The 97,292-nt window shown below is 40.9% G+C and carries 81 protein-coding genes, 2 tRNA genes and 2 pseudogenes; 55 read left to right on the plus strand and 30 right to left on the minus strand.

What is annotated here, in order from left to right:
* The coding region (locus ACE1AT_RS28155) for a PstS family phosphate ABC transporter substrate-binding protein (protein ID WP_374874448.1) at positions 1-841 on the minus strand (841 nt) is incomplete at its 3' end.
* 263 nt (positions 842-1,104) lie between these two features.
* Between ACE1AT_RS28155 and gloA the strand changes: the two genes are divergently transcribed.
* The 3 genes from gloA (at position 1,105) to clpB (ending at position 6,479) form a co-directional block, all read left to right on the plus strand.
* On the plus strand, positions 1,105-1,536 hold the full coding sequence (gloA, locus tag ACE1AT_RS28160; protein WP_374874527.1) for a lactoylglutathione lyase: 432 nt from the start codon (positions 1,105-1,107) through the stop codon (positions 1,534-1,536).
* 29 nt (positions 1,537-1,565) lie between these two features.
* Positions 1,566-3,287, plus strand: a complete 1,722-nt coding sequence (locus tag ACE1AT_RS28165; RefSeq protein ID WP_374874450.1) for an iron uptake porin — start codon at positions 1,566-1,568, stop codon at positions 3,285-3,287.
* Positions 3,288-3,806: 519 nt separating this feature from the next.
* A complete protein-coding gene (gene clpB, locus ACE1AT_RS28170) occupies positions 3,807-6,479 on the plus strand; it encodes an ATP-dependent chaperone ClpB (RefSeq protein WP_374874452.1) in 2,673 nt (890 codons plus the stop codon).
* A gap of 231 nt (positions 6,480-6,710) precedes the next feature.
* On the opposite strand, the gene ACE1AT_RS28175 is transcribed toward clpB, so the two are convergent.
* Positions 6,711-7,295, minus strand: coding sequence for a PAP/fibrillin family protein (locus ACE1AT_RS28175; RefSeq protein ID WP_374874454.1), 585 nt, complete (start codon positions 7,293-7,295; stop codon positions 6,711-6,713).
* Positions 7,296-7,663: 368 nt separating this feature from the next.
* Here ACE1AT_RS28175 and ACE1AT_RS28180 point away from each other — a divergent pair, with 368 nt between their 5' ends.
* Together ACE1AT_RS28180 and mraY are read left to right on the plus strand one after the other, a co-directional pair.
* Entirely contained in the window at positions 7,664-7,906 is a 243-nt protein-coding gene (locus tag ACE1AT_RS28180; RefSeq protein ID WP_374874456.1) for a DUF3134 domain-containing protein, read from the plus strand.
* 94 nt (positions 7,907-8,000) lie between these two features.
* Positions 8,001-9,101 (plus strand): phospho-N-acetylmuramoyl-pentapeptide-transferase, encoded by a 1,101-nt coding sequence (gene mraY / locus ACE1AT_RS28185; protein ID WP_374874458.1) that lies wholly within the window; start codon positions 8,001-8,003, stop codon positions 9,099-9,101.
* Between the two features lie 79 nt (positions 9,102-9,180).
* Here the strand turns inward: mraY and ACE1AT_RS28190 are convergent, their stop codons facing one another.
* A complete protein-coding gene (locus tag ACE1AT_RS28190) occupies positions 9,181-10,461 on the minus strand; it encodes a serine hydrolase (RefSeq protein ID WP_374874460.1) in 1,281 nt (426 codons plus the stop codon).
* Positions 10,462-11,261: 800 nt separating this feature from the next.
* On the opposite strand from ACE1AT_RS28190, the gene remA reads away from it, so the two are divergent.
* Both remA and gmk read left to right on the plus strand, forming a co-directional pair.
* Positions 11,262-11,528, plus strand: coding sequence for an extracellular matrix/biofilm regulator RemA (remA, locus tag ACE1AT_RS28195; protein ID WP_009459091.1), 267 nt, complete (start codon positions 11,262-11,264; stop codon positions 11,526-11,528).
* A gap of 417 nt (positions 11,529-11,945) precedes the next feature.
* On the plus strand, positions 11,946-12,545 hold the full coding sequence (gmk, locus tag ACE1AT_RS28200; protein WP_374874462.1) for a guanylate kinase: 600 nt from the start codon (positions 11,946-11,948) through the stop codon (positions 12,543-12,545).
* Positions 12,546-12,743: 198 nt separating this feature from the next.
* Here gmk and ACE1AT_RS28205 read toward each other — a convergent pair whose 3' ends face one another.
* The 3 genes from ACE1AT_RS28205 to ACE1AT_RS28215 all read right to left on the minus strand — a co-directional run bounded on the left by ACE1AT_RS28205 (position 12,744) and on the right by ACE1AT_RS28215 (position 14,453).
* The gene (locus ACE1AT_RS28205) at positions 12,744-13,262 is read right to left on the minus strand and encodes a photosystem I reaction center subunit XI (protein ID WP_374874463.1); all 519 of its coding nucleotides are present in this window, start codon (positions 13,260-13,262) and stop codon (positions 12,744-12,746) included.
* Positions 13,263-13,780: 518 nt separating this feature from the next.
* Positions 13,781-13,918, minus strand: coding sequence for a photosystem I reaction center subunit IX (psaJ, locus tag ACE1AT_RS28210; RefSeq protein ID WP_009459082.1), 138 nt, complete (start codon positions 13,916-13,918; stop codon positions 13,781-13,783).
* Between the two features lie 37 nt (positions 13,919-13,955).
* Entirely contained in the window at positions 13,956-14,453 is a 498-nt protein-coding gene (locus ACE1AT_RS28215) for a photosystem I reaction center subunit III (RefSeq protein ID WP_026720328.1), read from the minus strand.
* Between the two features lie 543 nt (positions 14,454-14,996).
* Here ACE1AT_RS28215 and tsaD point away from each other — a divergent pair.
* Entirely contained in the window at positions 14,997-16,040 is a 1,044-nt protein-coding gene (tsaD, locus tag ACE1AT_RS28220) for a tRNA (adenosine(37)-N6)-threonylcarbamoyltransferase complex transferase subunit TsaD (protein ID WP_374874464.1), read from the plus strand.
* Positions 16,041-16,159: 119 nt separating this feature from the next.
* Here tsaD and ACE1AT_RS28225 read toward each other — a convergent pair whose 3' ends face one another.
* Positions 16,160-17,092, minus strand: coding sequence for an alpha/beta fold hydrolase (locus ACE1AT_RS28225; protein WP_374874465.1), 933 nt, complete (start codon positions 17,090-17,092; stop codon positions 16,160-16,162).
* 265 nt (positions 17,093-17,357) lie between these two features.
* Positions 17,358-18,077, minus strand: a complete 720-nt coding sequence (locus ACE1AT_RS28230) for a hypothetical protein (protein WP_374874466.1) — start codon at positions 18,075-18,077, stop codon at positions 17,358-17,360.
* A gap of 387 nt (positions 18,078-18,464) precedes the next feature.
* On the opposite strand from ACE1AT_RS28230, the gene ACE1AT_RS28235 reads away from it, so the two are divergent.
* From ACE1AT_RS28235 to ACE1AT_RS28260, 6 genes are all read left to right on the plus strand, one after another.
* Positions 18,465-19,010, plus strand: a complete 546-nt coding sequence (locus ACE1AT_RS28235; protein ID WP_374874467.1) for a GNAT family N-acetyltransferase — start codon at positions 18,465-18,467, stop codon at positions 19,008-19,010.
* A 204-nt stretch (positions 19,011-19,214) separates the two neighbouring features.
* A tRNA-Pro gene (locus ACE1AT_RS28240) sits at positions 19,215-19,288 on the plus strand.
* A gap of 990 nt (positions 19,289-20,278) precedes the next feature.
* Entirely contained in the window at positions 20,279-21,106 is an 828-nt protein-coding gene (locus tag ACE1AT_RS28245; protein WP_374874468.1) for a Tic22 family protein, read from the plus strand.
* 126 nt (positions 21,107-21,232) lie between these two features.
* Positions 21,233-22,147 (plus strand): peptide chain release factor N(5)-glutamine methyltransferase, encoded by a 915-nt coding sequence (prmC, locus tag ACE1AT_RS28250; protein ID WP_374874469.1) that lies wholly within the window; start codon positions 21,233-21,235, stop codon positions 22,145-22,147.
* Between the two features lie 203 nt (positions 22,148-22,350).
* Complete coding sequence (locus ACE1AT_RS28255) at positions 22,351-22,938, plus strand: L-threonylcarbamoyladenylate synthase (protein ID WP_374874470.1); 588 nt, start codon at positions 22,351-22,353, stop codon at positions 22,936-22,938.
* A 92-nt stretch (positions 22,939-23,030) separates the two neighbouring features.
* Positions 23,031-23,933 (plus strand): sensor histidine kinase, encoded by a 903-nt coding sequence (locus ACE1AT_RS28260; protein WP_374874471.1) that lies wholly within the window; start codon positions 23,031-23,033, stop codon positions 23,931-23,933.
* Between the two features lie 48 nt (positions 23,934-23,981).
* Here ACE1AT_RS28260 and ACE1AT_RS28265 read toward each other — a convergent pair whose 3' ends face one another.
* The 6 genes from ACE1AT_RS28265 to ACE1AT_RS28290 all read right to left on the minus strand — a co-directional run bounded on the left by ACE1AT_RS28265 (position 23,982) and on the right by ACE1AT_RS28290 (position 29,469).
* Entirely contained in the window at positions 23,982-24,398 is a 417-nt protein-coding gene (locus tag ACE1AT_RS28265; protein WP_374874528.1) for a GNAT family N-acetyltransferase, read from the minus strand.
* A 98-nt stretch (positions 24,399-24,496) separates the two neighbouring features.
* Positions 24,497-24,898, minus strand: coding sequence for a hypothetical protein (locus ACE1AT_RS28270; protein ID WP_374874472.1), 402 nt, complete (start codon positions 24,896-24,898; stop codon positions 24,497-24,499).
* A gap of 65 nt (positions 24,899-24,963) precedes the next feature.
* Positions 24,964-25,932: a protein translocase subunit SecF gene (secF, locus tag ACE1AT_RS28275; protein ID WP_374874473.1), complete on the minus strand. Its 969-nt coding sequence runs from the start codon at positions 25,930-25,932 to the stop codon at positions 24,964-24,966.
* Positions 25,929-27,341 (minus strand): protein translocase subunit SecD, encoded by a 1,413-nt coding sequence (gene secD, locus ACE1AT_RS28280; protein WP_374874474.1) that lies wholly within the window; start codon positions 27,339-27,341, stop codon positions 25,929-25,931. The genes secF and secD overlap by 4 nt, the downstream gene beginning before the upstream one ends.
* Before the next feature lie 226 nt (positions 27,342-27,567).
* Positions 27,568-28,551: an alpha-ketoacid dehydrogenase subunit beta gene (locus ACE1AT_RS28285; RefSeq protein ID WP_374874475.1), complete on the minus strand. Its 984-nt coding sequence runs from the start codon at positions 28,549-28,551 to the stop codon at positions 27,568-27,570.
* Between the two features lie 609 nt (positions 28,552-29,160).
* Positions 29,161-29,469 (minus strand): DNA-binding transcriptional regulator, encoded by a 309-nt coding sequence (locus tag ACE1AT_RS28290; protein WP_131119389.1) that lies wholly within the window; start codon positions 29,467-29,469, stop codon positions 29,161-29,163.
* Between the two features lie 154 nt (positions 29,470-29,623).
* Between ACE1AT_RS28290 and ACE1AT_RS28295 the strand changes: the two genes are divergently transcribed.
* Positions 29,624-31,621 carry a cation:proton antiporter gene (locus ACE1AT_RS28295; protein ID WP_374874476.1) on the plus strand — a complete coding sequence of 666 codons (1,998 nt, stop codon included), beginning with the start codon at positions 29,624-29,626 and terminating at the stop codon, positions 31,619-31,621.
* A 100-nt stretch (positions 31,622-31,721) separates the two neighbouring features.
* Here the strand turns inward: ACE1AT_RS28295 and ACE1AT_RS28300 are convergent, their stop codons facing one another.
* The 4 genes from ACE1AT_RS28300 to ACE1AT_RS28315 form a co-directional block, all read right to left on the minus strand.
* Positions 31,722-31,910: a type II toxin-antitoxin system HicA family toxin gene (locus tag ACE1AT_RS28300; protein WP_374874477.1), complete on the minus strand. Its 189-nt coding sequence runs from the start codon at positions 31,908-31,910 to the stop codon at positions 31,722-31,724.
* Positions 31,911-31,942: 32 nt separating this feature from the next.
* On the minus strand, positions 31,943-32,152 hold the full coding sequence (locus ACE1AT_RS28305) for a type II toxin-antitoxin system HicB family antitoxin (RefSeq protein WP_374874478.1): 210 nt from the start codon (positions 32,150-32,152) through the stop codon (positions 31,943-31,945).
* Positions 32,153-32,470: 318 nt separating this feature from the next.
* Complete coding sequence (gene hemB / locus ACE1AT_RS28310) at positions 32,471-33,451, minus strand: porphobilinogen synthase (protein ID WP_374874479.1); 981 nt, start codon at positions 33,449-33,451, stop codon at positions 32,471-32,473.
* Between the two features lie 487 nt (positions 33,452-33,938).
* Complete coding sequence (locus ACE1AT_RS28315) at positions 33,939-34,280, minus strand: DUF4870 domain-containing protein (RefSeq protein WP_044450050.1); 342 nt, start codon at positions 34,278-34,280, stop codon at positions 33,939-33,941.
* A 255-nt stretch (positions 34,281-34,535) separates the two neighbouring features.
* Between ACE1AT_RS28315 and prfC the strand changes: the two genes are divergently transcribed.
* From prfC to ACE1AT_RS28330, 3 genes are all read left to right on the plus strand, one after another.
* Positions 34,536-36,167: a peptide chain release factor 3 gene (gene prfC, locus ACE1AT_RS28320; protein ID WP_374874480.1), complete on the plus strand. Its 1,632-nt coding sequence runs from the start codon at positions 34,536-34,538 to the stop codon at positions 36,165-36,167.
* Between the two features lie 99 nt (positions 36,168-36,266).
* A complete protein-coding gene (locus tag ACE1AT_RS28325; RefSeq protein WP_374874481.1) occupies positions 36,267-38,582 on the plus strand; it encodes a M48 family metalloprotease in 2,316 nt (771 codons plus the stop codon).
* Between the two features lie 692 nt (positions 38,583-39,274).
* Complete coding sequence (locus tag ACE1AT_RS28330) at positions 39,275-39,757, plus strand: RNA recognition motif domain-containing protein (protein WP_374874482.1); 483 nt, start codon at positions 39,275-39,277, stop codon at positions 39,755-39,757.
* A gap of 219 nt (positions 39,758-39,976) precedes the next feature.
* Here the strand turns inward: ACE1AT_RS28330 and ACE1AT_RS28335 are convergent, their stop codons facing one another.
* On the minus strand, positions 39,977-40,366 hold the full coding sequence (locus ACE1AT_RS28335; protein WP_374874483.1) for a hypothetical protein: 390 nt from the start codon (positions 40,364-40,366) through the stop codon (positions 39,977-39,979).
* Between the two features lie 797 nt (positions 40,367-41,163).
* Between ACE1AT_RS28335 and ACE1AT_RS28340 the strand changes: the two genes are divergently transcribed.
* Positions 41,164-42,438 carry a glycosyltransferase family 4 protein gene (locus ACE1AT_RS28340; RefSeq protein WP_374874484.1) on the plus strand — a complete coding sequence of 425 codons (1,275 nt, stop codon included), beginning with the start codon at positions 41,164-41,166 and terminating at the stop codon, positions 42,436-42,438.
* 204 nt (positions 42,439-42,642) lie between these two features.
* On the plus strand, positions 42,643-44,364 hold the full coding sequence (locus ACE1AT_RS28345; RefSeq protein WP_374874485.1) for an NFACT family protein: 1,722 nt from the start codon (positions 42,643-42,645) through the stop codon (positions 44,362-44,364).
* Positions 44,365-44,754: 390 nt separating this feature from the next.
* Here ACE1AT_RS28345 and ACE1AT_RS28350 read toward each other — a convergent pair whose 3' ends face one another.
* Positions 44,755-46,377 (minus strand): iron uptake porin, encoded by a 1,623-nt coding sequence (locus tag ACE1AT_RS28350; protein ID WP_374874486.1) that lies wholly within the window; start codon positions 46,375-46,377, stop codon positions 44,755-44,757.
* 460 nt (positions 46,378-46,837) lie between these two features.
* Between ACE1AT_RS28350 and ACE1AT_RS28355 the strand changes: the two genes are divergently transcribed.
* Positions 46,838-47,857 (plus strand): metal ABC transporter solute-binding protein, Zn/Mn family, encoded by a 1,020-nt coding sequence (locus ACE1AT_RS28355; protein WP_374874487.1) that lies wholly within the window; start codon positions 46,838-46,840, stop codon positions 47,855-47,857.
* A 236-nt stretch (positions 47,858-48,093) separates the two neighbouring features.
* On the plus strand, positions 48,094-48,870 hold the full coding sequence (locus tag ACE1AT_RS28360) for a metal ABC transporter ATP-binding protein (protein ID WP_374874488.1): 777 nt from the start codon (positions 48,094-48,096) through the stop codon (positions 48,868-48,870).
* 112 nt (positions 48,871-48,982) lie between these two features.
* Here ACE1AT_RS28360 and ACE1AT_RS28365 read toward each other — a convergent pair whose 3' ends face one another.
* Positions 48,983-49,303, minus strand: coding sequence for an ArsR/SmtB family transcription factor (locus ACE1AT_RS28365; RefSeq protein WP_374874489.1), 321 nt, complete (start codon positions 49,301-49,303; stop codon positions 48,983-48,985).
* A gap of 84 nt (positions 49,304-49,387) precedes the next feature.
* On the opposite strand from ACE1AT_RS28365, the gene ACE1AT_RS28370 reads away from it, so the two are divergent.
* From ACE1AT_RS28370 to ACE1AT_RS28380, 3 genes are all read left to right on the plus strand, one after another.
* A complete protein-coding gene (locus ACE1AT_RS28370; protein ID WP_374874490.1) occupies positions 49,388-50,257 on the plus strand; it encodes a metal ABC transporter permease in 870 nt (289 codons plus the stop codon).
* Between the two features lie 74 nt (positions 50,258-50,331).
* Positions 50,332-50,404, plus strand: a tRNA-Phe gene (locus ACE1AT_RS28375).
* A 200-nt stretch (positions 50,405-50,604) separates the two neighbouring features.
* The gene (locus ACE1AT_RS28380; protein ID WP_374874491.1) at positions 50,605-51,786 is read left to right on the plus strand and encodes an Arm DNA-binding domain-containing protein; all 1,182 of its coding nucleotides are present in this window, start codon (positions 50,605-50,607) and stop codon (positions 51,784-51,786) included.
* Between the two features lie 123 nt (positions 51,787-51,909).
* On the opposite strand, the gene ACE1AT_RS28385 is transcribed toward ACE1AT_RS28380, so the two are convergent.
* Positions 51,910-52,239 (minus strand): helix-turn-helix transcriptional regulator, encoded by a 330-nt coding sequence (locus tag ACE1AT_RS28385; RefSeq protein ID WP_374874492.1) that lies wholly within the window; start codon positions 52,237-52,239, stop codon positions 51,910-51,912.
* 386 nt (positions 52,240-52,625) lie between these two features.
* Here ACE1AT_RS28385 and ACE1AT_RS28390 point away from each other — a divergent pair, with 386 nt between their 5' ends.
* The 5 genes from ACE1AT_RS28390 (at position 52,626) to ACE1AT_RS28410 (ending at position 58,629) form a co-directional block, all read left to right on the plus strand.
* Positions 52,626-53,654, plus strand: coding sequence for a hypothetical protein (locus ACE1AT_RS28390; protein WP_374874493.1), 1,029 nt, complete (start codon positions 52,626-52,628; stop codon positions 53,652-53,654).
* A 155-nt stretch (positions 53,655-53,809) separates the two neighbouring features.
* Positions 53,810-54,361 carry a hypothetical protein gene (locus ACE1AT_RS28395; RefSeq protein ID WP_374874494.1) on the plus strand — a complete coding sequence of 184 codons (552 nt, stop codon included), beginning with the start codon at positions 53,810-53,812 and terminating at the stop codon, positions 54,359-54,361.
* A gap of 49 nt (positions 54,362-54,410) precedes the next feature.
* A complete protein-coding gene (locus tag ACE1AT_RS28400; protein WP_374874495.1) occupies positions 54,411-54,776 on the plus strand; it encodes a hypothetical protein in 366 nt (121 codons plus the stop codon).
* A gap of 186 nt (positions 54,777-54,962) precedes the next feature.
* Positions 54,963-57,836, plus strand: coding sequence for a hypothetical protein (locus ACE1AT_RS28405; RefSeq protein WP_374874496.1), 2,874 nt, complete (start codon positions 54,963-54,965; stop codon positions 57,834-57,836).
* On the plus strand, positions 57,805-58,629 hold the full coding sequence (locus ACE1AT_RS28410) for a hypothetical protein (RefSeq protein WP_374874497.1): 825 nt from the start codon (positions 57,805-57,807) through the stop codon (positions 58,627-58,629). Before ACE1AT_RS28405 ends, ACE1AT_RS28410 begins: the two co-directional genes overlap by 32 nt.
* An 81-nt stretch (positions 58,630-58,710) precedes the next feature.
* Here ACE1AT_RS28410 and ACE1AT_RS28415 read toward each other — a convergent pair.
* Positions 58,711-59,170, minus strand: a pseudogene (locus tag ACE1AT_RS28415) (four helix bundle protein).
* A 133-nt stretch (positions 59,171-59,303) separates the two neighbouring features.
* On the opposite strand from ACE1AT_RS28415, the gene ACE1AT_RS28420 reads away from it, so the two are divergent.
* From ACE1AT_RS28420 to ACE1AT_RS28455, 8 genes are all read left to right on the plus strand, one after another.
* Positions 59,304-60,386: a hypothetical protein gene (locus tag ACE1AT_RS28420; protein ID WP_374874498.1), complete on the plus strand. Its 1,083-nt coding sequence runs from the start codon at positions 59,304-59,306 to the stop codon at positions 60,384-60,386.
* A gap of 27 nt (positions 60,387-60,413) precedes the next feature.
* A complete protein-coding gene (locus ACE1AT_RS28425) occupies positions 60,414-61,148 on the plus strand; it encodes a hypothetical protein (protein WP_374874499.1) in 735 nt (244 codons plus the stop codon).
* 2 nt (positions 61,149-61,150) lie between these two features.
* Positions 61,151-62,815, plus strand: a complete 1,665-nt coding sequence (locus tag ACE1AT_RS28430; RefSeq protein WP_374874500.1) for a hypothetical protein — start codon at positions 61,151-61,153, stop codon at positions 62,813-62,815.
* A 7-nt stretch (positions 62,816-62,822) separates the two neighbouring features.
* Positions 62,823-63,614 carry a hypothetical protein gene (locus ACE1AT_RS28435; RefSeq protein ID WP_374874501.1) on the plus strand — a complete coding sequence of 264 codons (792 nt, stop codon included), beginning with the start codon at positions 62,823-62,825 and terminating at the stop codon, positions 63,612-63,614.
* Positions 63,607-64,548, plus strand: a complete 942-nt coding sequence (locus ACE1AT_RS28440) for a hypothetical protein (protein ID WP_374874502.1) — start codon at positions 63,607-63,609, stop codon at positions 64,546-64,548. The genes ACE1AT_RS28435 and ACE1AT_RS28440 overlap by 8 nt, the downstream gene beginning before the upstream one ends.
* A gap of 2 nt (positions 64,549-64,550) precedes the next feature.
* Complete coding sequence (locus tag ACE1AT_RS28445; protein ID WP_374874503.1) at positions 64,551-66,128, plus strand: ATP-binding protein; 1,578 nt, start codon at positions 64,551-64,553, stop codon at positions 66,126-66,128.
* 99 nt (positions 66,129-66,227) lie between these two features.
* Positions 66,228-66,458, plus strand: a complete 231-nt coding sequence (locus ACE1AT_RS28450; protein WP_374874504.1) for an addiction module protein — start codon at positions 66,228-66,230, stop codon at positions 66,456-66,458.
* Complete coding sequence (locus ACE1AT_RS28455) at positions 66,455-66,817, plus strand: type II toxin-antitoxin system RelE/ParE family toxin (RefSeq protein ID WP_374874505.1); 363 nt, start codon at positions 66,455-66,457, stop codon at positions 66,815-66,817. The genes ACE1AT_RS28450 and ACE1AT_RS28455 overlap by 4 nt, the downstream gene beginning before the upstream one ends.
* Positions 66,818-66,837: 20 nt before the next feature.
* Here the strand turns inward: ACE1AT_RS28455 and ACE1AT_RS28460 are convergent.
* Positions 66,838-66,945, minus strand: a pseudogene (locus ACE1AT_RS28460) (DUF4351 domain-containing protein); the annotation flags it as partial.
* 95 nt (positions 66,946-67,040) lie between these two features.
* A complete protein-coding gene (locus ACE1AT_RS28465; protein WP_374874506.1) occupies positions 67,041-67,931 on the minus strand; it encodes an Rpn family recombination-promoting nuclease/putative transposase in 891 nt (296 codons plus the stop codon).
* 154 nt (positions 67,932-68,085) lie between these two features.
* Between ACE1AT_RS28465 and ACE1AT_RS28470 the strand changes: the two genes are divergently transcribed.
* The 4 genes from ACE1AT_RS28470 to ACE1AT_RS28485 all read left to right on the plus strand — a co-directional run bounded on the left by ACE1AT_RS28470 (position 68,086) and on the right by ACE1AT_RS28485 (position 73,920).
* Positions 68,086-69,906 carry a M23 family peptidase gene (locus tag ACE1AT_RS28470; RefSeq protein ID WP_374874507.1) on the plus strand — a complete coding sequence of 607 codons (1,821 nt, stop codon included), beginning with the start codon at positions 68,086-68,088 and terminating at the stop codon, positions 69,904-69,906.
* A 24-nt stretch (positions 69,907-69,930) separates the two neighbouring features.
* Positions 69,931-70,506: a hypothetical protein gene (locus ACE1AT_RS28475; protein WP_374874508.1), complete on the plus strand. Its 576-nt coding sequence runs from the start codon at positions 69,931-69,933 to the stop codon at positions 70,504-70,506.
* The gene (locus tag ACE1AT_RS28480) at positions 70,503-72,338 is read left to right on the plus strand and encodes a type IV secretory system conjugative DNA transfer family protein (RefSeq protein ID WP_374874509.1); all 1,836 of its coding nucleotides are present in this window, start codon (positions 70,503-70,505) and stop codon (positions 72,336-72,338) included. Before ACE1AT_RS28475 ends, ACE1AT_RS28480 begins: the two co-directional genes overlap by 4 nt.
* Positions 72,339-73,602: 1,264 nt before the next feature.
* Positions 73,603-73,920, plus strand: a complete 318-nt coding sequence (locus ACE1AT_RS28485; protein WP_374874510.1) for a hypothetical protein — start codon at positions 73,603-73,605, stop codon at positions 73,918-73,920.
* 89 nt (positions 73,921-74,009) lie between these two features.
* Here ACE1AT_RS28485 and ACE1AT_RS28490 read toward each other — a convergent pair whose 3' ends face one another.
* Positions 74,010-74,336 (minus strand): hypothetical protein, encoded by a 327-nt coding sequence (locus ACE1AT_RS28490; RefSeq protein WP_096677366.1) that lies wholly within the window; start codon positions 74,334-74,336, stop codon positions 74,010-74,012.
* A gap of 600 nt (positions 74,337-74,936) precedes the next feature.
* Here ACE1AT_RS28490 and ACE1AT_RS28495 point away from each other — a divergent pair.
* From ACE1AT_RS28495 to ACE1AT_RS28510, 4 genes are all read left to right on the plus strand, one after another.
* Positions 74,937-75,818 (plus strand): hypothetical protein, encoded by an 882-nt coding sequence (locus tag ACE1AT_RS28495; RefSeq protein WP_374874511.1) that lies wholly within the window; start codon positions 74,937-74,939, stop codon positions 75,816-75,818.
* Positions 75,815-77,158: a replicative DNA helicase gene (gene dnaB, locus ACE1AT_RS28500; RefSeq protein WP_374874512.1), complete on the plus strand. Its 1,344-nt coding sequence runs from the start codon at positions 75,815-75,817 to the stop codon at positions 77,156-77,158. The genes ACE1AT_RS28495 and dnaB overlap by 4 nt, the downstream gene beginning before the upstream one ends.
* Positions 77,133-78,383: a hypothetical protein gene (locus ACE1AT_RS28505; protein WP_374874513.1), complete on the plus strand. Its 1,251-nt coding sequence runs from the start codon at positions 77,133-77,135 to the stop codon at positions 78,381-78,383. Before dnaB ends, ACE1AT_RS28505 begins: the two co-directional genes overlap by 26 nt.
* Positions 78,384-78,461: 78 nt before the next feature.
* Entirely contained in the window at positions 78,462-79,028 is a 567-nt protein-coding gene (locus ACE1AT_RS28510; RefSeq protein ID WP_337884506.1) for a Uma2 family endonuclease, read from the plus strand.
* Positions 79,029-79,031: 3 nt separating this feature from the next.
* Here ACE1AT_RS28510 and ACE1AT_RS28515 read toward each other — a convergent pair whose 3' ends face one another.
* From ACE1AT_RS28515 to ACE1AT_RS28525, 3 genes are all read right to left on the minus strand, one after another.
* Positions 79,032-80,090, minus strand: coding sequence for a relaxase/mobilization nuclease domain-containing protein (locus tag ACE1AT_RS28515; RefSeq protein WP_374874514.1), 1,059 nt, complete (start codon positions 80,088-80,090; stop codon positions 79,032-79,034).
* Complete coding sequence (locus ACE1AT_RS28520) at positions 80,074-80,460, minus strand: hypothetical protein (protein ID WP_374874515.1); 387 nt, start codon at positions 80,458-80,460, stop codon at positions 80,074-80,076. The genes ACE1AT_RS28515 and ACE1AT_RS28520 overlap by 17 nt, the downstream gene beginning before the upstream one ends.
* Before the next feature lie 470 nt (positions 80,461-80,930).
* Positions 80,931-86,414, minus strand: a complete 5,484-nt coding sequence (locus ACE1AT_RS28525; RefSeq protein WP_374874516.1) for a HEAT repeat domain-containing protein — start codon at positions 86,412-86,414, stop codon at positions 80,931-80,933.
* A 471-nt stretch (positions 86,415-86,885) separates the two neighbouring features.
* Between ACE1AT_RS28525 and ACE1AT_RS28530 the strand changes: the two genes are divergently transcribed.
* The 9 genes from ACE1AT_RS28530 (at position 86,886) to ACE1AT_RS28570 (ending at position 96,498) form a co-directional block, all read left to right on the plus strand.
* A complete protein-coding gene (locus ACE1AT_RS28530) occupies positions 86,886-88,025 on the plus strand; it encodes a hypothetical protein (RefSeq protein WP_374874517.1) in 1,140 nt (379 codons plus the stop codon).
* Entirely contained in the window at positions 88,018-88,467 is a 450-nt protein-coding gene (locus ACE1AT_RS28535) for a hypothetical protein (protein ID WP_374874518.1), read from the plus strand. The genes ACE1AT_RS28530 and ACE1AT_RS28535 overlap by 8 nt, the downstream gene beginning before the upstream one ends.
* A 15-nt stretch (positions 88,468-88,482) precedes the next feature.
* Positions 88,483-89,235, plus strand: a complete 753-nt coding sequence (locus tag ACE1AT_RS28540) for a mobilization protein MobD-like protein (protein ID WP_374874519.1) — start codon at positions 88,483-88,485, stop codon at positions 89,233-89,235.
* Between the two features lie 4 nt (positions 89,236-89,239).
* Positions 89,240-90,235, plus strand: coding sequence for a hypothetical protein (locus tag ACE1AT_RS28545; protein WP_374874520.1), 996 nt, complete (start codon positions 89,240-89,242; stop codon positions 90,233-90,235).
* The gene (locus tag ACE1AT_RS28550) at positions 90,225-90,884 is read left to right on the plus strand and encodes a DUF6753 family protein (protein ID WP_374874521.1); all 660 of its coding nucleotides are present in this window, start codon (positions 90,225-90,227) and stop codon (positions 90,882-90,884) included. The genes ACE1AT_RS28545 and ACE1AT_RS28550 overlap by 11 nt, the downstream gene beginning before the upstream one ends.
* Positions 90,885-91,456: 572 nt before the next feature.
* A complete protein-coding gene (locus ACE1AT_RS28555; RefSeq protein WP_374874522.1) occupies positions 91,457-93,019 on the plus strand; it encodes a Na+/H+ antiporter in 1,563 nt (520 codons plus the stop codon).
* Between the two features lie 322 nt (positions 93,020-93,341).
* A complete protein-coding gene (locus ACE1AT_RS28560; protein WP_374874523.1) occupies positions 93,342-95,165 on the plus strand; it encodes a DUF389 domain-containing protein in 1,824 nt (607 codons plus the stop codon).
* A 172-nt stretch (positions 95,166-95,337) separates the two neighbouring features.
* The gene (locus ACE1AT_RS28565; RefSeq protein WP_374874524.1) at positions 95,338-96,189 is read left to right on the plus strand and encodes a universal stress protein; all 852 of its coding nucleotides are present in this window, start codon (positions 95,338-95,340) and stop codon (positions 96,187-96,189) included.
* Between the two features lie 9 nt (positions 96,190-96,198).
* Positions 96,199-96,498, plus strand: a complete 300-nt coding sequence (locus ACE1AT_RS28570; protein WP_374874525.1) for a putative quinol monooxygenase — start codon at positions 96,199-96,201, stop codon at positions 96,496-96,498.
* Positions 96,499-96,541: 43 nt separating this feature from the next.
* Here the strand turns inward: ACE1AT_RS28570 and ACE1AT_RS28575 are convergent, their stop codons facing one another.
* Positions 96,542-96,817, minus strand: coding sequence for a hypothetical protein (locus tag ACE1AT_RS28575; RefSeq protein ID WP_374874526.1), 276 nt, complete (start codon positions 96,815-96,817; stop codon positions 96,542-96,544).
* Positions 96,818-97,292 lie beyond the last annotated feature (475 nt).

Consider the following 97,292-nt stretch of genomic DNA (forward strand, 5'->3'; position numbering starts at 1 on the left):
ATTGTTGCAGAGAAATAAATGGTTCTTTGTAGGGTGGAATAAATTTATCTGCTGTTTTTCCTAGTGATAAAGGTTTAACACTACATTGTCCGACTACTTCTGGCGCCGAAGCGTAATACATACCACCCGGATTTTTTGCTATTTCTTTTAAAGCCTCTGTGGTAGTTGGGATAAATTGAACGTTCGCACCAAATTTTTTTCCTTCTAAGACGTTTTCATCAAAAAATTCGACCGTACCTCCTTCTTGCAAACGGCGGGAGTAAGGCGTAATCTCTAAATTTGGTCCACCTACTTGTTGCCAATTGGTGATTTTGCCAATATATATATCTTTGAGTTGGTTAACAGTTAAACCAGGGACATTAAGATTAGGATGAACTGCGATCGCAATACCATCAATTGCGACTGGAATTTCTTTTAATTTAAAACCTCGCTGTTGTGCTTTTTGGTATTCTTCGTCTTTAATTGGACGTGATGATTGAGAAAAAGCTAACTGGTTATCTAAAAGCATCTTTATCCCAGTTTCCGAACCTGGAGCGCCTATAGTTGGATCAGTATAGCGTAGTTGAAATTGCGGAAACACAGTTTGGATTTCTGTATCAAGATTTTTACGAATGGGCGCCCAAGTGGTGCTACCACCATAGTGAAACAATCCAGAAGGGACACTTGCTAATTCTGCAAAAGTCTCAGCAGTGGGCTGTTTAATCGGTTCAGATAAATTATTTTTAGCCTTGAAGAATTTAATTCCGGAATTATTAGCTAACCATAAAAAGACACCACCTACCAGCCCTAGCGTAATTACTAGAGTCAACAACAAAACAGTGGTTTCATTTTTTCGAGACATAAAAAATTTTTAATTATCGCTGTTAAAGCAAATTCTCACTTTAATGTGAATCGATATAGCTTAAGATTTTGTGAATTATTCAGAAATTAGAAGAAAATTGTCGAGTACCGAGAAATTTGTCGTCAATACAGCTTGTGCTTTGCTTGTCCTTGTCTTGTAGGAAACTGCAATTGCTGTTTGAGCGTAAAATTCCCCGAATTCGGGGGAGTATGTCAAAATATCTAAGGAACAATCACGACCAATTACCACAACCGGAGATAGTTATGCGACTCCTACACACAATGCTGCGCGTTGGCAATTTGGAAGAATCGTTGAAGTTCTACTGTGAAATTTTGGGAATGAAATTGCTGCGGCAAAAAGATTATCCCGGCGGAGAATTTACTCTGGCTTTTATTGGTTATGGTGAGGAAAGTGACCACACAGTTATTGAATTAACTTATAACTGGGGCGTGGATAAGTATGATTTAGGTAATGCTTACGGTCACATAGCTATCGGAGTCGATGATATTTATGCTACGTGTGAAGAAATTAAAAAACGTGGTGGGAAGGTAGTAAGAGAACCAGGGCCAATGAAACATGGTTCTACGGTTATTGCTTTTGTAGAAGACCCAGATGGGTATAAAGTAGAACTTATTCAACTGGGTACTCAAGGTTCTACTGGCAAACAGGAAGAACAAAAACTTGTAACTCAGTAATTCTGAGACAGAATTGCAGGAGTATAGAATTGAGCGTCAAGCAATGCCGACCATGGAGGATTCATTCGCCAAAAATCTTAGCAGGGGGTTTAGTCGGTTGGGGCATTTTTACCCATACGTGCTTACCCTCAAAGGCGGATTCTCTGGTACTTCAACAGCCACTAGAAACTCAAAACCCTGACTCAAGTCTACAAGCGGCTATCCCAGAGGTGAATACACCCACAAATAAAAAAGTGGAAGTATTACCTCCAGATACTGATACTAGTGCTTGGCAAACAGAGTTTTCGGCGATCGCCAACTCTAATTCGTCAGTACAAAATGAATCGTTTGGTAGTCTGGACGTCAATTCTGATTTGCTAACACAGCAAACCTCTGTCTCAGAATTGTCTGATGTCAAACCTACAGACTGGGCTTATCAAGCATTAAAATCACTGATAGAAAAATATGGTGTCATCTCTGGTTACACAGATGGCACCTTTCGTGGTAATCGACCTATAAGCCGTTATGAGTTTGCTGTAGCTCTAACAGCTACCTTAGATAAGGTATCTGATACTATTGCTGAGATTAAAAGCGATCGCTTTATCCGAGAAGACATGGTTGTCTTACGGCGATTAGAAAAAGAATTTCGTTCGGCTTTGGATGATTTGAATCAACGTGTTGATGGTTTAGAAGCACGCAACAGCGAATTACAAGCACATCAATTTTCTACGACTACGAAACTACATGGTGAAGCGATTATTGCTTTAAGTGATGGTACTGATGCTAATAAAACTGTAATTTCTCGTACGCGTTTAACCCTGTCTACTAGCTTCAATCAACAAGATGTACTTGTGACTCAACTAGAAGCTGGTAACAATGGTGGTGATGCGATTGCTTTGGCACAACAAGACGATGATAACTTGCTAGGAACCACTGGTTTAATTGCCAATGGTGGTGGACTGGATTATGTAGAAGTAGACTCTGATCTCAAGTTGAGACGCTTACACTACACTTTTCGCCCTTCCCAAGATGTAGCGGTGACAGTCGGGGCAAAAATGTCACCACGAGATTTTATTGATCATAATAAATATGCCAATAACGAAGCAGTTGATTTTAGTTCTAGCTTCTTTTTAAATAATCCTCTGATTGTCCAAAATCAAATTGACCGCAATGGGGGTGCTGGTGCTGCTGTGCAGTGGAACCCTGGTGATGGTGAATTTACAGTGCGATCGCTTTACATTGCTGCCGATGCTGACCAACCAAATTCTACCAGCACAGAAGGGGGTTTGTTTGGCGATCGCTATCAAGCCAGTGTGGAAGTTGAATACTCACCCAGCGACAAGCTAGCCTTGAGACTGCAATATACAAAAGCCCTGATCAATAACACCGATATTAACGCCTTTGGTGTGAATGCCGAGTATAACCTCAACCGGAATGCAGGCATTTTTGGACGCTTCGGATTTGGTAATTACAATGGATATAATACCGCCATTGATGAGGATTTAGATTTACATCCGGTGACATGGGCTATAGGTGTGGGTTTCCGTAACCTCTTGCTTCCCGGTACTGTTGCGGGGGTCGCGGTCGGTCAACCTTTTGTCAGCGAAGATTTAGGAAATGCGACTCAGACAAATTATGAAGCCTTCTACAATCTCCAACTTAGTGACAATCTCAGTATCACCCCAACATTTTCACTAGTAACAAACGCCGATAACGATAGTTCTAACGGTACTATTTGGCAAACCACCCTTAGAAGTGTATTCTCGTTTTGAATCGGGGATCGGGGATCGGGGATCGGGGATCGGGGATCGGGGATCGGGGATCGGGGACAACTTCTCAGTTATCAATTATCAGTTATCAGTGATCAAATTAAACTGTTAACTGTTAACTGTTAACTGTTAACTGTTAACTGTTAACTGATTCATGCCCAATCCCCGATTCCTGATCCCTGATTGCTCAAGATTTTGTTGGGTAACGCTCGCGCTCAACCCAACCTACAATTATCCTTAACAGCAACCATATTGCAATACGGTTCAGTTAAGGCTAAAAACTAAAACTAGCGTAGGTTGGGGAGCCAGTGCGTTGCGCTTGTCCCAAGAATTGTAGCACCTGGCGTTTGAGGAACGTAGACGCGCCCTGCGCGGCTGATCGCAGAGTAACCCAACATTATCAAGGCTTTGTTGGGTTTCGCTTGCACTCAACCCAACCTACATTTCTTCTTAACTGAACCGTATTGAACCATATTGGATAAAAAATCTAAAATCTAAAATCTAAAATCCAAAATTGTAAAGATGCAGCCTACAGATCCAGATAAATTTACAGATAAAGCTTGGGAAGGGATTGTCAAATCTCAGGATATAGTACGTGCTTATCAACAACAGCAATTAGATGTAGAACATTTAATTATTGCTCTATTACAACAAGAAAATGGGTTAGCAGCACGAATTCTAAACCGTGCTGGTGTAGATGCTAACCGTTTGCTACAGCAACTAGAGGATTATATCCGGCGTCAGCCCAAAGTTGGCAGAAGCGATCAGCTTTACTTGGGACGCTCTTTGGATACTCTGTTAGATTTAGCCGAAGAAGCAAGAGTGCGGATGAAGGATTCTTACATATCCGTACAACATATGCTGCTGGGTTTTGCGGAAGATGAACGTGTGGGGCGACGGATATTCAAAACCTTTAATCTAGATACTACTAAGCTGGAAGCTGCTATTAAAATAGTTTGTGGTAGCCAAAAAGTGACAGACCAAAATCCAGAATCTCGCTATGAAGCGTTGCAAAAATTCGGTAGAGACTTGACAGAACAGGCAAAAGCTGGAAAACTCGACCCGGTAATTGGGCGAGATGACGAAATTCGGCGGGTGATTCAGGTATTGTCTCGGCGTAGTAAGAATAACCCTGTTTTGATTGGTGAACCAGGAGTTGGTAAAACTGCGATCGCAGAAGCTTTAGCACAACGCATTATCAATGGTGATGTCCCCGAATCTTTGAAAAATCGCCAACTTATCGCCCTAGATATGGGTAGTTTGATTGCTGGAGCCAAATACCGAGGTGAATTTGAAGACCGCCTCAAATCAGTTCTCCGGGAAGTTACTGAATCAAACGGTCAAATTGTCTTATTCATTGATGAGCTACACACCGTTGTGGGTGCGGGTTCCGGGCAACAAGGCTCAATGGACGCTGGTAATTTACTCAAACCGATGTTGGCACGAGGAGAACTACGGTGTATTGGTGCTACTACTTTGGATGAGTATCGTAAATACATTGAGAAAGACGCAGCCTTGGAACGGCGTTTTCAACAAGTATTTGTCGATCAGCCCAGCGTGGAAAATACCATTTCTATCCTACGCGGACTCAAAGAACGTTACGAAGTCCATCACAACGTCAAAATATCAGACTCAGCCTTGGTGGCAGCTGCTACACTGTCAGCTAGGTACATTAATGACCGGTTTTTGCCAGACAAAGCCATTGATTTAGTAGACGAAGCCGCCGCCCAACTGAAAATGGAGATTACCTCTAAACCAGCAGAGTTGGAAGCAATTGATCGTCGCTTGATGCAGCTAGAAATGGAAAAGCTGTCCTTGGCGGGAGAAGAAAAAGCTATACCACAAACCAAAGAGCGTTTAGAGCGAATTGAGCTAGAAATCAGCAATTTAACCGCCAAACAGCAGGATTTGAACGGACAATGGCAAGGTGAAAAGCAATTATTAGAGGCGATTAGCGCCTTGAAGCAAGAAGAAGAAAAGCTGCGGGTACAAATAGAACAAGCAGAACGGGCTTACGATTTAAATAAAGCTGCTCAATTAAAGTATGGCAAATTGGAAGGAGTACAACGCGATCGCGAAGCGAAAGAAACCGAACTCCTGAAAATTCAAAGTCAAGGTAAAACCCTGTTGCGGGAACAAGTCACCGAAGCCGATATTGCTGAAATCGTTGCCAAATGGACAGGAATTCCCGTCAATAATTTGTTGGAGTCAGAAAGACAGAAATTACTGAAACTCGAACACCATCTGCACGAAAGAGTCATCGGACAACAGGAAGCTGTCTCAACCGTCGCCGCCGCTATTCGTCGCGCCCGTGCAGGGATGAAAGATCCTGGTCGCCCCATTGGTTCATTTTTATTCATGGGACCTACAGGAGTTGGGAAAACAGAACTCGCTCGTGCTTTAGCTCAGTTTCTATTTGATTCCGATGACGCGCTGGTGCGGTTAGATATGTCTGAGTATATGGAGAAACACTCGGTTTCTCGGTTAGTCGGTGCGCCTCCAGGATACGTCGGCTACGAGGAAGGCGGTCAACTGTCGGAAGCGATTCGTCGTCGTCCCTATTCGGTGGTACTGCTGGATGAAGTTGAGAAAGCTCATCCAGATGTGTTTAATATTTTGCTACAAGTGCTTGATGACGGTAGAATCACGGATAGCCAAGGGCGAACCGTTGATTTTCGCAATACTGTCATTGTCATGACTAGTAATATTGGTAGCGAACACATCTTGGATGTTTCTAGTGATGATTCCCAGTATGAGAAAATGCGAAACCGGGTAATGGATGCTTTGCGATCGCACTTCCGCCCCGAATTTCTCAACCGTGTTGATGATTTAATTATTTTCCATGCTCTCAATCGCAGCGAAATGCGCCAAATCGTGCTAATTCAACTCAAACGGGTAGAAAACCTCTTAAGAGAGCAAAAAATCTCTTTAGAAATATCTCCTCCGGCCTGTGATTACCTCGTGGAAGTGGGATACGACCCAGTTTACGGCGCACGTCCGATTAAACGGGCAATTCAAAGAGAAGTGGAGAATGCGATCGCTACCAAAATTTTAGAGAATACCTTTATTGGTGGGGACACGATTGTCATTGATAAAGCAGATCACGAGTTAACCTTTAGTAAAAAAAAGGTAGTGCAAATACCAGTACCAGAAAGTTCTAATTCTTACATACTGGAAGCATCCCGCGAAGCATAATTCACAGGGAACAGGGAACAGGGAACAGGGAACAGGGAACAGGGAACAGGGAACAGGGAACAGGGAACAGGGAACAGGAATCGGGGATTGGGGACAAGGGAGAATTATTTAACAAGTCTCTTCTCAATGCCCGATGCCCGATGCCCGATGCCCAAAAAGGTGTGACACCCTCCTTGACAAAGACCAAATCATGGAATATCCTTCAGTCGCAAACAAAAATTTTTTGTAAACCTATGCTTTGGTCAAAACAAATACACTACCCTCGTTACCCCTGCCAATTCGTAGTTCGTTATCTAAGTAAGTGATATCCAACCAGCCTTGTTGTTCGTTGCTGTTGAGAGAAAAATCAATAGCAGTAAATTTTTGACCGCCTTCTATTTGTTGGATATATTTGTCTGGAGACTTGTAGTCTATTAAACGTTGGAAGCCTACTATTGAACGCTCAAATTTAACTTGGACACGGCGACCTGAAACTGGTTCAAACTTAGCAGCTACGCTGACTATACCTTCAAGAAAAGGTAAACCATAAATTTCGGCAATGTTGTAAATGCTGTTACTTTTAACACGAATACATTGATAAATTTGTCCAAGTTTATACAAAGGGAAGCGATCAAGATTCAAAAGAGCCTTGCTGGTGGTATAAATAAGTCGCCAATTACCATCAAGTAAATCGCCAGCTTCCACCGGGCGTGGTGTGGGATTAAGGTCTTCGAGATTGGCGATCGCCATCAAAATAGCTTGCCTATCTTGATCGCTTGCTAAAAGACCACGATTTTTACCAGCAATAGCTTCCAATAAAGTCGCTTTTGTGAACATCGCCTCTCACCTAAAACAGTATTAGTCTCAATCAAGAACAACAAGAATGTTGATGTCTTTGTGTATTGCGCCCTACCAATAAAGTTTTTGCAGAAGTCAGGAAAAGAGAAAGGCAAAAGATTAAAGGAATTGATTTTTCCTTTCCCCTTACTCCTTAACCTCTACCCAAAAATACTTACAGCAATTACTACTTTTGTAAGATGCCTAACCACAAAGTAACTATCACTATTTACTTTATTGATAGTAAAAACAAAAAATTTGTCGGATTTTGAAAGTAACTGGTTGAATGATCAACTAAAATCTTTCGTATCAAGTGATAGACTCTTAATGTCAAGCTATAATAGCGCTCCTTGTATCTGAAGTCTGATATGCTAAATTCCCCATTACGCGAAGAACCTCGTACTCAACGTGCTGCTGTAATACCATTAAAGCAAGAATCCTCCATCTTGGATTGGTTGCAGAATAATGGCCGCCTGATAGCACGTGATACCCAAGAGCAAGAGTTTGGAGAAGATAACGAAGAAGAAATTTCGGAATTTTTGGGTGGTGATGATGGTATAGCCGATTATGACTTTGATGACGATGATGATGTAGTTCCAGACGAAGAGTAGTCACTTTAAAGATTACTAAAGATTAAACAGTCAACAACTTAACGAGTCCCTATTGTTCATCTGTCGTACAAGTGTGGAGTGAGGGGAAATATCCGTGGACGCTAAATTATCTCCTGACCAGAGGTTGAACATTTCTGGCATAGGTTTAGTTTCAGTTTTAGGTGTAGGGTTAAGTGTCGCAACGCTAATTTTGGATGGCATGGCAAATAGATTGCCATGGACTAGCACTTCCCTCACCTTGCCATTTCTATTATGCGCTGTAATTTCAGCAGCCGTGGGCTTTTTTGTCGTGCCAATGCTGCAAGCACTCAAAACAGGGCAAATCATTCGCGAAGACGGCCCTCAAGCTCACTTGAAAAAGGCAGGTACACCAACAATGGGTGGTGTATTTTTTGTTCCTGTCGGGGTGATAGGTGCTTGTATATTATCAAACTTTGATACAAAAGTACTAGCAGTTTCGGCATTAACGCTAGGTTACGGATTAATTGGCTGGCTCGACGACTGGCAAATTTTGCGCCGCAAGTCCAACAAAGGTATTTCTCCTCGCATGAAGCTTGCTCTACAGATTGGCTTTGCGGTTCTGTTTTGTATATGGCTGTTTTTTAATCAACCTTCTAATATCACAAATTTAGCTTTACCCTTTGGCTTGTCCTTACCTTTAGGCTTGCTATTCTGGCCTCTAGCGGGTTTTGTATTAGTAGCAGAAAGTAATGCTACCAACTTAACAGATGGTATTGATGGATTAGCCGCCGGAACAGTTGCGATCGCATTACTAGCTTTGGGAGCGCTGGTTGGTTCCACTTCACCGGAACTGATGATTTTTTGCGCTGCTTTAAGCGGTGGTTGCTTAGGCTTTTTGGGACACAACCGCAACCCAGCTCGTGTTTTCATGGGAGATACTGGTTCTCTCGCCTTGGGAGGAGCCTTAGCAGCTGTGGGACTGCTGACTAACAGTCTATTAGCACTATTTATTCTCAGTGGCATCTTTTTTGTAGAAACTCTGTCTGTAATGGCGCAAGTCAGCTACTATAAAGCGACTAAAGGCCCTGATGGTAAAGGTAAACGTTTGTTTAAAATGGCTCCCCTACACCATCACCTCGAACTTTCAGGTTGGTCAGAACTACAAGTAGTGGGTGTCTTCTACATTATCAGTGCAATTTTGGCTGTTATTTGTTTGGCGCTGGGCAAGTTCTGAGATTTGAGACACATATAATCACAATAAATAACCTCCTCATACAGAGGAGGTTATTTGTTTGAAATCAAAATATAAATAATTAATTGGAATTGGAAAGAGCGATCGGTTTCAATTCTGGTTTAGCATCGCGAGCAGTCATGCGTTTGTAAACAAGACGAGAAATTTGGGGAAAGATATCTACACTATTTGAGTATGCGGGACTGTGACCAAACACAGTTAAAACATAAGTTGTTTTCTCGTCTCCTGTGGAAACCATTGCCATTTCTGCGCGGGAGCGAGAAGTCCAACCAGCCTTAGAATGAAAACTAACATTAGTCTTAGATAAAGACTGACCTAAAAAACCTCTTACAGGATTAAAAGCATATAAATCTGGATCTTGCCAAGCTTTCGGATTTAAATCTCTTTCTAGCCACCCACACATTTTTTGACTCGCTTCTTGAGAAACAGCCGTTTTCAGGTAACAAATTTCGTACATTAATCTGGCTGCTTGTCTGCTTGTAACCCGATTCGGATTCCAACTAGGCTTTGCTAATATTTGCGATTCACTACCTCTAGGTTCTGGAAGATTGAGGTAATAAAGTGGAAAAGTTTTTTGACTCACATTAATCCGCTTATAGCCAGCGTCGCGGAAAAATCTATTTACTTGCTCACGTTTATCTTTCCAATTCTTAAATTTTTCACTTTTGAGTCTCGGTTGAGAACGCGTAGTTGTAATTTGATCAACAATATAGCTAGCAGCTTCATTATCAGACTCCTTAATCATCTTGGCAATATAAGGAGTAAAGTCTTTTTCGTTTTTCCAAACTCCACTTTCTATCTGGGAATATAAAACTGTCATCCAAAACGTCTTCACGACACTAGCAGGATATCTGGCTGTATCTTGCTGGTATCCTGCTGTCTCACCTGTTTTGGCATCAATTAATGTAATTGATAAAGGCTTTTTAGGCAGACCTTTAGCAGCAGCAAGGCTAACAACTTGATTAACAATTTTTTGCAATTCTTGGCTATGTTTAAAATCTGGTGGTGTGTCGAGATTATAGGCAACTTGTGTATTTTCTTTGCCTGGAAGACGTGAAGGAATTGGCATTCCTTTGGCGATCGCCCAATTAGGACGTGGCGGGGGAAGAGTACGTAATTTTAATGTTTTTTGAGTAGATGATCTGGCAGGAAGTAAAATTGAGTTTGGTACATTTGTACCTGTTTGGAATAATTGTTGAGTAGATGATTTGGCAGCAATCAAAATAGAGCCTGAAGCATCACTGTTAAGTGAATTTAATGGTTGTGCAGCAGATGTTCTTGCAGACTGTGTAGTTACGTACTTAATCATCAAAGCACCTGCTAGCACAAATGGGATAGTCATTCTCACGGTTGGAGTATTAAATCTGGCAATGAAGCTAAGAGCCGAGATTTGCTGAGATGAAACCTTGTATTGGGGCGATTTGTGCATATTTATTTTTGGCTTGTGTATAGATATAGTTTGCAACTTTATAGTTACAACAACAAGCGTAATTATATTACCAAAAACATGCAGTATAAAACAATTCACAATTCCTTGCTATTGACACTAAATCACATAAAATGAAAATAGTTTATTCATATTGATTACAAATTTTAATAACCTGCTATCCTCCTCTCAGATAGAGTTAGGAGACGAAAATATATACAGGCTAAGGAAAATAAGTTTTTCTGTTGAATTTCAAAGCTAGAATTTTATGAAAAAACACCTTAAAATTCTGGTTTTATTAATTGTTGTTAGTAACTACATTTATGATATTCTTGTATCAAAAAGATAATTTTTTTCTATTCTCATATCTAGTTATGAAGTGCAGCACTACGAGAATAAAGATACTATCTGAAATCAACTAAAAAAACCATAGTCAGGGCTTTTTGGATTTTGAATTTTTAATTTGGCGTAGCGCTCTTAACACCTAGCTTTTACTCTCAAGCAACACATCAAGCAATTAGCTTGATATTTATGATTTCGCCTATATCTTTAGGCAGATATTTAGTTAATTGATATGAAAAATTGCTCAAAAAGCATTTCTTCTTCAAAAACACTGGCTGGCGTGAAATTAAGCGTTGTAACTGCTATTTTTTGGGGATAACATGGGAAATAATCTAATTAAGCTTCTCACACCACATTTGGTGTAAGTTTTTTTTATGGACATTCAGTTAATCAACATCGGTTTTGGCAATATTGTGTCGGCCAACCGAGTAGTTGCCATTGTCAGTCCAGAGTCTGCCCCTATTAAACGGATCATTACGGATGCACGTGATAGAGGTCAACTTATTGATGCAACCTACGGTCGGCGTACCAGGGCTGTAATTATTACTGATTCCAGCCATGTTATCCTTTCGGCGATTCAACCGGAAACAGTAGCGAATCGTTTCGTTGTTTCCCGTGAGCATCAGGCGGTGGATAACTAAATCAGGGGTTGGTGGAAATTCCTACTCCTATTTGCGCCATAGCAGCAGTAACATGTGAAATAGACAAATTTTCTGTCACTCAGACTACAAAATATGTTAGTCAGATTGATTTTTGATTTTAGTTAGATTCCTAACAAAGGAAAAATTTGAGGATTAGAAAAAGTTAATTGACGATTTGTTTCGCCCCACTTGCGGGCGAGGCATGACTCAAAAACTGTATAATCCAAAATCACGCCAGGTGTTACAGCAAAATGCCAAGTGCGACAATGGGAGAAACCCCATGGTGCAACAAGAGCAGCACGCCGCGTAACACAGTGGCTTGAGAATCTAAAATTCAAATTAAATAGTTGGCCTAGCAACCCACAACGGCTGACGACTCATGAATAATGTCTATTAATTGATTCACAGGTTGAGCGGATGATGCAAGTTTTATCCATCCATAGTGGTGCTACTACCAAGGATTGTCAATCTTCTGGCAAGTTAATTGTCTTAACCGGGCCTAGTGGTGTTGGTAAAGGCACTTTAATGCGATCGCTTCTGGGGCGTCATCCAGAGCTTTATTATTCTGTTTCTGCAACTACTCGCTCTCCTCGTCCAGGAGAAATTGACGGCAAAGATTATTACTTTATTAGCCGTAGTAAATTTGAACAATTGGTGGCAGATGGTGAATTCTTAGAGTGGGCAGAATTTGCAGGCAACTACTATGGTACTCCCCGTGAACCAGTCCTCAACCAAATTTATTCTGGCAAATTGGTTTTACTGGAAATAGAGTTAAAAGGAGCTAGACAAATTCGCCGTTCCTTTCCCCAAGCACTCAGTATTTTTATTTTGCCACCTTCATTTAGCGAGTTAGAGAAACGGATACGTACTCGCGGACAAGATTCTGAAGAAGCGATCGCCCGTCGTCTACGCCGCGCCCAAGATGAAATCAATGCTGCTGATGAATTTGATATTCAAATCGTAAATGACGATTTTGAAACAACTCTCAATTCTATTGAAGCAACTTTGTTTAAATAAAGTCCAATTCCTTTTCCTTACACAAAAACCATAAAGGACACAAACCAAAAGCCAATAAGCTTTTTGTTCGTGTCCTTTATACTTTGTTAGTAGTTAGTAGTTAGTAAATAGGTTGGTGATTGCTAATTGCTGACTGTTTATTGTTAAATTTTCAGCAGCCCCTAACTACTAACCACTAACCACTAACAAACATCTATATTAACCAAACAAACCTTGAATCAATCCAACATTGACAGTCAAGAAGTAGGCTGTAACAGCACCACCAATACCACCAATCAAGAAAGCGCTACCAAAATTACTCCAGCCTTCTTTAGTGTGGAAAGCTTCAGAAGGGTGAGGTGCAGTTACGCTCGCAACTGGTTCAGGAGGATTGCTATTAGCATACAAAGATAAGCCAACAGACAAAAGCGCAATCAAGCCTATAGTTGATAACAAACCAACTAAATCGGCATTTGAAGCGTCCCGCAGGGGACCTAATTTGGCAAAGGGGCCAAAAATCCAGTAACCATGGGCCATACCAACTTCTAGCCCTCTTCTAAAGGGAGTGATACCTGGACGGTATGCAGGTAAGTTGTTAATGAACCACTTAGTTAAGGCAGAAGAATTAATTGGTGTTTCCAGATTACCAATTTGTGGATCACGCATTGCTGGAAAAACTACTTCCCGATTTCTAGGATCGCTAGGAAGATTTTTGGATGCATCTACTGCTTGCGCCATATTTTAATTTCGCCTCTCAACAGTAAGGTGGCAATATTTTATATTAATAATAATTGTCTTTGGGTGTTATTTTTGAAAACTAAAGTTTAGAAAAATTAATTTACTCTCTTCCTATCCAAGCATACATAATTTTTCAACTTATAAATTTATTTTAAATATTTATGTTAATTAACCACAAATGACGCATTAGATGCATCAGCGGCTTCTAGTAAAGTAAAATATAGAGAATTTAACAGAGATTTTTAAATTAACAGATGAAAGGGTATGATTTATTTCTGAAAATAATAAAAATCACATTTTTTCCGAGATTAATAAATTTTTGGATAATCATTTTTAGTATTTATATTAGTCGTTACTAAATAAAAATCAATAGTTATTTATTTATTCAGTTATTGAAAATATTCTCTATATGGGCGAAGCATTTGTACAATAAATTTTTCGCTTTGACGATAAATATACATATACAAATGCTCCACTCCTACTAACCAAACCCTTCAAAAATTAAAACCCGTTAGTTCTTATGGCAACGGGTGGAAAAGTAGGTCAGGGAAAAAGCGGTTAAATTCAATCAAAATACCTGCTGTAATGAACAGCCAGATCGTAGTGATTACGGGTGCTGTGCTAAGAAACTTAAAGAAAGGGCTTTGATTATCCATGAATTAATCTCCAAAACGGTGAATGAATCAAGCAATGCTAGCGTGGTGAAATGGGGATTTCTTCATCCTTGGCTGTTAATTCACCAGAAAGCAATTCTTTAATTGCTGCTGCTGGCCAAGCAAAGCCGGATAGCATGATCGGTAGTGCCAAAGGAACGTCGATTTGAATTTCCTTCTGTTCGACGTCGCCTCCTTGCTTTTTGATTGTTTGCAAGTAAGCACGACCAACCCAGCCAATCCAACCAGCAATATACAAAAAGAGAATGCTGGGAATCAAGAAGTCACCAGCGCGATCTAAACGACCATCAACAATCAAGTGAGGTAAACCTTCAGGTCCACACAGCGCTTGAGAATAGCGCTCGAATCGCTTTTGACCAGATTCGGGGTCAGCAGTAGTGTTACGAGCAACTTGGGCGCGCTGGGCAAAGGCAGAAGATTCACTACAAGGTACGAGGTCGGCTCCCAACGCATTCGCGGCGGGAGCAAAGTTAAACCAAAGACAAATCGCTAAAATCAAAGCAAACAAGCGTCGCATGGAATTGTTTCCTTTCATGACGAAACAAAATCTTAATATTGTACAAAACGAAGCGGCTTGTACAATTTTGATTTGCACAACTATTACATCATTTTGAACTCTCCTGGATCTGAAAAACCAGGATTTTGTTGGCGTTAGCCTTCCCTAAGGGTACTCATATTATGACGTGCGGCTGGAGCTACACTACACAATATATGTTCTACCCCAAAGGGTTTTGACTGACTCAATCAGTCTTTTCCACCTTAACCCTAAAGGATTGTGTGGCTACTTTGGTATGTAGAAGCATGTTCACTTTTAATGACCAGGAGAAATTTAATATTTCTTATCTGGTCTTTTGTGAAATTGTGGAGTTTAAATCCACAATCAAAAAAGGATAAACAGGGATTTTGACAGGTATTAATCTGACAAAATTTCCGATTTTTCCTATTATTTTGATGGGTTTTGAGTCTATGGCAATCATACTCTTGCCTGTGAACCGAGTAAAGTTGAAGTCAATAAAAGTTAAAGTTTCTCAAACTAGTCTTTATTAGGCATAACCCAGTGATGGCAAGCATTTTAGCGATAGAAACCAGCTGTGATGAAACTGCTGTAGCAATTGTTAACAATCGTCAAGTAATAAGTAATATTGTTACGTCTCAAATTCCTGTCCACAGTCAATATGGTGGTGTAGTGCCGGAAGTGGCTTCCAGACAGCATTTAGAAATCATTAATGTGGCGATCGCTCAAGCTCTAGAACAAGCCCAGCTCGATTGGCAAGGGATAGATGGGATCGCCGCCACTTGTGCGCCTGGGCTAGTAGGAGCGCTGCTGGTGGGGTTAACTGCTGCCAAAACCCTAGCGATGGTACATGACAAACCATTTTTGGGCGTCCATCATTTGGAAGGTCACATTTACGCTACTTACCTCAGCGAACCAAGCCTAGAGCCTCCTTTTTTAAGCTTGCTAGTTTCCGGTGGACACACAAGCTTGATCTACGTCAAAGATTGTGGCGTGTACGAAACTCTGGGCGAAACCCGTGATGATGCTGCTGGTGAAGCCTTTGATAAAGTCGCCCGCCTTTTAAAACTGGGATATCCTGGTGGTCCAGTCATAGATAAGTTAGCACAACAAGGAAATTCCCAAGCCTTTAGCCTGCCAGAAGGCAGAATTTCTTTAACAAATGGTGGGTATCATCCCTATGATGCGAGTTTTAGTGGCTTAAAAACAGCAGTGCTGCGGCTAGTACAGCAGTTTGAGAAACAAGAACAACCAATACCTGTGGCAGATGTTGCAGCCAGTTTTCAAGATACCGTCGCGCGATCGCTTACGAAAAGAGCAATAACTTGTGCGATCGACTACGGTCTAAATACAATTGCCGTCGGTGGTGGTGTCGCAGCTAACAGTGGTTTAAGACAACGCTTACAAGCCGCAGCCGCAGAACACAATCTCAGGGTTTTATTTCCTCCCCTCAAATATTGCACCGACAACGCCGCTATGATCGGTTGTGCCGCCTCTGATCATTTAAGCCGGGGTCACATCTCACCTTTAACTCTTGGTGTTCAGTCTCGCCTCGGATTAACACAGGTAATGGAGTTGTATCGGGGGTAGGGGATCGGGGATCGGGAACAAGGAGGACGTAATCAATTCAAAATTGGTCAAAATTGGGAAGGGGGACAAGGGGGAAAATAAACACCAATCCCTGCTCCCCGATCCCCGATCCCTGATCCCTAGTCCCTCACTCCTATTTCCGAGTGTTGAAAAACAATTGAGCGGATATGGTCAGCGACCGCGTCTGGTTGCTCTAACATAGCTAGATGCCCACAATTGGGAATTTCAATCACATTGTTACCACTGTATTGAAACAACGGATGAAAACTTGCTAAATGATGGACATACTTGGGTTCCATTACTTTATCTTGAGCACCCGCAAGGAAATAAATTGGCTGTTTTAGTTGGGATACTAGCTGAGGTAAACGGTTAATTTCATCCTCTGTTGTGGAATCTAACAATGCTCCTAAAGCTGCTTCTGGATCAGCGCTAATGAAATCAATGATCCGTTGACGGGCCCAGTAGCGTTCTAAGGGACGTACCACACTAGCTCTAGTAAATAGCAAATCAATTAAAGGTACTTGACTAAGCCATCGAGGACGAATTTGTAAAAATCGTTGACCTGCTAAACGAAACTGCTCAAAGGCTTCTTTGAGATAAATCCCACCACCAGAGTTGATACAGATCACTCCTCGAATGCGATCAGGCTTCTGAGCAGTTCCCCAGAGAGCGATCGTACCCCCCAAGGAATGACCAACAAGCCAGGCACTGGTAATATTTAGCTGTTCCAACAGAACTGTTAAATCCTGTGCATAGGCTGCTGGCGTATAAAGGGACTCGAATGGATTCACAAAGTCACTGCGGTGAATAGAACCCACCTCAAAAGAAACTCCCTGATGAATAAAATCGGTATATTTCTTAGACTGGGATTCGCCAAAACCCCTCAAGTCGTAAGATAGACACTGAAAATCATCTGACAAGCGAGAAATCACAGGTTGCCAATAGCCACGACTATTGAGCCAACCGTGAATAAATACCAAAGTATGAGGATAGGACGTGGGAACTGTAAGTTCGTATGCGTGTGGAACGCCCAAGATTTCGATGGTAGCCATACTTCTATCGTACTCCGAAGAGTGAGTACGACTTAATCATTCGATTTTAGATTTTGGATTACTCTGTCAAGTAGACACGGAGTGGCTACTTGCACCAAGTCGCTAACGCGCCTACCAAAGGTAGGCGCACTTCGTGCGTCTATAGATTTTGGATTGACTCCACAGATAATCTGCTTGCCATATATCATTAAAGAAGTCTCGGTCAAGAGTCAAAACTCAAAAAACTAAGACAAATGACCAATGACCAATGACTCAATGACGTTTATCACTTGCCCAACAATCTCTGTCGTACGCCTTCAGCAATTTTGTGACCCAAGTATTCTGGAATAAGACTTTCATTAGGCCCTAACAAGTAGAGAATCAAGCGCGTACGTCCACGCCATACTAGCAAGTTGGCATTAACTATCAAAAGGTCTTCTTGCCAAATAGCATACATCGCTTTATAAAATAATCCCGGTTGGTTATCAGCCTCTATTACTAAAGCCGGAAGATGAAAGACTGGATCAACATAAAATTCAGTTTGTACCTGCTCTAAACCAACATCAAGATTAAATTCTACTGCCAGCATTTCTTCAACTTCAAATCGCCCTGCTAAAGCCTCTCGAATAGCGCGACAAACATTTTCTGATGTTTTCTCGCTCAGAGCTTTACTACCACGCGAAACCAGTAGTTTGATAAATACTAGCATCGGCGATTTAATCTGACCGTATAAACTTAAACCATGAATCGTTAGCCCATAAGCCGCTAGTACACCAAATATATCGCTCAACAGAAACGATTGGTTACGGTAAGCGAAATGCAAGGCACTTTTGCTACCTTCTGGCTTCAGTTCAATAACTGCGCGTCTGCTTTTATAGAGGCGGTAGGCTAACCGCAAATTTTGCAGTTGAATCTCACTGCTAACAAATTGTTCATAAAACTGAGGAAATGCGCGATTAAAGCGCTTTAGGAGTTCCAGTGTCGAAGATTTTAAACCAGAAGCCATTGTTGGAAGTAAGCCTTGCTTGCTGTGATCAAATCTAAAGCGTTAATTATATTTTGTGTATTATTTAGTTTTAAGTAGTCATCATGAACTGCGTACACCAGGTAAATAAAAATTATGACTCTTCTTACACCCCTACACCCTTACACCCCCACACCCTATTTTCAAACTAGTTGTCCTTTGGCTTAATTTCTCCTAGCCCTACCACAAAATGCTAAAGTTGAAAATGATTGATGTGAAGTAAACAATTACTGAGAACTGTCATTGGAAATCTCGACAACGCCAAAAATCTTGGATGTGAGAGATACTTAGAGATAAATCTCAGTTAAGCGTTAGGAAACACTCTTTCATTAGAAACCAATTCAGTTATACTACCCGAACCACGCTGGCATGGGTTTTTGGAAAACTTGGTTTAGTGCTTCTGAACCGATCGCAACAAGTAAAACTACTCCCTTTGAAGAGTATACAGTGGACACTGTTGGTAATTCCAGTGGTGTCAGAGATGCTTCTACCCAGGAGGCTCGCATTGTTTTTAGTACAGAACGAGATATTGATTTATATGAACTGGAAGAACTATGTGATGCGGTTGGTTGGTCGCGTCGTCCTTTAAGAAAAGTCAAAAAAGCTATTGAGCATAGTTTTCTCGTTGCTTCCATGTGGCAAGTGCGAGGTAATAAAAGGCGGCTCATTGGTTTTGCCCGTGCTACCTCAGATCATGCTTTTAATGCCACAATTTGGGATGTGGTAGTTCACCCAGAATTTCAAAGTAAAGGACTGGGTAAAGCACTGATGAAATACGTACTCAAAAAACTGAGGAGTGAAGAAATAAGCAATGTAACTCTGTTTGCTGACCCCCATGTCGTAGACTTTTATCGAACTTTGGGTTTTATGTCCGACCCAGAAGGTATTAAAGGTATGTTCTGGTATCCTCAGTAATTGGTCAGTGAGAAGCTTGCGCTGTCTACTTGCGGCAGCGCCAAGAGTATGTCGCTTGACATATGGGCAAGTTTCTTATATATTCATTCATTGTTTGGACAAACGTAAATGTACATAGTGCAAAGCTGTAGAATAAATATCTACGATTTAGTCTATGTTTTACTTCAATGCTCTTAAATGTGATAAACTACTAGAAGTAATCAACGGGATGTAGCGCAGCTTGGTAGCGCGCCTGCTTTGGGAGCAGGATGCCGCAGGTTCAAATCCTGTCATCCCGATTCAAAAGTATTAGTTATTTACTCCTAAAGCAATTAATTGCTATTGGGTCTTTTGTGAAATGGGTTTGTGTAAAATTATAGAATTTTTAAACGCCAAGAGACGTGGTGTTTTTCTTGATGCATTATTGTTTGTGGTTTTGCCCAACATCCTGCCCGAAAATAAATTAGTGGCTCATAGCTAAAGTCAGACTAAAGCCTACTAAGCAATCTTTTAACTTCTTGAAATGGGAACAGGGAAAGCTTAACATCAACTGTACTGTTTTTTTAGCGCAGAGCGCAGAGCGCAGACTACGCCAACAAAAATCAAATAGGAATCCTATATTAAGGATAAAGAAGAGAAATCTAAACAGACTTATAGTTATTATTGAGCTATGTTGATAGTTATACCAAGTAGAGATTGCGATCGCAATCTCTAACCTCATCTATCATCTATCACCTCCAACTTTGGTTGGTTAAATATTATTCCTCCAGCCCTAGACATAGAAACATAGAGCGTTTGGTTTTTCTCATAAATAAACAAAAATTGACTATATTTTAATCTGAGAGAGTTTAAAAAATTTTTAGTAATTATATTTGCACTTTATTTGCTTATTTTCTCGGAAAAAGAAAACTTTGTAATTTTGCTACTAGCTTGGTTTTGAGGTAGAAACAACAAATTGAATTTATTTGAGGATATGTGTAAATTAAGGCAATCATTTTATGTGGTAGATGGAACGAATAACTAGCATGTGGCGTCAACTATGGCATAGTAAAGGCAATAAAATGGCATTTGTCGCCTTCACGAGCGGAAAAGTTTTCGTCTTTTGAAAGCAACATATAGCAGGCATCTATCTACGTTACTTTGCTGTTTGTCAATCTTTAGGCAAAATTGACAAACAAACAACTGCACAATCCACTAGCAAAACAGATACCATAACTGAAACTAGTTGGTTCTGTGCGAATATAACTATTCGTTTGATTTAATTAAAAATATTGATGCTAGGAGAAGTCATGAAATCATTGGTTCGCTGGGGTACAACATTAGGTTTAGTGGGGAGTACTCTGCTGGCAACAGTTTTTAGCGGAAATACCCCAGTACTAGCATTACCAGAACAACAAATAGCAGAAAAACTGAATGAAGTACCTGTTTTTCTTCTTACTAACCCTCAAGGTGTACCCCTAACTCGCACTCTCCCTGCTGCCCAAAATGGACAAAAAAGTACTACGGTGGCAGATGTCTTTATGAATGGACAGGAAGCACAGGCTTTTTTAGAACAACTGCGGAAACAAAAAGACCCGAAGATTGTGGACATGGTAAAAACTCTGCAAGTTAAACCAGTACCAATGGGGGTGATTTATAAAAAGCTGCAAGAAGATAAAAATAAACCAGACCATGTCTTATTTGCCCTGCAACCTGGACAACAAGATCGTCAAGCAGCAGAAACACTGCTACGTCAAAAAGGTCAACAAGTCAAACAGTTAATCGTACCTGTGTTTATTGTCCAATCGCCAGATAAAGGATACGTTGCAGTTAAACGGCGTTCTAACAATCAAGAAATTGTGCCTCTGTTTCTCAGTCAAAAGGACGCCCAAGGTCTATTAGACCAGATTAAGAAAGATATTCCCAAAGCTGAAATTCAGGTAGTGGATATTGAAGGCGTCATCCAAACGTTACAGCAAAAAAATGATGAGTGGTTGAAGCAAGTTACTCTAGTACCGTCTTCTGAGAGCTTAGAATATATCAGCAAGCAGCCAAGGACTAATGCACCTAACACAGCTGCTACACCAGCTATCAAGCCCAATCCTGCTGCTACAACACCCACTCAACCGAAAAAATAAGTAAAAGGGAACGGGGAACGGGGAATGGAGAAAGTAGGGGTCCCCACTCCCTTGGGGGGAGTGGGGATTAGGGGCGAAGGGGAAACGGGGAGGAACGACCTTTCCCTGTACCCTTTTTTGTTCATCATGACAGAGCAACAAACAAAAGAAATTTCTGGTTTTCAGCTTTGGGAATGGCGTCAAGCAGCGATCGCAGCCTCGATTAATGCTGATGTATCACCGGTTGAAGTAGACTGGTTATTACAAGAAATAGCTGGCTTAGATCGTTTGGCGCTACGTTTGGAGTCGTTTAAAGAGCGATCGCATATCCAGTTACAGCTACCCTTAGAAGAACTAGAGATTTTGTGGCAAAAACGATTAAAAGAACGCTTCCCAGTACAATACATTGCAGGAGTTACACCTTGGCGACAGTTTCAAATTACAGTTTCTCCTGCGGTTTTAATTCCTCGACCAGAAACTGAATGCTTAATTGATATTGCTGTCGCAGCAGTAGCCAAGAGTCAGGAAAATCTGAGCCTCCAACAAGGACACTGGGTAGATTTAGGAACCGGTAGTGGAGCGATCGCCATTGGACTCGCAGATGCTTTGCAGGAAGCGACAATTCACGCGGTTGACTACTCAGCAGCAGCAATTGCGATCGCTCAAATTAATGCCCAGAATGCTAAACTGAGCGATCGCATCAACTTTTATCAAGGCTATTGGTGGGAACCACTGGAGTCTATAAAAGGACAATTCAGTGGAATGGTGTCAAACCCGCCCTATATCCCCACCAGTACCGTATCAACCCTGCAACCAGAAGTTGTCAACCATGAGCCACATTTAGCACTTGATGGTGGTGACGATGGTCTAGATTGTATCCGCTATTTAATCGAGACTTCCCCTAGTTATTTAAAATCAGGTGCGGTGTGGCTTGTCGAGATGATGGCTGGACAAGCGGATGCAGTACGGGAGATGCTACAAAATCAAGGTAGCTACTGCAATATTGAAATTTATACTGATTTAGCTGGTATCGAACGTTTTGCCCTTGCTTATAAATTATGAATGATTAAAGAGAAATTAATTTTATAATTCATAATTTATCATCCATAAAAAGGAACAGGGAACGGGGTAGTTTGGGATGGAGATTTAACCGCAACCCAAACAAGCAACTTATAGAAGATGGGGTTTTAGACCCGATGGGGAACTCTTAACAGGAAACTGTTCCCCGTTCCCTGTTCCCTGTTCCCTTCTTCGATAATTTTGCCATGGCACAAGTTTCTTTCGATACGCTCGTAGCTGGTGTAAAATCAGGTAAATTAATCAGTTTTCCTACAGATACAGTTCCCGCTTTGGCAAGTTTACCAGAGCAGGCGACCTTGATTTTTCAAGCTAAACAACGCACTCAAGATAAACCATTAATTTTAATGGCGGCTCATCCAGAAGCACTCTGGGCTTTTGTTAAGGGTAGTGAACAAGAGTATCAAATTTGGCAAGAAATTGCTCAGAAATATTGGCCTGGGGCGCTGACTTTAGTTTTACCAGCCTCTACACGGGTTCCAATAGCGATGAATCCGATAGATCCAACAACCATTGGTATTCGTGTTCCTGATTGTGCGATCGCTCAAAAGATATTAGCGCAAACAGGCCCTCTCGCTACTACTAGCGCAAACTTGTCAGGTCAACCACCTTTGCAAACAATGACCGAAATCACAGCCCAATTCCCCGAAGTTCTGGCTTTGGCTAGTACAGAATATGAAAATAAAATACCAAGAAATGGAGTACCTTCCACTGTTGCCAAATGGACTGGAATGAATTGGCAGATTTTACGACAAGGAGGAGTTAAGCTGGATTAAATCAATGATCAGTTATCAGTTATCAGTGATTAAGCTTGTTAAGTGATAACTGATCATTGATAACTGTTAAAAAGTTGATATTTGCCAAATGTATGAATTGGAGTAACTGGGTAGACCTCGGAGCCGGACTTTTATTAGGATTGGGTATTAGTGGATTATTGGCACGTAGAAATAGGCCATCTAATTCATCCCCAGTACTACCAACAGAAAAACAAGATGTTGTGAAACTCCAACAACAGATTAAACAGACTCAACTGGCGTATGAAATGGCGCGAGAAATGAGCCAGTTTAAAGCGGGATATTTGGCGCGGACTACCCATGTATTGCGATCGCCAATCAATGGTTTAATTGGTTTACAGCAATTAATTTTGGCAAATTTGTGTGAAGATCCAGAAGAAGAACGAGAATTTATCAAGCAAGCTCATGATCGAACGCTCAAGCTACTGAATTTAATTGATGAAATTCTCACTGTTGCCAGATTAGAACATGGTACAAATAAACTAGACTTGCAACCGCGATCGCTCACTGAACTGTTGCAGGAAGTTTATGATTTAACTTACATGCTGGCGGAAAATCGTAATTTTCCTTTCAAAGTCTTATTACCAGAATCGGATTTGAAAGTAGTTGTAGATTCTCGTTGGTTCAAACAAGTATTAATCAATTTAATCGAAACTGCGATCGCTCAAATAGAGGAAGGTAGTATTTATATTTCTACCCAAGCTTCATCTACAGATAATTTTGTTTATATCTGGCTAGATGTACCTAAACAGAGTATTTTACACAGTGAACCAATAGATTTAATTTCATCTAAAAATCAGGTTGTTAAAACTGACGAAAATAATCTTACTTTCGACCCAGGAATGAATTTCTTACTCAATCAAACTATTTTAGAAGTGATGGGGGGAAACTTAGAAATTGTCCCATTTCCTCTGACAACGGAACAATCTGAAGAAATGGCTAGATTGCAAATAACAATCCCCCAATTTATCAGTTAACAGTTAACAGTGATCAGTTATCAAAAAATCCTTATTACTAATTACTGATCACTGATCGTTGTAAAGCACCATTGTAGTAGAGGAATTTTGTCGAAAGCCAATTTTTTCATAGAATTCTTGTTGGTGAGTAGTCATTAAGTAGACGCGTTCTACTCGTTGGAGACGAGGATGACTCAGAACTGTTTCTACCAATTGACAGCCCAGTCCGTTACCACGATAATCTGGATGAATCACAACGTCCCAAATTGTAGCGCGATAAATACAATCGGAAGTTGCTCTAGCAAAGCCAATTAGTTGTTGTCCATCCCAAACACTGATCACAGGGTCACTATTAGCAATGGCTACCCCTAAATCTTCAATACTGCGTCCTTTTGCCCAAAAAGCTGAAATATCTAACAGCTGTTGGAGTTGGTAAAGGTCGATTTTTAACTTGCGATCGCTTAATTGAATTTGAGAAGAAGTAATCATCACACCAATTTAGGCAGTACCTTTACTGAGTCTCGCTTTGAAGATACAGCCTTTATGCTGATATCGCAACTATTTTTTAATTAATAATTCAAGGTTTACTGACATATCCATTTCCACAGGGGATGACTCGGCCCCTGTTGGCGTATCCGAAAAACCTGGTTTTCTAGACGTTCCTGATCTTGCTGTGGTAATCCAAATATAATATTACGACTTTGCCAAACCAGAACAGCAACAGTCATCCCGATGCAGAAAGCTAAACCAAGAGTGGCAAATGGATGGAAAAAAAGTCCATATCTAACCGCCACCCAAGTAAAATATTGTTGCCACAAAGCAATCTCTTCACGTAAACTCCACAAGCACCAAGGCACAATAGTCAACCATAAAAAGCCAACAAACAACCATCTACCATATACAGTCAGTCGATGTAGCTTTTGTACTTGTTTAACAAAAGTAATATCTGTGTTTCCACTGGGGAAGAATTTTTCTGGTTCATCCATAGGCGAGGGAGGGGGAGAGGGGACAAGGAGGACAAGGGAGAAAACTAACTACTAACAACCAACTACTAACTATTTATCGATTCAGAAGTGGGAGAAACAACGGGTTGGCCTTTGCGTTCTCGCCACAAAGCTAAAAGAGTACTAGCGATAAAAATACTGGAATATGCACCCATCGTGAAACCAATAATTAAAGCTAGGGAAAAGTATTTCAGGGTTGCTCCACCAAACAAAAAGATAGCAGACAACGTCAGCAAAGTTGTTAAGGTTGTGTTGATTGATCGTGCAAGAGTTTGGTTAACGGCATCATCTACAATGTCAGCAATGGGACGATTGGGGTTAGTTTGCAGTGTCTCTCGAATCCGGTCATAAATCACGACGGTGTCATTCACAGAGAAACCTGTAATGGTTAGCAAAGCAACGATAAATAGGCTATCTACTTCTATACCTGCGACCAAACCCAGAATTGAGAAAATCCCTACTGTGATTAAGACATCGTGAAATAGAGCAATGATCGCAAAGATCGCATAGTCTAACTGAAAGCGAAAAGTCAAGTAAACAATTATACCCACAAATGAGACTATCAGCGCAACTACGCCATTCCTAAACAGTTCTCGCCCAATCGTAGGCCCTACGGTGTCAATTTGGGTTTTTTGTGGGTCAAAGGTTCCTATTTTTTCGCTTAAAGCATTTTGTAAGTTGGTACGTTTTTCTACATCCAGTGCTTTAGTACGAATCAGTACACCGTTATCTTTGCGTGTATCCTTGTCAGCAATAATCTGGATACTACTATCACCAAGTCCTTGGGCGTTGGCTACTTCCCGAACTTCGTTGATATCAATGGCTTTATTACAGTTATCTGGGTTTGTACAATCCCGTTCAAACTGCAAGCGTGTACCACCAACAAAATCTAAACTAGGGCGTAGGGGTAGGCCTATTTGCTGGGAAGAAATCACCATAGAGATGATACCAGCAAGAATAATGATGCTAGAAATTATCCACCACAGCGATCGCGATTTGTTGATACTCAGTTTCATTGAGCCACCTCCGTCTTATTTGAGGTTGGCACATTAGGAGAGTATAGTCCAGGTTTACGTAAGGAAGGAATAGAAATTGCCAAAAACATTAATGTCCGACTACAGGTAATTGCTGAGAACATACTGACCGCTACACCTAAAGCAAGAGTTAAAGCAAACCCTTTGACTAAACCAGAACCCAGCCAGAACAGCGCAGCACAAGCAATCCAGGTCGTGACGTTACTGTCCAAAATACTAGAAAAGGCGCGGTAAAAGCCAGATTCTACAGAACGGTATAAAGTTTTGCCTGCTTGTAATTCTTCCCGTGTGCGTTCAAATATCAGCACATTCGCATCAACAGCCATACCGATGCTCAGGATAAAACCTGCGATTCCGGGTAGGGTAAGTGTAACGCCCAGCAGAGCAAAACAAGCACAAGTTAACAGGGCATAAATGACTAGGGCAATGTCCGCAATTAGTCCAGGTAGTCTGTAGTAAATTACCATAAATACGAGGACTAAGATTAGACCCCCGACACCTGCCCAGATGCTGCTTTGGATACTATCTTTACCTAATGTTGCTCCGACTGTACGGATCTCACCAATTTCTACTGGTACTGGTAAAGAACCACCTTTTAGCTGTATACCTAATTCGCTGGCTTCTTGAGGTGTAAAGTTACCTGTAATTACAGCCCCACCACCAGTAATACCTGTAGCAGCAAATTCCGGTCCAACTACAGGAGAACTAATTAGTTCGTTGTCAAGAAAAATCCCAATACTGCGACCAGTACCAGCAAGGTTTTTGGTGAGGAAGGCGAAAAGTTCACCACCTTTTTGATCAAAGCGAATGGCTACTTCCCAATTATTACCTGAAGTAGGCTCTCCACGGGCATCCTTGAGGTATTGACCAGTCAGTGGCGGATTGGTACTCTCAAAGAGTTCAGCGATCGCTTTGCTGTTATTTTGCAGCGCTTCTTTATTTTGGGCGATCGCTGCGGTGTCTTGAGAGTTTTTTAATTCCTGCTGCTTTTGTTTGAATTCCAGTTGCGAACTTCGTAAAGCAAGCAACTGAGTTTCTGTATTTGGTTTTTGTTGGCGAAACTCTAACTGTGCTGTACTACCGAGTACTCGTTCTGCGTCCTTTGGATCATTGACTCCGGGTAGCTGCACTAAAATCTTGTCTTCTCCAACTGTCTGAATTACAGGTTCAGAGACACCAAGACCGTTGACACGACCTTCCACAACACTTTTAACAGCTTCTAGTTCTCGCTCAGTGATCCGTGGAATTTCTGGTGTTGGCTTCACCTGAATTGTCAGTTGCGAACCTCCCCGCAAGTCTAATCCAAGCGGTATAGGAATCTTGGCAATTACCACTATAGCGGCAATCACCAAAACTAAAATTAAAGCTAATAGCGATCGCTGTCTTTGCATACCATAACTCGCTGCGACAAACGATATGATAACGCTCTTTGATGATTTTATGATTATTTTGGGGATCGGGGATTGGGGATTAGGGAGGGGACAAGGGAGACAAGCGAGACAAGGGGGACTTATCAGTTATCAGTTATCAGTTATCAGTTATCAGTTATCAAATTAAACTGCTCACTGTTAACTATTAACTGTTAACTGATTCATGCCCGATCCCCGATCCCCAATCCTAAACTCGCAAAGCGATCATTTTTTCTACAGCTTCGACAATTTGCTCTGGTTGAACAATTGTCAATCTTTCCAGCATCCCGTTGTAAGGTGTGGGGATATCTTGGGAAGAAAGCCGCAGTACAGGTGCATCCAATTCATCAAAAAAGCGCTCGTTAATTGAGGCAATTAATTCTGCTGCAATGCCTCCTGTTCGCATACACTCTTCAACTATAATCACTCGATGGGTTTTGCGTATAGATGCCCCAATCGTTTCCATATCTAAAGGTTTGAGAGATATTAAATCAATGACCTCTGGGTCATAACCTTGTTTTTCCAAACTTTTCAAAGCTTGTGTGACATGATGACGCATCCGTGAATACGTGAGAATTGTGACATCTTTCCCACGTCGTACAATTTCGGCTTTATCCAGAGGTAGGAGGTATTCTTCTTCTGGTAGGTTTTCTTTTAAGTTGTAAAGTAGGACGTGTTCAAAAAATAGAACTGGATTATCATCGCGGATAGCAGATTTGAGCAATCCTTTGGCGTTGTAAGGTGTGGAACAAGCTACTATCTTCAATCCAGGTACAGCTTGGAAGTAAGCTTCTAATCGTTGGGAATGTTCAGCACCAAGTTGACGCCCTACACCCCCAGGCCCACGAATTACCATCGGAATTTTGTAGTTACCGCCGGAAGTATAGCGTAGCATCCCGGCGTTGTTGGCAATTTGGTTAAAGGCAAGGAGCAAAAAACCCATATTCATGCCTTCTATTATCGGTCGTAACCCGGTCATTGCTGCACCTACAGCTATCCCAGTGAAGCTGTTTTCCGCAATCGGAGTATCTAAAACTCGGAGTTCACCGTATTTTTGATACAAATCCTTTGTCACTTTGTAGGAACCACCATAATGTCCCACATCTTCACCAAGTACAAATACTGTGGAGTCACGTGCCATTTCTTCATCAATGGCTTCTTTTAAGGCGTTGAAGAGTAATGTTTCTGCCATTCGACCTCTGATAAATTTATTGTTTTAGAATCTTATCGCGCTTCAGCTGTAAATACCGTCAGCGATGCTGCTGTTCTTAATGTGTGTAAAACACATGAATTTATTTGATAACTTTGGGTATATCTCAAAACTTATGCTCTTGGAGTGACCAAGTCCCTTTGGGACGGGGGGTAAGGGTATAGGGGTGTAAGGGAAACATGAGTCCCAAATATTTGGTTGGAAGCCTCTCCTTTGAAGGAGAAAAAACAAAAAGATGTGTTTTGAGACCCATAGCGCCAAAAACACGGTGTCTTTGTTTAAAACCCCATTCCTTAAGGGTGGGGTTTCCTACACCCTTATACCTCTATTCTCCCATACCCCTATTTATACACAAATAGGCTATGCAAGTCGTTCAATTGTTGCCACAGGAATATTTTACGTCTATTGCTGATGATTAGCTCAACGCAAACTTTTGTGTATTAGCATTAATTTTGAGACAAGTGTGGCAAAAGACATCTACAAAACCTTTTACCTCACAGGATGCCTACATGGTATAAAATTTATCAATTAATTTCATGAATATTTCATAAACATTAAAATAGCAGTATCTGTGATTTGGATTTGACTGATCTATAGCCGCATCTCAGCGGGTGGTGCTTCAGGCATAGGTGTGACTTGATTTAATTGATTGTTGGGAAATCTCCTTGGTCTTCCTGGTTTACGTTTATGTCGCTGGTTAATAGATTTTTCGCTGGCTGCTGCCAATTCTTCTGGTGTGCATTTAAATAGTCGCAATGCATCTAAGTATTTTTTCGGCGTCATTGTCGGTTCTGTACGTCCTGCTTCCCAGTTGCGAACGCTGGTTTCACTGATTGCAAGCCTGAAGGCGACTTCTGCACGGCTAAGTCCCGCGCGTTCTCTCAGGACTTGCATATCCATACCAAAATGCTCCCTTTGATAACTATATGAATACATTTATTAAATCAATTGACGTAAAAAAGCCAACTGAGGGCTATGTTATTAACTATATTATTTTATAGTGTTCGTTGTACCTTCTGGCAAACATACAAACCAACGTCAGGGAAGAAAATTAATGGCTGGTGAATTAACACTGATTGTCGAAATGGTTACAGTGTTAGGGGTTGCAGTAAGCGGAGGGTATCTGGTCAATCGTTTGCATCAGCCCGTGTTACTTGGATACTTGTTGGGGGGTATGGTTGTCGGTCCAGCAGGGTTAAAACTTGTCACACTTGAGGGGGATATCCAAGTATTATCCGAAGTTGGAGTAGCCCTATTGTTGTTTGCTTTGGGTGTTGAGTTTTCCCTTAAAGACTTATTACGGTTACGGATGATCGCCCTTGGTGGTGGATCGCTGCAAATCATACTCACAATTCTACTTGGAGGAGGACTCGCCTATTTGACAGGCTGGGTCGAGACAGTTCCCCAGGGAATTTTTTTGGGTGCTGTGCTTTCTTTGTCCTCAACAGCAGTTGTACTCAAAAGTTTAATTGAGCGGAATGAAGTCCAGACAATTCATGGACAAATTATGCTGGCAATTCTGATTATACAAGACCTTGGGTTGGGAATGATGCTGGCAGTCCTTCCTGTGTTGACTCAACCAACCGAGATGATCGGTATTGCTTTATTTGCTGCGCTGGTTAAAGTACTACTTTTTCTCAGTGGGGCGATTTTAGCTGGAAAGTGGGTTATTCCGTTTCTGATTCGATTAATCGCTCAAACGGGATCTCAGGAGTTATTTCTACTAGGAATTTTGGTACTTTGCTTGGGAATTGCGCTATTTACCTACGCCATCGGTTTAGGTATCGCTATGGGTGCATTTGTAGCAGGATTAATGATTTCCAATGTGGAATATGCTGATCATGCTCTTGATCGGATTCTACCGATGCGAGATGTTTTTGCTACTCTGTTTTTTGTTTCGATTGGACTGTTAATTGATCCTGGTTTCCTGTTTGCCAATGCTGGCGTATTAATTGGGTTAATAGCGATTACTCTGATTGGGAAAGCAGGGATTGTTGCATTAATTGTCAGGGGGTTTGGCTATTCCCTGAAAATGGCCCTTACAGTCGGTATTGGTATCAACCAAATTGGAGAATTCTCCTTTGTCTTAGCTGGTGTCGCTCAAAGTGAGGGAGTTTTTTCGTCTAGACTTTATGGATTAACCGTAGGAACCACAGCTATAACCTTATTGCTGGCGCCCTTTATGCTGAAGGTAACACCATATCTGCTTCAGTGGTTGGAACGGTTCCCCCAAATCAATTCGTTTTTGCAGTTGAATAATTCTCCTCGCCTAGTCGGGTTAGAAGAAGAACTTGTCAACCATGTGCTAGTGGTGGGATATGGTAGGGTGGGGCAAACTCTTGTGAGGATGCTGTATTTTCAGGGACATAAAATCCTAGTGATTGACAATAATGAAGCGGCTCTCCTAACTTTAAGAGAGCGAAGGATTCCCTATCTTTTTGGAGATGCTTCTAGCTCGTTAGTTTTGGAAAAAGCCAATATCACTCAAGCTAAAGCAATGGCGATCGCTCTACCTGATCCAATGGCGACTCGACTAACTTTGAAGCGTGCTTTAAGTTTAGCACCAGATTTAGATATTACTGTCCGCGCTCATGTGAATGACGAAATTGATTCGCTCTACCAACTGGGCGCTCAAGAGGTGGTTCAACCAGAATTTGAAGCTTCTCTAGAAATGGGCGCACATATGCTGTTGAAGTTGGGGGATTCTACCTATGCAGTACAGCAAGTCGTGAATCGTTATCGCCGTGGACGGTATCGGGACATTTTACCGGAACGATCGCAGTACTGGGGCGCAGCTGATCTGGAGGTGGCGATCGCAGGGCTAGAACATCATTGGTACGTTCTACATTCCGATTCGCCTTTTGTAGGGCTGAGTCTGGCTCAAACCAACGCTCGCCGTTTAACCGGAGCCACTATTATGGCAATTGAACGCAACAAACAACTCTACCGCTATCCAACTGGTGAATTCACCCTTGAGTCAGGCGATCGCCTACTGGTAGTCGCCAACCCTCAAGAGCATATCGCATTTACAAAACTCTTTACAGGGGATTAACAAGATTTCACACTTAAGGTGAGCGATCGCCTGATTCCTATTAGGGCGTATGTTCAACTATTGCGATCGCACAACTCGATACACTCTGTTAAAATACGCCTCAGTAGGACTCCAGCATTTCTTCAACAGACAAACCAATATCATTTGCAATCTGGCGTAGCAGTTTCGGTGAAATATCACGTCCTTTATGAAACGGGACGGTTGTTCCTCGACCATCTTCGTGGCGAAATTGCTTGTGTGAACCTTTCTGGCGCACCTCTACAAAACCAAGGCTCTCTAGAATACGCACAACCTCTTGTGGCTTCAGGACAGGAATATTGCTCATGGAACTACAATCTGTTGTGTTCCAACAAATTCTGTCTCGAATACCACTTCTCTATCCTCTAAAAGCATCTCAATCACTTCACGAAGATTCTCCTGTAATTCATCTAAGGTTTCTCCCTGAGAATGCGCTCCAGGAAATCCAGGAACATAGCCAACATAAAGATTTGTGTCAGAATCACGCTCAACAATTGCGGTGAAGGTTTTCATAAATGATGACCGCTAGCAATACGTTTTAGATCATAGCCTGACAATCACCTATTCATTTTAAGAATGAACAGGGTAAGCTAAATCGTCAAATCACTACTTCCTGTTCCTAAGACACCAAGAAAAATACATTACACCTTGAAAGGGCTGGTTCTAATCTACTATCGCCCTATTTTGCTGCTCATAACCCCAGCAAACAATAATCTCACGCCCAGACACCAAGATACATAAGATTAACTCTGCACCTTTGCGCCTCTGCGTGAGATTAATTAAGCTAATTAACCAGATAAAATTTCGTCGCCTGACAGGCCAAACCACCGCTTACCTCAGCCAACGTGCAGCGTCTTTAGCGTGGTAGGTCAAAATTAAATCTGCACCAGACCGTTTAAAGCCAGTTAAAGTTTCCATGACCACGCGCTGTTCATCAATCCAGCCGTTGAGGGCTGCGGCTTTCACCATAGAATATTCACCAGAAACGTTGTAAGCAGCAACAGGTAAGTTGCTAGCTTGTTTCACACGCCAGATGATATCCATGTAAGCCAAAGCTGGCTTCACCATCAGCATGTCAGCGCCTTCGGCGATATCCAATTCTATTTCTTTGATGGCTTCGCGGGAGTTACCGGGGTCCATTTGATAGGTGCGGCGATCGCCAAATTGGGGTGCTGAGTCTGCTGCATCCCGGAATGGACCGTAGTAAGCCGAAGCATACTTGGCAGCATAGGACAAAATCGGCGTGTCTTGGAAACCAGCTTCATCCAAACCAGCGCGAATTGCTTGCACAAATCCATCCATCATCCCCGAAGGTGCAATAATGTCAGCGCCTGCTTTGGCTTGAGAAACCGCAGTTTTCTTAAGTAATTCCAGGGTGGGGTCATTTAAAACTCGTCCTGTCAAATCACCAACTTGCAGATAACCGCAGTGACCATGACTGGTATACTCGCACAAACAGGTGTCAGCAATAATAATCAAATCTGGTACTGCTTCTTTCACCGCCGTTGCAGCTTTCTGGACAATACCGCAATCATGCCATGCACCTGTGGCTTCAACATCTTTATCAGCAGGTATACCAAATAGAATAATGGCGGGAATTCCCAAGTCGTAAACTTCTTTTGCCTCTTCGACAATTTTATCTATCGACAGCTGATAGACACCAGGCATAGATTTCACTTCGTTGGCGATCGCTTCACCTGGGACAGCAAACAAAGGATAAATCAAGTCGCTGGTGGTAAGAACAGTTTCACGTACCATCCGGCGGAGTTGGGGATGGGTACGCAGACGGCGGGGGCGATGGGTTGGAAACATAAATTTTTATGAAGAAAAAACACAAATGGACAAAAAACAAAGCGTCACAGACTTGCGGTAAAAACCCGCTTTGGAAGGACACACTACAAACAGCGCTTAACTGTCCTCTGCCCTACACCTGATGAGGTTGTGGGGCAATTTTGTATTTTACAACTTGCTTGTCATTTATCTTCTAAAAAAGACAAGAAAGTATATAAAACTTTCCATCAATATATATGGATGGGCTTGATTTAAAATTTGTGATGAGATATGTGTGAGGCGCAATGATCATCGATAATCAAAACACAGCCTATTACTTATTACCAATATAGCGGTTCTCGACCTAGTGAGGTACGTTTTCAAAGCTATTAACTTTATTAAGAAGGATTGGGGTATACCTCAGTTGCTTAGGAAACGCTATAAGCGATGACCCTGAATCTACAAGCCACCTGTTTATTTTATCTATTCATCAGTGACTTGATCTAACCGGATAAAAACTGATTTTTTCCTAAATAAGTCGGAGAATGAAGGGATAACGAAAAGGTTTTTCAGTATTAGTTAAAACATTAAAAAGCGCCCAAATTGTTAATCCCCAGTGAACTAAAAACCATAAACCTGCTAGAGGTATCAATAAACCAAAACTCACCCAAATCAAAACACCGATAATCGCCCCATAAAACCAGACATTCAAATGAAAATTAATGGCTTCTTTGGCGTTTTCTTTTACAACAGGATCTTCTGTTGCAAAGAGGATGAAAATTGGTATTCCAATCGATACTAATGTGGTACTCAAAAAGATGGCTGCATGAGAAAGTGCTGATAAAAGCTTGCGCTTGTCTGTGTCGTACATTTCTCTGTTCCTTATACAATTAGGTGCTATTTGGGGTAAAGTCTGTGGAGGATGAAGTCTGAAGTCAGTAAACAGTAAAGATTGAACAGTGATCCATTGGTAGCTGTGAACTGATAACTGATAACTGATGACTGAATTTGCCTCCTGTCTTCAAGTCCATTAAGAACCTATCATGAGCATCGTTGTCTTAAGATAAAAAGACTCGCTAAAGTTGGAAAAAGTAAAGTTAAATTTAATTTACAAGTAGATACAGTTATGTCAACTGACCTTGAGTTAGAACTTCACAAAGCAGTTGAACTTCGTCGCAATTTTGCGATTATTTCTCACCCGGATGCTGGTAAAACTACACTCACAGAAAAACTCCTGTTGTACGGAGGTGCTATTCACGAAGCTGGCGCTGTCAAAGCCCGACGCGCCCAGCGCAAAGCGACTTCTGACTGGATGGCAATGGAACAACAACGGGGTATTTCGATTACTTCCACAGTGTTACAATTTACCTACCAAAACTGTCAGATAAATTTACTAGATACTCCTGGACACCAGGATTTTAGTGAAGATACTTATCGGACTCTGGCGGCGGCAGATAATGCAGTGATGTTAATTGATGCTGCTAAAGGTTTGGAACCCCAAACACGCAAACTGTTTGAAGTTTGTAAAATGCGGGGTATTCCTATTTTCACATTTGTGAACAAACTTGACCGCCCCGGACGAGAACCCTTAGAACTGCTAGATGAGATTGAGCAAGAATTAGGATTGCAGACCTATGCAGTCAACTGGCCCATTGGTATGGGCGATCGCTTTAAAGGTGTCTTCGATCGCCACAAACAACAAATTCACCTGTTTGAACGTAGCGCCCACGGTAGTAAAGAAGCGATAAATACAGTTGTTGATTTGGGAAATCCCCAAATTGAAGAACTTTTAGAACAAGACCTTTACTATCAGCTCAAAAACGACTTAGAACTATTAGAAGGGGCGGGAGCAGACCTAGATTTAGATTTGGTACACCAAGGCAAAATGACACCTGTTTTCTTTGGTAGTGCGATGACTAACTTTGGGGTTGAGTTATTCCTCAAGTATTTTCTAGACTATGCCCTCAAACCAGGCCCACACAACAGTAGTGTGGGTGAAGTTGAACCTGAATATCCCGAATTTTCTGGGTTTGTGTTCAAGCTGCAAGCCAATATGGACCCCAAACACCGCGATCGCGTGGCGTTTGTGCGTGTCTGTACAGGCAAATTTGAAAAAGATATGACGGTCAATCACGCCCGCACGGGTAAAGTTGTCCGTTTGTCTCGTCCGCAAAAACTCTTTGCTCAAGAACGAGAATCTATTGATGTCGCCTACCCTGGTGATGTGATTGGTTTAAATAATCCTGGTGTTTTTGCAATCGGAGATACAATTTACACTGGACAAAAGTTGGAATATGAGGGAATTCCTTATTTCTCTCCAGAGTTGTTTGCGACTCTCCGCAACCCCAACCCATCTAAATTCAAGCAATTTCAAAAAGGCGTTTCGGAATTGCGTGAAGAAGGGGCTGTGCAGATTATGTACTCAACAGATGAAGCCAAACGCGATCCAATTTTGGCTGCGGTAGGTCAATTGCAATTCGAGGTGGTGCAATTCCGTCTCATGAATGAATATGGAGTTGAAACCATACTGGATTTATTGCCCTACAGCGTTGCGCGTTGGGTAGAAGGTGGTTGGGAAGCATTGACCAAAATCGGACGCTTGTTCAATACAACCACAGTGAAAGATAGCATGGGGCGCCCAGTTTTACTATTTCGTAATGAGTGGAATTGCCATCAATTACAAGAAGATCAACCTGATCTGAAATTAAGTGCGATCGCCCCAGTTTATTCTAGTCAACAACCAGTGCTTAATGAGTAATAGGTAATTGGTAATTGGTAATTGGTAAAAAATTTACCCATTACCCATTACCTATTAGCCATTACCACTAACAATATAGTTATTGGAGTGCAAACTACTATGCCTTCACATTCTGAACCATCTTTGAAGGCTGGTTTAACCGCCCTTAAGCAAGGAGATTATCAAACAGCAAAAGCCATATTAGAAGAGATTTTAAGTAGTAATAGCGATCGCACGGCAATTATCCAAGCGGAAATCGGCTTAGTTGTCGTTTATACGCGTATTGGTGAAGTTGCAGCAGCGATCGGATTATGCGAGACTCTGATTCAAAACGAACGCCCACATGTTAAAGAATGGGCAGAACGTTCTTTAGAACAAATTAAAAAACGCTATCAAAATGATGATGCGTCTACTGCTGACGTCAGTGGATTTATCCCCTGGAATAATTCTTCACCTGTGGTGGAGTCTCAGCAGTCGCAAACAGAGGACGCCCAGATGCGAGAACGCCAAGATGCGGAGAACACAAACATCGAGCAAACACCAGCCCGCAGTTTGCGAGTACCTACATTTGGCAGAAGTAAAACGCGAGGTTGGCTGGCTTCAGCAGCTTCCACACTCGGCGCCTCTGTACCAAAAACTTCATCTTTACCAATTCCTCCACCCCCCAACTCTGGGACTACTGTTAATCAGGAAAAAGTTAAACCACCTACGATTTACTGGCGACAAGCAGGACGCGCTAAAGTATGGCAACCCCTACCAAAGCGGGGTTTAAAGCTATTGTATTTACTCCAAGCAGGAACATGCGTAGCGCTGTTTTGGGTAATCAAAACGCTGCTGGTGTCGGTAATGAGATTTATTAATGATGCCTTTGTTAAATTACCTTTTTTAGAGCCATTACAGCTTTTATATAGAGATCCTACAAGTATCCTGGTGGTTTTGATTTTTGTCCTGTTCTGTTTATCTCCTTGGTTGTTGGATCGATTACTGACAAAGTTTTACGGTCAACGAGAATTAGAAAAAGACATTTTGCATCGCCATAGTAAAGAGACTGGGCGAGTTTTACAACGCTATTGTCAACAACGAGGCTGGCGGACACCAAAATTATTTGTCCTACCAATGACAGCACCAGTTGCTTTGTGTTATGGTCATTTACCTCGCACAGCCAGAATTGTAGTTAGTCAAGGGTTATTAGAGCAACTCACAAATGATGAAATTGCCACAATCTATGCCAGTCAATTAGGACAGATCGCTCACTGGGATTGTGCTGTGATGTCTTTGTTGCTAGTAGTAACAATTCCGATTTACCAGCTATATCAGTTATTGGGACAGTGGGGAGATGCAAAAACCCAACCGATCTGGCGTGGGATTTTTAGTGTACTGACAAGTCTGGTTTATGGTCTGTGGTGGTTGCTGACCGCAACTGGTTTATGGTTGTCCCAACTGCGGCTTTATTGGTGCGATCGCGTGGCGGCGGAAGTTACTGGTAATCCCAATGCTTTAGTCCGTGCTTTACTGAAAATGACTATTGGTATTGCTGGTGATGTTCAAAAACAAGAACACACCAGTTGGCAGCTAGAAAGCTTAAATCTAGTTATACCCGTAGGCTATAAACAAAGTCTGTGCTTGGGTAGTATGGCTGCTGATATTACCTTTGAATCTCTGTTGATGTGGGATTGTATCAATCCTTATCGATGGTGGTTTGTAATTAATAATACTCATCCTTTAATTGGCGATCGCGCCCTCCGCCTGTGTAGAATCGCTCGTCTTTGGCATGTAGACCCAGAATTATATCTTGAAAGCCAACAGCCTTTAAGAATCAAACCTCAGTCTTTTTTATTACAAATTGCTCCTTGGTTGGGAATTCCTTTAGGCGTTGCGTTTGGGGGTCTGATTTGGTTAATTTGGCAAACTCTGTTTGCACTCAAACTTTTAAACTTGAAATGGATTTATGAGGACTGGAATTTTATCAAGGGCTGTATGCTAATTGGCTTTAGTATCGGCGTTTTGCTGCGGATAAATTATTTCTTTTCAAATATTAAACCTGCGACTGTCCAAACTGATGACCAACTGCCCAACCTGTTAACTAATCCAGCTAGCATTCCTATTGATAGCATCGGTGTGCGTTTTGTCGGAAAGTTATTAGGTCGTCGAGGTACTAGCAACTATTTGGCACAAGATTTAGTCTTGCAATCTCACACGGGTTTAGTCAAACTACATCACATTTCTTGGCTGGGACAGCATGTCAATCCTCAAGAACTACTCGGACGTCAGATAACCGTCACTGGCTGGTTACGACGAGGAGCAACACCTTGGATTGATGTGCAAACCCTACAAACTCAAGGCGGGAAAATCGTTAACAGTCCTCACCCCATTTGGTCTATCGTCTTAGCAGTCGCAGCAGAGGTTTGGGGAGCATATATTCTTCTTAGGGGATAGGGGAACAAAACAAGTCAAAAGTCATAGACGCGCAAGCGGCTTCCCGAAGGGTAAGTCAAAAGTCAAAATTAAGAGTTTGTTCCCCAATGCCCAATGACCCTTGACCAGCAATTGAGAATGTAAATAAATATTGCAAAACATTTCTGTTTCTGTTACATTTATTTACATAAACTGGAGCAACCAATATAGCTCAATCACCAAGCTTGGTAATGAGACTCGGCTGTTTGCCCCAATCAATCCCCTTTTCTCCTTCCAACACAGCAGCAAATCAACCAGCCACAGGCTGGTTTTTGTTTCCAAAAAGTCAACTTCAAAAAAAAAAGTATTTTATGCTACGATGCTTTCATGCAATAGTCGGAAATGTCCGTCCTAAGCTAGCTACGTAGAAAATACCGTGATAATGTAAGAAATGGTGTTCAAATATTTGGAACAAGGGCGTTGAAGTCATTTCCTGTCGTGAGCAGTAAGTTGTAAGATTCATAAATTCTTAGAATAAAGGTATTGTTAGCGCAGTGTACGCTTTTGTGTTCAACAAGCTTAATTTTGGAAAAAAACAGTATTGTAATAGGTTAATAGTTTGGAGTAAAAAACTAGGTTTGTGGCATTGTTATTCAATAGCATCTATCAAAAGCCAAAACCCAATTACTGTTTTTTGCCTAGCAGTTTTTCAACATAACTCTGGAGGTTAGTCCATGTCCGTTCGTCTATATATAGGTAACTTGCCTAAAGAAGAAATAGATCGGCAAGAACTGCAAGCAGTTTTTGCGGAAGAAGGTGATGCTGTCACCACTAAATTGATTAAAGACCGGAAAACCGGCAAATGTCGTGGCTTCGGTTTTCTCACGGTAAATAATGACGAACAAGCAGACCAGATTATTGAAAAATACAATGGTCAAATGTTCAAAGACTCTCCCATCAAATTAGAAAAAGCATTACCTCGTACAAAGGGAGAGGATAATGAAGAACAAGCACCTACTAAAGCTGCTAGTCAAAGTGGTGGTCATGCCAGTGCTGGCACACCGAGAGAAAACAAAAAATCTAAGAAGCCTCGCCGTGGTGGTAGTCCCAAAGAAAGTTCTCCAGCAGGCGATACAGATGCTATTCGTCCAGATCCACGCTGGGCTTCTGAGTTGGAAAAACTTAAACAAATGCTGGCTGCACAAACTACAACTTAGTCTGCCAGTAGAAGTAATTAAAAATTAAAAGTTCAAAGTAATTTTGAATTTTTAATTTTTAATTATCTACCTTCAAGCTATTTTCAAACTAGACCCCCAAGGGCGTTAGCGTAGCTCCTCTCTCAAGAGGCTCCCGCCCACAACGAGGGTATAAAAAGACGACTCCTCCTAACACCCCCACACCCATTTTCTTACACAGGATACAGTTTGACTAGCTACTTAGTCAAAAGGGATATGCAACCATTTTTGTAAGTGCGATCGCAAATTTTGGTTGAAGTGCGAACGTTGCTCGTGTTTGTCTGTGCGAATTGGCTTGCGTTGTTGATCTAAAACCCAACCATAATCGCTACTTAAGCGCAGTTTATCTTGCCAATCTGAAATAGAAACAATCAGACTAGGCGCAGGAGTGTTATCTGTATCTTTGACTTTGAATACGTAATTAAATGTATTCTGTTTGCCAGGAGCAACAGTTGAGGGTTGTCCACATTCTTCCAAAAGTCGCGATCGCACTTGCTCTACCAAACCAGGTTTATCTATTTCTTCGAGTGTACGAACTGCTAAAGTCAGAGCAAAGTAAAACTCTTCAACGGGAATAAATTCTAATTGCATAAGGGTATTTTACTAGACACAGAGTCTATATCTTCTTACAATTGCTTTCTAATTTTGCTACAGCGTCTATTCATTTTATTTTTTTGCTGAGAAGATTTGATACTCCGCTTCGCTGCACGCTCACTTGAAAATAAGGATCGGGGAGCAGGGACACGAGGGATACGGGGGACAAGGGAGAATAGCCAATGCCCAATGCCCAATGCCCAATGACTAAACCATTGAGATTTTGATGGTTCAGGATATAGACCATCTATATATTGAAGTGAAAATATATAGGTATCTTAATATATGAATAATATTTATAAATTAAATTTATTTGTTACTCAAGTTTCGTAATTCATATTTATCTTTAAAGATAGGGAGTTGTCTCAATATTTTTCTAAAAATAGGTAACTTTTATTACTAAGTCCAAAATTTTCAATGTATAAAAATTAGCTTTTTTGTGAAAAAATAAAATCTAAATACTGAAACTATTAGTATTTAGAATAAAAAATATTTGCATTTATTATCAAATAAGTTCACAAATTACATTTATTTAACTCAATTTCAGCAAGTTTCCTGAAAAAATCCCTTTTCTTATCGAAACTATCAAATAAAAATATTACCAATTATATATAAATAAAACAAATATAAATATGTAATTCAGCAGATGACTTCTAGTCACTGGTGTATAAAAATATTTGACATATTAAATTAAAATAAAGATTACTTAAACTTTCGACATAAATAATGAGGTGAAAAAATAAACAAGACAAAAACTTGCTTAACACCTCGTTCAAATCAAAAACCAACAAACTATGAACTCTAGAACTGAACAACGCATAGCCTTGATTTCAGTCCATGGCGACCCAGCAATTGAAATAGGCAAAGAAGAAGCTGGAGGACAAAATGTTTATGTACGCCATGTGGGCGAAGCTTTAGCCCAGCTAGGATGGCAAGTAGATATGTTTACCCGCAAAATCAGTCCGGAGCAAGATACTATTGTTCAACATCATCCGAATTGTCGAACAATACGTTTAGAGGCGGGTGCTGTTGAATTTGTCCCCAGAGACAATTTATTCGCATATTTGCCAGAATTTGTAGATAATTTTCTCGATTTCCAAAGAGAAAATAGTGTGAATTATCCATTAATTCACACAAACTACTGGCTTTCTAGCTGGGTAGGAATGCGGTTAAAGAAAATTCAAGGTAGCAAGCAGGTTCATACATACCACTCATTAGGGGCGGTCAAATATAACACTATTAAGACTGTTCCTCTGATCGCCAGTACACGGTTAGCAGTGGAAAAAGAAGTATTGGAAACAGCAGAACGGATTGTGGCGACAAGTCCACAGGAAAAAGAACATATGCGATCGCTCGTTTCCACAAAAGGTAACATCGATATTATTCCCTGCGGTACTGATATTGAGCGCTTTGGTTGTATTGATCACAAAACAGCAAGAGTTCAGTTAGGTCTTAATCCCGAAGACAAAGTAGTTATGTATGTGGGGCGTTTTGACTACCGTAAAGGTATAGAAACCCTGGTGCGTGCTGTAGCACAATCTCGATTCCGTGGTGAAAAAAATCTTAAGCTGATCATTGGCGGTGGTAGTCGTCCGGGACAAAGCGACGGTATGGAACGCGAACGAATTGAAGGTATTGTTGCTGAATTGGGAATGAGCGACTTTACCATCTTTCCAGGTCGTCTCAGTCAGGACATCTTACCTATTTATTATGCTGCGGCTGATGTTTGCGTTGTTCCCAGTCACTATGAACCATTTGGATTGGTAGCCATAGAAGCGATGGCTTGCTATACACCAGTTGTAGCAAGTGATGTTGGTGGACTTCAGTTTACTGTCGTGTCTGAAGAAACTGGTTTGCTAGCACCACCACAGGATGAAGAAGCTTTTGCTGTGGGGATTGACCGAATTCTTGCCAATCCCCTATGGCGAGATCAACTAGGTCAAGCTGCGAGAAACAGAGTTGAAACCAAGTTTAGTTGGAATGGTGTAGCAACTCAACTGAGTGAACTCTACACCCAGTTATTACAACCAAAAGTTCAAGAGCAAGAACCAGTATTACTAAGTTCATAATTTTTCAGTAATTCATAACAGGTAATTGGTAATGGCTAAGGATTCAGCAAGCTCAAGATTATTCTGATGCTGCATTGACATTTTCCGAAAAGTCAATTGCCATTACCATAAAAGATGCACGTCGATACGATATCTCTATCAATGTGCATCTGTTGTTTTCAAGAGCTATGTCAACCATTAAAGTTACTTGAGCGAAAAATTGTTGTGCAAACATTTGACTTTACCACTCTCAGCGCTGTTTGTAGCGACATCCGCGCTCACTGGTTCCCATCGCGCTTGGAACAAGTTTATCAGCGCGATCGCCATACTATTTGTGTTGCGCTACGTACCCTCAAACAGCGCGGTTGGCTAGAAATTTCTTGGCACCCCCAAGCTGCGCGTCTGCACATCGGTGATCCACCACCGCGATCGCCAGACACATTTACTTTTAGTCAACAGCTAGTTCATCAGTTGGGTAATTTAGCCTTAATCGCAGTTGAGGCGATCGCACCTTGGGAACGGGTTGTTGATTTACAATTTGCTCGTCGTCCGGGAGAAGAACCTCTGTATCACCTGTATGTAGAAGTGATGGGTAAATACAGTAATGTCATTCTCACTGATGCGAATAATATTATTATTACTGCTGCTCATCAGGTCAACCAACAAAAATCGAGTGTTCGTCCCATCCTCACCGGACAACCTTATGAAACTCCACCGAGTCTGACTAATGCTATACCTAGTTTGAGCGAATCCCAACAACGTTGGCAAGAACGAGTGAGTTTAATTCCAACAGCGATTAAGCGACAGTTGTTGAAAAACTATCGTGGTGTTTCTCCAGCATTAGTACAGTCGATGCTGTTGGCTGCGAATATAGATCCAGAAACAAATACTGACACTCTGACACCCCAAGATTGGCAAAAATTGTTTGCACTTTGGCAAGAATGGTTGCAAAATCTAACAGACGAGAAATTTCAACCAGCTTGGACTACAGAAGGATACACTGTGATTGGTTGGGGTGGAATTGAACCAGCAACGGATATTCAAGAATTACTCAACCGCTACTACACAGATCAACTTAATCAACAAACTTTCTCGCAACTGCGTCATCAACTGAGTCAGAAAGTCAGTAATCTTTTAGAAAAACTGCGGCTAAAAGCACAAACTTTTCAACAACGCTTACAGCAATCGGATCGAGCCGATGAGTATCGTACCAAAGCTGATTTGTTAATGGCGTACCTGCAAAACTGGGAACCAGGAATGAAAGAAATTACCCTTCCTGATTTTGAAACTGGTGAGCCAGTCCAAATTGGACTCGAACCAGATAAAAATGCTATACAAAACGCTCAAAATCTCTATAAACAACACCAAAAACTCAAACGCGCTCGTGCTGCTGTCGAACCATTACTAGCAGAAGTCAACGCCGAAATCGAGTATTTAGAACAAGTCGAAGCTGCGATCGCTCAAATAGACAATTACACAACAGCAGCAGATTTGCAAGCCCTAGAAGAAATTCGTGAAGAATTAATTCAACAGCAGTATTTAGAAGAGCAAGAATACCGTAGTCGTAGTACTAGCGAAACCCCCAATAACTTTTATCATTACCGCACTCCTAACGGTTTTGAAGTCTTGATCGGTCGTAACAATCGACAGAATGACCAACTAACCTTCCGTATCGCTGGCGATTATGACTTGTGGTTCCACACTCAAGAAATTCCAGGTAGCCATGTACTATTACGCCTAGAACCTGGTGCTGTTCCAGACGAAGCAGATTTACAATTCACTGCTAATCTGAGCGCTTACTACAGTCGCGCTCGTCAAAGTGACCAAGTACCAGTCGTTTACACTCAACCAAAGCACCTCTATAAACCCAAGGGAGCTAAACCGGGAATTGCTATTTACAAACAAGAACGTATTATTTGGGGACAACCGCAGTTAGTTAATGCTTAGTGGTTGGTGGTTGGTTGTTGGTTAATGTATTATGAACTCCCCATCTCTCACACCTTAAATTATTCTTAAAGATAGAAGCCAAATTTCTTGGTCTTATTGGTCAATTTCTTTTTTTTGATAAAAATTAACTAAAAATCTGTGTTGGCTGCTACAATCTTGTTAAGAAAGATTGCCCGTTGCGTTCTGGAAACGCGATGTTTGGATTTCACTCTATATGAGAAGAGAACATAAAGGATAGCCTTGTTTATAGACCAGTCTGTTATGACTGGTCTTTTTTTATATCAACAAGTAAAATTTTTTTCAGTAATTCCTACATTATATTTATAGGACTTACGCACACACACAATTCATTTTTCGTTTGTAGTGAGGACTTTAGTCCTCACTACAAACTTAGAAACTAAAGGTAGTTCTTAGTGCGCCAATGATAACGTTATCGTTGTCAGTGTTATGATCCGGTGCAGTTAGCCAAATTACACCGGGGGTGATGGTGATGTTCTCGCTTAACTGATACTGGTAAAAAGCTTCGACGTGATATGAGGTATCTTCGTCCTCATCGATTTCATTGATGCTGGAATTAGTAACTTTCGGCTCCATACCAACAATTATACCTGCAACGCTACCTTTACTACCGAGGTCGGGAAATCCTAGAGTTACTGCCCAGTTCCAGATATCCAGTTTACCACGGTCAATTGTTCCTCCTTCTGTAGATAAGTTCTGAGCATTGGTGTAACCAACCCAACCACCCAAAACAAAATTATCGTTGAGTTGATAAGTTGCTTCTAGACCATAGGAATTGCTGGAGAAAGGTACATCTACATTAAAATTGGAGTTAAAGAAGGATCTCGGATTTGCTCGATTGCTACCAGCACCCAATTCCTGATTGTAAGCATTGATGTAGGTTAAGCCAACGGTTAAGCGATCGCTCGGTTGAAAGGTTAGTTGTGCTAGTGCGCCGTAAGGGCCACTAAACAAACCGTTATCAGCAGATGGGTCATTGGGTGAACTCGCCAAATACGCCAAACTGAGTGCTAATGTATCACCAAAGTTTTGCGTGACACCCAAACCCGCACCATCCATCTGGTAATAAATTGGGTTGCGTGTACCAAAGGTCGATAACGCACCAAACGCACCGTCTCCATCAAACTGGCTGATTGTATTTGTAACGTCGTCTGCTGCACCTGCATTAGCAATAGCAATGACTTCAGTACTATCACCTAGTGGAAATTTGTAAAACAATGCATCTATGAAAGCATCAGTTGTACCATCTTCACCAGCAAAGGACAGATTACCTTCTGGTGTGCCAATATCTGGGTTGAGAATATTATTAGCTTGAATCCTGGTAAATAGAGTATCTTTCCCTGTGAAGCTAGTGTTAAATTCTACACGCGCTCTTGCCCCAAGGGTTGTATTGTTTCCTTTAGCATCCACACCATTGACATCATCTCCTCCCAGAACATCGGTAATCGCCATTACCACTTGTCCGGTTAATTTACTTGTGGTAGAAAATTGATTTGCTTCCAATTCTGCGGTATGTGCTTCTAGTGTATCTACACGACCCCGCAGAATTGCCAACTCTGCCGAAAATTCTTCTTGCAGTCTTTGGAGTGCGGCTAAATCTTCTTTTGTCACCAACTCTGATGTGGTGGTAGCGATGATTTCGTTGACGCGATCTAAACATGCATTCAAACCTGCGGCGAACTCATAGCGCGTCATCGGCCGATTACCGCGATAAGTACCATTTGGATATCCAGCGATACAACCGTAGCGTTCTACCAGTGATTGTAAAGCTTGAAAAGCCCAGTCTGTAGGTTGCACATCTGACAATTGAGAAACCGAAGTTACTTGACCCTGAACATTTTTGTTCTCAGCGCTTTGGTTCGGAGTGACTACCAATTGCAGTTGAGTGTTTTCTGAAGTTTTAATTGTTTCTCCTGCGAATGCAGTAGCATCAACCAGTAGGATGGCGCCGAGAACTGCTGGACTTACCAACAGAGATTTCCAAAATTTTTGCATTTTTCCTCACACTAAATAAAAAAAGCCATAGTGACAATTACTAGCTCCCTAGCCTGAATCGTCACCAGCCTAAAGTGCTAACCACAAATCGAAGTATATTTTTGATAGATTACCATTCTGCTTGTTGACAGCAGCTTTATTAAAAAGGATTCTCAATTAATCTACCAGTTATTAGGAATTTTTTAATACTAAGTCTAGAAATCATAACCAAATAATGAAGTTGTGCAATAGATGAGCCATAAATTCTGTTAGAAAAATATATCACTAAGAAAGCCGTTGCGGTGCAACGTCTCTACAGAGTTTAAATGTCAATTGATTTATCTTATCCGAGCCATATTGTTATAGTGTGTGGTTTTGCGTCAGTTCTCAAACATTTAATGAGAATGATACTTATTTTAGTCTAGAGGAGGTAGAATAAGTCTCATTGTCAAGTTCAAATTCCTGGGGAGTTAGCAGGACTGTGACTCAGATTCCTAGAGAAAGTAAAAAAAATAAACCCAAGAATAGTATTATCTCTTTAATTACTTTGCTAATGTTGATTGCTGGAACTGGTTGTACTCAAACAAATACAACAGGCTCAGTCAATACAGAACAAGCACCTCAAGCGCAGGAAGCAGCATCTACACCTGCACAAAAATCAGGAAAAATTAAAGTAGTGGCAACGTTTTTACCGATATATTGGTTTACGAAAGCGGTAGCAAGGGATACAGCAGATGTGACAATCTTAGTACCTCCAGGAACAGAAGTGCATGAGTATCAAGCAACACCGGAAAATGTGAAAGCGATCGCCACAGCCAATGTATTAGTCAAAAATGGCTTAGGTTTAGAAGAATTTTTAGAAGCAACAGCTAAAAATGCTCAAAATCCGAAGTTAACACAAATAGATGCCAGTAAAAGCATTCAACCTATAGAAAAAATATCACCAGTTGCAGAAGCAAGAAATCAAGAGGAAGAACACGATCATGAACATGCAGGAGGGAATCCGCACATCTGGTTAGATCCTGTTTTAGCAAAACAACAAGTTATTAATATTCGAGATGGCTTGATTGCAGCTGATCCTGCTAATAAAAATATATATGAAACAAATGCCGCAGCTTATATAAAACAATTAGATTCTTTAAATAATCAATATCAGCAAACTTTACAAAAAAATCCTAACTGCACATTTGTCACGTTTCACGATGCTTATCCATATTTAGCCAAACGTTACAACCTCAAGCAAGTAGCAGTCGTAGAAATTCCCGAAGACCAACTGACACCAACAGATGTCCAAAAAGCAGTGAACGCGGTGAAACAGTACAAAGTCAAGGCTTTATTTGGTGAACCAGGAATAGATAACAAATTATTGACAAGTCTTTCTAAAGACCTGAATTTAACTTTACGTGAACTAGATTCCTTGGAAACAGGCCCAACAGACCCGCAACATTATTTTCAGGCAATGCAAAATAATTTGCAAACTTTAGAAATAGCTTGTAAATAACTGTCATTAATCATTAGTCATTTGTTATTTGATGAATAAACTCTTTTATTATCACCTTTTCTCGAATAATTAATCACCAATAATTAATTTTTTCTGAGTACTTATACCAATGACTAATGACCAATGACTATTGTACAGACGCGTAGACGCTCGTCAGAGCGGCTTCTCGTAAGAGTATAATCGCGTCTCTACCAATAACCAATGACCAATGACCAATGACTAATGACTAATAACCAATGAATCTTGAAATTCCTATCCTGAAAGTTGAACAATTAAGTGTCAAGAAGGGTAATTATCTAGCTATTTTTGATGTTTCTTTTGAATTGTTGCCAGGGACAAATACCGCGATAGTTGGTCCCAATGGTGCGGGTAAAAGTACTTTAGTACAAGCAGTTTTAGATTTGATTCCACGGACTACTGGCAATATAGAAATATTTGGTCGTCCAGTAAATAGACTAGGAAATTTGTGTAATCAGTTGGGGTATGTGCCACAACATTTTATTTTTGACCGTAGTTTTCCGATTTCTGTGAGTGAGTTGGTAGGTTTGGGATGGGTGAAGGAAGGGAAAAGGGAAAGGCTATTTTCTCAAATCTTATGGCAGCAAAATCAGGAAAAAGCAACAGCTGTTACCTCTGCTTTACGACGAACTGATACTTATCATTTGCGAAATCAAGCAATTGGTACTTTGAGTGGTGGTCAGTTAAAACGAGTATTGCTTGCTTATTGCTTGGTTATGCCGAGAAGATTATTAATACTAGATGAAGCCTTTGCTGGGGTAGATGTACAAGGTGCAGCAGATTTTTACACCCTGCTAAATGAACTCAAGCAAGAAGAGGGTTGGACAGTTTTACAAGTTTCCCACGATATTGATATGGTTAACCGTTATTGCGATCGCGTGATTTGTCTCAACCAAACCATCGTTTGCACCGGAGTCCCAGAAGTTGCGCTTTCACCACAAAACCTATTAGCAACCTACGGCCCAGGATTTAGCCGTTACCAACATAATCATTAAAATGGGGATTGGGGAAGGTGGGGTCCCCTCTGGGGATAAGGGGTAATGGGGATTGGGAACAGTTATAAAGAATAGCAACTGATAACTGATAACTGATAACTGATAACTGATCTTACTCATCTAGGTGTTCAGCAACGGCTTGATAAAGATGCAAAACATGGTGATCGTGGAGGCTATAAAATACACGACGACCTTGCTTACGATAATTGACTAAGCGCATGACTCGTAAATTTCGCAACTGATGGGATACAGCAGATTCGGTCATCTCCAGCGTCGCTGCTAAGTCACTCACACAAAGTTCTTTTTCTGCTAAAAGAGATAGAATTCGCAGACGATTAGCATCCCCTAAAAAACTAAAAAATTCTGCCATTCTTTGAGCTTTTTGGCTACTGATAACCTCAATTGAAAGGGGTTGCAAATCTTTTGTAAACATCTCGTTTTTCTGACAATTTAATTAGTGAATAGAAACTAAACTTGTGTACTTCACAGATTGATGATTATATGTAAATAATATTGCATGAGTTGCTTTAATGATTATCATTTTTATTGGTTAGCCGTGACCACAGTTAGTGACCTTTTAACTTTGCTACAGTTTCCCTTTATGCAGCGAGCGATCGCAGGTGCTGTATTAATGGGAATACTGGGTGGTTTGCTTGGCTGTTTTGTCACCCTGCGCCAGTTGTCTTTTTTTAGTCATGCTGTCGGTCATGCGGCATTAGTCGGCGTAGCATTAGGTGTATTGCTACAGTTAAATCCTACTTTGATGTTGCTACCTTTCACATTGGTGTTTGGGGTAGTCGTGATTTACTTTATCGACAAAACTGATTTAGCTAGCGATAGCGTACTTAGTATAGTATTGTCAGGAGCCTTAGCGATCGGCATAATTTTAAGTAGCCTGATCCAAGGATATCGCGGTAACTTGATGGGAGTTTTGTTTGGCGATATTCTGGCGATCGATCTCACAGACCTGATTTTAACCATGCTGGTGCTTGTGGGAGGGAGCATATTTCTATTATCAACCCTACGCCAGCAAATTTTGTTAACCCTTAATCTTGGTGTGGCAAAAGTCCAAGGAATTCCAGTACAAATTTATCGATATGGATTTGTAATTTTGCTTTCATTAGCTGTTGCTGTGGCGATTAAGGCTGTCGGCGTTTTACTGGTGAATGCATTTTTGGTAATTCCCGCTTCCACAGCGAAATTGATGAGTCATCACTTTAGCCGCTTTCTGCTGCTGTCGGTGATTGTTGGTTCTACCACCAGCATCGCTGGCATAATTGCATCAGGTCTTTTTAACCTGGCTTCTGGCCCAAGTATTGTGCTGCTACAATTTATCGTATTTATAGCTGTTTTCGGCTGGGTCAAGTTGATCAGCAAAGGTACATAGTTTTTTTTGATTTACCTATTGCAATCTGAGAAAAAGTTTGCTACATTGGTTAATCGTTGAAAACAAATGTTTTCGCCGGGATAGCTCAGTTGGTAGAGCAGAGGACTGAAAATCCTCGTGTCACCGGTTCAAGTCCGGTTCCTGGCATAATTCACAAAACCCCCGCAGACACTTGGTATGTGGGGGTTTAAAGTTTCTAAAAAACCCTATTTCAGCCGTTTTTGGTGGTGTAAATCTGGTGTAATTTTATGCCACGTTGGACATTTTTGGACGAGGTTAGTTAAATTTTGGGGGTAAATTGGGGGTAAATCAGGGCGCGCTGATTGACCTAATTTCAGGAGTTGCCTATGAACTCTCAACCCTCTGGAGGTAAATCCTCTAAAGGTACTGTTCAGATTAAAAACTCAAACAAACGCTTGCAACTTGTTTTTCGCTATGGCGGGAAGCGTCATTATCTCTCGACAGGTTTCACAGATACGCTTCGGAATCGCAAGTTGGCGGAAATGAAGGCAAGGCAAATTGAGTTGGATATTCTCTCTGGTAATTTTGACACAACTCTAGCCAAGTACAAACCAGAGTTGTTGCTGAGTACCGTTACCCCAACTTTAACCCCAACTTTTACACCAGTTGTTGAAGCCGAACCATCTCTGGTGGAGTTGTGGGAGAAGTACACCGACTTTAAGCGCCCTGGTTTATCGCCCAGTACTCTAGCGAAAGATTTTACAAAAGTCTTTCGCTGTATCAATTTTCATCTGCCAATCAAAACCTTGGATAGTGCAGTAGCAATTCGAGACTGGTTAATTGCCAATAAAACCCCGAATACAGCCAAACGAATTCTGACACAACTTTCAGCTTGTTGTAATTGGGCGGTGAAATCTCAGTTAATTAAAGAAAATCCATTTGAGAATATGGCAACTGACATAAAGATTCCCAAAGCAGACAAGGAAGACAGTGATATAAATCCCTTCAGTCGGGATGAACGTGACAGAATTATCGAAGCATTCAAAAATAACCGCTACTACAAACACTATGCCCCATTCATTGAATTTCTTTTCATGACAGGCTGTAGACCATCTGAAGCTGTTGGTTTGCAATGGAAACACATTTCTAAAGACTTCAGTTCTATCCGGTTTGAGCAAGCTGTAGTAATTTCTGAATCTGGATTAACCTGCAAGAAAGGCTTGAAAACTCAGAAAAAACGAACCTTTCCCGTCAATGCTCGTTTGGCTACACTACTAAAATCGATCAAAGGCAATACTGTCTGTGTTGATGCAAAGATATTTCCTTCACCCGAAGGAGGATGGATTGATATTCACAACCTGACTAACCGAGGTTGGAAATCAATTCTAGCAAAGCTTGATGGGATTGAATATCGCAAGCTTTATCAAACGCGACATACATTTATTACGCTGGCGTTGGACAATAAAATGGATGTGAAAGACGTGGCTAAGTTAGTGGGTAATTCGCCGGAAGTTATTTATCGACACTATGCAGGACAAAGTAGAGAGATTGTTGTGCCAGATTTTTGAGAAAGCTGTTTGATTAGAAGAGGGATAAGCTGGCATAAATATTATGAATTGCCAGTTGATAAGCGATCACCTGTATTCTTCACATTTCCTATAGGCTTACCAACCAAATGTTGTGCCGTAATTCTAAATAGAATTTGCCCTTCGATTAGAACGTTTCTGATTGCTCAGTAAACTAGCATGGTATACATCTATTGCTCGATGGTGAGCGATCGGGTCGTGGCGATTTTGTAACCAGTCTTGTATGAGTTCTAAGTTGTAGCGAACACAACGACTATTAATCCGCACCCAGTGTGTTCCTTCAATCCACGTTCCATCAAGCCGATATTTCTTTAGTGTGGCAAAGCTGAGATTCAAATGCTCCGAGGCTTGCTGTTTGCTTACAAATTTAAACATAGTTTGAGCATCATAGAAATCTTCTTGAAACTTTACTTTGAGAATTTTCAATATTGGCACAAAAATTGTTATTTTTTTATTTTTCCTATCTTCTTAAATAAGAAAGGATATTCCAACCTATTTAAATAAAGCTGTCTCGTTAAAATTAAACAGATAAAAGAGGTTGGATATTATTGGTCTATTTGGAATCATTTATACATAATTATTTTTGCTTTGACAAGTTTGATTGAGCAACATCAAATCAACTTTGACTGACTTCAGTTCACACAAATAAATAAAAAATCACCGAATTATTAAACTTGATACTAATTGCAAAATCATTAACTCTCACTAAAGCGATAGACTTGTTTAGCACTAAAGCGATAAATTAATTCATGTCTTTAGAAAGATCGCTATTCAAAGCCTTTAACAGAAAATAGGCATAGTGATTTCTCAAGTCCAATCTCATGAATGAGACAATTAATAGCTTTTTAATTACCGACCATCAAGACTTACAATACATATCTAATGTAGTTAACCAAGTATTAGATAAAAAACATGTATTAGGCTCTATAAAAGATGTACAAACTGCTTTAAAAGAAGTTAGCTTGGAACACGGTAAGGAAATTCAAATGAATTTGATATTTGAGGAAAACAACCTAACCGGATTTAACTTTTCGTTCAAAAACGAACCTACAAAAACTACTGCTACTATTCCTTTTAAACAACAGGAAATTGAGATGCAGATGGAAAGCGGTTGCATTATACCCCGCGAACCGCTTACCACAACTATTGATGTAGCGACAACTGAAGTTAAAGGCAATCTTTCAATTTCTGACTCTAGCAAGAGCGAAATAATTGTTGCACCCGGATTGCAGGTAGAAGATCAGCACATTATTACCCCAGAAAATTCTGAAATTGAGGAAACTCTCAAGTCACCCTGTCCCGGATTTGAGAAGATGAATCCGGCTTTGACTAATCTTGCACAACGATTAGAATCTCGCAATGAAATCGACGGATTGTGGTTAACAGGTTTGACTCTCAAAGCAGGAGTTTCATTAGCTTCTACTCTGCAAACAGAAAATAAACCTGATAGCCAAGCTGCTGGGTTGGCAATAATTAAACGCTTTGGGCAAGTTCTACCCCAAGAGTTTGCAGAATTAAAAATAGGTACTTCTGCCAAAGCTATAACGTGGAAAGATCCTCAATCTAGCAAACTGTATAGTTTTCAATTTGAACCACCATTAACTTCATTAGAAAGCAATATTTTCATACCAGCTTCTATAAAAGGATTTGAGAAAGCTTCCGGTTTCAATTCCACGCAATGTGTTTTTGCTGCCACCTTAATCGATGCCAAATATGACCGTTGGAGTATCGAGCAGTGCGATTTTACTGCTAATCAGATTCGTTCTTTAACCTTTGCCAATAAAACCCCATTTCAAGACCACTCTCCTATAACTGTACTTGCCGGAGATGGTTTTGATTATGAAATATAACGCATTTTTTGCAACTTTAATATATTACCAATGGCTCTATTATGCGTGGTAATTAAAATCAGTTTTACTTCAACAAATTAACTGAAAATAACTATACCCTATACAGATGCACAAACTTTCATTGGCTGAAACTTTTGTTGATAATGAGGTTTAAATTGACAAAAAACGATGTAAAAATAAGTATTGCTTTAGGTTCGGGATTAGTTTATTTGGCAGTCAAAGAACCACTAGTGATAACAGTTATTTTATCAGTGGGCTTATTATTTTACTGCCTGAATAGATTAATTGCTTTTATTCCCTATCTCAACCATTTTATTGGAAAAAGAATTAGCTTTTGGCACGTAGTTGGAGTGATTACGGCAACTACCAGCACTCTATCAGTTTTTGTAATGCCAGCACAGGCGATTTTCTTAAGCGGATTGGAGCAATTTCTCACTAATATCGCTCAACAAAGTTCTACTGGTGGTGCGGGAGGTGCTGGTATAGATCCGCAAGCGATCGCACTAGTTTTCAATGCTATTCGCGCTGTCTTCCTGCTCTTGGTAGGTGTAGCTGCACTGTTTGCCTACAACCAAGCGCAGCAGGGTAACGATTGGCGACCGATCGCCACCCAAGCTGGTTTGGCGATCGGCATTATTCTTGTCATTGACGTGATCACGTTTTTGTTCGTAGGTAATGGTACTGGTACTAACACTACCGGAAATTAAGCAAATGGAAAATTAGTTCAAACAGACAAATTATTATGTTTTAAAGCTTATGTCGATAGACCCAGATAAAGAACCTGTCAAAGTTAATAAGATTTTGGGCAAGCAAGCTGGATTGGGTCCCGTTCCTGCAAATCAAATTCTACCTTGGTTCGCCATTATTATTATTTCCTACTTTATTTTTGACGGACTATTGGGTTGGGGAATCCCTAAAGTAGCTGTTATTAGTTTTTGGTTAATACTGAGTTGGTGGTTTGTGACAGGAAAAGACCCCGATAAATACGTTAATCGCTTTCGCAAACCAAGGGGACGTAATTGGGTTACTGGCGGTGTAATTTATATATCTCCTTTACTGCCTTTGAGTGTGAGAAGAAAATTGTTTAGAAGTCATAATTTAGAAGATATAAGGAGTAAATAGGGTTTTAAAGCTGTTAATATTTTGCCGCTAAATGTTTCCCTAACTATAATATTTAAATTATACATTTATCAGTAATTAAGATGTTATGCAAAATCAGATATCTTAATTCAAATATAAGTTTTTTTATGAAAAATGAACACTTATTCTTCTTTCATTCTATCTCTTGCTTTTCTTTGAAAAATATTTATGAAAACAAAAATTCCACCAATTAATGTTGTTGAACAACACCATCAGAAAGTGACATACTTCCCTTTTGAAAACGAACTTGACCTTTGCTGTATGCTTCGCATCGAACGCGATAACCGCAGTATTGGTGCATTCCTTCTCAATCAAGGTGATATCTCAGATGAAACTAAATTTCAAATTGTTTTTCCTCTTCACCTCAAAGGTATCCATGACCAACTTTATCGAGAAGAAGTCTTAGAAATTTATAACGGAATTTCTGAAGCAATGAAATTTATCCTACTTGGCGAAAGATGTACTTTTCTTTTGGGACGTTATTCGGAAGACTCGGACAGACAGCAACATCTTAACTATCTTGCCGAATCTTGTTCTTTAAAATTACCTGCTATTCTAATGCGAAATGAACAAGCCAGAATACAAGAATTAACTCGTAAAGGGGCAAGGTCAATTTGGCAACAGATGGTATTTTGTACTTGGACAGCAGATGAATTTGGCTCACGCAAACCAGACCCTTTATCCAAACTGATTTACAAATTAGGAAAAGCAGGACGCTTTTTCTTAGATAATGTCACGGGACGTATATCCTCTCAACAAGAACAAGTTATTAGCCACGTGCTGATGAAGGCATATACTGAAGGATTTCTTCAGTGGGAAATGCTATTTAATACTAAAGCAGGACTAGAAATTAGTCCCTTGAGCGATATAGAACTTTGGTCATGGCTTTGGGGCAGATTTAATAAATCTCCTGCACCACCAATTCCGCAACTTTTAGTGTTAGTAGAAGACAAGGATCAGGGTATCAAACTTACAGAAATTCAAAATTCTTCAAAACACGCGACAACAATTTTAATTACTGGGGAACGGGGACGGAGTTCTTGCCCAGAACACCGTCAATGTTCCTCCCGTGTTTATGTCAAAGACAAAGTTTGCGGTGTTCTAACTATGGTAGACACCGTATCTGCGTGGACGAACGCCAGGGAACAAATCTCCTGGATGTGGAAAGTTTTGAGTGAAAGTCACGTCCGAGACACTGAGGTATGGGTAGAAATTTCTCCTGCCAACCAATACCTTACCCAAGACAACTTACACCGCCAAGCAAAACAAACTAAAGCTGCGCGAGAACGTGCTTTACTCAAAGGTAGCGGTCGGGATATCGGCGCAGAAATCAAGCAAGAGGAAAGTTTTGACGCGCAGAAGAAACTATATAAAGGTGCTGTTCCACTCAACTGTGCTGTTGTGTTTCTCGTCTACCGCGAGAATGCAGAAAGCTTAGATTTGGCGTGTGATTTGCTTTGCAATAGTTTTGGTACAGCTAAAGTCGTGCGCGATCGCAATATCGCTTCTCAAATATGGCTAGAAACTTTGCCCATTACCTGGCGACGGATATTGCATTCCAGTTCAATTTTGAGTGAGAGGCGGCTAGTTTTGGAAAGCGAAACTGTGGCTGGTGTTCTACCACTTACAGTTCCCAGAGAACTCGACCATATAGGCGTAGAGTTCCTCACAAACCGAGGTGGTAAACCCGTCTGTGTGGACTTATTCTCATACACTCAACACGCCCTAATTACAGGTAAAACGGGTTCTGGTAAGTCGGTGTTACTGTGGCGGTTTATGCTCGATGCCTTATCGCAGGGAATCCCAGTCGTGGGTATAGATATCCCTGCTGCGGACGGTGAAAGCTCCTTTAAAACAGGAATTGAGTTGTTGGGCGATGCGGGTGCTTATTTTGATTTATCCTGTGCTTCCAACAATTTGATGGAACCTCCTGACCTGCGATGCTTTGATGCAGGCGATCGCGCTTTGAGAATGAAATCATGGCGTTCGTTCATACGCAATGCTTTGGGTGTCATCGTTATGGGTCGTCTCAATGTTCCGCATCTGGCGCAACGAGTGGATGCAATTCTCATGCAAGCTTTGGATGTGTTCTTAAGCGATCCAGATATGATTGAGCGTTACAATTTGGCATTTGAGAAAGGGTGGAAGTCTGCCGAATGGCAGGATATACCAACGTTGAAAGATTTTGTCCGCTTCTGTTCGATAGCGCGGCTGAACATTCAAAAACCGGAAGCGATCGACCACCAAGCAATTAACCAAATAACCAGCCAAATTACAGCACTGTTAGTAAGCCCTCTAGGAACGGCAATAGGAAAACCCAGCAGCTTTTCCCCTGAGCCAATGGTTAAATTCTACGCGCTGACGGGGTTGAGCAACGACCAAGATTCTTACACGATGGCTGTCGCCGCTCAAGCTGCTTGTTTGCGGGTGGCTCTTTCCTATCCTAAAAGCTTATTTATAGGCGATGAGCTTTCGGTACTTTTTCGCAAAGAGGGATTTAGCGCAATGGTTGGCGAACTTTGCGCGACTGCTCGTAAAGACGGATTGAGTATTATTTTATCTAGCCAAGACCCTGATAGCATTTGCCAATCTGCCGCCGCAGCTATGATTATGCAGAATATTACCTATCGCATTACTGGCTGCATCACCTCGAACGCGATCGCTTCTTTCCAAAATTACCTATCTTACCCTGGCGAAATTATCGCCCAAAATGCATCCGAGTCATTCTTTCCTCGGCGCTCGGATTTGTATTCGTGCTGGCTAATTGAGAAAGGTGGACGCTTTTGGTCGTGCAGATTTTATCCAGGAGAGATGGCTTTAGCAGCAGTGGTGACAAACCAAGAAGAACGCCACGCACGCCGCATCCTAATGTCGCGTTATCCCAATACTCTCAAAGGACAACTTCAAGGATTGGCTCACTTTACAAGACTTTACATTTCGGCGCTGAAAGAAAACAAAGGTTTAGCGCATATCAATAACGTAGTTAACAAGTTACCGGAAAACGATGACTATGAAAAAGAAGAAAAAACGCTGGCTGCATAGATTTAGCAAAAGAGTAAAGAGCATTTCTGTAATTGGCATAACAGTTTTTACCCTAAGCTTTACTGTTGTTAATTCCGTGGCAGCTGCCACTCTAGACACAACCGAAACTCGCACAGTTTCTCAAATAGCTAACTATAAAGTCAACAATTTATCAACCCAAATTCAGGACTTTATAGATGATGTGCGCTCCTTCGTGCGGGGTGATTTTTTTGGGAGCATAACTAAATATATTCAAAATGCAATTGGTTCACAACAAGTACCTGACTTAGATCAAGTAGTCAGTCAAATTATGACTGGTTCTTTTCCTGAAGATGCTGCTACATCAACTAAATTTGAGAACAACCTAGCCAATTCCTATGCAATCCGCCAAGACTTAGCCAATCAAAGCGAACGTGTAGGAGCGATATCTGTGGCACAAACCAAAACTCTTTCTAAAACAGCTCAACAAAAGTCCAAAGTCAGACTAGAGCAAAGCGCTAATTCTGCATTGGAATCAGCCCAAATGGCAGATGATTCCCAAAATTCGGATACCTCACAACAGATTCTCCAGAATATTTCTCAGCAACTGAAGAATAACGCTACTATTGCCAATTTCCAATTTGAGGAAGCGTCTCAGGCGCGACAAGACCGAGCGCTGGCATTGACTTTGGGCGCTCAAACTGCACAAGAACTAAACGTTGCCAATACTAGAGAACGCCAAACTATGATTGCAACTGGTAACACCACCGTTGCTCAAGGCGCGTTGCTCATCATGCCTGGAGGTGCTGTATTAGGTCAGGATTCCTCTAATTAGGTGGGGAGATGGGGAGATGGGGAGATGGGATGATGGGGTGATTGGGAGATGAGGTGATTGGGAGGTGGGGAGAAAGAGTTTTTAATTCTTTTTTACAGAAGATGAAGGAATAACCCATGCAGAAGAATTTACTATTAGGTTTACTAGCTTACCTAAAATTTGGTTATAAGTTTGATAAAGTTTTCGAGCAGTTTCTCTTTCTAAATAATTACATTCAACAGCGAATTCTATCCAAGTTTGAGTTTCTGCTGCTTCAGCTTCTGAATCACTTAATTTGGCTACGAACGCAGCTTCATATCTTCTTTTTCGCCATGCTTCTGCTAGATTTGCACATACAGAACGAGAAGAGCGACGAATTTGGTGAAGCAGCGCGGTCTTGGGGGTTCCCCCCATGAGCGACTGCTGAACCCGGAGGGTCTGTTAAGGAATATTTATCCTCAACTGGAAAATTTTTAGACAATTCAAAAATTAACATAGCTGCTTCAAATGCCATTTTATACACTTCTAAATCTCTATGACTTTTAATTGGTTCTAAACTCATAATTTTAATACCTCATTTCTGTATAAGTACAAAAATACTACATGAGGAAAAAGTTCAAATAAAGCTAATAACAATTCTTCTCAATATTTCTTAACCACCCCATCTCCCTATCACCATCTTCCCCACTCCTCCTATGCTTCTCACTCAAACAACACCATCTGACAATTATTCTGATGCAGCCGTAGGTATCAGCTTGATTAGAAACAGCATTGAACTGAGCAGGCAAACTGCCGAGTCATGGAATAAAGCGTGGGGAGATGCAATCAACCCATCTGGTGCGCTGTGGGCAGGACTATGTAATCTAGGCACAACTCTTGCAGCTCTAAGTATCATTCTTCTTGCCATCAAAATGGCTTCTGACTATCAAGAAAAGCGTTTTTTGTGGTCAGAGTTAGCTGCATCTGTTATCTACCCGTTGGTCATTGCTATTTTCTTGGGAAATAACGGCTATTTACTTTCTCAAACCGTTATCTTAGTCCGAAATATCGGTCATCAACAAGTTGTTAGTGTTCTCAATATTCAGCTAGCTGATACTACTTTTAAAAGGGCAATATCTGATGTAACTCTTACTCAAAGTGTTAAGACTCAAGTATCGACCATTTACGCCGAATGTCAGGGAAAAACTGGTAAACCACTAACAGATTGCCTGCAAGAAAAAAGACCTATTGTAGAGCAAATTCTTGCCGAAGCAGAAAAACAAAATGGTGGATCGCTAGAACAAGCGCGTAAAGCCGTTGCAGAATTAACAGATTTTGTACAGAATCCAGGGACTGTTTTTAGTGCTGCCATTTCCTTAATTTTAGTTACTTTTCTTTATGCCCTTCAATGGGCTTTCGTCAACATTTTAGAAGCAGCACTGATTATGACCGCCACTTTTGCGCCTATTGCTTTGGGATTGAGTTTATTACCTTTAGGCTCAAAACCTATATGGGCTTGGGCTAGTGGCTTTATCGCTTTGTTTGGCGTGCAACTTGGCTACAACATTGTGGTGGGTTTAGCTGCAACGGTAATTGTCGCTGCTGGCGCACAAAGTGCTTCTGATTTGGCATTTTTAGCTTTTATCAGTATCTTTGCTCCAGCCTTAGCACTACTGATTGCTGGAGGTGGTGGGGTGGCACTTTACACAGGTATCAATAGCAGAGTAGCCGCCCTCGTCAACGTTGCTTTTGATGGTGTGGTTGCGATCGCTACGGGTTTAGCAGGAAAAACCTCTTAAAGAAGACACCGGGAGTTACTGCATTATATGTTGAAATCTTTGGGACAAGTTAAGCAAACCAAATTGCTGCTCGATTCTAAGGACATTCTGCCCCTATGTTTTGTAGGGCTGACTGCTTTTAGCTTGTTGAGTTTTTTCTTTATATTATTTTTGAGTTTTAAAGTCAATCAACTTGCAGCGAGAAAAACAACTTTTGTACAGTTAGTAAATGGTCGTGCTTTGGTTATTTCTGAACAGGACTACCTGTACCGTCACCCAGAAGTTATTAAGAATACTGTTAGGCAATGGGCAAATTTAACTTTTAACTGGGATGGCGTTATTTTAGGAACCAAAGAGTTAGATAAAGGGCGGGATATAGGTAAGGGTAAGCGTGTTACTACCAATGCTTATTTTGCTTCATTTTTAATTCAACAGGGTAATCTTGGATTTCGCCAAACAGCATTACAAGCTCTAGCAGAGATTACTCCATCAAGAGTATTTAGCGGTCAGGTTGCCTCCAAAATTATAATTTCCTATCTTTCCACTCCCAGGCAAACAAAAATGGGTGAGTGGGAAGTTGATATGGTGGCGACGCGGGTATTAGTAAATCTTTCCGGTGGTGCTGATGAAGAAATTCCAATTAACCGCATTTTTACCCTACGAGCCGTAGATATTCCTGAACCACCATCTCCAAATGCTTCGGCACTAGAACAGCAATTATATGAAATCAGAAGTGCTGGTTTAGAAATAACCAAAATTTCTGAATTTACAGCGAATAATTAAATATGAATACTCAAGGGAACTTACAAGAAAATTCTGCTGAAAAACTACAGGAAGAATTAACGGCAGAGGAAGAATTAGAAATATCTGGATACCGACCCGAACAAGTAGCTCTTATTGACCAAGAGTATTTAATTCAGCTTGATGGAGAGCAAGCCGAACCACGCGACAGCAGCGAAAATCCTCTTGTTCGAGGTGCGATCGCAGCTTTATTGGTAGGTGGTGTGATGGGTTTTGCTTGGATGATATGGTCTATCTTCTTTGCTGCAAGACCGATAGCCAAGCCCACAGTCACCCCAAAATCCACACCAACAGTTTTTGCAGAAAGCGAAAGTGACGAAGCGGCTCGCCTCAAGGCTGAATTGGCATTGCGAAACCAAGCCAGTCGCACCGAAGGGCGACCACAAAAAACACTATCCCCCTCAGTTCCAAAACACTCCGCTCCTACAAGCATTCGCAAACCTACACCTGTTCCACAAGTTCGTGTTGTCAAAGAGCTTTCACCACCAAGAATCATTCGAGAAAGAGTTCTAGTGCAACCGCCACAGCCCAGAATTACAATGTCTAGCAACAAGCCACTCCGCGTCTATGCTTCCTCCTCAGCTCCCAATCCTGTAGAAACTGACCCCTTTGAGCAGTGGAATAAACTTGCTACTTTGGGACAGCAAACAGTTGCAAGTAATGACATTAAGCCTGAAAATCAGTCCTTGAAGCAGGCACAAGCTTTACCCAACAATACCGATGCGACCACCGTTGCAGATAATACCGCTAATTTCACTAGTACAGCAAAAGTTCCAAAACAATCTTTGGGGGCTGAAGTTGCCACTTCAATTCCTGTCGTTGCAGTTAGTGGCGATGTCTTTAGAGAAGGCAGTGGGCGTTTACGCACTCAAGCAAATAGCGGTGGAGAGCAAATTCTAACATCGGGGGAGTGGGGAATTTTAAATCGCACCCCTGCAAATTTTAAACGTCCAAACTTTAAACAAACTGTTGCTACGTCTTTGGTTTCGCCATTGCGAGTTCAGATAGGTACAAGTGCAAGAGCTAAGGTTTTAGTGCCAATGATTTGGACAGAAGACGATAAAAACCAAGGGCGCTTTGCCGTGGAATTGCTCCAAGATGTTTTATCCACCGACAACCGCGTAGCACTACCAAAAGGAACAATTTTGATTACAGAAGTCGATTCGGTTTCCAAAGCTAACAAACTTGTCAAGCAGAGTGTTGTTGCTATTGTTTATACCGATAGTTCTGGTCAAGTTCGGCAACAAACAATACCTAAAGACGCTATTTTAATTCGAGGAGAAGACAGCCGACCTCTAGTTGCAAAATCAATCGAAGATAGAAGTGCTGCGATCGCACAACAAGATATTTTAATTGGCTTGTTGGGTGCTGCGGGGCGTTTAGGTGCGGTTTTTAACCAAAACCAAACTCAGTCTTCAACTGTAATCTCCAACGGTGGGTTTAGCAACCAGACAATTACAACCACAGCTCGACAACCAAATGTTTTAGCAGCAGCAGTCGAAGGATTTTTCAAACCAATGCAAGAGCGTTTGAGTAAGCGTGCAGATAAAGCTTCTGATGAACTTGAGAGGCGCTCTAATGGGGCAATTGTGCCTGCGGAGACGAAAGTCTCCATCTTTTTTAATAGTTTCTTTGAAATTTCTCGTTGATAAGAATATGAGGAGATTTTTTGGTTCGGTGGGTACAATTGTGCTTTTGTGTTTAACCAACATACTTCCTGCTCATGCACAACCAGCGGTATTGACAGTTAGCACTTCGGAAGCAAGAGGTCTGAACTCAAAGGCAATTAACGTTCAAGTTTGGGCTGGAAGAGCTACTGCAATTGATTTTTCCAGGGTTAACGAGCGGATTACCCAGATTTTTCTAGCAGACCCCAGCCGCTTCACCTACGCCACCGACACAGCTACACAAAGCGGTCAAGCAACCACTGTGTTTCTTCGTCAAATACAGCCCTTAAAATTTCCCCATCTGACAAGGGCGAACGTAACCAATTTATTTATCAAGACTAAGACTGAAGATGGTACAGCGCGGCTATATACCTTTAACTTGCTACCAGGAGAAAATTCACCCAAATATAACGGTTTGAGCATAGCGGTGGGAAGCAAACAGCAACGGTACATTTTGGAGGTTGGTTCATTTCGTCAGGCTACGCTTAATGATATTGAACGCGGTTTGATTTCTGCGGTGCGTCGGGGTTATACACCACCATCAGACCCTGTTGTTGCAAAGATTAGAGAGTTTTTAGCCTTGGCTCGAAATACTTCCGATAAATCTTTAGTGGAAATCGCGCAAAGTGTGAACCTCTCCCTAAGAGTGCTGACGGAACTGGGATTATTGGGAATTGAAGACACAGCTACCCCAACCAGAACTGTACCAAAATCATCACTCAATCAACCTTTAATGCATAATTCGATACCCAAAACAGAATTAATTCGTTTCCGTGAATAAATTCTATCCTGCTATTTTCTATCCACCTTTAATACTCAAATTCTTGGCAAAAAATCCTGCGCCTAGTCTGAGTGCCTACCACCTCCTCTCTACTAGAAAGCCAGAGCAATTACTAAAACACCAAGGTAGTTATACTTCTATCCTTCCAAAAGTTTCGTTATTACACGTTTCTATTTATGTATTGTTTATATCTATCAGTTTTCTAATTACCCTATCTTTTATCCTGCTGTCTCCCCTCTGGTTGGTTGCTGTTACTTGGGTATCTGTTGGCTTGGGCATTTTCTGCGCTATGTTCCCTGTTTCTCTTAAAACATCAACTAACAAAAACATTTCCAAGTACCGTCAATCACCAACCGAAGTTAAAAATGAAACTGTTTTACGCTTGCAAAAACACGAAGCCAAACTGCGCCAGTGGATTGCAGACAAGGTTTTACAGCCAATTGGTCGTAGTGACGCTCCTGCGGGTGTTTCTGAGAAAGCTTTTTATCAGGTTCTTCGGCACGTTTTTCCAAATGCCGTTCAGGGCGTGGCATTCCAAAATCCGCAATTTTCTTATCCTTACTCAGCAGATTTTGTGTTTGTACATACAAGCAGTTTAAGTATAGATATTGAAATTGATGAACCTTATGTAGGCAACACCAAAGCTCCCCACCACTGCATTGACCAGGGTAAGGATGAGATCAGAAATAAATTTTTTACCAATGGCAATTGGGTGGTAATTCGCTTTAGCGAGAAACAAGTGGTTAAGTACCCGCGTAGCTGTTGCAAGGTTATAGCCTCTGTTGTGGCGCGAGTAGCTGGCGATCGCACATACCTGTTTCAACTGCAAAGTGTACCCGATTTACCTCATGAACCGATGTGGACGATCAAGCAGGCGAAAAAGTGGGCGAATGTTGATTATCGCAAAACTTATTTACCTGTTTTTTACGGATGATTATGCAACTCCAAGATTTACCAATGCTGTTTGACCAAGGACAGGCTGTTGTTGCCCTGGAAACTCCACTCACCGAGCGGATGAAGGTACTGGAATTTCTACATACATTAGCCAAAAGTTGCAGCCTGCCTTTATATTTTTGGAATCAAGGCTACTCACAGTTGCAGCAAATTGATGAATCTATGCGACTTGTGCCAACTGATACTGAATGTACATCAGGGTTCGCTTGGTTGTTGCAACACCGCAATGCGCCGGGGATATTTGTCTTTGAAGGTGCTATTTCCCCAGATGCGGTCACGGGTATATTTCCGCCGAAGACAGTAGCAATGCTGAGTAATTTGGCTTACGACCTAACTGCAAACAAGGGTCAGCAACTGCTTGTATGCTTAGAAAGCTACATTGAGTTTCCAAGAGAGTTAGTAACTTTAGTACCAGTACTCAGCTATCCCCTTCCCAGTGCAATAGAAGTTCGGCAAATAGTAAGGAACTTAGTGGAGAGTCGATTTGAGTTGAATGTTGATCTCAATTTTGACATCTTAATCCGAACCTGCTTGGGTTTGCCTATGGGCGAACTGGAAATGTTGCTTTCTCGACAGTCAGGAATTGCCCATTCCCTAGAAGAACTGACTAATGCAGTCTTGGCTTACAAAAAGAGCAAGCTAAAAGGTAGGGGAGTGGAGTTTATCAACGAGTCAGATGTACCGCAAACTGGGGGTTTGGACTTGTTGGAAGAAATGCTCCAACGAGCTGCTGCCCTGCTGAGTCCAGAGGCGAGAAAACACAATCTCCAGTTTCCTAAAGGGATGATTCTTTGGGGACCGCCGGGGACGGGAAAATCTTTGAGTGCAAAGCTGGCAGCAAAGAAAATGGGCGTGCCGATGGTTGCTGCTGACTGGGCGGGACTACGCGGAGCGACAGCTTACGAGTCAAGAAAGAATTTGCGGGAGTTTCTGCAATTTTGTGATGCCAACGGTGAATACGGTTTAGTTTTGTACTTTGACGACTTTGATAAGGGATTTGCTGGTTTTGACTCCGATAGCGATGGTGGCGTGTCTCGTCAATTGGCGGGAAAGCTTCTAACCTGGATGCAAGAGCGAACCTCCCAGGTATTGGTGATGGCGACAGTTAATAGATTGGAGTTTCTACCTCCCGAATTGGTGCGCCGCTTTGACGACATCATTTTTGTAGACCTTCCCCACGCTGGGGCAAGATATGAAATCTTCAAATTGCACCTAGCTAAATATTTTCCGGGATTGGATTTTAGCGATCGCGATTGGTTGCGCTTGCTCAGAGAAACTAAACTTCTAACTCCGGCAGAAATTGCCCTAATTGTGCGGAAAACAGCAGAAGAAGCGTTTTACAGAAATACCAAACAATTTTCTCACCTAGAACTGGGCGGACAACCTCTAAAAGTAACTGTGAAAGATTTTTTAGAACAACGGTACAACTTCACTCCCAGCATGATTCGGGAGGAGGACAAAATTATTGAAATTCGTAATAAAGCAGTTTACGCACGTCCGGCGGCTTCGCCTGATAAAAGTCGCTGGGCAAAAGAGCCAGAGGTTTTGTTTGGGAGTTGAGAGAGTGTAAGCTTTACTGTGCGACCTCACAGTTAGGTTAATGCAGTTAAAATTGGATAGTTACGCCTTGTGTTTCAATCGCTCAGGAGAAACGATAACATGACTGAAACTGCGGAAAAACTCAAGCTTGAACTTTCGCAACTCTCTGCACAAGAACGTGCCGAAATTGCTCATTTTTTGATTCAATCTTTAGATGCAGATGTTGACAATGATGTAGAGGGCGCTTGGAATACTGAATTAACTAAGCGCCTAGAAGACATTCATCATGGGCCAGTTATTGGCGAACCTTCAAATCAAGTATTTTCCGAGTTACGAGAGAAATATTCGTGAAGTTTATCGTTATCCACACCGAAGCAAGGAAAGAACTTGATGCTGCAATTGCTTATTATGAGGAGCAAAAATTTGGCTTGGGACTTGATTTATTATCTGAGGTGGAGAAAGTTCTTGGAAATATTCAGCAAAACCCAAATCTGGGAACACCATACAAAATTGAAGGGGTACGTCGTTATGCAATTAAACGTTTCCCTTATCTCATCTTTTATATAGAGCTTGAAGAAGTTATTTGGGTTGTGGCAATGCGGAAGCCGCCGCTACGCGAACGCACATGGGAAACGCAAACCAGATTATTGGAAAAAACGAAAGATAGAAATGTAATGCGATTTTTAAGTTTGCTACTATCAGAGCGATAATTAACTGCCAACCAGCTTTCGAGGTCAGCGAGGATTGTAAAATTTAGTAGTGCTTCTCCCAACACTTCCAACTGTTGTATGGGTAGATTTTTAAGTTGCAAACTTATAGCTTCAGGTAGTTGTCCCACTAGTCAATTTAGCAAGCGAAGGACAAGCGATCGCTCTGCCCATTCTCCCCAACTGATAACAATTTCGATAAATTTATTTAAACTCAAAAAATATATCAGCCATTATTCTCAGCCAGCCACCTTTCGAGGTCAGTAAGACTGGTAAAATCAAGTAGGTCTTCACCCAAAGCTTCCAACTGCTCAATCGGTAAACTTTCTACTCGCTCTACTACTACATCAGGCAGTTGTCCCACCCGTCGATTTAGCAAGCGAAGGACAAGTGATCGCTCTGCCCGTTCTCCCCAACTGGTAACAATTTCCATAACTCCCTCTTTTTCTGGTTCTTCCAGTTTACCAATTTCTTCTTGAAACCTTTGCTCCTCTTGACGATTCAACCGCAGATAGGTATCTATAAATCCAGAAATTAATCGTGTCCTCGCTGGGTCTAGACACAATGTTGCCAACAACCGCAAACACTCGGCTTTTACCTTTGGTCGTTCTTCTGGTTTAATTTGCATCTTTGCCATTAAAGCTGCTGCGACTGGGTTGGATTGCTGTACAAAATCTCGCCAATTCAAGCGATTGAGTTGAATGAAAGCAAAGTTAAACTCCAACACCTTTAAATCAGCAAACTCCACCACATGTGTATGTACTTCCTCACGCTGGGGTTCATCAAAAGAAAACACGACAATGGGATATACACGTTGTAAATACTTTTGATATAAGCGGGCAAAATAGAAAAACATACGACGAGCAAAATCTGCTTTCGTATATGATTGAGCCTCGACATGAACCAAAAAGCCTACGTCCTCACCAGCTTGTTTAACTTCTACTAATAAATCAATAATTTTATCTTCACCTGATGTCAAATCCGCGAAATATTCTTGGGGAAGAAAACGAATAAATTTGCGGTCGATTGTGCTGGCAACTTGGGGGAGAAACAACTCAATAAATTCAATGAAAAATGTTGAGAGAAGTTCTTTGAATAATCTGTCGTGGTCGGTCATGTAACAAATTTAGAGAAATTATGCTGCAAAACATAAGTATTAACATATATTAAAATACTACCATTGGGATAGACTCATTTACGTCTTTAGAAAAGCACAACCTTGTCTTTAAATAATCGAAAATTATTCATCAAATCAACCTCAATATTGATGCATGAAAACTTTTCGATTTTTAGGCTTACTATTTCTGCCTATCTCTTTAGTAATACTTACCTCTTTTAGCACTTGGCTGTCACTTCCATTTGCAGCACAAAATCCGCCAACAACAGATTTACCTTCTCGCTTGCTGTCCGTTGCTAATAATTATCAAGTTCTCTTACCAGATTGGCAACGCATTTCCTTCGGCACAATGCCTCCCATTCAAAAAAGTGGTTCAATTAATATTGATGGTTTTCTCAAACGCTGGGCGGCAGGAGATACACCCGATAAATATCTAACTTTAGATGATATTGAAGAAGCGTTACGACCGGATTTATTGAGTTTAAATACCATTGCCAAAACTGTCAGCAATCTCGAATTAAACACAGTTGCTTTAGATGCTTTCCCGCTTGTAGAAAAACAAACTCTCCAACACTTAGCAGAGGTCGTACCAAATCTGGGACAGACGAACACCGCACAAATACCGCCCATTGCTGCGCTAATTCAAGCCAATACCCCCAAAACCGATATTTACACTCCACTTTCTACCCTTCTGGCTCAAAATCCAGCGTTAGGTAAGCTCAAACTCAACCAAATTGACCTATCATCCTACACAATTTCGGACATCCCCAACATCGATGCGGTGCAGTTATCGAATTTTGCAGGCTGGCAAGATACTTTAATCTCTGGCGTACCTGGACTAAATGCCCTGCCCTTAACTTCCTTCCCCATTCCCCTTGCAGAGTTAGGTAATACGGTTGCCAGAATCGATTTTATCTGGGGTAAAGCAGAAAAACGCCGCCAACGAACTATCTCTGGTTCGGATGTAGCTGGTTTTTCCGTTCCCTGTGAGGGGCAAAATTGTCCGTACATTGAACTCGACAACTTGGAGAATTTAGGACGCAACGTTAGGGGAAAATTTGAGGGGCGTTCGTGGATCAGTGGTAAGTACCAGCAAGTAGAAGGCGGTTGGGGCTGTTTGAAAGCGATGAATGGCGGCAAAGAACCCACGGGAAGGTTGCCCTATGGCAGTGTTTTCAAGGTTGTTGTGATGGAAGCGAATGAAAAAACCGATACCGTTGACACTGCTTTGTTCTTCCGCTTTAAAAACGCTTGTGGCGCTACACCTTATTTTATTGGTCCGGTTCCATTTCTTACCTATAAGGTAAATGCACCCATCTTTATTGGCACTTTAGACAGTCCTCAGACCAGAAGCATCTCCACTCCCACTTCAGCCAAGGATGTGGCGTTAGTTATTCCTGGCGCTAGCAACACACCAACTGTAAAAAATACCGCTCAATTTAATTGTCAGTCTGGTCAATTTTCTCAAGGTGTCTACTTGGATAAACTTTCCAAATCAATTGCTGGTATTGAAAGCAGTGGTGGTAATTACAGTGCTGTTGGTTCCTACGTCTGTGCCGAGGGTGGGAGTAATTGCGGAGTATCACTGGGTAAATATCAGTTCATGAGTTACAACAAGTACACCCAAGAACAAATTGTCCAAGTCTCTGGTGGTCAAGAATTTTTAACAAAGCTTTCTCAAGGATACCAGCCCAGCGACCCGGAGGTATTTCAATTCTTTCCCCCAACTGCCCAAGAAGCAGCTTTTCAAAATAGTATCGCTGACAAAATTAATCTCACATCCAAGGAAATTGATCCTACAACTGGGCAAAATTTTTCAGGAGAACGCCTAATTGAACGAGTAGCCCAAAAGCACTTTGGTGGCGATCGCTCCCAAGTGGATAGCAAAGCAAAAGATATATTTGGCAGGCTTTCTCTAAAAAATTACGGCGAAGATGTCTTAAAGAGCTACAAACAAAATTTTCAAGGATGTTAACGTTCCGGGTTAAAGGTAACAAAGATGAAAATGACCCCCATCCCTGACAATAAACTCGTGCGTTTGGTACGCTACTTCCATTTTAGTTTGGGAATTTTTCTACTTATCAGCACCTTGTTGTTGAATGGCTGTAGTAATACAAACAGTGCTGAAGTTGGGCTAAATTGGCATAATGTTAGTAAAATCCCAAAATCATTAGTAAATTTGGCTGTATCGGAAAATACCTCTTTGCTGCCAGTTGAAACAAGTTCTATTAAAGTTGCTACTATTTCAACTCATAAGAAGGACAAGCGTCTATATCTGTTGAACTTCAACTCTTCCGATTTGTGTGGAAGACTGGGATGTTTGTACGCAGGTTATCTGAGTCAAGGTCAAGGGCAGTACAGTAGTGTAATGAATCTCTATTTACAACCTGATTTACCGCCTGGAAAACATTTAATCAACATTACTTCAGATAGTTTTACTAACACTTCAAAGTTACCTTGTTTGGATATTCAACAGGTTAATTTTAATCCTACTTTACAAGAAATAACTTATTGCTTTGACGGCAGTGATTATCAGCCTGTTAAAAATACTCTCCTCAAATTACCCGTCAAATGAACTACCAATTTCTATCAACTTCAGATATTACACAGCCCCCAAATCAAACCATGTTGGAACAGCTGCCAAAGAATGGTTTTCAATCGGGTATTGACTTTAATGGGCTATTGAAAACTTTTGCTAATCCAGAAGGACTGGCAATGGTAGGAGGTTTAATATTTCTAATTCTTTTAAGTCAATTTACTGGTGGTAAAAAGGGCAAAATTTCCACCGGACGGCTGGTAGGAAAGGTAGAAAAACTAGCAGCTACTAATCTTGCTCTTAAACAAATTCAAGAGCGTAAGCACAATAAAGTATGCTTTTGGTGCGGCTCACCCCGTTATTGGTTTTCGGGAAAACTCAGGGGATTTGGAGCAAAATTTCAAACATTCCTGGGTGCATCACCTACAGTTTGGATTCCCCACGTCGAACGTTCTACTTTAGTCCTGGGCGCTCCCGGTTCAGGGAAGACTTTTGGTACGATTGACCGCATGGCTCAAAGTTGTATGGTACAGGGTTTTCCGCTCATTGTCTATGACAAAAAGGGCGACCAGATGAAGTTGCTGGCACCATTGGCGGCGCGGTACGGTTACGACGTGTGGATATTTGCTCCTGGCGAACCCTACAGCGAAGTCATAAATCCATTGGACTTTATGGAGAATCAAGAGGATGCGGTGACAGCAGCGCAAATTGCCCAAGTAGTTAATGCTAATGCTGGTAGTGGCAAAAGTGATGAATTTTTCTCTAAAGCTGCTGATTTACTAGCAAAAGCGCTAATTCAACTCGCTAAGGGTAGCGATTGCCCAGACTTAGCAACAGTGTACTGCATCCAGTCTGTTGATGACTTTATCAACAAGCTGTACGCCGCAGTGCAAGCGGGTAAAGTTTCTCGCTGGGTTGCTGCTTCATTTCAACAATACCTCAAGGCCAGGGATAGTGAGAAGACGATCGCAAGTATTGACACCACTACTGTGGGGATATTTTCCGCTTTTATTCAGCGATCGCTACTTCCGTGTTTCATTGGCAAAAGCACCATTCCCACCAAACTATCGGGACGACAGATACTAATTTTTAAGTTAGATGATCCCAGACGTGATGTGGTAGGACCTTTGCTAGCTGCTGCTCTTCACATGACAATTGTCAGCAACCTGTGTACGCCCCGTTTTGATCCAATTGGAATTTTTATTGACGAGTTACCTTCTTTGTATCTAAAGGCACTACCCCAATGGATTAATGAGTATAGAAGTAATGGCGCGTGTTTTGTCTTGGGTGTGCAATCCCTAGAACAGCTTGCTAATGCCTACGGAGAGAACTTAGCAGCTGCCATTACCAGTGCTTGCAGCACCAAAATTTTATATAACCCTGCCAACTATTCCACCGCCGAAAAGTTTTCTCAGTCCTACGGCAACAAAGAACTTATCATCAAAAATAAATCTATCAGCGATTCCAAAGAAGGGCGCACTACCACTTGGGCAGATAATATACAAACAATGCCCATTATGACCGCAGACGAGATAATGCGCTTTCCCCAAGGTAAGTGTGTAATAACCAACCCTGGCTATACTTCTTCTTCTGAGGGTTCTATTCCTTACCCCTTAACTATTCCCATTCCCAAATCAGATCAAAAGCAAATTGAAGAAACCGAGAAACTTTGGTCTCAACAGGTATGTCCGCGACTGATTGCGCGTTCTCCTCAAATTGGCCTAAATCAGCTAGATGAAGCTATAGATTTAAGGAAACAAATTGCGGAGCAGCTTTTAGCTACTGGACAATTTTCCAAAACATCGGCTAACCAATCAGAGTCAGAAGAAATAGAATTGTCTTCTCCAGCGTCTTCTGATTCTCCTTGGTAGTAGTTTAGATAGCTGTGCTTAAATACTGCCATCAATATTGGTAATCATATGTCATCAAACCTTGAATATACAAATACACATCTTTTTCACTAGTTGCAAATTCTATTAAGCGATACTTCCGTAACACCACTCATTTTCTTATGATTTCTAAATGACTCGGCTATAAATATACACTTAAACTTGATTTCTAAGGTTTTTTCGGAATCATACTCATTTTTTCATGTTTATTTTTTGCCTAACAATACTTTCGTTGTTACTTTAATTAATATTGCTATTCTTGAATTTGACTGGAGTGTTTCGGCATTTACTTAGTTATATGAATTACTTATATATTTTTTGTTTTCAGAGAATATGGCTATCTATTCTCTTTCTGTTTTGTCTATTTATGACAAAAATAATGTATAAAACCAAACTATTGTAACATTTATTTTTACAGCAATTAAAATTATCCAACTATCTAAGGTAGTATCTTTTTATCACTTTTGATAGATTCCACCTAGAATTTATTCTTGGCAAACTGTGTTACAAGCTTGGAATATATAAACTCCACAAATATTACAATTGTTGCCACATAAACCAAATAATCAATGAAAGCCAGCCACAGCAATCATTGAAATCATTTGAGTTATGAATCGACAAAATCTATACAGTAGATTAGTTTGAGCAATCTTGGAGGTTACTAAGTACAGTTCACCATAAATGAAGTTTGGAATTCAGTTTTGGAATGAACAGCGAAAGAGTGCGATGCTCCAAAGGAGTCGCTATGCGATCGCAATTTTTATTTTCGACCCCTTTTGGCGGTGACGTGTACTAAGCGACAAATCTATCTATTGTATTTGTGGTTTCAAATTAAAGGGCGTATTCCACTGGATACACATCTACCAAAATTGGGCAATTAGGCAATATATACCAAATCATTTGAATTCAATAATACGACTGTCTAAGATTTAAAAATAAAAAAGGAAGTTTGTATTATTAAATTTAAAAATTTTTATTGGATTGTTGCCTGTAATTAACAATAATTAGCCAAGGCTTGTAGTCTAGTTTATTTACGTTGCATTGATATAGATATAGGTCTATTCTACAAGCAAATATTTAAACCAGGATGCAAATATCAACACTTAATAGTCCTTTATTACTGGAGGGCGTGAATATTTCATCATTAATAAACTTGATGAAATTTTTCACACGCATTTTGGAGATGACACAAGAGAATAACTTCATTCAAGACTCAACTTTACTACTTGCTACAGAGCGAATTAGAATGAAACACAAAAATTTTAGAGTTATCGCCTATAAATTGCCAAATGGACAAACTGCAATTACTGTTCGCCAAATGGCTGTAGCTGTCCAGAAACCATCTAAGAATGCTAAAGAGTTTCTTAGAATAACGGGAGTACGCCCTTGGAAAGTTCAGATGCCAAACCGTTGTATTACAGATATGATTTCTTTATCAACTGTTGCTGCTTATTGGAAACATTTGAATGAATCTGGAAAAGGCAATATACAAACCAGATTGGGTCAACAATTGTTGATTGATTATCTAGCAAATCAAGCAAATCATTTAACCGAGGGTTCCTGATCAACAAACTCCCCTCAGAGTATTTGTCCAAGCTTATTATCTCGGAAACTTTTCTCCCCTGCATCTGTAATATGCAGTGATGTTATAAATTACGAGGCAATTTTTGCTTCGTCCGTGCTACTTGCCCATCTATCTGCCAGTCCCCTCAGAATTTCCTCAATTTCGTGATGACTAGCAGACAAAACTCGTATTCGCCAAGAAGTCTCTCCCTCACGAATCTTTAGCCAAAAACTATCTTGGAATTCTTTGGGCATACAAGCCAGCAAGCTAAAAAATTCACCAGCTTCAAGGTCTAGTTTGCCTGTTCTAAACCGACTGAGCCGACTTTCGTGAATTCCAGTCCAGGCGCTCACTTGCTTGGCTGAATAATCAAAAGCCAACAATAACTGATTAAAAATTTCTCTGTGCTGGCTCATAGTAACATATCTTTACTTTACTATTGCCAATTCAGCAATTTTATATTTATATAATTGCTATATTGGCAATTTTGAGTTTTTGACGTGACTTAACTCATTAATGAATGAAACATCATGAGTATCCACATCATAGCACCTTTCACATCTACTGCTTCATCCAAAGACTGCGTAATCAAATTGTTAAATACTACACCTAAATACTGACTTAAGTAGTAGTTTAGCAACTCGCTCCCTACCTCAGAACTGGCTTTTTATGAGAAAGCCTACTTCAGTAGCACATTTATCTACGCCAACATTTTAGTGTCATTGATTACATACTAAATAACTTTGTAATTTGGGAAACTAGTTGAGCGCCCACAAGTACAGCTATTGCTGTTTCCAGCGTCAAGAATTTTCCAAATTTACAGCATAGCTGAAATACAGCAGCGGCCAATGTGAAATAAAAAACTTCGCCGAACTGGTAGATCAGTGGCGAGACTTCCTAATCATTAGTTATCCAAACATAATGACTCACAAAAATTTCAAAACTCAAGGAAAGTTTGACCTCCTTCAGCTAACGCATATAGATGAAGTGGAAGTCATGCGCCAGGAGGTACAGCCATGACAACTAAAAGGCGCATTATTCGCCGTCCACAACAATTTGAGGAATCAAAAATGGAAGGGTATTTTATGATTTCTAAACGAGATGCTGCGATCGCTATTGCTAACAAGCTAACAGGCAACCAATGCCGCCTTTGGCTTTACTTAATGATGATTGACCCATTTGCTGACTATACACCAGGCGGTGAAATTAAATATCATGATTTACCTTCAATAGCAGATATTGGAGTCGCTATAGGTAGTTCACCAGAAACGATTGAGAAGGACTTAAGAAAACTTCGCACTCTTAGACTCTATGATTACCGAACTGTGACGGTGCAGGGTCATAACTTAACATCTGCTAGAGCGAAAGCAGAAGCAGAACGACTATCGAAAGAAAAGTCAAAAATAGGCTCAAAAGCTAGTAACCATAAAACTTCCGCTTATTTAAGCTCCCAGGAAGATTATTTAAACCCCGACGAGGATTATTTAAACTCCAATGAGGTTTATTTAAGCTTCAACAGGGATTATTTAAGCTCTCAACAAAGTCCAGAAGCCTTGCCAAACGAGCATTCTATCGCTCCTCATACTATTCAGACTTATACAGACTTTATTCAGACTCTCTCAGAAGAAGAGCGAGCGAGTTTTTTGAATTTTTGCAAAGAAAAAACGAAGAATTTATCACAACAGATCAATGACATTGAGGCATGGCTAGCGCACAAAAACAAAGCCGGACAAAACCGTTGGCAGGTTTATTACGAACAATACTTGGCAATGCAACATAATGCTGCCACTGTTCAACAATCACAGTCGCAGCCCTGCGACAAAGCAATGAGGCAGTTTCAACAAGAAATTGAACAGCAGCGTCAGTTTGCGATGCAAGCTTGGAGGGACAAATCATGATTGATAAATTACCTCCTCAGAGCATTGAAAGTGAAGAAGCCATTCTTGGCGGGATAATGCTTGACCCAGAAGCAATTAACAGGGTGAACGATGACTTAATTCCGGAAGCCTTTTATATCAGCGCCCACAAAGATATCTACCAAGCAGCATTGCGCCTCCACTGTTCAGGTAAGCCTACAGACTTACTCTCAGTTACAAATTGGCTGGCTGACCACGATCTACTAGCCCGTGTTGGCGGTAGAAATAAATTAGCAATGCTTGTAGACCGCACCGTATCAGCAGTCAATATCGACGCGATCGCCGCGTTGGTAATGGAAAAATACCTGCGACGGCAGTTAATATCAGTTGGCAACGAGATTGTACAACTGGGCTACGAGACGGAAACCGAGTTACCAACAATTCTTGACCAAGCAGAGCAAAAAGTTTTCCAAGTTTCTAACCAAGGATTGTGTTCAAACACCGAACATAACAGCACGATTAATATTGCTGCTTACCAGGAATTGGAGTCCGGACGGCCCATTTATCCAACAGGACTGAATGAACTTGATAAGTTGATGGTGGGATTTGAAGGTGGCACACTCACCATTATTGGAGGCAGACCGTCAGTTGGAAAGTCCCAGATTGCTTTGTTCTTAGCCCTCCAAATGATATTGCTGCACAAGTTGCCTGTGATTATTTTCTCGTTGGAGATGACCAAAAAGCAGTTGGAATACAGGCTGTGGAGTTTAATTAGTGTGACTCCTCAGTACAAAGATTTCAATTTAATTCCACTTTTGAGCGATCGCATCCGCAGACATCGGGCAGGATTTGAACCTTTAGCGGATTGGGAATTTGACAGCATTGCTCAAATCGTCAGTATTACCTCAGAGTTACCGCTATATATAAATGACAGCCGAGGGGTTACGGTTTCTGGAATAGCTTCCTCTTGCCGACAAATTCAAGCACGTGTTGGAAAGCTGGGGCTAGTTGTAGTTGATTATCTCCAGATGATGGCTCAAGACATCGGCAGCAACCGCAGCTATGAACTGGGAGATGTGGCGAGGGGAATTTACAAAATGGCGGGAGATTTAGATGTTCCCGTATTGGCACTGTCTCAAATCTCTAGGGCAGTTGAGGGCAGGCAAAACAAACGCCCGATGATGAGCGATCTCAGTCAGTCAGGGATTTTAGAGATGGTTGCAGACAATATTATCCTCGCATACCGGGATGAGTACTATAACCCAGACACTGCGGATAAGGGAATTCTAGAACTAATTGTGGCTAAGGCACGGCATGGCAACACCGGAGTAGCGACAATGTTCTTCGACAAGTCCTATGGAATTATCAGAAATCTTGGTTAATGGAAAGATTGCTGTCATCCAAGAATCTCATGCAGTAAACTTCTTGGGAATCGAAGAAATGGAAACACAACTGCGTCCAGAGGTTTTAGCCACCTTAATCCAACCTGCGTCAAATGTACGTGATAAATTTTCAGTATCATCTTCATCACACCCTATCCTTCAAGTTGACCCAGAGTTTCAAAATCTCATTCCCCCTTTATCATCTGAAGAAAAACTGCAACTGGAGGCAAACTTACAAGAATTTGGCTGTATTGACCCTTTGGTAGTATGGCTGGGTACTGGCATCCTTCTAGATGGTCACAATCGCTATGAAATTTGTATCCGGCTGCAAATTTCTTACAAGATAGTAGAAATTGAGATTACAGACCGAGCAGCAGCTATCTGTTGGATTGCCAATCATCAGTTAGGGCGACGGAACATAACACCAGAAACTGCGAGTTATCTTAGAGGCAAGCGCTATATACATTTGAGAGGAAATCGTGAGGATAACTTGAAACAGAATTTACCGAACGGAAAAAATTTCCTATCGGTAGAGGACGATCCCCAACAGCATTTACCAAACGGAAAAAATCCAATCAAGGTAGATGTGGCTAAAAGTTTGGCACAACAGTACAAAGTGAGCGATCGCACAATTAGGAACGACGCTCAATTTACTGAGGCACTTGATACTTTAGCTACTGCATTCGGAGAAGAAATAAAACACTTACTTCTGACTCGTAATACTAGATTGACCAAAAAAGATATCTTATCGCTAGCCAAGGTTGTGCAGCAAGAAGGGAAACAATTGGCACAAAAGCTACTAGATAAAAAACTGAATAAATGCGATATTGTTCAACAAATTAAGAGTAAGCAGCCTGTATCCAATCCACATTTTGTTGGTGAAATCTGCCAAATTATTGCCAAAGGCGATCCGGAGTTAAAAAAGTTTTCCGGCTGCTGGTGCATAATTATTGAGGTTAACACTTACAGTTGTGCTGTTCAAACTTACAGAATGGACTTTCCTGCTGTCAAACTTGAAAACTTAGAACCTGTATATACTCCGAATGAGCCAACAGCTGCGAAAAATTGCGATCGCATCCGGCGACTAGCAGACGAAATTTACAAAGATTTCGAGCCAACCCATGCAGCTGTAATGGAAGTGCTGGGAAGATTAGCAGATCCTGGGAGTCTCACCTCTAAGCAGGAACGAATACTGGCTTTCTTGGAAAATGAGTATAACTTGTAGTTGATGATCCAACGTTTAGAATTGGATTGCGATGAGCGCCTTGATAAACTGGAAGCAGACAGTTTGGAGCAGAAAATCATGACTGTTGCGCGACCCTCATCTCCTACATTAGAAGAGTTTCTCAAGCTACCAGAAACAAACCCTGCTAGTGAGTACATTGACGGCGAGATTATCCAAAAACCAATGCCGAAGACCCGCCATTCCCGACTTCAAGGTAAATTGATTGATGTGATTAATGAAGTTGTTGAAGAGAGGCGAATTGCCTATGCTTTTCCAGAATTACGGTGTACTTGTGGAGGTCGCTCGATAGTTCCCGATATAGTCGTTCTCAGGTGGGAACACATTGAATTTGATGAGAATGGCGAACCTGTTGATGATGTGTTCGTTCCTCCAGATTGGACAATTGAAATTCTCTCTCCCGACCAAAGTTCTAACCGCGTTACTGGTAATATTTTGCACAGTCTCAAACATGGTTGCCAACTTGGATGGTTGATTGACCCAGACGACCGTTCAGTTTTAGTTTTTCAACCAAAACAACAACCAGAATTGTGTCATGGAACGGATAATTTGATTGTGTTGGATGGAATTGACCTAGAGCTAACAGCTGCTCAATTATTTAGCTGGCTCAAGATGAAGAAATCGTAAGTATTAGAGGTCTAATTCTGCATCTTTGTGGTGCTTTAAATAATTAACTTGAGATTTCACTATGCAATCTTGCTGTTGAGAGTTACTCAAGTCAGAAACATTAGCAGATTCATTCTTTTGGACGACATTGTGGCTACGGGAGTTCGAGGTATACATAGATAAGTTTTGAGTATGATTTTGAATTTTGGAAATCAACGTATTTATTGACGTTTGCTTGTCGTCTTGGCTGTTACTTGTAGCACGTTGGACTAACGCCAAAACATCTCGTTCCAAGTCAAAATCGATACCCCGTGCCAAAAGTCCTTTGAGAGTGCAAGCCTTTCCATTTCTACCTAATTTCCCCGCCTGGAAAGCTACCCCATCTGTTGAATAAGAAATACCTTGAATGACCCCCTCCTTGGTAACTTTTACTTTAGTTTCCACACCTGCTGCTTGCAGTTTCTCAAGAAATTGGGTCATCGTCATTTCTGGTTGAATGGTAGTGTCTATTGCATCCTGAATTTTCTCCACCGCGCTATAGGATGGTGGTTGATCCCGTAGCCGCAGTTCAAATTCTTGTCGTTCGCGCATCATACGTCGCTTTTGTCCAGTAGAAGGTGCTGTGTGGTCTACTTCCCAAGAACAGGGTACGGGAGTTAGGTTGAACTGGGATTCTAGATTTCTCAGAACTTTTTCCAAACGTCTTTTATCCCACCAATCAGATACACATTCACCATCGATATTGATGCGACTTGCGGCGATGTGCAGGTGGAAGTAGTTACGGTCATTGTGGGTGGCGGCAAAATAGAGACAATTATCAAAACCCATACCCAAAAGCGTACTTTCGACAATTTCCTGTAGCTGTTGTTGATCTGGTCTTTCTCCCGGTGCAAAGCTAAGAGAAATGTGGCTGACGGGAGATTCTACTCTAGAGTTGAGTTGGCGGGTAGCTGCAAGTTGTCTGTAAAAGTCTTGGGGAGTTTCTCCGGCGAGGTTGGTAAAAAGAAGTTCTGCTTCTTCTTTTTCTAAGATGTATTTAGTGAGTCCGGCGAAGCTTTTACCTTTTTTAATCTTCCCAATCATCGCCCAAAGATAGTTTCTCGTTTGTTTCTTCGTCAGTCCCTAAAAGTAAATGTAACCGCAATCTATTGATTTGTTTGGTTAACTCCTCGAAAGGGATGGGGTCGATGGGTGGTGGTATTAATCCGTTGGCGATCGCACTATTTTGAGCTTTGGCTATTTGATGAATATTTGTGCCTATATTTAACAACTGCCAGTAATATTGCCAGTTTGCTTGGGGGATAGTTTTGATGCGACACCCAGCCATAGAACGCCTGACTAATTCTGCTTTACTGATACCTACTTTTTCGGCTAAAGCTTGCCAATGTTCATTTTGTTCCTTTGTGAGCAGCATTTCAAACCGAATTGTATGTTGCTTTAGTTTGGCTGGCATTTCGATAGGTGGGTGCAATATTTTTCCAGCTTGGCAAGTTTCTAGATCAGCTGACAACTATCAAAAGTGATATGCATCAATAAGCAACCCAATTTTTAAAACTAACCTGATTTTAGTAAAATAGCGTAATTTTATGTAGTTTATAATTCACGAGTTTGAAGGGCTGGAAATAGGTTCTGAGGGACTAATTCAAATTCGGCAGACACTGGCTGCTGAATTTGAAGTGTGTTAACTGATATAAATAAGTACCTATAAACTAGTTACGAATAGTCAGAGTTTTATTAATTGATCGTGCAAATGTAGTTAAAGTTGTGTTGTTAATATGACTGATATCGTTGATGAGTTCTTCGTATTTCACTCTAATTCCTTCACAGCCACGACAATAGACAATAAATTCTAATATTTAGTCACCAAAATATGAATAAAACTGTAATAAACTGCAAAAGTTTTGGTAGGGTCGAAACTAACTATCATCCCGAAGAAATATCACCAAATGTAATATTTCTGGCAGTACCTATATTAATACCAAGATTGCGATCGCCAACAATCCCCACGCCATTATTAACTTGATTGCTGATACTACGAATTTTTTCTTGTGCTTCTGTTTTTACCTCATCCCATCCCTCGATGGGTAAACCTTTACCTCCGCGTAACAATGCAACGGGGAAATCTTCAGTTGCAAAGTCAAAGAAGGGGGTTTGTTCGGCTTTACATAATTGTTGTGCGGTTTCGGGAACGGTTTTCCCTAAATAATTCATTAAATGGGAAACCCGCACTACTTTATCTCCTGGTTGGTTGGCTGCACCTTGCAATGCTTCAAGGAGATGGTAGGTGTAAACGCTCATTTTGTCATCAGGACGAATATAAGATGATTGTTTTCCTGTGGAGGAGGTGAAAACTACTCGTCCTGTACCTTGTTTTAGTTCATTGATGATATTTTTGGGTAAAGCAGTTTGAGTAAAACCCTTGGGTAGGGTAGGACGATTATTTTTACCTGCATTATCCTTTGATGCTGCCATTCCTTGGGCGTGACAACTATCAATAATTACCAGTAATCTTTTAGCAGGTATTTGTTGTAGTGCAGCGTTGAATTTTGTCGCAGATAAAGCAGTATTGGGAATATCTACACGGTCAGTTTCGTGAGGGATGAGGTAGTAATCTCCAGATTCATCCAAGCAACCATGACCGGAATAATAAATAAATATAGTTGCTTCTGGATCATTTTCGGCTTGCTGTTTGAGCCAGTTTAAACCATCTAAAATATTTTCGCTGGTTGCTGTTGCATTACAGAGTAAACGTAGATGTTGGTCATTATCAATATAGCCGCATAAATTCTGGTCGGTGAGAAGAATTTTTAGGGCTTGAATATCTTTGAGTGTGACGGGTAAGGATAATTTCGGTTCTTCGCATTCGCCTACACCGATGAGTAGGGCGTAGTTGTGAGATAGGATGTTGGACATAGTATGGATGGGTGCAGGTTTATAGTATTTGCAGCTTTTCTGAATTGATTCAATTGCATCCCATTGTTCATTAATCTCTCTATCTGTATTCGCCCAATGCATATAGAGATATGGGAGTAATTTAGGATCATCTACTAATTTAGATGCTTTAATAGCTGCTTTATGAACATCAAAGTCATCGTACATCAAAGCTTGATAGATAAAAGAAAAGCTTAAGTTCTGGTAATCCTTATTTAAATAATCGATAATCATATTGCAAAGCTCAGAATTTTTATTCTGAGTAAGCCAATTAAATAAAAGCTCAGTTGCAAATTGATTACCTATTGATATCAAAGACTCAATGGCAGCCTTGCAAACATCCTGATTATTATTATCCAAATGTTTTTGAAGTGCTATCACCACATTATCATTTTGAAAAGAAGATAGTTCTTTGATTGCAGCTATCAGAACCTCCTGGTTTTCGTCATTGAGTACCTGGATTAAAGCAGCTATTACTTGAGAATCACCAAGTTTACTTAATGCTCTTATTGCTTCTTTACGCACTTGATAATTTTTATCGTGCAAAGCTTGATGGATAGCAGAGACTACATCTTCATTTTGATTATTATAATATCCTAATCCCCAAACAGCTTCTACACGAACTTCGTAATTTTCATCTTCTAAATATTGAATTAGTATAAGAATTATTACATAAGCATTAAAATCTTTGAATGACTTAGCATTTCTGAATGAATGCACAGCTTTTATGCGAACTTGCTCATTTTCATCATTAATAGCTTGAAATATGACATTCATCAATTCATCACTCTTCACCTCTAGTAATCCTTCAATAGCTGCCTTACGTAAATTTGGGTTATCGTGATGGAACAGTTGTAATAAAGCAGCAGCTAATACATCATCCTCTAATATGTTCAATTTCCATAACTGAAAGGCAGATAAAGCATGAATTAATTCTTGCTGACTTTGTAAAAAATGTTGGAGAACTATAATCGCACTGGTACTACCAATTTTCTGTAATTCAAGAGCAGCATCTCTACAAAGACACCATTCTTCTTGATAAAGTAAATCTAATTCATGGTTAGATAAAACTTGAGGCAAAATTTGACTTGTATGTTCAATTATTTGAGACAGGATAGGAACTATATATTCAGAATCAAATTTTATGATAGCCTCAAAAGCACTTCTACGAACTGCAAAATTATTGTCATGTAATGCTTTTTCTAGTGTAGGAATCACTTCAGTAACATCAAAATTTGTTAGAGCTTTGATAACTTCTATACGAACCTCAGAGTCATCATTGTTTAGTGCTTGGCTTAAAGTCGAAATTACTTCTTGATTATCGAATGTCGCTAACGCTCTAACGGCTTCTATACGAACCTCAGAGTCATCATCATTTAGCACTTGGCTTAAAATCGAAATTACCTCTTGATTATTGAATATCGCTAACGCTCTAACGGCTTCTATACGAACCTCAGAGTCATCATCATTTAGCACTTGGCTTAAAATTGAGATTACCTCTTGATTATTGAATGTCGCTAACGTTTTAACGGCTTCTATGCGAACCTCAGAATTATTATTATTGTTGATTACTTTAATTAAAGCAGCAATTATTTTCTTGCTATCCCTGATTGCTGCATAAAAATTAGCCATGTATTGCTCAAAATTTCTCTCACCAATTTTAAATTTTCTAAAGTCTGAAATAACATTTGTTGCAACTGAATAATTTTTATGAGTTATAACATTACAGAATGCATCAATAAGCATTTCAATATCAAGACTAGCAATCTGCCAGAATTCCAACGTAGCTAAACAATGAAATAAGTCTTCTTCATCATTCAATAAGTCATGATAGATATTTGCTGATGTTATATTATCGATATCTTCCAAGAGTTTAAATGCTTTTCCTATAAGTTCATTTTCAATATTTGTAATAAAATTAAAATTTTCATCCTGTAAAAGTAAACGTAGTGAGGAGATAGTGTCTTGAATAAAATAATATAGTACAGGGACTATATCCTCACCACCTATTTTTTCTAAAGAATCTAAAGCAAGTTTGCGAATTTTAGAATCTTCACTTCGTAGTAGTTGTCCCAGTCTTGCAATTACATCTTTATTATTAAATTTACCTAATGTTTTTATAGCTTCTTGGCGAACTTCATCACTTTCATCGTTTGTCGCTTGAATTAGTAAAGGTACTATATTTTCATTATTGATTTTATCTAAAGATTTCAAAGTTTTTTTGAAAGTTCTAGGATACCTATCTTGGAAATTTTTTTCTTTAAAAGCAGATATCACTTTTTCTGTAGAAAAAGAATCTAACAATGAAACCACTCCGCAACGTATATCTGAAGAATCGCTCTTCAATTGTTTATTTAGAACATCAATTATTACAAGAATTAGATTGACATCTAAATTATTGATTAGTTCTTTTATGTCTTGACTCCATCTAAACAGACAATCTGCATAGAATATATATAAGTGTCTAAGACATCTGTAAACGACAGCATAGTTGTCATATGATAAAAGGATATTTATAAGAATATTACAGTAGGATATAATATTTATAGTTGTTCTTTGTTTTTGGAGTAAGTAAAGTGCTGTTATTTCTTTAAATAGTAAATATTGAGAATTTAATAATTGATTTAAAGCACTAATTATATAACTACTATCAATATTTATTAGTGCAAAATATGCATGATTCAATAAATCATATTTCTCATACAAATTATAATGTTTATCGTGTAAAACTTGGTATAGTCCTGAACTAATTTTTTGTATTTTTTCTTCTATTTTTTGAGATAAAATAGGAATAACCGCATCAGTACCAATTTTCCTTAATGCTGTAATTACCATATGCTGAAGTGAGTCATATTCATATTGAAAAGCTCTATATAAATAAGGAATTGCATAATCAGAGCCTATTTCCCCAAGAAGGACTATTTTATTGAGTAGAGGAATTTTATTTTGGAGAATGATAAAAATAACCGGTTGTTGTTGAAATTGCTGTTTTACTATTTTTACTAATCTTGCACCCAACTTCCAATCAATTTCTAAAGCTAACCTTACTAATCTTATTACCTGAGATTCATCTTCAAGCAAACCTGACATTAACGCTATAGGTTCCGTCCATTTCAAATAATTCAAATAATCCCATTGCAACTCATCATCACTCAGCTTTCCTACTTCCTGCAAAAACCTTTCGGCGGCGTAATATTCTTGAATTAATTGATGGCTAAACTCGATTTTATTTTCTGCCCCTAATTGGATCAGGTGATGCTTGAGTAAATCATCTAGCCAAGCGATCGCACAATCTGCGGCACAATTAACTTTACCTTCCAGAAATTCCGTGAATATTTCCTCGGCTTGCTGTCGGGATATAGCAACCAAAAATTCCGTCGATGTAGAGACGTTACATGTAACGTCTCTACAATTTGGGTTTCCTCCCATCATTACCCAGGCTAAATGCTGCAACAACCGCTTCCACCAACGACGAGATTCTTGAGAAATGGGGACATCTTGCTTAAGTTGATGGTCATAAATTTCTGTGAAGCTGCGAAAGACTGAACCTAAATTCGGCGGTAAATTATTCTGGTTGCTGGCAAACACCGAACAAAGCATGATTAACAGTAGAGGTGTTTCGCCAAACTTCCGCAAGCGATCGCCTAACTGCTTCAACATTTGTTCTCCCACCTCTGGGAGATACCCCCGCACGAAATCCCGCATCTGGGTTTCCGTCAGGGGTTGCATTTCCAATTTTTTGCTGATTTCTAAATCACCACCTACCCCCAAATCCCGCGTTGTAAAAATCATCGGGGTGGTTTTCTGAAAATCTTGGCGAAATTTCTGTAAATCTCGTCTGGCTTGAGATGATGGTAATTCGTTTACACCGTCGAGTAGCAGTAAAAATTGTCCCTGTCGCAGCAGTATTTTTACGGCTTCACCATCGATTGCTAAACTGGGGTCATGACGATGGAGAAAGTCTTTGATGAGGTCGATAATTGAGGTTTGATAGTAGCGGAGTTCTACTAAGATTGGTATTTTACGTAAAAATAAAATACCAGCTAGACAATCTGTATCAAGCAGAAGAATCCAAAATTTGATTGGTACATTATTAAACCGCCAATTCCTAGATGTCTGCTTTGTCTCCCCTTCTCCCTCATCTATCAAAAATTGCGCTTCTTCCAACAGCAACCGCGCCAAAGCAGTCGATTTTCCCGAACCTGGACGACCAATTAAAAGCACATGTTCCGGTGCATATTTCCGCAAGCCTTCCAGAACATTTAAAATTTCCCTTTTTTCCCTTGCTTCTGGTAATAGTTCCTTCTCTGGTTTAACTGCTTCTGGTTTAAGTGCGATCGCCTGTAAATCTAACAATAAGGATTTTCTCACCTGGCTGTCATGGTTTTTACCCACAACATCTGTGAGAGTGTAAACTTCCCACCACTGAGCGTAAGTAGCACAAACTGATTGTAGATATGGCTTCCAGTCAAGCACTTCCGCTCCTTGCACATTAGAAGAAGGACTTAAAAATTACTATAACGTTGCCAGTATATATTTAGCAGAAAAGTAGTACAAGTGTGTTGTTCAGTTTCGGTTTTTATCCTCATTGAGAAAAACAGGGGAGGGACTGCGTTGCGAAGGTTTCTTAGAAACCCGAACAAGCTTTCTCAGCAACTAAATATCCTCCGAAGCGAGAAATACGGATACTACCACTGCTTGCTCCACCACCGACACGCCACGAGAAGAACTCCATCGCCTGCAAGCAACGCAAAGGAACAGTAGGAAAAAGGTAGGGAAATTTAACGCAATCAGTGTTTTCAACCCTACCACATCCTTACCAAATCCCTTGTGTAAGATATACGTCTAAAGCGATACAACAAAAAATCACTATTGATATATTCCTTTGGCTGTTGCTGCTTGATAACTTGGAACCAACGCCAACAGAAAAAATTGACCTAAGTATAAATGGGCAGACTAAATAAAGATGCTTATCCCGAAGTTACGCTGACACTCGACTTTGGGGGAAGCGGCACAAAGGGAATTGTACAAATTAAAGGTGGCAAGCCAGCAGCTTTTTGGATGGAGCCTGCTGTGATCGAGGCTCCTCGTGCTTCCCTCACTTTCCATACCCGCAACTTGGGCAACGCCTATCCAGAGAACACCACTTGGGTGGGAGTGGGTGAAGACTATCGGGCAGTAGGATATTTGGCACGAACTACATACAGCGCCACACCAAGACTAAAGCCGCGAAAATACGAACTGGCAGTGTATAAAACGCTAGCGGCTGTGTGGGTGATCAAGCAGAAATTTAAGTTACCTGACTCCTTCTATTTATCTCTGGCACTGCTATTACCACCAGGAGAATTTGAAGATTCAGCGTTACTAAAACCGATGTTAAAGGATGCTCTGGCTGAATTTGACACACCGACGGGTATTGCGATCGCTAACTTGGTTGGTTACGAGTGTTTTCCAGAGGGCGGTGGTATCTATGCTATGTACTGCAAAAATACAGGTGAGGCAATCAAACGTAAAGTCCTCGCCTTGGTCATGGTGGGATATCGCAACGCTTCGGTTTTGATATCCCGACGCGGCATTTTAGACAGGGGCAAAACAGCTAACCTGGGCATGGCGAGAATGGTTGATTTGGTGATAGAGCGTACATCAGGATTAGAGAGTGAGCAGCTAATTAGAGCGATGATTGCTGCTGGTGACGATCCAAAACCCCAGCACTTTCACAACCTTTCCAGTGGAAGCGACATTCGCTCTGGCGAGATCGAGAAAATTATCTCTGCGGTGTGTGACTCCAGGACAGAGTACGTCATTGCCCTTAGCAACTGGCTCAAAGAATCACTACCGCCCAGAAATGAATTAGACGAAGCGATTATCTGTGGTGGTACAGCTGACTACTTGCGTCAAGAACTGGATACCGTGTTTCCAGCAACTCCAATTATCTGGCACGGTGGCGTAGAGATTCCGCCGACTCTGAACGAGCAGTCCTTGGGAAACCGCCTAGCTGATGTGTGGGCATTATCTGTATACCACGGAGCCAAGGTGAGGATGAGTGCCAGATTTCAGGAAACGGAGGCGATCGCATCAAATGGGTGAAAGAAAAAAAGATTTTGTTTGGCGCTACCAGCCAAATCTGAGTTCGGACAAAGCAAAGATGCTGACTTATATTCAGAACCGGGATTTGCACCCATCCCAAGATAAAACAGCGATGATCATGGCTGCCCTTACAGCCTACTACATGCCCCTGGCACTGCATAGTCAGGGCAGTGGCTCTCGTGAAAGTTTGGAATTGATACTTTTAGATTCAGCTACTGCTTTTGTCAATCAACTCAAATACGCTTGTACGGCACTAAATGTAGATCCAGCACGTGTGGGCAATGTATTGTGCAGTGCCTTTCAAATACCACTATTTTTCCAAAGCGCTAAAGCCGAGTCAAGTAATGCCGATAGCGCACTGGAATTAGACAATTTAAATGATTTTGACCTCAATACATGGAATTTGGCAGGAATTACCACAGATAGCGAAACTTTTAATTAGGAGATGCCCCTAAATATGGCAAGGATACATTTAATCGATGGTGAAAAAGGTGGGGTTGGCAAGTCGCTGTTTACTCGCGTCATGGTGCAGTATGCAATTGACAAAAAATTGGAACATGCTTTGGTTGATGCAGATATGACCAACCAAGATGTCAAGCGCTTCTACAACTATGCTGTTGATGCCGAGTTTAGCGAAGCTGTTAATAAGGGAGACAGGGCTGACATAATTTTTGAATTAGCAAGGAATAAACCCGTTATTGTTAACCTTCCTGCTAACGTATTTCCCCTAGTAAATAACTGGATTAAAAAGGGAAGATTGCTAGAAGTTGCTGACAAGTATGGCGTAGATATTTGCAAGTGGTTTGTCTGCGATGGGGGTTTTGAATCCATCGACTTGTTTTATCAATCGATGAATTTACACAAAGATAAAATGCTCCACGTTTTCGTGAGAAATCTTGGTAAAACAGATGATTGGAGTTTTTTAGAGGATGATGCTACTTATCAAGATTTGCAAGCAAAGTACAAAAATATACTACAAATAATTGACTTTCCTTTGCTATATCCAGGAGACAGGTACTTCATCGACTCAAAAAAATTCCGGTTTGATGCTCCCGACATTGAGGAAACTATGCCTATAATGTCACAGCAGCGATTATCCACTTTTTTAGAAGACTCCCACTGTGCGATCGAGAATACTCAGCTGTGGGCAAAAGACCAGCAACCGAAAAAGAAAGATGCTGTAAAACTCCAAGCTGGTGTAGGTGGATAGCGCCATGTCCTACGAATTTCACACCTTATATTCTACAGATACCGCTTTTAACTGCGATGTCACAAAAAGTAGTGAAGATAAATACATGGGACGGCTGTACATCCTTGCTACCGAAGACCCAGAACTACTGAAATTAGGAATTGAGAAAGAGTGGTTCCTCGCTCATGAATCAGGAGATTTCTTTATCTGTGGTCATATTAATATTGAGGGACAATGGAGTTTGTCATCCTACAAAAGTTTAGAACCCAGTTTGGCATACACTACCCAAAGTGAAATTCTTGACTGTGTATTTAGCCCAGAATATGTGAGTGCAATTTTGCAGTTGCGTCATGACCAAGCTTTAAATTTGTCTGAGTCTGTTATATTCAAAAGTGAAAGTTTTGGTGATGACAATAACTTTTCGGATGGAAGTCAACCTGCGAAAATTAACACAAGTTTATTGCAAGAATTTAGTACAAGTATTCCTAACTTGGATGTATTGAAGGATTTGCTATTGCGCTCCTCCCCAGAGGAATTACAAGAAGCTAACCTACAACAAAACGAAACTACATCTTTTGAGGAAGTAGAATCAGCCATTCCTATCGTGCCTTTAGAGGTTTTAATTTCTGTTAGGGAGGAAACAACAAACTTAGAAAAAACCGAAGTATTGGAAATTCAAGAAGCCCTAATTGACAGAATTATTGACGAATATTCAGAAGATATAAGTGAGTTTATCCTACCACCTTTTGGGAAGGTAACAATTCACGTTGAAGAGGATTATTTTGTCTTGTGTTCTTCTGAAGACGGACACACCATCCTCTCTGCGACTTTAGATGGTTCTGTATTAGATGAATTGAAAGATACCGACGCGCTCAAATTTACTGATGTTTTGCACTCCTCGGAAGTAGAGGTGTCTAAATACTTTGAAAATTCCCTTGAAAAACAAATTGAGACAATTGTGACTGTAGAAACTCACAACACCGCAGTTGAACAGCAAAAAGGAATTGATTATGGTGCGTAGTTTGCGGCAAGCCAAAAATGAAAGCTTTCTTTATCGCATACTTGAAGGTAAAGACGCTGATTTTCAAAGGCGGGTGTTAGCGATCGCAGTTGAACATGGACTTTCGACAAATGACCCTTTATTTTTGGTTATGCTAGCAACCGGGCAACTTCAGGTTTTACTAGAGGATAAGCCGTCGGAGTTGGAACGCCTATTCCAACGTTGGTCTGAGGCAATTCATGATCACTTGGAGGTGGCGAAGCGCACCGCAACCGCTGGTCAAGAAGTGGAAATCCGCAGGATGGTAGACCGACTGATTGCTCATTGCGAATCGAAAGAGCGAAGTCGTCTGAGGGTTATGCTACCAGCTATGGGGTTGCTAGTAGTGGCGATTGGGTTTGGTATTTTGGCAGGATTGTCTGTTCCAGTGTGGTTGGCTGGTGGGTACACGCCAGGAAAACCCAGGTTGCTGACAGTTGCTGAGGCAGAAACTTTACGCTGGGCAAAAAGTCCTCAAGGCAAGCTGGCGCGGAACATCGTTACCTGGAACTCAGAAAGCCTGATTAACCTTCATTGCACCAAAATTCCTGGTCAGCGATCGCTAGTTGCCAAGGAACGGGGTCAAAGGGCGGTATCTGAATATTGTTTGTTGCGAGTGAAGACACCTTAGTTTATGTAGCTGATTGCAAATTACGCAGTGACACCCCCATCACATACAAGTAACCTGTGAGAGTGAGAACAGACGCGATCGCTAAGTGTACAATTTTGATACACAAGACCATATTATAGTACAAATATTCTATATACTAAAGGTTAAATAAGCTCTGAGAGTGTTTGCATGAGTTCAACTTGAGCAGAAAATAATAGTAGATTATCGAATCTTGAAGATTGGTAGCGTAGTTTTTTTGAAGTATGCGACCATGATCTGTAAATTTAGGTGTAGTCAAAGCTCTGCGAAAGCCAGTCCCCAAGCTGAATCTTTCCCCTTTTTTCGCACCTACTTGACAAATGTGCAATTCTCTTAACCTGTCACGGGTGTTGCAAGAGCGTCTCCGACAGGAGAAGATTGGATGGTCTTCAATACTATGTTGAGCTAATAGCCGCTTCCTGCTCTCTAGAGCGATTCTCGGTCGAATACAACACAATCGAGGGTGGGGAAAGTCCGTCCATGCAGGCTTTGCAATTTAAAGCCATACTTCACTGTTTTGAAAACCCCCATCTCTTCTTCAAACAAAAAACACTATGGTTCTAGCATCTGCTGTAGGTGAGGCTGTCATTGCAGCCAATCTGAAATCATTTCTGTTGGTACTTTCTGTATCTTTGAGCGTAGCAACGCTGCCACAAATCTTTAGCTGGTTTCGTCAGATTCCCTATACTTTACTGCTAGTAATCGTGGGGTTGGGATTAGCTCTAGTAGATGTGCGACTTGTTAATCTATCTCCGGAGTTAATTCTTTCAATTTTTTTACCACCCCTACTATTTGAAGCCGCCTGGAATTTGAAGTGGACGGAGTTGAAGCGGGATTTAGTGCCGATTTGCCTTTATGCAGTGCTTGGGGTGGTGATTTCAATTGCAGGCATCGCCCTGGGTTTACATCAACTAACGGGAATTTCACTGACAACAGCCCTTTTAATTGGGGCAAGCCTGTCTGCAACTGACCCGGTTTCTGTGACTGCTTTGTTTCGGGAATTAGGCGTACCCAAGCGTCTGAGTACCTTAATGGAAGGAGAGAGTCTGTTTAATGATGGGATGGCGGTTGTTGCCTTTGGCTTTTTGGTGGCGCTACCTTTGGGAAATACCCAATTAGGACTGCAACCAATTTTGATGCAACTTTTTTCGGTAGTTGGCATCGGCGTTGCAGTCGGTGGTTTGATTGGGTTTGGTATTTCCTACCTGACGCAGCGCTTTGATTTACCACTGGTGGAACAGTCTTTGACTTTGGTTTCAGCTTACGGGACTTACATCATCACTGAAGAATTAGGCGGCTCTGGAGTAATTGGAGTTGTCACCACAGGTTTAATTTTAGGCAACTTTGGCTCTCGCATTGGCATGAATCCCCGCACGCGGATTATTGTCAGTGAGTTTTGGGAGTTTTTGGCTTTCTTTGTTAATTCTATTGTCTTCTTGCTGATTGGTGACCAGATTCGTTTTCATACCTTGCAAGCAAATTTAGGAATTATTGCAGTCACAATTATCGGGATGATATTAACACGGGCGATCGCAATTTATCTTTTGGGTGGTTTAAGTAACTGGTTGGTTAAATCTGACATCCCTCTGGGCGACCAAACTATTCTCTGGTGGGGCGGACTGCGCGGTTCGGTTTCCATTGCATTGGCATTGAGCGTACCAGCGATTCTGCCAGGACAGGAAGAAATTATTGCTACTGTGTTTGGAGTAGTTTTGTTTACACTCCTAGTCCAGGGTTTGACAGTCAAGCCGTTGCTAGAAAAATTACAGCTTTTGGGCAACCAGCCCCTCCGTCAGCAATATTCGGAAGCCGTAGCTCGTCAAGTGGCACTGAATCGGGTACTGCAACATTTACAACAAACTGAAAAACGCCCCGGTATTGATCCAGAATTTTACCGTTACCAGGAAACACTAATTCGCGGAGAAATTAGCCGTCTACAAGCAGAAATCGCCCAATTGCAAGACGAATATCCAGATTTATGCAACTTTATGGCTGAACAACTGCGTACAGAACTACTAGCCATTGAAGCAGATGCCTATGCAGAATTTGTCAGGGCTGGTTGGTTGAACAAGGAACTGGCTCCCTTACTACAGCAGGTTTCTGATTCCGAAGCATAATCAATAAAGCTGGTTAAGTAGGGAGGCACAATTATTTGTAAGATGCGATAGCCTCTTCACAAAACCTCAAACCCTTTAATTGCATGCATGGGTTATGCTACGTTAACTCATCTTAGGTTTAATTCAACCCACCTACTTAATCGATTTTTACAATGTCTCCAGATAACCAATGATTGACTTATCAAGCATGATATGATATTCAACCTCAAGGCATTCTCGCTTGGACTTTGAAAAACGGCAATTGTTAGCCAGAAATCGAATTTTGGTAAACATTCCGTCTGCTGGATAGAAGTTGCCCTATCATCAACTTTTGAGGAAGATTATGGTTAAGTTTCGCCAGACAAATACTCCAAAATTTAATTGGGTGAATCGGTTTCGGAATTGGCTGACTATTAACCTGGGCATTTCTCAAACCCGTAAGCAAGAAATTTACCACGACTTACTTGTCTCTGTAACCCTACAAGATGCGAGCTATTGGCTACAGGTAATATTCGCAGCAGGAATTGCTACCTTGGGGCTAGTACTGAATAGTTCCGCAGTAATTATCGGAGCAATGTTAATTTCTCCCTTGATGGGGACGATTCTGGCTACTGGGCTAGCATTTGCGGCAGGGGACTTAATTTTAGCAGTGCGGGCGGTACTGAATCTGACCTTAAGTTGTTTAGTAGCGATTATTTTTGCTGTTATTTTAGTGGGTATTTTGCCCTTTAAGGAGCTAACTTCAGAAATTGCTGCTCGGACTAGTCCAAATGTTCTAGACCTAGTAATTGCTCTATTTTCCGGTGCGTTGGGTTCAATTGCTACCTGCAAAGAACCCAAAGGGGTTGTCACCTCCATACCTGGAGTCTCGATTGCAGTTGCACTAATGCCACCTTTATGCGTTGTTGGTTATGGCATTGGTATAGCAGCTAGCTTGAACTTAAAAGATGGGTTACAGATTGCTAGTGGCGGGGGGTTACTGTTTTTAACGAACCTGATAGCTATCACCCTCATGGCAATGATTGTATTTTTATTGCTACATATTGACACGCCACCAGTGCGGGAACAGGTGCGAGAATGGCATCAACAAGATATTGAAAGCAATTGGTTCCAGTCGTTTATCGAACGCTCACCAATTTCTAATCGTTTGAAAGTTATCGGTAGTCTTCCCAGCCGTTTTATCATGATTTTATTTCCAGTATTAGTTCTTCTCATACCTCTGAATCAATCTTTAACTAAACTGCGACAAGAAATTAGCCAGAAGCAAGAAAATAACCAGATTCTTAAAGTCAGTACAGAAATTTGGCGGCAGAAATTTGCCAATTTTACTGATGGTACACCCCGTTCTGACATTAGCAAACTTTTTACTCAAGAGCAAAATGACAAACTTTTAATTCAGATCCGAGTGTTTACTAGTAAGTTATACACTACCGATGAGAAAAATGAATTTACTCAATTAGTTGCATCTCGTTTAAATAAAAATCCTGATGCAGTCCAATTGCAACTAGTTGAAATTCCTACAGCGTCTAAAGATATCATTGCCCAATTAGCAGAAACAGATAAAAAAGACTTACCACCTGAGGAAAAACCACAGCCTACGATAGCAGAATATCAAACTGCTTTTTTACAAAGTACGCAAGCTGCTTTGCAGAATTTCCAACTTCCCCCGCCAGCCCAATTATTACGTTATGAGGTGATAATCACAAATAGCACAATAGAACCGCTAAGTCTGAATATGGTTTATCTTAGCCAACGTGAGATGAGTACTGATGCGAAAAATTTACTGGTTGATGATATCAGAAACAGACTCAATTTCCCAAATGCCAATGTGAAGTTTGAAAGAATACCTGTTAACCAAGGAAGCATTACATTTGCACCAGATAGCGCAGAACTGCCATCTGCTAGTACCCAGTTACTCGCTCGGATTGGGAGAATCCTACAATTACAGCCAAATTTGCAAATAGAAATCACTGCCGATCAGTCAAATAAAGAACCGAATAGTGTCGTCGGAAAAAGAATTGAACTTATTCAAAACTACCTAAATTCTCAATGGAAAGTTGCGGCTAATCAAATTAGTATATCTCCCGAAAAAACGGAATCTAGCCGCAATATAGAACTGAGAATGAAAGTAGTTGAAAAACCTAAAATCAATATCCTAAAACCTTAATCTAATATCTATCAAATTTAATTTGAATTAATTCAAGCCTCTGGAAATATGCTTGTATTTATACAAATACATTGTTAGCATTTAATCAGATGTATCCGATAATTTCAACTCTTTCTACTTGAATTTGAATCAAAGAGCCGATAATCTTCAATACTCCTATAGGTAACTTGTGATGTTTGAAAAAGTTTTAATCTGCACAGATTTTTCTGATGGTTTGCATCGTTTGGCGCATTTTGCTTCCAGCCTAGCGGTTGGAGGAATAAAGCAAATTGTTTTTTTGCATACTGTTCCCCTATGGGAAAAAGGCATTATTCCGCGCGTCGATAGTGAGAAAGTAGAACAGGCTCAAACCCTGTTGACAGAGGCAGTTGGCAAAAATCCTACAAATGTAACAGTCAAAATAGAAGTGCAATCAGGTAAGCCAGTTGAAACAATTCTCAAGATTGCCCAAAGCTATCAATCGGAATTAATTGTCCTGGGTTCTCAAAGTCATTCGTTACTCACCGATAAGCTTATGGGTAGTACAATGGCTGAATTGTCTAGCCGATCGCCTATTCCTTTACTGGTGCTGCGTCCGCAGTTAATCTCTGCTTATACTGCTGAAGAATTAACCCTCCGGTGTCAGCATTTGTTTCGTTCTTTGCTACTTCCCTACGATGGTAGCGAAGTTGCTAATTATCTGATGCAAAAGGTAAAGCAGCAGGCTGAAAAACAGTCTGGTCGGTTTTTAGAACAATGCGTGCTTTGCTGGATTGTCAAAGATTTGAACGATTCCCAAGCTAGAGAAACTTTATCTCAGGTTCAAGCTGATTTAGAAACGGCAAATTTACAAGTTGAGATAGACATCCGCCAAGGACAGCCAGTTGTGGAATTGTTAGAGGCAGCTAAAATGATTGACATTAGTGCGATCGCTGTGTCTTCAGGAACTATAGGTACATTCCGGGAGTGGCTTGTTTCCAGTTTTGCAGGTGAAATATTAAGCCGTAGCTGGCATCCTGTGTTATTTTTCCCACCCCAACGTTAGGAAAGTCAAATGGTTAATTCAACTGTTCAAGTCTTGGCGCGTGTTGTGGCACTCTCTGGCAAAGAAGATGCAGTCGGATCGCTGCTACTGCAACTTGTTGAGCCAACCCGTCAAGAAGAAGGCTGTATCCGCTACGAATTGCTACAGAACCATGCAGAACCAACGGAATTTATTTTTACAGAGGAATGGGAGAATGAGGTAGCCTTGATGGCACATTTAGACTCTATCCATCTTCAGGAAATTTTTCTAGAGGTAGGAAAATTGCTAGCTGCACCGCCAGTGATTCACCGCTATCAGTTGTTGGCTTAGGGACTTCCAAAGTGTGATTCGTTGATGACCGAACGCTTGATCGCTAATAACTATCCAAAAGTCTCTCTGAAGCGATCGCACTGATGCTCCTGCCTTGGATTTGGATATAGTGTTCATCCTGTGTCGTTTTTATCTTTAACACAATCCCATTAGGAGTCTGGAAGATTTCGGGGGATGAAGTCCAACTTCCGATTTGAAAATTCTGATGGGACTTTTCCATCTGCCCTGGTCCACAACTAAAGGTGGCGATCACTGTTTGGGTTCCTTGATTATCTAGATAGATTTTGAGTCCCGTGTCTAGTTCGCCTGCATAAGCCATAATGAATCCTTGTAAAATACATTTATTACATCTTTAAACTCTTTAAATATATGATATCTAACTCATTCAGTGCTTTGGTTTTCGTAATAATTTTTAGCTATTTACTTAACATCTCTTATCCTCCATAAAACTTCGGTATCGCTCTATTAATTACTAAAATCGGTATTTGTTGGTAAGAATATCTGGATTTATTGTGACGCTTTCAAATTATTTTCAATTCTACATAGTTACCGGGGACTCCACATAAATATTAGGCTCTTGCATAACAAATTCAATTCCAAATGATTTTAATTTTTTGGAAACTTTTTCATTCGCCAATTCTAGTAATCGCTTCCCTGAAGGGGCGACGAAATAGACTCAAAAGCTTTGTATGTAAGGCGTGTAACATTTTGTGATAGAAAAAGATAGGTCTAGTTTTGTCAATAAGACCTATCTATTGATAATGTTACCAGAATTTTACCAAAACCACTTAAAA

It is taken from the genome of Pelatocladus sp. BLCC-F211 (assembly GCF_041928655.1).
In the GTDB taxonomy this organism is placed as follows: domain Bacteria; phylum Cyanobacteriota; class Cyanobacteriia; order Cyanobacteriales; family Nostocaceae; genus Pelatocladus.

What these genes read in the sequence shown, in the direction of transcription:
- ACE1AT_RS28420 (WP_374874498.1), top strand. Translation starts at nt 59,304, where the DNA reads ATGCTTCTCACTCAAACAACACCATCTGACAATTATTCTGATGCAGCC.
- ACE1AT_RS28430 (WP_374874500.1), top strand. Translation starts at nt 61,151, where the DNA reads ATGAATACTCAAGGGAACTTACAAGAAAATTCTGCTGAAAAACTACAG.
- ACE1AT_RS28510 (WP_337884506.1), top strand. Translation starts at nt 78,462, where the DNA reads ATGACTGTTGCGCGACCCTCATCTCCTACATTAGAAGAGTTTCTCAAG.
- tsaD (WP_374874464.1), top strand. Translation starts at nt 14,997, where the DNA reads ATGGCAAGCATTTTAGCGATAGAAACCAGCTGTGATGAAACTGCTGTA.
- ACE1AT_RS28505 (WP_374874513.1), top strand. Translation starts at nt 77,133, where the DNA reads ATGGAATTATCAGAAATCTTGGTTAATGGAAAGATTGCTGTCATCCAA.
- ACE1AT_RS28565 (WP_374874524.1), top strand. Translation starts at nt 95,338, where the DNA reads ATGTTTGAAAAAGTTTTAATCTGCACAGATTTTTCTGATGGTTTGCAT.
- ACE1AT_RS28470 (WP_374874507.1), top strand. Translation starts at nt 68,086, where the DNA reads ATGAAAACTTTTCGATTTTTAGGCTTACTATTTCTGCCTATCTCTTTA.
- gmk (WP_374874462.1), top strand. Translation starts at nt 11,946, where the DNA reads ATGATGCAAGTTTTATCCATCCATAGTGGTGCTACTACCAAGGATTGT.
- ACE1AT_RS28515 (WP_374874514.1), bottom strand. Translation starts at nt 80,090, where the DNA reads ATGATTGGGAAGATTAAAAAAGGTAAAAGCTTCGCCGGACTCACTAAA.
- ACE1AT_RS28520 (WP_374874515.1), bottom strand. Translation starts at nt 80,460, where the DNA reads ATGCCAGCCAAACTAAAGCAACATACAATTCGGTTTGAAATGCTGCTC.
- ACE1AT_RS28180 (WP_374874456.1), top strand. Translation starts at nt 7,664, where the DNA reads ATGCTAAATTCCCCATTACGCGAAGAACCTCGTACTCAACGTGCTGCT.
- ACE1AT_RS28365 (WP_374874489.1), bottom strand. Translation starts at nt 49,303, where the DNA reads ATGTTTACAAAAGATTTGCAACCCCTTTCAATTGAGGTTATCAGTAGC.
- ACE1AT_RS28445 (WP_374874503.1), top strand. Translation starts at nt 64,551, where the DNA reads ATGCAACTCCAAGATTTACCAATGCTGTTTGACCAAGGACAGGCTGTT.
- ACE1AT_RS28475 (WP_374874508.1), top strand. Translation starts at nt 69,931, where the DNA reads ATGAAAATGACCCCCATCCCTGACAATAAACTCGTGCGTTTGGTACGC.
- clpB (WP_374874452.1), top strand. Translation starts at nt 3,807, where the DNA reads ATGCAGCCTACAGATCCAGATAAATTTACAGATAAAGCTTGGGAAGGG.
- dnaB (WP_374874512.1), top strand. Translation starts at nt 75,815, where the DNA reads ATGATTGATAAATTACCTCCTCAGAGCATTGAAAGTGAAGAAGCCATT.
- ACE1AT_RS28535 (WP_374874518.1), top strand. Translation starts at nt 88,018, where the DNA reads ATGGGTGAAAGAAAAAAAGATTTTGTTTGGCGCTACCAGCCAAATCTG.
- ACE1AT_RS28325 (WP_374874481.1), top strand. Translation starts at nt 36,267, where the DNA reads ATGCCTTCACATTCTGAACCATCTTTGAAGGCTGGTTTAACCGCCCTT.
- ACE1AT_RS28305 (WP_374874478.1), bottom strand. Translation starts at nt 32,152, where the DNA reads ATGAAAACCTTCACCGCAATTGTTGAGCGTGATTCTGACACAAATCTT.
- ACE1AT_RS28245 (WP_374874468.1), top strand. Translation starts at nt 20,279, where the DNA reads ATGAAATCATTGGTTCGCTGGGGTACAACATTAGGTTTAGTGGGGAGT.
- ACE1AT_RS28425 (WP_374874499.1), top strand. Translation starts at nt 60,414, where the DNA reads ATGTTGAAATCTTTGGGACAAGTTAAGCAAACCAAATTGCTGCTCGAT.
- psaJ (WP_009459082.1), bottom strand. Translation starts at nt 13,918, where the DNA reads ATGGATAATCAAAGCCCTTTCTTTAAGTTTCTTAGCACAGCACCCGTA.
- ACE1AT_RS28330 (WP_374874482.1), top strand. Translation starts at nt 39,275, where the DNA reads ATGTCCGTTCGTCTATATATAGGTAACTTGCCTAAAGAAGAAATAGAT.
- ACE1AT_RS28340 (WP_374874484.1), top strand. Translation starts at nt 41,164, where the DNA reads ATGAACTCTAGAACTGAACAACGCATAGCCTTGATTTCAGTCCATGGC.
- ACE1AT_RS28350 (WP_374874486.1), bottom strand. Translation starts at nt 46,377, where the DNA reads ATGCAAAAATTTTGGAAATCTCTGTTGGTAAGTCCAGCAGTTCTCGGC.
- ACE1AT_RS28215 (WP_026720328.1), bottom strand. Translation starts at nt 14,453, where the DNA reads ATGCGACGCTTGTTTGCTTTGATTTTAGCGATTTGTCTTTGGTTTAAC.
- ACE1AT_RS28285 (WP_374874475.1), bottom strand. Translation starts at nt 28,551, where the DNA reads ATGGCAGAAACATTACTCTTCAACGCCTTAAAAGAAGCCATTGATGAA.
- ACE1AT_RS28360 (WP_374874488.1), top strand. Translation starts at nt 48,094, where the DNA reads ATGAATCTTGAAATTCCTATCCTGAAAGTTGAACAATTAAGTGTCAAG.
- ACE1AT_RS28225 (WP_374874465.1), bottom strand. Translation starts at nt 17,092, where the DNA reads ATGGCTACCATCGAAATCTTGGGCGTTCCACACGCATACGAACTTACA.
- ACE1AT_RS28255 (WP_374874470.1), top strand. Translation starts at nt 22,351, where the DNA reads ATGGCACAAGTTTCTTTCGATACGCTCGTAGCTGGTGTAAAATCAGGT.
- prfC (WP_374874480.1), top strand. Translation starts at nt 34,536, where the DNA reads ATGTCAACTGACCTTGAGTTAGAACTTCACAAAGCAGTTGAACTTCGT.
- ACE1AT_RS28380 (WP_374874491.1), top strand. Translation starts at nt 50,605, where the DNA reads ATGAACTCTCAACCCTCTGGAGGTAAATCCTCTAAAGGTACTGTTCAG.
- ACE1AT_RS28530 (WP_374874517.1), top strand. Translation starts at nt 86,886, where the DNA reads ATGGGCAGACTAAATAAAGATGCTTATCCCGAAGTTACGCTGACACTC.
- ACE1AT_RS28540 (WP_374874519.1), top strand. Translation starts at nt 88,483, where the DNA reads ATGGCAAGGATACATTTAATCGATGGTGAAAAAGGTGGGGTTGGCAAG.
- ACE1AT_RS28260 (WP_374874471.1), top strand. Translation starts at nt 23,031, where the DNA reads ATGAATTGGAGTAACTGGGTAGACCTCGGAGCCGGACTTTTATTAGGA.
- ACE1AT_RS28400 (WP_374874495.1), top strand. Translation starts at nt 54,411, where the DNA reads ATGTCGATAGACCCAGATAAAGAACCTGTCAAAGTTAATAAGATTTTG.
- ACE1AT_RS28545 (WP_374874520.1), top strand. Translation starts at nt 89,240, where the DNA reads ATGTCCTACGAATTTCACACCTTATATTCTACAGATACCGCTTTTAAC.
- ACE1AT_RS28405 (WP_374874496.1), top strand. Translation starts at nt 54,963, where the DNA reads ATGAAAACAAAAATTCCACCAATTAATGTTGTTGAACAACACCATCAG.
- ACE1AT_RS28485 (WP_374874510.1), top strand. Translation starts at nt 73,603, where the DNA reads ATGAAACACAAAAATTTTAGAGTTATCGCCTATAAATTGCCAAATGGA.
- secF (WP_374874473.1), bottom strand. Translation starts at nt 25,932, where the DNA reads ATGAAACTGAGTATCAACAAATCGCGATCGCTGTGGTGGATAATTTCT.
- ACE1AT_RS28315 (WP_044450050.1), bottom strand. Translation starts at nt 34,280, where the DNA reads ATGTACGACACAGACAAGCGCAAGCTTTTATCAGCACTTTCTCATGCA.
- ACE1AT_RS28175 (WP_374874454.1), bottom strand. Translation starts at nt 7,295, where the DNA reads ATGTTCACAAAAGCGACTTTATTGGAAGCTATTGCTGGTAAAAATCGT.
- ACE1AT_RS28290 (WP_131119389.1), bottom strand. Translation starts at nt 29,469, where the DNA reads ATGGATATGCAAGTCCTGAGAGAACGCGCGGGACTTAGCCGTGCAGAA.
- ACE1AT_RS28235 (WP_374874467.1), top strand. Translation starts at nt 18,465, where the DNA reads ATGGGTTTTTGGAAAACTTGGTTTAGTGCTTCTGAACCGATCGCAACA.
- ACE1AT_RS28465 (WP_374874506.1), bottom strand. Translation starts at nt 67,931, where the DNA reads ATGACCGACCACGACAGATTATTCAAAGAACTTCTCTCAACATTTTTC.
- ACE1AT_RS28550 (WP_374874521.1), top strand. Translation starts at nt 90,225, where the DNA reads ATGGTGCGTAGTTTGCGGCAAGCCAAAAATGAAAGCTTTCTTTATCGC.
- ACE1AT_RS28495 (WP_374874511.1), top strand. Translation starts at nt 74,937, where the DNA reads ATGACAACTAAAAGGCGCATTATTCGCCGTCCACAACAATTTGAGGAA.
- ACE1AT_RS28390 (WP_374874493.1), top strand. Translation starts at nt 52,626, where the DNA reads ATGAATGAGACAATTAATAGCTTTTTAATTACCGACCATCAAGACTTA.
- ACE1AT_RS28560 (WP_374874523.1), top strand. Translation starts at nt 93,342, where the DNA reads ATGGTTAAGTTTCGCCAGACAAATACTCCAAAATTTAATTGGGTGAAT.
- ACE1AT_RS28555 (WP_374874522.1), top strand. Translation starts at nt 91,457, where the DNA reads ATGGTTCTAGCATCTGCTGTAGGTGAGGCTGTCATTGCAGCCAATCTG.
- remA (WP_009459091.1), top strand. Translation starts at nt 11,262, where the DNA reads ATGGACATTCAGTTAATCAACATCGGTTTTGGCAATATTGTGTCGGCC.
- ACE1AT_RS28410 (WP_374874497.1), top strand. Translation starts at nt 57,805, where the DNA reads ATGAAAAAGAAGAAAAAACGCTGGCTGCATAGATTTAGCAAAAGAGTA.
- ACE1AT_RS28575 (WP_374874526.1), bottom strand. Translation starts at nt 96,817, where the DNA reads ATGGCTTATGCAGGCGAACTAGACACGGGACTCAAAATCTATCTAGAT.
- ACE1AT_RS28270 (WP_374874472.1), bottom strand. Translation starts at nt 24,898, where the DNA reads ATGGATGAACCAGAAAAATTCTTCCCCAGTGGAAACACAGATATTACT.
- secD (WP_374874474.1), bottom strand. Translation starts at nt 27,341, where the DNA reads ATGCAAAGACAGCGATCGCTATTAGCTTTAATTTTAGTTTTGGTGATT.
- hemB (WP_374874479.1), bottom strand. Translation starts at nt 33,451, where the DNA reads ATGTTTCCAACCCATCGCCCCCGCCGTCTGCGTACCCATCCCCAACTC.
- ACE1AT_RS28370 (WP_374874490.1), top strand. Translation starts at nt 49,388, where the DNA reads ATGAGTTGCTTTAATGATTATCATTTTTATTGGTTAGCCGTGACCACA.
- gloA (WP_374874527.1), top strand. Translation starts at nt 1,105, where the DNA reads ATGCGACTCCTACACACAATGCTGCGCGTTGGCAATTTGGAAGAATCG.
- ACE1AT_RS28480 (WP_374874509.1), top strand. Translation starts at nt 70,503, where the DNA reads ATGAACTACCAATTTCTATCAACTTCAGATATTACACAGCCCCCAAAT.
- ACE1AT_RS28450 (WP_374874504.1), top strand. Translation starts at nt 66,228, where the DNA reads ATGACTGAAACTGCGGAAAAACTCAAGCTTGAACTTTCGCAACTCTCT.
- ACE1AT_RS28190 (WP_374874460.1), bottom strand. Translation starts at nt 10,461, where the DNA reads ATGACTATCCCATTTGTGCTAGCAGGTGCTTTGATGATTAAGTACGTA.
- ACE1AT_RS28230 (WP_374874466.1), bottom strand. Translation starts at nt 18,077, where the DNA reads ATGGCTTCTGGTTTAAAATCTTCGACACTGGAACTCCTAAAGCGCTTT.
- ACE1AT_RS28295 (WP_374874476.1), top strand. Translation starts at nt 29,624, where the DNA reads ATGGCTGGTGAATTAACACTGATTGTCGAAATGGTTACAGTGTTAGGG.
- ACE1AT_RS28205 (WP_374874463.1), bottom strand. Translation starts at nt 13,262, where the DNA reads ATGGCGCAAGCAGTAGATGCATCCAAAAATCTTCCTAGCGATCCTAGA.
- ACE1AT_RS28490 (WP_096677366.1), bottom strand. Translation starts at nt 74,336, where the DNA reads ATGAGCCAGCACAGAGAAATTTTTAATCAGTTATTGTTGGCTTTTGAT.
- ACE1AT_RS28335 (WP_374874483.1), bottom strand. Translation starts at nt 40,366, where the DNA reads ATGCAATTAGAATTTATTCCCGTTGAAGAGTTTTACTTTGCTCTGACT.
- prmC (WP_374874469.1), top strand. Translation starts at nt 21,233, where the DNA reads ATGACAGAGCAACAAACAAAAGAAATTTCTGGTTTTCAGCTTTGGGAA.
- ACE1AT_RS28435 (WP_374874501.1), top strand. Translation starts at nt 62,823, where the DNA reads ATGAGGAGATTTTTTGGTTCGGTGGGTACAATTGTGCTTTTGTGTTTA.
- ACE1AT_RS28570 (WP_374874525.1), top strand. Translation starts at nt 96,199, where the DNA reads ATGGTTAATTCAACTGTTCAAGTCTTGGCGCGTGTTGTGGCACTCTCT.